The 114139-nt window shown below is 74.0% G+C and carries 103 protein-coding genes, 2 tRNA genes and 4 pseudogenes (1 of these 109 cut by a window edge); 47 read left to right on the plus strand and 62 right to left on the minus strand.

The annotated features are described in order from the left end of the window. From ABZ809_RS17110 to ABZ809_RS17125, 4 genes are all read right to left on the minus strand, one after another. On the minus strand, positions 1-307 hold a 307-nt coding region (locus tag ABZ809_RS17110; protein WP_357563469.1), incomplete at its 3' end, for a hypothetical protein. 47 nt (positions 308-354) lie between these two features. After that, positions 355-675 carry a divalent-cation tolerance protein CutA gene (gene cutA / locus ABZ809_RS17115; protein WP_357563470.1) on the minus strand — a complete coding sequence of 107 codons (321 nt, stop codon included), beginning with the start codon at positions 673-675 and terminating at the stop codon, positions 355-357. Positions 676-684: 9 nt separating this feature from the next. Then, entirely contained in the window at positions 685-1701 is a 1017-nt protein-coding gene (locus ABZ809_RS17120) for a 1-acyl-sn-glycerol-3-phosphate acyltransferase (protein WP_357563471.1), read from the minus strand. Beyond that, on the minus strand, positions 1701-2534 hold the full coding sequence (locus ABZ809_RS17125) for a patatin-like phospholipase family protein (protein WP_357563472.1): 834 nt from the start codon (positions 2532-2534) through the stop codon (positions 1701-1703). Before ABZ809_RS17125 ends, ABZ809_RS17120 begins: the two co-directional genes overlap by 1 nt. A 271-nt stretch (positions 2535-2805) precedes the next feature. Here ABZ809_RS17125 and ABZ809_RS17130 point away from each other — a divergent pair, with 271 nt between their 5' ends. Next, positions 2806-4326 (plus strand): protein kinase, encoded by a 1521-nt coding sequence (locus tag ABZ809_RS17130; RefSeq protein ID WP_357563473.1) that lies wholly within the window; start codon positions 2806-2808, stop codon positions 4324-4326. Between the two features lie 8 nt (positions 4327-4334). On the opposite strand, the gene ABZ809_RS17135 is transcribed toward ABZ809_RS17130, so the two are convergent. From ABZ809_RS17135 to ABZ809_RS17165, 7 genes are all read right to left on the minus strand, one after another. Continuing rightward, on the minus strand, positions 4335-5387 hold the full coding sequence (locus tag ABZ809_RS17135) for a glycosyltransferase family 4 protein (RefSeq protein WP_357563625.1): 1053 nt from the start codon (positions 5385-5387) through the stop codon (positions 4335-4337). Between the two features lie 106 nt (positions 5388-5493). Beyond that, a complete protein-coding gene (locus ABZ809_RS17140) occupies positions 5494-6165 on the minus strand; it encodes a BON domain-containing protein (protein ID WP_357563474.1) in 672 nt (223 codons plus the stop codon). 174 nt (positions 6166-6339) lie between these two features. Beyond that, a complete protein-coding gene (locus tag ABZ809_RS17145) occupies positions 6340-8133 on the minus strand; it encodes a trypsin-like peptidase domain-containing protein (protein ID WP_357563475.1) in 1794 nt (597 codons plus the stop codon). A 62-nt stretch (positions 8134-8195) separates the two neighbouring features. Then, positions 8196-9755, minus strand: a complete 1560-nt coding sequence (locus ABZ809_RS17150) for a HAMP domain-containing sensor histidine kinase (RefSeq protein WP_357563476.1) — start codon at positions 9753-9755, stop codon at positions 8196-8198. After that, positions 9752-10453, minus strand: coding sequence for a response regulator transcription factor (locus ABZ809_RS17155; RefSeq protein ID WP_357563477.1), 702 nt, complete (start codon positions 10451-10453; stop codon positions 9752-9754). Before ABZ809_RS17155 ends, ABZ809_RS17150 begins: the two co-directional genes overlap by 4 nt. Positions 10454-10528: 75 nt before the next feature. Next, positions 10529-11209: a PadR family transcriptional regulator gene (locus ABZ809_RS17160; protein ID WP_357563478.1), complete on the minus strand. Its 681-nt coding sequence runs from the start codon at positions 11207-11209 to the stop codon at positions 10529-10531. Beyond that, entirely contained in the window at positions 11206-12027 is an 822-nt protein-coding gene (locus tag ABZ809_RS17165) for a DUF4097 family beta strand repeat-containing protein (RefSeq protein ID WP_357563479.1), read from the minus strand. The genes ABZ809_RS17160 and ABZ809_RS17165 overlap by 4 nt, the downstream gene beginning before the upstream one ends. A gap of 458 nt (positions 12028-12485) precedes the next feature. Here ABZ809_RS17165 and ABZ809_RS17170 point away from each other — a divergent pair, with 458 nt between their 5' ends. Beyond that, the gene (locus tag ABZ809_RS17170; RefSeq protein WP_357563480.1) at positions 12486-12848 is read left to right on the plus strand and encodes a nuclear transport factor 2 family protein; all 363 of its coding nucleotides are present in this window, start codon (positions 12486-12488) and stop codon (positions 12846-12848) included. Between the two features lie 24 nt (positions 12849-12872). Here ABZ809_RS17170 and ABZ809_RS17175 read toward each other — a convergent pair whose 3' ends face one another. From ABZ809_RS17175 to ABZ809_RS17185, 3 genes are all read right to left on the minus strand, one after another. Then, a complete protein-coding gene (locus ABZ809_RS17175) occupies positions 12873-13769 on the minus strand; it encodes a lysophospholipid acyltransferase family protein (protein ID WP_357563481.1) in 897 nt (298 codons plus the stop codon). Then, a complete protein-coding gene (locus ABZ809_RS17180) occupies positions 13766-14602 on the minus strand; it encodes a GNAT family N-acyltransferase (protein WP_357563482.1) in 837 nt (278 codons plus the stop codon). Before ABZ809_RS17180 ends, ABZ809_RS17175 begins: the two co-directional genes overlap by 4 nt. Before the next feature lie 141 nt (positions 14603-14743). Next, the gene (locus ABZ809_RS17185; protein WP_357563483.1) at positions 14744-15250 is read right to left on the minus strand and encodes a hypothetical protein; all 507 of its coding nucleotides are present in this window, start codon (positions 15248-15250) and stop codon (positions 14744-14746) included. 180 nt (positions 15251-15430) lie between these two features. Here ABZ809_RS17185 and ABZ809_RS17190 point away from each other — a divergent pair, with 180 nt between their 5' ends. The 8 genes from ABZ809_RS17190 (at position 15431) to ABZ809_RS17225 (ending at position 26237) form a co-directional block, all read left to right on the plus strand. Beyond that, positions 15431-16090: a hypothetical protein gene (locus ABZ809_RS17190; protein WP_357563484.1), complete on the plus strand. Its 660-nt coding sequence runs from the start codon at positions 15431-15433 to the stop codon at positions 16088-16090. 131 nt (positions 16091-16221) lie between these two features. After that, positions 16222-17157 carry an ATP-binding cassette domain-containing protein gene (locus tag ABZ809_RS17195; protein ID WP_357563485.1) on the plus strand — a complete coding sequence of 312 codons (936 nt, stop codon included), beginning with the start codon at positions 16222-16224 and terminating at the stop codon, positions 17155-17157. Further along, positions 17154-17966 carry an ABC transporter permease gene (locus ABZ809_RS17200; protein ID WP_357563486.1) on the plus strand — a complete coding sequence of 271 codons (813 nt, stop codon included), beginning with the start codon at positions 17154-17156 and terminating at the stop codon, positions 17964-17966. The genes ABZ809_RS17195 and ABZ809_RS17200 overlap by 4 nt, the downstream gene beginning before the upstream one ends. 276 nt (positions 17967-18242) lie before the next feature. Beyond that, positions 18243-21995 carry a multifunctional oxoglutarate decarboxylase/oxoglutarate dehydrogenase thiamine pyrophosphate-binding subunit/dihydrolipoyllysine-residue succinyltransferase subunit gene (locus ABZ809_RS17205; protein WP_357563487.1) on the plus strand — a complete coding sequence of 1251 codons (3753 nt, stop codon included), beginning with the start codon at positions 18243-18245 and terminating at the stop codon, positions 21993-21995. Positions 21996-22172: 177 nt separating this feature from the next. Then, positions 22173-22352 carry a DUF6104 family protein gene (locus ABZ809_RS17210; RefSeq protein WP_357563488.1) on the plus strand — a complete coding sequence of 60 codons (180 nt, stop codon included), beginning with the start codon at positions 22173-22175 and terminating at the stop codon, positions 22350-22352. Between the two features lie 132 nt (positions 22353-22484). Beyond that, positions 22485-22823 (plus strand): hypothetical protein, encoded by a 339-nt coding sequence (locus ABZ809_RS17215; protein WP_357563489.1) that lies wholly within the window; start codon positions 22485-22487, stop codon positions 22821-22823. A gap of 128 nt (positions 22824-22951) precedes the next feature. After that, positions 22952-25024 carry a phosphate acetyltransferase gene (gene pta / locus ABZ809_RS17220; RefSeq protein WP_357563490.1) on the plus strand — a complete coding sequence of 691 codons (2073 nt, stop codon included), beginning with the start codon at positions 22952-22954 and terminating at the stop codon, positions 25022-25024. A gap of 94 nt (positions 25025-25118) precedes the next feature. Then, complete coding sequence (locus ABZ809_RS17225) at positions 25119-26237, plus strand: acetate kinase (RefSeq protein ID WP_357563626.1); 1119 nt, start codon at positions 25119-25121, stop codon at positions 26235-26237. A 69-nt stretch (positions 26238-26306) separates the two neighbouring features. Here the strand turns inward: ABZ809_RS17225 and ABZ809_RS17230 are convergent, their stop codons facing one another. Next, complete coding sequence (locus ABZ809_RS17230; protein WP_357563491.1) at positions 26307-26975, minus strand: DUF3592 domain-containing protein; 669 nt, start codon at positions 26973-26975, stop codon at positions 26307-26309. A gap of 5 nt (positions 26976-26980) precedes the next feature. Continuing rightward, on the minus strand, positions 26981-27151 hold the full coding sequence (locus ABZ809_RS17235; protein WP_357563492.1) for a hypothetical protein: 171 nt from the start codon (positions 27149-27151) through the stop codon (positions 26981-26983). A 158-nt stretch (positions 27152-27309) separates the two neighbouring features. Here ABZ809_RS17235 and ABZ809_RS17240 point away from each other — a divergent pair, with 158 nt between their 5' ends. The 3 genes from ABZ809_RS17240 (at position 27310) to ABZ809_RS17250 (ending at position 30111) form a co-directional block, all read left to right on the plus strand. Next, the gene (locus ABZ809_RS17240; protein ID WP_357563493.1) at positions 27310-28200 is read left to right on the plus strand and encodes an alpha/beta hydrolase; all 891 of its coding nucleotides are present in this window, start codon (positions 27310-27312) and stop codon (positions 28198-28200) included. 79 nt (positions 28201-28279) lie between these two features. After that, positions 28280-28873 carry an aminoglycoside adenylyltransferase gene (locus tag ABZ809_RS17245; protein WP_357563494.1) on the plus strand — a complete coding sequence of 198 codons (594 nt, stop codon included), beginning with the start codon at positions 28280-28282 and terminating at the stop codon, positions 28871-28873. A gap of 254 nt (positions 28874-29127) precedes the next feature. Further along, the gene (locus tag ABZ809_RS17250; RefSeq protein WP_357563495.1) at positions 29128-30111 is read left to right on the plus strand and encodes a chlorophyllase; all 984 of its coding nucleotides are present in this window, start codon (positions 29128-29130) and stop codon (positions 30109-30111) included. 204 nt (positions 30112-30315) lie between these two features. Here the strand turns inward: ABZ809_RS17250 and ABZ809_RS17255 are convergent, their stop codons facing one another. The 3 genes from ABZ809_RS17255 to ABZ809_RS17265 all read right to left on the minus strand — a co-directional run bounded on the left by ABZ809_RS17255 (position 30316) and on the right by ABZ809_RS17265 (position 33044). Further along, positions 30316-31278 carry a zinc-binding dehydrogenase gene (locus tag ABZ809_RS17255; RefSeq protein WP_357563496.1) on the minus strand — a complete coding sequence of 321 codons (963 nt, stop codon included), beginning with the start codon at positions 31276-31278 and terminating at the stop codon, positions 30316-30318. Between the two features lie 98 nt (positions 31279-31376). Beyond that, positions 31377-32552: an NADP-dependent malic enzyme gene (locus ABZ809_RS17260; protein WP_357563497.1), complete on the minus strand. Its 1176-nt coding sequence runs from the start codon at positions 32550-32552 to the stop codon at positions 31377-31379. 141 nt (positions 32553-32693) lie between these two features. Further along, positions 32694-33044 carry a S24/S26 family peptidase gene (locus tag ABZ809_RS17265; RefSeq protein ID WP_357563498.1) on the minus strand — a complete coding sequence of 117 codons (351 nt, stop codon included), beginning with the start codon at positions 33042-33044 and terminating at the stop codon, positions 32694-32696. A gap of 86 nt (positions 33045-33130) precedes the next feature. Here ABZ809_RS17265 and sodN point away from each other — a divergent pair, with 86 nt between their 5' ends. From sodN to ABZ809_RS17280, 3 genes and pseudogenes are all read left to right on the plus strand, one after another. Next, complete coding sequence (sodN, locus tag ABZ809_RS17270; RefSeq protein ID WP_357563499.1) at positions 33131-33535, plus strand: superoxide dismutase, Ni; 405 nt, start codon at positions 33131-33133, stop codon at positions 33533-33535. Next, positions 33532-33651: pseudogene (locus tag ABZ809_RS17275) on the plus strand (GNAT family N-acetyltransferase); the annotation flags it as partial. The gene sodN and the pseudogene ABZ809_RS17275, both read left to right, overlap by 4 nt. A gap of 111 nt (positions 33652-33762) precedes the next feature. Beyond that, a complete protein-coding gene (locus ABZ809_RS17280) occupies positions 33763-34170 on the plus strand; it encodes an ATP-binding protein (RefSeq protein ID WP_357563500.1) in 408 nt (135 codons plus the stop codon). A 32-nt stretch (positions 34171-34202) separates the two neighbouring features. Here the strand turns inward: ABZ809_RS17280 and ABZ809_RS17285 are convergent, their stop codons facing one another. Beyond that, positions 34203-34592: a hypothetical protein gene (locus ABZ809_RS17285; protein ID WP_357563501.1), complete on the minus strand. Its 390-nt coding sequence runs from the start codon at positions 34590-34592 to the stop codon at positions 34203-34205. 43 nt (positions 34593-34635) lie between these two features. Between ABZ809_RS17285 and ABZ809_RS17290 the strand changes: the two genes are divergently transcribed. Together ABZ809_RS17290 and ABZ809_RS17295 are read left to right on the plus strand one after the other, a co-directional pair. Beyond that, on the plus strand, positions 34636-35586 hold the full coding sequence (locus ABZ809_RS17290) for a diacylglycerol kinase family protein (protein ID WP_357563502.1): 951 nt from the start codon (positions 34636-34638) through the stop codon (positions 35584-35586). Positions 35587-36031: 445 nt separating this feature from the next. Further along, on the plus strand, positions 36032-36289 hold the full coding sequence (locus tag ABZ809_RS17295; protein WP_007072794.1) for a WhiB family transcriptional regulator: 258 nt from the start codon (positions 36032-36034) through the stop codon (positions 36287-36289). 110 nt (positions 36290-36399) lie between these two features. On the opposite strand, the gene ABZ809_RS17300 is transcribed toward ABZ809_RS17295, so the two are convergent. From ABZ809_RS17300 to ABZ809_RS17315, 4 genes are all read right to left on the minus strand, one after another. Next, positions 36400-37191, minus strand: a complete 792-nt coding sequence (locus tag ABZ809_RS17300) for a CbiX/SirB N-terminal domain-containing protein (RefSeq protein WP_357563627.1) — start codon at positions 37189-37191, stop codon at positions 36400-36402. 11 nt (positions 37192-37202) lie between these two features. Next, positions 37203-37994 (minus strand): phosphoadenylyl-sulfate reductase, encoded by a 792-nt coding sequence (locus ABZ809_RS17305; RefSeq protein WP_357563503.1) that lies wholly within the window; start codon positions 37992-37994, stop codon positions 37203-37205. Beyond that, positions 37991-38149, minus strand: coding sequence for a hypothetical protein (locus ABZ809_RS17310; RefSeq protein WP_357563504.1), 159 nt, complete (start codon positions 38147-38149; stop codon positions 37991-37993). Before ABZ809_RS17310 ends, ABZ809_RS17305 begins: the two co-directional genes overlap by 4 nt. Before the next feature lie 67 nt (positions 38150-38216). Further along, positions 38217-39932: a nitrite/sulfite reductase gene (locus ABZ809_RS17315; RefSeq protein ID WP_357563505.1), complete on the minus strand. Its 1716-nt coding sequence runs from the start codon at positions 39930-39932 to the stop codon at positions 38217-38219. Between the two features lie 892 nt (positions 39933-40824). On the opposite strand from ABZ809_RS17315, the gene ABZ809_RS17320 reads away from it, so the two are divergent. Beyond that, positions 40825-42231 (plus strand): glycosyltransferase family 39 protein, encoded by a 1407-nt coding sequence (locus ABZ809_RS17320; protein WP_357563506.1) that lies wholly within the window; start codon positions 40825-40827, stop codon positions 42229-42231. Between the two features lie 10 nt (positions 42232-42241). Here the strand turns inward: ABZ809_RS17320 and ABZ809_RS17325 are convergent. The 3 genes and pseudogenes from ABZ809_RS17325 to ABZ809_RS17335 all read right to left on the minus strand — a co-directional run. Then, positions 42242-42481, minus strand: a pseudogene (locus ABZ809_RS17325) (ATP-binding protein); the annotation flags it as partial. A 162-nt stretch (positions 42482-42643) separates the two neighbouring features. After that, positions 42644-43897 (minus strand): annotated as a pseudogene (locus ABZ809_RS17330) (histidine kinase N-terminal domain-containing protein); the annotation flags it as partial. A 25-nt stretch (positions 43898-43922) separates the two neighbouring features. After that, positions 43923-44954, minus strand: coding sequence for an SIS domain-containing protein (locus tag ABZ809_RS17335; protein ID WP_357563628.1), 1032 nt, complete (start codon positions 44952-44954; stop codon positions 43923-43925). Between the two features lie 250 nt (positions 44955-45204). Here ABZ809_RS17335 and ABZ809_RS17340 point away from each other — a divergent pair, with 250 nt between their 5' ends. After that, entirely contained in the window at positions 45205-46959 is a 1755-nt protein-coding gene (locus ABZ809_RS17340; RefSeq protein ID WP_357563629.1) for a tetratricopeptide repeat protein, read from the plus strand. On the opposite strand, the gene ABZ809_RS17345 is transcribed toward ABZ809_RS17340, so the two are convergent. Beyond that, the gene (locus ABZ809_RS17345) at positions 46946-47491 is read right to left on the minus strand and encodes an N-acetyltransferase (RefSeq protein WP_357563507.1); all 546 of its coding nucleotides are present in this window, start codon (positions 47489-47491) and stop codon (positions 46946-46948) included. The two genes, ABZ809_RS17340 and ABZ809_RS17345, sit on opposite strands and share 14 nt — an antisense overlap. Next, positions 47488-47703, minus strand: coding sequence for a biotin/lipoyl-binding carrier protein (locus ABZ809_RS17350; RefSeq protein WP_357563508.1), 216 nt, complete (start codon positions 47701-47703; stop codon positions 47488-47490). Before ABZ809_RS17350 ends, ABZ809_RS17345 begins: the two co-directional genes overlap by 4 nt. A gap of 361 nt (positions 47704-48064) precedes the next feature. Between ABZ809_RS17350 and ABZ809_RS17355 the strand changes: the two genes are divergently transcribed. After that, entirely contained in the window at positions 48065-48196 is a 132-nt protein-coding gene (locus tag ABZ809_RS17355) for a hypothetical protein (RefSeq protein WP_357563509.1), read from the plus strand. A gap of 139 nt (positions 48197-48335) precedes the next feature. Here the strand turns inward: ABZ809_RS17355 and rsrA are convergent, their stop codons facing one another. The 5 genes from rsrA to ABZ809_RS17380 form a co-directional block, all read right to left on the minus strand. Further along, positions 48336-48623, minus strand: a complete 288-nt coding sequence (gene rsrA / locus ABZ809_RS17360) for a mycothiol system anti-sigma-R factor (protein ID WP_357563510.1) — start codon at positions 48621-48623, stop codon at positions 48336-48338. 1 nt (position 48624) lies between these two features. Next, positions 48625-49449, minus strand: a complete 825-nt coding sequence (locus ABZ809_RS17365; protein ID WP_357563511.1) for a sigma-70 family RNA polymerase sigma factor — start codon at positions 49447-49449, stop codon at positions 48625-48627. 396 nt (positions 49450-49845) lie between these two features. Beyond that, positions 49846-50460, minus strand: coding sequence for an alpha/beta family hydrolase (locus ABZ809_RS17370; RefSeq protein ID WP_357563512.1), 615 nt, complete (start codon positions 50458-50460; stop codon positions 49846-49848). A 260-nt stretch (positions 50461-50720) separates the two neighbouring features. Next, positions 50721-51113, minus strand: a complete 393-nt coding sequence (locus ABZ809_RS17375) for a WhiB family transcriptional regulator (RefSeq protein WP_357087957.1) — start codon at positions 51111-51113, stop codon at positions 50721-50723. Positions 51114-51309: 196 nt separating this feature from the next. Beyond that, positions 51310-52020: an SOS response-associated peptidase gene (locus ABZ809_RS17380; RefSeq protein ID WP_357563513.1), complete on the minus strand. Its 711-nt coding sequence runs from the start codon at positions 52018-52020 to the stop codon at positions 51310-51312. A gap of 102 nt (positions 52021-52122) precedes the next feature. Here ABZ809_RS17380 and aroA point away from each other — a divergent pair, with 102 nt between their 5' ends. From aroA to ABZ809_RS17400, 4 genes and pseudogenes are all read left to right on the plus strand, one after another. Next, positions 52123-53424, plus strand: coding sequence for a 3-phosphoshikimate 1-carboxyvinyltransferase (aroA, locus tag ABZ809_RS17385; RefSeq protein ID WP_357563514.1), 1302 nt, complete (start codon positions 52123-52125; stop codon positions 53422-53424). 165 nt (positions 53425-53589) lie between these two features. Then, a complete protein-coding gene (rsgA, locus tag ABZ809_RS17390; RefSeq protein WP_357563630.1) occupies positions 53590-54510 on the plus strand; it encodes a ribosome small subunit-dependent GTPase A in 921 nt (306 codons plus the stop codon). Positions 54511-54538: 28 nt separating this feature from the next. Further along, entirely contained in the window at positions 54539-55357 is an 819-nt protein-coding gene (hisN, locus tag ABZ809_RS17395; protein WP_357563515.1) for a histidinol-phosphatase, read from the plus strand. Positions 55358-55416: 59 nt separating this feature from the next. Beyond that, positions 55417-56350 (plus strand): annotated as a pseudogene (locus tag ABZ809_RS17400) (hypothetical protein). Here the strand turns inward: ABZ809_RS17400 and ABZ809_RS17405 are convergent. Then, the gene (locus ABZ809_RS17405; protein ID WP_357563516.1) at positions 56305-57504 is read right to left on the minus strand and encodes a glycosyltransferase; all 1200 of its coding nucleotides are present in this window, start codon (positions 57502-57504) and stop codon (positions 56305-56307) included. The pseudogene ABZ809_RS17400 and the gene ABZ809_RS17405 sit on opposite strands and share 46 nt — an antisense overlap. Positions 57505-57667: 163 nt before the next feature. Here ABZ809_RS17405 and ABZ809_RS17410 point away from each other — a divergent pair, with 163 nt between their 5' ends. From ABZ809_RS17410 to ABZ809_RS17420, 3 genes are all read left to right on the plus strand, one after another. After that, positions 57668-58666 carry an SDR family oxidoreductase gene (locus ABZ809_RS17410; protein ID WP_357563517.1) on the plus strand — a complete coding sequence of 333 codons (999 nt, stop codon included), beginning with the start codon at positions 57668-57670 and terminating at the stop codon, positions 58664-58666. A gap of 59 nt (positions 58667-58725) precedes the next feature. Then, the gene (locus tag ABZ809_RS17415; protein ID WP_357563518.1) at positions 58726-59445 is read left to right on the plus strand and encodes an ATP-binding protein; all 720 of its coding nucleotides are present in this window, start codon (positions 58726-58728) and stop codon (positions 59443-59445) included. A gap of 103 nt (positions 59446-59548) precedes the next feature. After that, positions 59549-60121 (plus strand): DUF5709 domain-containing protein, encoded by a 573-nt coding sequence (locus ABZ809_RS17420; protein WP_357563519.1) that lies wholly within the window; start codon positions 59549-59551, stop codon positions 60119-60121. 39 nt (positions 60122-60160) lie between these two features. On the opposite strand, the gene ABZ809_RS17425 is transcribed toward ABZ809_RS17420, so the two are convergent. Both ABZ809_RS17425 and ABZ809_RS17430 read right to left on the minus strand, forming a co-directional pair. Beyond that, entirely contained in the window at positions 60161-60832 is a 672-nt protein-coding gene (locus tag ABZ809_RS17425) for a response regulator transcription factor (protein WP_357563520.1), read from the minus strand. Further along, positions 60829-61956 (minus strand): DUF5931 domain-containing protein, encoded by a 1128-nt coding sequence (locus tag ABZ809_RS17430; protein ID WP_357563521.1) that lies wholly within the window; start codon positions 61954-61956, stop codon positions 60829-60831. The genes ABZ809_RS17425 and ABZ809_RS17430 overlap by 4 nt, the downstream gene beginning before the upstream one ends. A gap of 117 nt (positions 61957-62073) precedes the next feature. Between ABZ809_RS17430 and ABZ809_RS17435 the strand changes: the two genes are divergently transcribed. Beyond that, positions 62074-62541 (plus strand): ATP-binding protein, encoded by a 468-nt coding sequence (locus ABZ809_RS17435; RefSeq protein ID WP_357563522.1) that lies wholly within the window; start codon positions 62074-62076, stop codon positions 62539-62541. Positions 62542-62875: 334 nt separating this feature from the next. Here ABZ809_RS17435 and ABZ809_RS17440 read toward each other — a convergent pair whose 3' ends face one another. After that, positions 62876-63814, minus strand: a complete 939-nt coding sequence (locus ABZ809_RS17440) for a ribose-phosphate pyrophosphokinase (RefSeq protein WP_357563523.1) — start codon at positions 63812-63814, stop codon at positions 62876-62878. Between the two features lie 128 nt (positions 63815-63942). On the opposite strand from ABZ809_RS17440, the gene glpK reads away from it, so the two are divergent. Continuing rightward, positions 63943-65427, plus strand: a complete 1485-nt coding sequence (gene glpK, locus ABZ809_RS17445) for a glycerol kinase GlpK (protein ID WP_357563524.1) — start codon at positions 63943-63945, stop codon at positions 65425-65427. Between the two features lie 19 nt (positions 65428-65446). Here the strand turns inward: glpK and ABZ809_RS17450 are convergent, their stop codons facing one another. Beyond that, a complete protein-coding gene (locus tag ABZ809_RS17450) occupies positions 65447-66280 on the minus strand; it encodes a phosphoribosylaminoimidazolesuccinocarboxamide synthase (RefSeq protein WP_357563525.1) in 834 nt (277 codons plus the stop codon). A 167-nt stretch (positions 66281-66447) separates the two neighbouring features. On the opposite strand from ABZ809_RS17450, the gene ABZ809_RS17455 reads away from it, so the two are divergent. Continuing rightward, the gene (locus ABZ809_RS17455) at positions 66448-67767 is read left to right on the plus strand and encodes an extracellular solute-binding protein (RefSeq protein WP_357563526.1); all 1320 of its coding nucleotides are present in this window, start codon (positions 66448-66450) and stop codon (positions 67765-67767) included. A 113-nt stretch (positions 67768-67880) separates the two neighbouring features. On the opposite strand, the gene ABZ809_RS17460 is transcribed toward ABZ809_RS17455, so the two are convergent. The 5 genes from ABZ809_RS17460 to ABZ809_RS17480 all read right to left on the minus strand — a co-directional run bounded on the left by ABZ809_RS17460 (position 67881) and on the right by ABZ809_RS17480 (position 73116). Next, positions 67881-68129, minus strand: a complete 249-nt coding sequence (locus ABZ809_RS17460; RefSeq protein ID WP_357563527.1) for a hypothetical protein — start codon at positions 68127-68129, stop codon at positions 67881-67883. A 139-nt stretch (positions 68130-68268) separates the two neighbouring features. Beyond that, positions 68269-68345 (minus strand) — tRNA-Met (locus ABZ809_RS17465). 229 nt (positions 68346-68574) lie between these two features. Continuing rightward, positions 68575-68651: transfer RNA gene (locus tag ABZ809_RS17470), tRNA-Met, on the minus strand. A 259-nt stretch (positions 68652-68910) separates the two neighbouring features. After that, complete coding sequence (locus tag ABZ809_RS17475) at positions 68911-71952, minus strand: UPF0182 family protein (protein ID WP_357563528.1); 3042 nt, start codon at positions 71950-71952, stop codon at positions 68911-68913. 150 nt (positions 71953-72102) lie between these two features. After that, the gene (locus ABZ809_RS17480) at positions 72103-73116 is read right to left on the minus strand and encodes a PDZ domain-containing protein (RefSeq protein WP_357563529.1); all 1014 of its coding nucleotides are present in this window, start codon (positions 73114-73116) and stop codon (positions 72103-72105) included. Between the two features lie 113 nt (positions 73117-73229). Here ABZ809_RS17480 and ABZ809_RS17485 point away from each other — a divergent pair, with 113 nt between their 5' ends. After that, a complete protein-coding gene (locus ABZ809_RS17485; RefSeq protein WP_357563530.1) occupies positions 73230-74540 on the plus strand; it encodes a zinc-dependent metalloprotease in 1311 nt (436 codons plus the stop codon). A 260-nt stretch (positions 74541-74800) separates the two neighbouring features. Here ABZ809_RS17485 and ABZ809_RS17490 read toward each other — a convergent pair whose 3' ends face one another. Next, positions 74801-75415 (minus strand): hypothetical protein, encoded by a 615-nt coding sequence (locus tag ABZ809_RS17490; RefSeq protein WP_357563531.1) that lies wholly within the window; start codon positions 75413-75415, stop codon positions 74801-74803. Positions 75416-75593: 178 nt separating this feature from the next. Continuing rightward, positions 75594-76124 carry a M48 family metallopeptidase gene (locus ABZ809_RS17495; RefSeq protein WP_357563532.1) on the minus strand — a complete coding sequence of 177 codons (531 nt, stop codon included), beginning with the start codon at positions 76122-76124 and terminating at the stop codon, positions 75594-75596. A 539-nt stretch (positions 76125-76663) separates the two neighbouring features. On the opposite strand from ABZ809_RS17495, the gene ABZ809_RS17500 reads away from it, so the two are divergent. From ABZ809_RS17500 to ABZ809_RS17510, 3 genes are all read left to right on the plus strand, one after another. After that, on the plus strand, positions 76664-76831 hold the full coding sequence (locus ABZ809_RS17500; protein WP_012014940.1) for a DUF5679 domain-containing protein: 168 nt from the start codon (positions 76664-76666) through the stop codon (positions 76829-76831). Positions 76832-77084: 253 nt separating this feature from the next. Further along, positions 77085-78152 (plus strand): hypothetical protein, encoded by a 1068-nt coding sequence (locus ABZ809_RS17505; RefSeq protein WP_357563533.1) that lies wholly within the window; start codon positions 77085-77087, stop codon positions 78150-78152. Positions 78153-78232: 80 nt separating this feature from the next. Further along, positions 78233-79579, plus strand: a complete 1347-nt coding sequence (locus ABZ809_RS17510) for an AarF/ABC1/UbiB kinase family protein (RefSeq protein WP_357563534.1) — start codon at positions 78233-78235, stop codon at positions 79577-79579. 324 nt (positions 79580-79903) lie between these two features. Here the strand turns inward: ABZ809_RS17510 and ABZ809_RS17515 are convergent, their stop codons facing one another. The 3 genes from ABZ809_RS17515 to ABZ809_RS17525 form a co-directional block, all read right to left on the minus strand. Then, the gene (locus ABZ809_RS17515; RefSeq protein ID WP_088998544.1) at positions 79904-80269 is read right to left on the minus strand and encodes a WhiB family transcriptional regulator; all 366 of its coding nucleotides are present in this window, start codon (positions 80267-80269) and stop codon (positions 79904-79906) included. Between the two features lie 130 nt (positions 80270-80399). After that, entirely contained in the window at positions 80400-80657 is a 258-nt protein-coding gene (locus ABZ809_RS17520) for a hypothetical protein (RefSeq protein ID WP_357563535.1), read from the minus strand. 127 nt (positions 80658-80784) lie between these two features. Next, entirely contained in the window at positions 80785-82950 is a 2166-nt protein-coding gene (locus tag ABZ809_RS17525; protein WP_357563536.1) for an ATP-dependent DNA helicase UvrD2, read from the minus strand. Positions 82951-83042: 92 nt separating this feature from the next. On the opposite strand from ABZ809_RS17525, the gene ABZ809_RS17530 reads away from it, so the two are divergent. Then, positions 83043-83285, plus strand: a complete 243-nt coding sequence (locus tag ABZ809_RS17530) for a mycoredoxin (protein ID WP_357563537.1) — start codon at positions 83043-83045, stop codon at positions 83283-83285. Between the two features lie 113 nt (positions 83286-83398). On the opposite strand, the gene ABZ809_RS17535 is transcribed toward ABZ809_RS17530, so the two are convergent. Further along, complete coding sequence (locus ABZ809_RS17535) at positions 83399-84793, minus strand: MFS transporter (protein WP_357563538.1); 1395 nt, start codon at positions 84791-84793, stop codon at positions 83399-83401. A 110-nt stretch (positions 84794-84903) separates the two neighbouring features. Here ABZ809_RS17535 and ABZ809_RS17540 point away from each other — a divergent pair, with 110 nt between their 5' ends. From ABZ809_RS17540 to ABZ809_RS17550, 3 genes are all read left to right on the plus strand, one after another. Further along, positions 84904-85884 carry a helix-turn-helix transcriptional regulator gene (locus ABZ809_RS17540; protein WP_357563539.1) on the plus strand — a complete coding sequence of 327 codons (981 nt, stop codon included), beginning with the start codon at positions 84904-84906 and terminating at the stop codon, positions 85882-85884. Positions 85885-85956: 72 nt separating this feature from the next. After that, positions 85957-86193, plus strand: a complete 237-nt coding sequence (locus tag ABZ809_RS17545; protein ID WP_357563540.1) for a DUF397 domain-containing protein — start codon at positions 85957-85959, stop codon at positions 86191-86193. Between the two features lie 214 nt (positions 86194-86407). Further along, a complete protein-coding gene (locus ABZ809_RS17550) occupies positions 86408-86680 on the plus strand; it encodes a hypothetical protein (RefSeq protein ID WP_357563631.1) in 273 nt (90 codons plus the stop codon). Positions 86681-87006: 326 nt separating this feature from the next. On the opposite strand, the gene nudC is transcribed toward ABZ809_RS17550, so the two are convergent. The 3 genes from nudC to ABZ809_RS17565 are packed head-to-tail and all read right to left on the minus strand — an operon-like array spanning position 87007 to position 90613. Further along, positions 87007-87945, minus strand: a complete 939-nt coding sequence (gene nudC / locus ABZ809_RS17555) for an NAD(+) diphosphatase (RefSeq protein WP_357563541.1) — start codon at positions 87943-87945, stop codon at positions 87007-87009. Then, the gene (locus tag ABZ809_RS17560) at positions 87942-89285 is read right to left on the minus strand and encodes a pitrilysin family protein (RefSeq protein WP_357563542.1); all 1344 of its coding nucleotides are present in this window, start codon (positions 89283-89285) and stop codon (positions 87942-87944) included. Before ABZ809_RS17560 ends, nudC begins: the two co-directional genes overlap by 4 nt. 17 nt (positions 89286-89302) lie before the next feature. Beyond that, entirely contained in the window at positions 89303-90613 is a 1311-nt protein-coding gene (locus tag ABZ809_RS17565) for a pitrilysin family protein (RefSeq protein ID WP_357563543.1), read from the minus strand. 264 nt (positions 90614-90877) lie between these two features. Between ABZ809_RS17565 and ABZ809_RS17570 the strand changes: the two genes are divergently transcribed. From ABZ809_RS17570 to ABZ809_RS17585, 4 genes are read left to right on the plus strand one after another with little or no spacing between them, the layout of a single operon-like run. Beyond that, positions 90878-91942 carry an ABC transporter substrate-binding protein gene (locus ABZ809_RS17570; protein WP_357563544.1) on the plus strand — a complete coding sequence of 355 codons (1065 nt, stop codon included), beginning with the start codon at positions 90878-90880 and terminating at the stop codon, positions 91940-91942. Then, the gene (locus ABZ809_RS17575; RefSeq protein ID WP_357563545.1) at positions 91939-92718 is read left to right on the plus strand and encodes an ABC transporter ATP-binding protein; all 780 of its coding nucleotides are present in this window, start codon (positions 91939-91941) and stop codon (positions 92716-92718) included. The genes ABZ809_RS17570 and ABZ809_RS17575 overlap by 4 nt, the downstream gene beginning before the upstream one ends. After that, complete coding sequence (locus tag ABZ809_RS17580) at positions 92708-93592, plus strand: ABC transporter permease (protein ID WP_357563546.1); 885 nt, start codon at positions 92708-92710, stop codon at positions 93590-93592. Before ABZ809_RS17575 ends, ABZ809_RS17580 begins: the two co-directional genes overlap by 11 nt. A gap of 1 nt (position 93593) precedes the next feature. Then, positions 93594-94043 (plus strand): Rrf2 family transcriptional regulator, encoded by a 450-nt coding sequence (locus ABZ809_RS17585; RefSeq protein ID WP_357563547.1) that lies wholly within the window; start codon positions 93594-93596, stop codon positions 94041-94043. A gap of 19 nt (positions 94044-94062) precedes the next feature. Here ABZ809_RS17585 and ABZ809_RS17590 read toward each other — a convergent pair whose 3' ends face one another. From ABZ809_RS17590 to ABZ809_RS17620, 7 genes are all read right to left on the minus strand, one after another. Beyond that, positions 94063-94251, minus strand: a complete 189-nt coding sequence (locus ABZ809_RS17590; protein WP_357563548.1) for a hypothetical protein — start codon at positions 94249-94251, stop codon at positions 94063-94065. Positions 94252-94536: 285 nt separating this feature from the next. Beyond that, positions 94537-95898 (minus strand): DEAD/DEAH box helicase, encoded by a 1362-nt coding sequence (locus ABZ809_RS17595; protein WP_357563549.1) that lies wholly within the window; start codon positions 95896-95898, stop codon positions 94537-94539. Between the two features lie 220 nt (positions 95899-96118). After that, positions 96119-96322, minus strand: a complete 204-nt coding sequence (locus ABZ809_RS17600) for a cold-shock protein (RefSeq protein ID WP_067374184.1) — start codon at positions 96320-96322, stop codon at positions 96119-96121. A gap of 204 nt (positions 96323-96526) precedes the next feature. Continuing rightward, positions 96527-99943, minus strand: a complete 3417-nt coding sequence (locus tag ABZ809_RS17605; protein WP_357563550.1) for an ATP-dependent DNA helicase — start codon at positions 99941-99943, stop codon at positions 96527-96529. After that, a complete protein-coding gene (locus ABZ809_RS17610) occupies positions 99940-103539 on the minus strand; it encodes an ATP-dependent DNA helicase (RefSeq protein WP_357563551.1) in 3600 nt (1199 codons plus the stop codon). The genes ABZ809_RS17605 and ABZ809_RS17610 overlap by 4 nt, the downstream gene beginning before the upstream one ends. A 209-nt stretch (positions 103540-103748) precedes the next feature. Next, on the minus strand, positions 103749-104294 hold the full coding sequence (locus ABZ809_RS17615) for a TIGR00730 family Rossman fold protein (protein WP_357563552.1): 546 nt from the start codon (positions 104292-104294) through the stop codon (positions 103749-103751). A gap of 1 nt (position 104295) precedes the next feature. Further along, positions 104296-105165, minus strand: coding sequence for a TIGR00730 family Rossman fold protein (locus tag ABZ809_RS17620; protein WP_357563553.1), 870 nt, complete (start codon positions 105163-105165; stop codon positions 104296-104298). A 188-nt stretch (positions 105166-105353) separates the two neighbouring features. Between ABZ809_RS17620 and ABZ809_RS17625 the strand changes: the two genes are divergently transcribed. Then, entirely contained in the window at positions 105354-105515 is a 162-nt protein-coding gene (locus ABZ809_RS17625) for a hypothetical protein (RefSeq protein ID WP_357563554.1), read from the plus strand. A 108-nt stretch (positions 105516-105623) separates the two neighbouring features. Here the strand turns inward: ABZ809_RS17625 and dapE are convergent, their stop codons facing one another. Beyond that, positions 105624-106697, minus strand: coding sequence for a succinyl-diaminopimelate desuccinylase (gene dapE / locus ABZ809_RS17630; RefSeq protein ID WP_357563555.1), 1074 nt, complete (start codon positions 106695-106697; stop codon positions 105624-105626). A 126-nt stretch (positions 106698-106823) separates the two neighbouring features. Between dapE and dapD the strand changes: the two genes are divergently transcribed. Continuing rightward, entirely contained in the window at positions 106824-107780 is a 957-nt protein-coding gene (gene dapD / locus ABZ809_RS17635) for a 2,3,4,5-tetrahydropyridine-2,6-dicarboxylate N-succinyltransferase (RefSeq protein ID WP_357563556.1), read from the plus strand. Between the two features lie 51 nt (positions 107781-107831). Here the strand turns inward: dapD and ABZ809_RS17640 are convergent, their stop codons facing one another. Beyond that, positions 107832-111164, minus strand: coding sequence for a S8 family serine peptidase (locus ABZ809_RS17640; protein WP_357563557.1), 3333 nt, complete (start codon positions 111162-111164; stop codon positions 107832-107834). A 143-nt stretch (positions 111165-111307) separates the two neighbouring features. Here ABZ809_RS17640 and ABZ809_RS17645 point away from each other — a divergent pair, with 143 nt between their 5' ends. Continuing rightward, positions 111308-111865 carry a sugar O-acetyltransferase gene (locus ABZ809_RS17645; protein ID WP_357563558.1) on the plus strand — a complete coding sequence of 186 codons (558 nt, stop codon included), beginning with the start codon at positions 111308-111310 and terminating at the stop codon, positions 111863-111865. A gap of 99 nt (positions 111866-111964) precedes the next feature. Then, a protein-coding gene (locus ABZ809_RS17650; protein WP_357563559.1) for a hypothetical protein crosses the window boundary here: on the plus strand, positions 111965-114139 show its 5' portion. The gene runs 456 nt beyond the window's last position; 2175 of the gene's 2631 nt are visible here — the first part of the coding sequence; its start codon is at positions 111965-111967; its stop codon lies off the right edge, out of view.

Consider the following 114139-nt stretch of genomic DNA (forward strand, 5'->3'; position numbering starts at 1 on the left):
GCCGGGTCAGCGGCGGCGCCGGGCGGGCCGGCGAAGCCGTGGGGATCGCCGGGCGGGCCACGGGGAACTCCGCCCGGACCGCCGCGGCCAGCGCCGCCCGGCGCTGCCGGGTGCCGGCCAGCCGGTCGACGAGCCCCTGGTACGCCGTTCGGGCCCGCTCCACCTCGCCGCCGAGCGCGACGATCTCCCGGTCGAGTCGGACCACCTCGGCCGCGGCCGGGTGCGGCGGCCGGCCACAGCCCGTACAGCCGGAGGCGAGATCGGCCGGTGCGCCGCAGGCGGGGCAGGGGTAACCGGTGTTCTGCACCCGGCCATCATGGTCGGCGGGAGATCAGCGAAACAGAGTGCCCGTACTCAGGGCCGGGTGTGCTCGTGCACCCACGTGGCGTAGCCGGGGTTGCCGCTGTCCACCCGGGCCACCAGGATCTCCGGCACCTCGTACGGGTGGCTGGCCCGGATCTGGTCCACCAGCGCGGCGGCCCGGTCCGGCGCGGTCTTGAACTGCACCGACCACTCGGTGCTGGTCTCCACCCCGGAACGCCACCAGTAGGTGCTGTCCACCTGGCCGCCCACCTGTGCGCAGGCCGCGAGCCGACCCGCGACGGCGGCGGCCGCCATCACGTCGGCGACCGAGCGGGCGTCCACCACCGTCGTCACCACGCAGATCTGGTCCACGAAGGCACCCTACGCGGCGCCGTCCCGATTGGCCGCGATCCACTCGTCGATCCGCGCCCACCAGTCGAAAAGCCAGTCGATCCGCTCCTGCTTGCCGGCCGGCACCTCCTCCGGCGGCACCGACCAGAAGCGCATCACGATCCGCTTGTCCATCGGCAGTTCCCGCCACACGTCGGCGACGGTGAGCATCCTGTCCAGCCCGGTGTGCGCCACGAAGATCACGCCCGCGTCGGGCGCGGCGTCCAGCGCCGCGAGCAGCCCGCCGGGCTGCGGGGCGAGCACGTGCCGCATCCGCTCCGCGCGGCGCGCCATCCGCTCCAAGCCGAGGCCGCGCAGCCGGTCGATGGCCCGCAGCCGGCGGCCGGGGGTGAAGTTGCCACCCTCCGGGAAGATCACGAAGGCGTCGTCGTCGTCCAGGCCCTCGGCCAGGTGCCCGATCTGCTCGGTCACCGACCCCCGACCGTCGGGGCCGGGCGCGAGGAAGCGGTTCGGCAGCCGGTTGAGCAGCACGTCGACCGCCGGATCCCACTGGAGGCTGTCCTTCAGCACGATCCGTGGCTCCCGGTTGAACCAGTTGACCAGGGCGTGGATCAGGATGAACGAGTCGCCCGGGCCGGCGTGCCGGCAGAGCACCAGCTCCGGCCGGCCGGGCAGGGCGGTGTCGGGGTCGGTGCCCACCACGTCGATGCTCAGGTGCAGCGCCCAGCGGGCCTGCCAGAAGAGGACCCGCAGGAACCAGCCGGCGAGCACGTAGTGCGCCCGCTGGAAGGCCGGCGACCGGACCCGCCAGCCGAAGCCGGAGGCGACCCAGAGCAGGAAGAGCGCCAGCAGTGCCGCCGCATCCCAGACCAGGTAGACGCAGCCGATCCAGAACAGGCGCAGCGGCCGTAGCCGCCCCGGGACCAGCGGCGAGACGGCCGCCGCGAGGAACGCCCAGACCGGCAGGGTCGTCACCATGAAGAAGGCGAGCAGCACCACGCCGGGGGCCAGGAGCAACCGGCGCACCCACCGCGGTGGCAGGGGCATCAGCCTTCCACCTGTGTCGCCAGGTAGCGCCGGGAGGCCGTGTAGGCGCGGCTGATCCGCCGCCCCACCGCCGCCATGTCCCGGTACGCCCAGGGTGTGTCGTCGCGCGGCTCCAGCCCGCCGGTGGGCAGCACGTGCACCTCCACCTCGTCGGGCAGGGCCGCCATCTCCCGGGCGAACCTGTGCCGCCGGGCGATCTCGAACGCGACCTGGGCGATCTCCCACGGCCGCCGGGGCGGGCTCAGCTCCCGCTCGATCCGCCCCACCTGGAGTACGAAGATCCGCGTGGCGCCCACGGCGACCGCCTCGCCGATCGGGATGGAGTTCACGATTCCGCCGTCGACGTAGTGCTGGTCGCCGATCCGGGCCGGCGGCAGCAGCCCCGGCACCGACGCGGAGGCGAGCACGGCCGGCACCAGCGGGCCGCTGTCGAACCAGTGCTCGGCCGCCCGCTCGATGTTGGCCGCGCAGCAGCGGAACGGCACCTGGAGGTCGGCGAAGGTGGTCTCCGCACCCAGCTCGGCCTCCAGCAGCTTGCGCAGCGGGCGGGGCGAGTGCAGGTGGGTACGGGCGGCGAACCGACGCAGCTGACGGGCCACCGAGTCGCCGTACACCTCGCTCGCCTCCGGGGAGGCCCAGAGCCGGACCAGCCGGTCGGTGACCGCCTCGGACGGCTGGGCGGCGACCAGCGCGCCGTTGACCGCCCCGATCGACGTGCCGAGCACCATGTCGGGTCGGATGCCGGCCCGGAACAGCGCCCGCAGCATGCCCACCTCGACCGCGCCGAGGACTCCCCCGCCCCCGAGCACGAACGCCACCGGTCCCCGCACCATGGGTTCATCCTGGCACGGGCCGGAAAGGGGCCCTCCGGTGCCGGCCCCGACCAGCGTCGACCGGCACCGGTCGCACCGGACCGGTCCCTTCTGGAACATCACGTGTTTTTGGTGCCTCTCAGGACTTTGCCGCGGATCGTCCGGGGTATCCACGGCGGTCCGGCACCCCACCCGCGACCGGTCCGTTCCCGGACCGAAGCCGGCCGTTGACAGGCTGGACACATTCGCGCAACCTGATACCGCTCCCACAGCGCGAGGCAGGTGCGATCCCGTGAAGCCAGCACTGCACCCCGGCCGCTTGCTGGCCCGCCGGTACCGGCTCGTCGACCAGATCGGCGCCGGCGGCATGTCGGTGATCTGGCGGGCCCGGGACGAGGTGCTCGACCGGATCGTGGCGCTCAAGGTGCTCGCCCCGTCGCTCGCCGCCGACGCGCGCTTCCGCGACATGGTGCGCGAGGAGGCCCGGGCCGCCGCGCAGCTCGTCCACCCGCACGTCACCTCCGTGCACGACTACGGCGAGACGGTGGCCCCCGACGGGTCGATCACCTCGTTCGTGGTGATGGAGCTGCTGGCCGGGGAGGAGCTGGAGTTCCGGCTCACCGAGGGGCCGCTGCCGTGGGCCGAGGCGGTCGAGATCGGCGCCCAGGTCGCCGACGCGCTCGCCGCCGCGCACCGGCTCGGCATCGTGCACCGGGACATCACCCCGGCCAACGTGATGATGACCCGGGCGGGGGTCAAGGTGCTCGACTTCGGCATCGCCACCCGGGTCGGCGCACCGGACGAGGACGAGGACGGCGGCACCTTCGGCACCCCCGCGTACGTGGCGCCCGAACGGCTCGACGGGGCACCCGCACAGCCGGCCACCGACGTCTACTCCCTCGGCGTGCTGCTCTACGAGGCGTTGACCGGGCGGGTCCCGTACCCGGCGGACACCTGGGAGCAGCTCAGCGAGGCACTCGCCGACGACGGCCCGCCTCCGCTGGTCGACCTGCCGGGCCTGCCTCCGGAGGTGGCCCGGACCTGCCTGCGCTGCCTGGCCCGGGACCCGCTGGAGCGGCCCACCGCCCGCCAGGTCGCCACGATCCTGCGCGACCAGATGCTGCCCGCCGACCCGCAGGCCGCCACGATGCTCGCGCCGACGGTCACCCTCCCGACGCTTCCGCCCGCACAGGACGCCCCGGCGCCGGATCCCCGGGCCGCTGCCCCTGAGCCGGCGGAGGGATCGCCCGAGGGCGGGCCGGGGCCCGAGTCCCGCAGCGCCCGCCTGGCCCGGGAGCGCCGCCGGCGGCGGGCACGGCCGTTGCTGATCGTGCCGGTGGTGCTGGTCGTCGGGGTGGCGCTGGCCGTGCCGGCGATCCGGCAGGAGGAGACCACGCCGCCCCGGTCGATGCCCACCACGGGGCCCACCGATCCGGCGCCCTCCCCCACCGCGACGGCCAGCGCCTCGCCGCCTCCGGCGACGGCCGGGCCCTCCGCCCCGCCCGTCGCGCCGCAACGGCCCCGGACGCCGACCCCGGCCCGCGGCGACCTCATCGAGGCGGCCAACCGGCTCGACGGGCTGATCGGTGCCGGCCTCGACGACGGAGGGATCCGTGCCGACGTCGGCCTCGACTTCCGCAACGAGGTGCGCAACCTGACCGCGGCGGCCCGCGCCCGCTCGGGCGACCTGGGCGAACGGATCGCCCGGCTCCGCGAGAAGGTCGCGATCCGGCGCGGCGAGGGCGCCATCACCGACGAGTACGCCCGCCGCCTGGACAACGCGATCGCCGAGCTGGCAGCCGCACGGCTCTGACCAGCGGCTCAGCGCGTCAGGACTCGCTCCCGCTCGGCGCGCAGGGCCGTCTCCGCAACGAAGCGGCGGTACACCTCCTCGTAGCCGGTGGCCATCTGCGCCGTGGAGAAGTTCTCCGCCACGTGCGCGACGCAGGCCGCCGGGTCGAGGCCGGTCGCCGCACGCAGCGCCCCCGGCAGCTCGTCGATGCGCTCGCAGATCAGGCCCGTCGTCCCGGGCTGGACGAGTTCGGGCACCGCACCCCGGTTCAGCGCCACCACCGGCGTACCGGTCGCCATCGCCTCCACCATCACCATGCCGAACGGTTCCTCCCACTGGATCGGCATGATCAGGCACCGGGCGTCGACCAGCAGCCGCAGCGCCTCGGTCCGGTCCGCGTCGAGCACCACGCGGACGTCCTCGCCGAGCATGGGCCGGACGACCTGGTCGTAGTAGCGGTGCTCGGCCGGCTCGTTGCACTTGCCGGCCAGCACCAGCGGCAACCCGGCCGCCCGGCACGCCCGGATGGCGACGTCCGGGCCCTTGTCCGGGCTGAACCGGGCCAGCCAGAGCACGGGCCCCCGCCCGGGTGCGGTCTTGTGCGGGATACCCCCGACGTCCATCGCGTTGTGCACGGTGCCGACCCAGGGCAGGCCCGGGTTGAGCCGGCGCTGCGCGTGGGAGATGGCCACCAGCCCCACGCCCCGGTCGGTCTCGCTGAGCACGTCGCCGTACTCGCCGACCGGGTTGCCGTGCACGGTTGCGACGGTGGGCACGGCCCGGTGGCCGGCGATCAGCGGGCCGATGGTGGTGTGGTCGTGGACGACGTCGAAGTCGGCCGCGCGCACCCGATGGTTGACCCGGGCCAGGTGGGCCAGCTCGGGCAGCGCCTCACCGAGCCGTTCGTACTGCAACTCGGGCACGGTGGAGACGAACGCGGCGGTGGTCCCGTGTTCCCGGCCCGCCCCGAACACGGTCACCGCGTGGCCCCGGTCGACCAGGGCGTCCACCAGGGCGGTCACCACATGTTCCAGTCCGCCGTAGCCGGGTGGCGGCATCGACAGCCACGGCGGGATCAGCATCGCGATCCGCAACGGCCGCTCCGCCGATCGGTCGGTCCGCAGGTCGTTCACGACCACGCTTCCTCCCCGTCGGTCGTTGCTGTGGGGCGATCGGACAACCCGGTCGTCAACCGCCCACGAGGAGCCGGTCCCGCACCGCCCGCACCCCCTCGGCGGACCAGGCCGTCCGCTCCGCCTCGTCCCGTTCCCACCACGAGCGGACGACGCCGGTGAGCACCACCGTGTCCCCGTCCACCTCGACAACCACCCGCTCCGTGCCGATCCCGCGCCGCAACGCCCGCTGAAGGTCGCGCCGGGTCCGCTCGGCGTCCGGACCGGCCGCCGGCCGCACCTCCACCAGGTTGGTCACCCCGCGTACGCCGCGCAGCCGGCGCAACTCACGCTCGGCGGTACGCCGCTGCCAGCCGAACTCCACCTCGCCACGGAGCATCACCCAGCCGTTGGCCACGGTGACGTCCAGCCGCTCGGCGGGGACGAAGCTGTCCCACTCCAACGCCCGGCCCGCCGCGATCGCGATCTCGGCGTCCGTACGCCCCGCCTCGCCGGGCAGCCGCACCTCGACGTCGTCGGCGACCGCCCGCACCCCCCGTACGCGCTGCGCGCAGCGTTGCGCCGCCCACTTGCGCGGGTAGCCGTCCACCCACCCGGTCAGGGTCACCACGCCGTCGTGGACGGTCACCCCGATCTCGTTCGGCTGCACCTGGGCGTCCCAGGCCAGTTCGTCGAGCACGTCCCGCTGGATCCGCTCGTCGGTCCGGGCCGCCGCTGCCGTGGTCATCGCACCCTCCGTACGCCTCGCCGGGTCCTGCCACCGACGGTGCCGGCACGAAGGGTGACGGCGGCTCACCCTGATCGGGTGAACCGCCGTCACGAGGAGCGGCGGGTGACGGAGCCAACCCCCTTGGCCCCGCCACCCGCCGCCGGAGGGAGGAGGAATGTCTTCGGGTACCGGTTACGACGCCTCGGCGAGCGTCACGGTTGCGGTGGATTCGCTTCCGTTGCGCTTGTAGGTCACCTCGACCCGGTCGCCGACCTTGCCGGCCTGCACGGCACCGACCAGGTCGTCCGAGTCGTTGACCACCTTGTCCCCGAACCGGGTGACCACGTCGCCCCGCTGCAAGCCGGCCTTCTCGGCGGCGCTGCCGGGGGTGACGGCGGCGACCAGGGCCCCGCCGCCCTCGGCGGGGGTCACGCTGACGCCGAGCGTGGGGTGGCTGACCTTCTCGCCCCGCTGGAGCTTGCCGGCCACGTCCTTGGCCTTGTTGCTGGGGATCGCGAAGCCGACGCCGATGTTGCCGCTGCCGCCCTGCCCGGCGGTGGCGATCGCGGTGTTGATGCCGATCACCTCGCCCCTGGTGTTGACCAGGGCACCGCCGGAGTTGCCCGGGTTGATCGGCGCGTCGGTCTGGAGCAGCCCGGCGATCGAGGTGGCCCCCTGGTTCTGCTCCTGCCGCTGCTGGCCACTGCCGGCCTGGATGGTGCGGTCCCGGGCGCTGAGGATGCCGGCGGTGACCGAGCCCTGGAGGCCCAGCGGGCTGCCGAGGGCGAGCACCTGGTCGCCGACCTGCATCGCGTCGCTGTCGCCGAAGGTGGCGGCCTTGAGGCCGCTGACACCGTTGGCCTTGACCACCGCCAGGTCGGTCTTCGGGTCGGTGCCGACGACCTCGGCCTGGGCGGTCTTGCCGTCGGCGAAGGTCACCACCGCCTTGCCGTCGGTGGCGGAGGCGACCACGTGGTTGTTGGTGAGCACGAAGCCGTTGGCGGTGAGGATCACACCGGAGCCCTCGCCGTTGTCCGTGCCGATCGAGACGACGCTCGGCTGCACGGCGGCGGCGATCCGGGGCAGGTCGGCGCTGTTGATGACCGGCGCGGCGGAGTAGGTGCGGGTGACACCGCCCTCACCACCGAGGGCGAGGGCGAGCGCCCCGCCGGTGACGCCCGAACCGAGCATCAGCGCGAAGACCGCGACACCGGCACCGACGAACTTGGCGATCCGGCCGGGCCGGGGGCCCGACGCCTGCGCGGTCGTCGCCCAGGGCGGCAACGGCTGGCCCGGCAGGTGCGGCTGCTGGCCGTACGGCTGTCCCGGCTGGCCCCCGCCGCTCCAGCCGGACTGCTGGCCGTACCAGGGCGCACCGGGGTACCCGGCGGCCTGCGCCTGCGGGTGGCCGGGCTGACCGGCGACCTGCGGGTGACCGGGCTGGCCGGCGACCTGCGGGTGACCGGGCTGGTTGAGCGGGTGCGGGTAGCCGGGCTGGGGCTGACCGGGGACCGGGTACCGCGGCGCGGCCGGGGCGGGCGCGAAGGGGCCCGGCGGGGTGGCCGTGCCGTCGGCACCGCGACCCGCGTCCGGGGCGCTCTCGGCCGGCCGGGCCGGCTCGGCAGCGGTCTCGGCCGGACGGGCGGGCCCGGCAGCCTGCTCGGCAGCGCGGGCCGGCTCGGCAGCGGTCTCGGTCGCGCGGGCCGGCTCCGGGGCGGCGTGGGGGCCGTCGGCGCCGGGCGTGGCGGCGGCGTGGCCCAGCTCGGCGGTACGGGCGACATCGCCGCCGACCGGGGGCCCGGCCGCGAACGGGGCGAAGGGGCCGGCCGGCGGGGTGGGGTCGCCGGTGGCCGGGGCGGCGTCGCCGACCACCGGGGCGGAGTCGGACTGCACGCGCTCGGCGCGCGGCAGCTCGGCGGTGGGGTGCGACGGCTCGGCGTCGGGGTGGGCCGGCCGGCGCTGCGGGTCGGACTCGTACTCGGTCATGCCTCCACCCTGACGCGTGGCACTGCGATCCGCCTGGAACGAGCCTGAATGTTCGCTGAAAGTCACTCGCCGTCCCCGTCGGCGTCCGGCACCAGCGGCAGCCGGACCCGGAAGGTCGCGCCTCCGCCGGGGGTCTCGACCGCCTCGACCGTGCCGTGGTGGGCACGCACCAGCGCCGCGACGATGGCCAGGCCGAGCCCGGTGCCGGTGTTGCCGCCGGCCCGCCGGGTACGCGCCGCGTCCACCCGGTAGAAGCGCTCGAAGACCCGCTCCGCCTGCTCGGGGGTGAGCCCGGGACCGGTGTCCGCCACCTCGACCACGGCCAGGTTGCCCGGCTCGGCCCGCAGCCGCAGGGTCACCGAGGCGTCCGGCGGGGTGTGCGTGACGGCGTTGGTCATCAGGTTGCCGATCACCTGGCGCAGCCGGGCGTCGTCGCCGTAGACCACCAGCGGACCGGACCCGGGGACGACCTCCAACTCGATCCGGCGTTCCGGCGCCACTGCCCGGGCGGCCTCGACCGCCTCGCTGGCCAGCACGGGCAGCTCCACCGGGGCGAGCGACAGCGGTCGTTCCCGGTCCAGCCGGGCCAGCAGCAGCAGGTCCTCCACCAGCAGCCCCATCCGGGCCGCCTCCTGCTCGATCCGGCGCAGCAGGTCGGCGGTCTGCTCCGGCGCGCGCGCCGCGCCCTGCCGGTACAGCTCGGAGAAGCCCCGGATGGTGGTCAGCGGGGTCCGCAGCTCGTGCGAGGCGTCCGCGACGAACTGGCGCATCCGCTCTTCCGAACGCCGGGCCCGCGCCTCGGAGGCCTGGGCCGCGCCCGCCGCGTCCCGGGCGGCGGCCTCGGCGGACCGAGCGGCCAGCTCCGAGGCCGCCCGCGCGGTGAAGGCGACCTCGATCTGGTTCAGCATGGCGTTCAGCGCCCGGGAGAGCCGACCCAGCTCCGAGGTCGGCACCGATTGCCCCTCCTCGGGGTCGGGGACCCGCCGGGTGAGGTCGCCCCCGGCGATGGCGGCGGCCGTACGCTCGATCTCCACCAACGGCTTCAGGCTGGTCCGGACGATCGCCGCGCCGATGGAGGCGAGCAGGACCAGCACGGCCCCGCCGAACAGAAGGTCTATCCAGACCAGCCGCCTGACGGCCAGGTCGACGTCGGTGAGGTGCTGGCCGACGGCCACGACCTCGCCGCCCTTCAGCTCGGTGTAGAGGATCCGCCAGCGGGTCCGGTGGTCGGCAGCGTCGACCGTGCGCGGTTCGCCGGTCATCGCGGCGAACTCCTCGCGGGTGGCCGGCAGCTGCGGCAGCTGTTCGAGCCGTAGGTTGCGGTCGTCGTAGATGGGCTGGCCCACCCCGCTCCGGTCTGCCAGGACGACCATGAAGTCGGTCGGCAGCATGGTCTGACCCGTTCTGCCCTGCCGGTACAGGTTCACGAGCGCTTCGACCGAGCTGGTCGTGCCGTGCAGTTCTCCGTCGACCTTTTCGATGAGGTAGCCGCGGAGGAAGACGGCGGTCAGCGAGCTGATCACCAGAAGGGCGGCGGCGACCAGGGCGAGGACGGCGGCCACCAGCTTGACCCGGAGCGGAACTCCGCGCAGCTGCGCCTTCCCCTGGTCGAGCGGCTTCACGCCGCCGGCTTGCGCAGGACGTAGCCGACGCCACGCAGCGTGTGGATCAGCCGGGGCTGGGTGTTGTCCACCTTGCGGCGCAGGTAGGAGATGTAGGACTCGACGATGTTGTCGTCGCCCCGGAAGTCGTAGTTCCAGACGTGGTCGAGGATCTGCGCCTTGGAGAGCACCCGGTTGGCGTTCAGCATCAAGTAGCGCAGCAGCTTGAACTCGGTCGGCGAGAGCTGCACCCGCTGGCCGGCCCGGTGCACCTCGTGGGTCTCCTCGTCCAGCTCCAGGTCGGCGAAGGTGAGCCGGGAGGGGGCCTGCTCGCCGCTGCTGGTGCGCCGCAGCACCGCCCGGATCCGGGCGGTCAGCTCCTCCAGGCTGAACGGCTTGGTGACGTAGTCGTCCCCGCCCAGGGTGAGGCCGCGGATCTTGTCGTCGGTGGCGTCCCGCGCGGTCAGGAAGACGACCGGCGTACGGGTGCCGCCCTCGCGCAGCAGCCGGATGACCTCGAAGCCGTCCAGGTCGGGCAGCATCACGTCGAGCACCACCAGATCGGGCCGGTGGTCCTTGGCGGCGTGCAGGGCGGCACTGCCGCTTGTCGCGGTCGCCACGTCGAAGCCCGCGAAGCGTAGGCTCGCGGAGAGCAGTTCGAGGATGTTGGGATCGTCCTCGACGACGAGCAGTCGCGCCTCGGTCTGGGTAGCGGCCATGCCGCCATCATCCGTGTTCTCGCTGCGTCCGCGCTGGGCGCTCGCTGGAAAAAGCCTGTGAGGCGCCTGTCGAACTCAGCGCAGCAGTCGACGCAGGCCGTCGAGCGCGCCGTCGAGCAGCCGGATCGCGGTACGCAGCTGCGAGTCGCTGAGCCGGCGGGCCCGTACCAGCGCGCCCACCTCGACGGCGAAGGCGGCCAGCCGCTTGTCGAACTCCGCGAGCGTCGAGGCGGACGCGGACGACGGGCCAGGCGCCGACGACGGACCGGCGGCGGGCGGCGGGCCGAAGGGGGGCGACGGGCTGGGGCCGGGGGCGGGCGCGGGCGTCGGACCGAAGCCGGGAGGCGCCCATCGGGTACGCCGGGTCTGCCGCGCCGCCTCGCGCAGCTCCCGCTTCAGGTCGCGGACCGAGCCGCGTACCTCGTTCTGGATCTCCCCGGCCAGGGCGGACAGGTCCTGCACGGAGGCGGCGATGTCCGACTCCAGGGTTGTCAGCTCGCCGGCCCGCTGCCGCAGCTCGGCACGCCCCGCCTCGGTGATCTCGTAGACCTTGCGGCCGCCGGCGGCGGTGTGGGTGACCAGCCCGTCGGCCTCCAGCCGCTGCAACCGGGGATAGATGGTGCCGGCGCTGGGCGCGTAGAGGCCGAGGAAGCGCTCCTCCAGCAGGCGGATCAGCTCGTAGCCGTGCTTCGGGCCGTCGTCGAGGAGTTTGAGCAGGTAGAGCCGGAGCCGCCCGTGGCTGAACACGGCGGTCACGGCAGCTCCTCCTCGTCGTCGCCCACCGGACGGGCGAGCAGCGCGATGCTGCCCGACGTGGCGGACGCGGAGAGCTTACCGGCACCCGCCCCGAGCACCCCCTCGCTGTCGACACCCGCCCCCGGCACGGCGCTGCCGCGCACCTGGGGGAAGCCGCTGGTGATCCGGCCGGACGTGGTGTGCAGGCGGACGGCCAGGTCGCTGTCGGCCCGGACCCGGACGGTGATGCCGCCGGAGATCGTGCTGAGCCGGATGTCGCTGCACCGCGGATTCCCCAGGTCGCAGGTGATCGCCCCGGAGACCGTCTCGGCGCGGACCTGCCCGGCCCTGCTGTCGGCGACGATCACCTCGCCCGAGACCGTCTCCAGGTCGAGTTCGCCGGCCACGCCCAGCGCCTCGACCGGACCCGCCGTGATCTTCGCCCTCGTCCGGCCACGCAGCCCCATCAGGGTGATCTGGCCGTGGGTCACCTCCGCCCGGGTCTGGCCGCGCAGGCCCGACGCGACGAGCGAGCCGTCGACCAGCGCCAGCTCGGCCAGCACCTCGGCGGGGACCGCGAGGGAGACGTCGACCCTGGGCAGTCGGCCCAGCGCCACGACGAACTCCGACAGCCGCCAGCGCCGCTGCTGGCGTACGGAGAGCCGGCCGTCGCGGTGCTCCACCAGGACCGGCCGGCGCGTGACCCGGGTGATGTCGACCCGGGCGGGGCCGTCGGTGGCCACCACGTTGAGCCGGCCGCTGAGCAGGTGGACGTCGAGTCGGGTGACCGGCCCGTCCAGCGTGATCTGCTGCGGGGCTTGCACGGTCCAGTCGGTCATCCGGTCCTCCCTCCACGACGCCGCCCCTCGTCAGCGCGTCGACTGACAGGACCATAACGCGATACATCGCGACACAGCAAGACCGGCCCGCCGAACGCGCCTCTCGCCCGCACGCCTACAAACCCCCGCCCGCCCCACCCCGCCCACCCCGGACCCGACGAGCCGAGCCGACGCCCCCGACACCCGACGACCACGCGATCTTGCACCACGTGCCCCCAATTTGTCCCGTTAGACCGAGATGACCGGGCACAAAGTGCAAGATCGCGGGGGCAAAGAGCGAGGCACGCGGGGCGAACAGTCACACGTCCCTGGACCGCGTTGATCATGAGGTTAGCGGCGAAGTGGATCTGAATTGCCGCCGCTAACGCCATGATCAACGCAGTCCAGGGGAGGCGGGGGGTTCTGCCCGGGGCGGAGTGGGCTTTCCCTGGGATGGATCCTCAGGCCAGGCTTGGGGGATGGACTCGGCCGGATCGGTCGCGGTGCATGGCCAGCTCACCCGTCTCTATGCCGCGTTCAACCGCCGCGACGTTCCCACGGTGCTCACCGCCATGACAGCGGATGTCGTGTGGCCGAACGGCTGGGAGGGCGGTGTCGTTCACGGCCATGACGAGGTGAGCGCCTACTGGAAACGGCAGTGGAGCCAACTCGACCCGTCGGTCACGCCGACCGCCTTCCACACCGAGCCGGACGGCCGCATCGCTGTCACCGTGCACCAGGTGGTACGGGACAAGGCCGGCACCGTGCTGGCGGATCACACCGTCACGCACGTCTACCGCTTCGCGAACGGTCTGGTGGCGGAGATGGAGATCCGAGACTGAGGTTCGGTGCTCGCTCCCCCGCGCTCACGTGGCCCGCAGCGCGGGCGGGGTCGACCGGATGGGCGGAAGACCGACGTGCACGGCCGACTCGGCCGTGCGGGCGAGCAGCCGCCGGTCGGCGCCCGGGGCGGGGTGCAGGGTGCTGGAGACCGTCACCCGGACCTCCAGATCGCTGGCGGCGAGCACCCGACCCACCGAGCGCAGCAGGTCGTCGTCCCCGACGAAGGCGGCGGTCGTGGTCGGCGCGCCGGTCGCGGCGCACCGGTAGCCGATCCGCAGCGGCACCACCGGCGCCCCGGCGTCGAGCGCCGCCTGGAACATCGCCGGGCGGAACCTTCGGCCCGGCCGGCAGCCGGCCGGGTCGGCGGAGCCGCACCAGGTCGTACCCTCCGGGAAGACCGCCACGGGGTGACCGGCGCGCAGCACGGTGGCGACCCGGGCCACCGTCGCGGGCAGGTCGCGGGGGCGGGCCCGGTCGACCAGGACGGTGCCGGCCGCCGCCGCGAGCAGCCCGACCAGCGGCCAGGACCGGACCTCCCGCTTGGCCACCATCCGGGCCGGCGCGACGGCCAGCAGCGCCAGCACGTCCAGCCAGGAGACGTGGTTGGCGACCAGCAGCGCCCGCCGCCGGGGCGGCCGGCCGCGCACCACCAGGCGTACGCCGAACGCGCGCAGCGTCCACCGGGCCCAGCCGCCCAGCGCCGCCGCCCGGTCCGCTGCCGGCAGCACCGGCAGCAGCGCCGCCAGCACCGTCCCCGCCGCCAGCATCCCGACGACGGCCAGGATCCGGCCCGCCCGCCGGACGGGCGGAACGGTCGGCACCTCACCGGCCGCCGGGAGACAGGCCGGCCCGCACCCCGACGCGGGCAGCCAGAGGTGTCGTGCGGCCACCCCGCTGGCCGGACCGGCGGCGGTGCTCACCGCTCGGCCCCGCCGAGGAAGTGCCGCAGGTAGCGGGGGTTCATCCGGTCCAGGGAGAAGAGCACGTAGAAGTCGGCCACCCCGAAGTCCGGGTCGTGGGCCGGCTCACCGCAGACCCACGCCCCGAGCCGCAGGTAGCCGCGCAGCAGCGGCGGGACAGCGGCCCGCGCCAGCCCGTCGGCCGCCGCCGACCCGGCGATCCCGGTGCCGCCCGGCCCGGCGGTGCCGTCCGGCCCGGCGATCCCCGCCGAGCCGGCCGGACCTACCGGCTCGGCGAACCACGGGCGCCTCGGTCGTACGCGCAGCCGCGGCGGGGCCAGGTGCCGGGCCGAGACCTCGTCCCACACCCGCGCGACGGTCCCGCCCCCGTCGGCCACCGGCACCGACGCGCAGCCGCCGAGCCAGCGTGACCCGCGCAGGTGCAGGTAGCGGACGATGCCGGCCCACATGAGGTTGATCACCGCGCCGGAGCGGTGGTCGGGGTGCACGCAGGACCGGCCGGCCTCGACCAGCACGTCGCGCAGCGGGTCGAGCGCGGCGAGATGGAACTCGGTCTCCGCGTACCGCCGGTCGGTGCGGCCCGGCGGAAGCAGCCGGTACGTGCCGACCGTCTCGCCGGTGCTCTCGTGCCGGACGATCAGGTGGTCGCAGTACGCGTCGAAGTCGTCGACGTCGAGCCCGGCTGCGCCCGGGCGCAGCGTGGCGCCGAGTTCGGTGGCGAACACCTCGTGACGGAGGCGTTGCGCGGCCGCGACCGCACTCGGGTCGTCGGCGATCAGCAGGGTGTATCCGCTGGTGGTCAGGGATGCGCCAGCGGCGTGCAGAACGGCCATGGGATCTGTGTAGGCGGCCCGGGTTGCCGGCCGGCGGGGCGAGGAGTGTCGATGAGATGAACGGCCCGTGCCGGTGTCGGGCGGGCGACGTCGACCCGGCCGGGGCGGGCGGCGTCGCCCCCGACCGGCGGGCCGCTCACGTCAGCGCGTGGCGCGCAGGTCCCGGGCGAGATGCGAGCGCCGGAATCCCACCGTGGCCAGGCGCCGCAGGTCGGCCCGGTTGTCGTGCATGAGCTGGACATGGAAGTAGTTGACGTACTCGAGCACGGCGAAGAGGGCGAAGCCCAGCCCCGGGTACGACTGCGTGCCGGGCGCCCGTACGACGGCCACGGCGCAGCCGGCGACCACGGCGGCCAGCAGGACCGGCAGGGCCGCGCGTGCCGTGGCGAAGTGCCGCCGGCCGGGCAGCCGCGGCTCGTCGCGGCGCAGTTGTCGCAGCTTGAGCGCCCAGTACGCCGCGCCCACCACGAGCAGGGCCGCGAACGCCCCGAAGCCGGCGAGATTCACCGCCGTCAGCGGCACGCCCACCACTGCGAACCACAGCCACGCCTGGAGGGGAACGTTCAGCAGCTCCCACCCGAGGAGTGAGCGGAGCCGACGCCGGGCCGCTGCGCGAGTCGGGCCGGCCGGCCGGTAGGTCCTGGGCACGGCCCCCACAGTGGCACAGGACCGGTGTGCACCGACTGGCGAGCCACCCCGAACGACGTCTCGCTGCCGGGCGCGGAGTGCCGACGAGGTGGACGGCCCGTGTCGGTGCCGGGCGGGCGGCGTGCGAGGCTGCCGGGGCGTGCCGGCGACGGGGCCGGGCGTCGCGGTCGGAGGTGTCAGATGATCATCGAGTCGCGTTTCAACGGGCCGCCCGGCTCGGGCAACGGTGGCTGGAGCGCCGGGATCTTCGCCGGTGCCGCCGGGCCGGGGCCGGTCGAGGTGACGCTGCGCCGCCCGCCCCCGCTGGAGACCCCGCTCACCTTCGCCGACGGGGAGGTCCGCGACCCGGCAGGGGCGGTCGTCGCCCAGGTCCGCCCCACGGAGGACCCCGGCGCGGTGGTGCCGCCGGTCGACCTGCCGGCCGCGCGGGCCGCCTCGGCGGCGTACCCCGGCCTGGTCGAACATCCCTTCCCGAGCTGCTACGTCTGCGGCCCGGACCGCGCCGACGGGTTGCGGATCTTTCCCGGGCGGCTGCCGGACGGCCGCACCGCCGCGCCGTTCCGCGTGCCCGGGCCGGTCACGCCACCCACCGTCTGGGCCGCACTGGACTGCCCCGGCGGCTGGTCGGTGATCGCGGCCGGCCGGCCGTACGTCCTCGGCCGGATGGCGGCGGTGGTCGCGGCGCTGCCGGAGCCGGGCGACGAGTGCGTGGTGACCGGCGCGACCGTCGGCGGCGAGGGCCGCAAGGCCTTCGTGCACACCAGCCTGTACGCCCCCGACGGCACCCTTCTGGCGTGGGCTCGCGCGACCTGGGTCGCGCTGCCCGACGCCGCCGGATAATCGTCCCTGGGGATGACCGCCTCCTGCCTGAGGCGGAGATGGATCTAGGAAGCGCGCCTGATTGACCTGCTTGCGCACGCCCGCCACGCTGTGTCACGGCGTACCCCGACGCCACCGCACGAAGGAGAGCAATGACTGACGGGCAGAGAAGCCCCACCGGTGACGGTCAGATCGTGGTGTCCGGCCTGACGAAGCAGTACAAGAACGTCCGGGCTGTCAACGACCTGTCGTTCACCGTCGCACCGGGGCGGGTGACCGGCTTCCTCGGGCCCAACGGCGCCGGCAAGACCACCACGCTGCGGATGCTGCTGAACCTGGTCACGCCGACCAGCGGAACGGCGACCATCGGCGGGCTGCGGTACGCCGACCTGCGCGACCCGCTGCGGCACGTGGGTGCCGTGCTGGAGGCGTCCAGCGCGCACAAGGGCCGCACGGGCATCAACCACCTGCGGGTGATCTCCGCGGCGGCCGGGCTGCCGAAGAACCGGGCCGACGAGGCGCTAGCGCAGGTCGGGCTCACCCCGGCGGCGAAGCGCAAGTTCAAGGGCTACTCGCTCGGCATGAAGCAGCGGCTGGGCATCGCCGCCGCGATGCTCGGCGACCCCCGCGTGCTGATCCTCGACGAGCCGGCCAACGGTCTCGACCCGGAGGGCATCCGGTGGATGCGCGGGTTCCTCAAGGGCCTCGCGCACGAGGGCCGCACGGTGCTGGTCTCCAGCCACCTGCTGTCGGAGATGCAGCTGCTCGCCGACGACGTGGTGATCATCGCCGCCGGGCAGTTGGTCCGGCAGGGCCCGGTCGAGCAGGTGATCGGCTCGATGGCGCAGAGCGTCCTGGTCCGGGTCCGCACCCCGCAGGCCGACGCCCTGACCGCCGCGCTCCGGGAGGGGCCGGCCACCGTCGACGTCGACGAGCACGGCGTCCTGCTGGTGGGCGGGGTGGACGCCCCGACCGTGGGCCGGGTCGCCCTGGCCGCCGGCGTCGAACTGCACGAACTGACCACGGAACGGCCCGACCTGGAACGGGTCTTCCTGGAGCTGACGGCCGGGAAGGCGGGCATCCGATGAACCTCGTCCGATCCGAGCTGCTCAAGATCCGCACCACCAGCGCGTGGTGGTGGCTGGCCATCGCCGCGTTCCTGTCGATCGTGCTGGCCTTCGCGTTCAACGCGTGGGTCGCCAACGAGACGCTGAACGGCAACGCCGAGGAGCTGGGCCTCGGCGGCGACCAGGCGTCCGCGCCGGCGCAGGCCGCGAACCTCTACACCTCCGGGCAGTACCTGGGCCTGATGTTCGTGATGCTCATCGGCATCCTGATGGTGACCAACGAGTTCTTCCACCAGACGGCCACCACGACGTTCCTGGCCACGCCGCGGCGCACGTCGGTCATCGTCAGCAAGCTCGTCGCGGCCAGCCTGCTGGGCTTCGGGTTCTGGCTGGTGACCACGGTCATCGACCTGGTCGCCGGGGCGGTGTTCCTGTCGGCCAACGGCCACGGCACCCTGCTCGACGAGTGGGCCGTGCAGCGGGCGCTGCTGCTCAACCTGCTCGCGTACGCGATCTGGACGGTCCTCGGCGTGGGCATCGGCACGCTGGTCACCAACCAGCTCGGCGCGGTGATCACCGCCGCGGTGCTCTACCTGGTCGGCACGCAGGTGGTGGGGCTGCTGTTCGTGCTGCTGTCGCAGCTGCTGAACAGCGACGCCGTGATCAAGTGGCAGGTGATCTGGCCAGCCGTCGCCTCGACCGTGATGGTCAGCGAGGGCGAGACGGACTTCACCCCCGCGTGGTGGGTCGGCGCGCTCGTGCTGATCGGCTACGCGGTGGTGAGCGGGGTCGCCGGCGTCCTGATCACCCGGCGGCGCGACATCTCCTGAGACACGGGCGACGGGCGGGGGTGGTGCGGCGCACCACCCCCGCTCCCGTCGTGGCGGCTGCCGCCCACATGCCGGGCCTTACCAGCAGTCGACCGGACACGCAGCGTTTGGCGAACTTCTGGCATCTTCTGTGAAACGGGCCACGGGACGGAGGCGGAAATGCCTGTGCCATCCGCACGGCGTAGCCTGGGAGCCGTCTCGTGTGCGCTCGCAGGCAGGGCGACATCCGGACACCGCGTGCCACACAAACCCGCGTGAAAGAGGCGATTACCGGCCGTGTCGACCCAGCAGACTTCGCAGGAGAACCCACTGGCGGGTTTCGGCCCGAACGAGTGGATCGTCGAGGAGATGTATCAGCGCTACCTCGCCGACCCCACCAGCGTCGATTCGGCCTGGCACGACTTCTTCGCGGACTACCGGCCGGGGCCCGGCGCGGGTAAGCCGCGCGGTGCCGAGCAGGCCCCGGAGCCGGCCACCAAGCCGCAGCCCGCCGCCAAGCCGGAGGCGACCGCCCCGGCCGCGCCGCAGGCCGCCGCGAAGCCGGCGGAGGCCAAGCCGGCGGAGAAGAAGCCGGAGGCCAAGCCGGAGAAGCCCGCCGCCGCGGCGGCCCCGGCCAAGCCGGCGCCCACGAAGGCGGCCCCCGCCAAGCCCGCGGCGACCAAGCCGACCGCCACCGGCCCGCAGACCACCCCGCTGCGCGGCGTGGCCGCGAAGATCGTCCAGAACATGGACGCCTCGCTCGCCGTGCCGACGGCCACCAGCGTCCGCGCCGTGCCGGCCAAGCTGCTGGTCGACAACCGCATCGTGATCAACAACCACCTCACCCGTGGCCGCGGCGGCAAGGTCAGCTTCACCCACCTCATCGGGTACGCGATGGTACGGGCGCTGGTCGCCCACCCGGAGATGAACAACTCCTTCGCCGAGGCCGACGGCAAGCCGGTCATGGTCCGGCCGGAGCACGTCAACCTGGGCATCGCGATCGACCTGACGAAGCCGGACGGCAGCCGCAACCTGGTGGTCCCCTCCATCAAGGGCTGCGAACAGATGGACTTCCGGCAGTTCTGGCAGGCGTACGAGGACGTGGTCCGGCGCGCCCGCCGCAACGAGCTGACCATGGAGGACTACTCCGGCACCACGATCTCGCTGACCAACCCCGGCGGCATCGGCACCGTGCACTCGATGCCGCGCCTCATGCAGGGGCAGAGCGCCATCATCGGCGTGGGCGCGATGGAGTACCCGGCGCCCTACCAGGGCATGTCCGAGGAGACCCTGGCCGAGCTGGCCGTCAGCAAGATCATCACGCTGACCAGCACCTACGACCACCGGATCATCCAGGGCGCCCAGTCCGGCGAGTTCCTCAAGGTCATGCACGAGCTGCTGCTGGGCGAGCACGGCTTCTACGACCAGATCTTCACCTCGCTGCGCATCCCGTACGAGCCGGTGCGCTGGATGCGCGACGTCGCGGTCAACAACGAGGGCCAGATCAACAAGACCGCCCGGGTGCACGAGCTGATCCACGCCTACCGCGTGCGCGGTCACCTGATGGCCGACACCGACCCGCTCGAGTTCAAGATCCGCAAGCACCCCGACCTGGACGTGCTCCAGCACGGGCTGACCCTGTGGGACCTGGACCGCTCGTTCCCGGTCAACGGCTTCGCCGGCAAGCAGCGGATGAAGCTGCGCACCATCCTCGGCGTGCTGCGCGACTCGTACTGCCGCCGGGTCGGCATCGAGTACATGCACATCCAGGACCCGGAGGAGCGGCGCTGGATCCAGGAGCGGATCGAGCGCAAGTACGAGAAGCCGGCGGCCGACGAGCAGAAGCACGTGCTCAACCGGCTCAACGCCGCCGAGGCGTTCGAGACCTTCCTGCAGACCAAGTACGTCGGGCAGAAGCGCTTCTCGCTGGAGGGCGGCGAGTCGCTGATCCCGCTGCTCGGCGAGGTGCTGGAGGCCTCCGCCGAGGGCGGGCTGGACGAGGTCGTCATCGGCATGGCCCACCGGGGCCGGCTCAACGTGCTGGCCAACATCGTCGGCAAGCCGTACGAGAAGATCTTCTCGGAGTTCGAGGGGCACCTGGACCCGCGCTCCACCCAGGGCTCCGGCGACGTGAAGTACCACCTGGGCCAGAACGGCAAGTTCAGCACGCCCGACGGCGAGCACGCGGTCAAGGTCTCGGTGGTGGCGAACCCGTCGCACCTGGAGGCCGTCGACCCGGTGCTGGAGGGCATCGTCCGGGCCAAGCAGGACCGGATCGACCTCAAGCTGGAGGGCTACACCGTGCTGCCGCTGGCGGTGCACGGTGACGCGGCGTTCGCCGGTCAGGGCGTGGTCGCCGAGACGCTCAACCTCTCGCAGCTGCGCGGCTACCGCACCGGCGGCACCGTCCACGTGGTGGTCAACAACCAGGTCGGCTTCACCACCGCCCCCGAGTACAGCCGCTCCAGCCTCTACAGCACCGACGTCGCCCGGATGATCCAGGCGCCGATCTTCCACGTCAACGGCGACGACCCCGAGGCCGTGGTCCGGGTCGCCCGGCTGGCCTTCGAGTACCGGCAGGCGTTCAACAAGGACGTCGTCATCGACATGGTCTGCTACCGCCGGCGGGGGCACAACGAGGGCGACGACCCCTCGATGTCCAACCCGCAGATGTACAAGATCATCGACTCGAAGCGGTCGGTCCGGAAGCTCTACACCGAGGAGCTGATCGGGCGCGGCGACATCACCGTGGAGGACGCGGAGGAGCTGCTGCGCGACTACCAGGCCCAGCTGGAGCGGGTCTTCAAGGCCACCCGCGACGCGGCCACCACGCCGCGCCAGCTCAGCCGGCCGCGCCGCGAGGACGAGCCGGAGCCGCAGGTCGCCACCGCCACCGACGCCGCCGTCGTGAAGGCCATCGGCGAGGCACACGTCAACCTGCCGGAGGGCTTCACCCCGCACAAGCGGATCCAGCAGCTGCTCGACCGGCGGGCCAAGATGTCCGTCGAGGGCAACATCGACTGGGGCTTCGGCGAGATCATCGCGTTCGGCTCGCTGCTGCACGACGGGGTCACCGTCCGGCTCGCCGGTCAGGACTCCCGCCGGGGCACCTTCGTCCAGCGGCACGCCTCCGTGGTCGACGCGCAGACCGGCGACGACTACCTGCCGTTGCAGTCGCTGACCGGCGACGGTGAGCGGTCCCGGTTCTTCGTGCACGACTCCCTGCTCAGCGAGTACGCGGCGATGGGCTTCGAGTACGGCTACTCGGTGGAGAACATCAACGCGCTGGTCGCCTGGGAGGCGCAGTTCGGCGACTTCGTCAACGGCGCCCAGTCGGTGATCGACGAGTTCATCTCCTCCGGCGAGGTGAAGTGGGGCCAGCGCTCCGCCGTCACCCTGCTGCTGCCGCACGGCCACGAGGGCCAGGGCCCGGACCACACCTCCGGTCGCCCGGAGCGGTTCCTGCAGATGTGCGCCGAGGACAACATGCGGGTGGCCATCCCGACCACCCCGGCGAACTACTTCCACCTGCTGCGCCGCCAGGCGCTGTCGCCGAAGCGCAAGCCGCTGGTGGTCTTCACGCCGAAGTCGCTGCTGCGGCACAAGCTCTGCGTCTCCCCGGTCGAGGACTTCACCACCGGCACCTTCCAGCCGGTGCTGCCGGACTCGGGCAACCCGGCGCCGGAGCAGGTGAAGCGGGTGCTGCTCTGCTCGGGCAAGGTCTACTACGACCTGTTCCAGGCCCGGCAGGAGCGCGGCGTCACCGACACCGCGATCATCCGGATCGAGCAGCTCTACCCGATGCCGGTCGAGGAGATCCGGGCCGCCCTGGCGGCGTACCCGAACGCCGAGGACTTCGCCTGGGTGCAGGAGGAGCCGGCCAACCAGGGCGCCTGGTCGTTCGTCGCGCTCAACCTGCTGGAGCACCTGGCGGACGTCCGGCTGCGCCGGATCTCCCGCCCGGCCGCGGCGGCCCCGGCCGTCGGCTCCGCCAAGATGCACGAGGTCGAGCAGACGGCGCTGATCGAGGCGGCCCTGCCCCGCCCGTGACCTGACGCACCGCCGAGCGCACCGGGGCAGAGCCCGTCACCTGACGGCTCTGCCCCGGTCGCCGTCCCGGCCTCTCCCCCGCCCCGACGAGCGGATCCGGGCTCGCGCCGGTGCCGGACGGGGCCCGCAAACCCTGCACACACGCGACCCACAGCGACGAACGAGGGAACGGACAGCATGTACTTCACCGACCGTGGCATCGAGGAACTGGTCGACCGCCGGGGTGACGAGCAGGTCAGCATGGAGTGGCTCGGCGAGCGGCTGCGCGACTTCGTCGACCTGAACCCGGAGTTCGAGACCCCGATCGAACGCTTCGCCACCTGGCTCGCCCGCCTCGACGACCCCGACGACGAGTAACGTCCGGCGGCATCCGCGCCCCGGCCGAGCGCGCGAGCGCTCATTCCGCCGCCCGGGGCGAGCGTCACGCGCCGGAGACAGGCCGGCGTTACAGTGACGTTCATCTGTCCGCTCGACGAGTCGGGGTGCGGTATGGGGACACCCACCGGTGACGCCGCCCGGCCAGGGGCGTCGCCCACCGCCGCCGGGCCCGCCGCACCGAAGCCCTTCGCGCCACCCGAGCCCGTCGTCACCGCGGCCACCCTCAAACCCGGTCACGTGCTCTGCCTCGACTGCGACGGGCTCGGCTGGTGCCCCGAGTGCCTCGCCCGGGGATACCTCCTCGACGACAGGGGAGACCGGCGGCGGTGCTTCGTCTGCTTCGGTTCGAAGATCTGCCAGATCTGCGACGCCTTCGGCCAGAAGTCCCTCGCCGACATGCCCTCCTGGGTACGCCGGCAGTACCCCGCCGCCCCCACCGATCCCCGCTAGACGCCCAGCGCCGTTGATCATGACGCTGCCGTCGAACGCCCCGGCGTGTCGCGATGGCAACGTCATGATCAACGGAAGGGGGGCGAAGGACCCGAGCCGGTGGCGCGAAGATCTTCTAGGGTGGGGGCGTGGCCCGGAGCGTGTACGTGACCAGCGTGGGATCCGGCGGCGGGAAGTCGACCGTCGCCCTCGGGCTGGCGGAGCTGTTGTCCCGGCAGGTCGAGCGGATCGGCGCGTTCCGGCCGCTGGTCGGCGGGCACGGCCCCGACCCGATCCTCGCCCTGCTCAGCGACCGCTACCGGATCGAGCTGCCGCTGGCCGACCTGAGCGGCACCAGCTACGCCGAGGCGACCGCGCTGGTCGCCGACGGGCGGCGGGAGGAGCTCATCACCGGCATCGTCGCGCGGTACCGGGAGGTCGAGCGGCGCTGCCCCGCCGTGGTCGTGGTGGGCAGCGACTTCGCCGACGGCGGTGACGGTGCCGGCCCCCGCGAGCTGGCCTTCAACGCCCGGCTGGCCACCGAGTTCGGCAGCGTGGTGGTGCCCGTGGTCGACGGCTTCGAGCAGGATCCGGCGGCCATCGCGGCGGCGGCGCGCGGGGCGTACCACGATCTGGAGGACCTCGGGGCCACGGTGCTGGCCGTGATCGCCAACCGGGTTCCCGGGCCGATGACGCTGCCCGAGCTGCCCGTCCCCACGTACGCCATCCCGGAGGTGCCGACCGTGTCGGCGCCGACGGTGGCCGAGGTGGCGGCGGCGCTCGGCGCCACCCTGCTCGCCGGGGACGACGACGCGCTCAGCCGCGACGTGCTCGACTACGTGGTCGGGGCGGCGCACGTGCCGACGCTGCTGGACCACCTCACCGAGGGCGCCCTGGTGATCACCCCCGGCGACCGGGCCGACCTGCTGGTGGCGGCGAGCGCCGCGCACGTGGCCGGGCAGGTCTCGGTCTCCGGGCTGGTGCTGACCCTCGGCGAGCAGCCCGACCCGCGGGCGATGCGGCTGGTCGAGGGGCTGAACACCGGGCTCGCGGTGCTCTCCGTGCCCAGCGACAGCTACGACACGGTCGCCGCCTCCAGCCGGATCGAGGGTCGGCCCAGCGCGGCCAACCCGCGCAAGGTGGAGGCCGCGCTCGGCGCGTTCGAGCGCTGCGTGGACACCGACGACCTGGCCCGCCGGCTGCGGGTCAGCCGCTCCGAACGGGTCACCCCGCTGATGTTCGAGTACGACCTGATCGACCGGGCCCGGGCGCGGCGCCGGCACCTCGTGCTGCCGGAGGGGGCGGAGGAACGGATCCTGCGGGCCACGGAGATCCTGCTGCGCCGGGGCGTCGCCGACATCACCCTGCTCGGCCGCCCGGACGACATCGCCCGGCGCACCCGCGAGCTGGGCATCGACATCACCGGCGCGCGGGTGGTCGACCCGGTCACCAGCGAGTGGCGCGAAGACTTCGCCACGACGTACGCCGAGCTGCGCGCCCACCGTGGTGTCACCGTCGACCTGGCCCACGACATCGTCGCCCAGCCCAACTACTTCGGCACGCTGATGGTGCAGACGGGGCACGCCGACGGGATGGTCTCCGGCGCGACCCACACCACCGCCGCCACCATCCGCCCCGCATTCGAGATCATCCGCAACGTGCCGGGCGTCTCGGTCGCCTCCAGCGTCTTCTTCATGCTGCTCGCCGACCGGGTGCTGGTGTACGGCGACTGCGCGGTCAACCCCGACCCGGACGCCGCCCAGCTCGCCGACATCGCCATCTCGTCGGCCGACACCGCCGCCCGGTTCGGCATCGAGCCCCGGGTCGCGATGCTCTCCTACTCCACCGGCAGCTCGGGCTCGGGCGTCGACGTGGAGAAGGTCGCGGCGGCCACCAAGCTGGTCCGCGAGCGCCGGCCCGACCTGCTGGTGGAGGGGCCGATCCAGTACGACGCGGCCATCGACCCGGCCGTCGCGGCGACGAAGCTCCCCGGCAGCGAGGTCGCCGGCCGGGCCACGGTCTTCATCTTCCCGGACCTGAACACCGGCAACAACACGTACAAGGCGGTGCAGCGTTCCGCCGGGGCGGTGGCCGTCGGGCCGGTGATGCAGGGCCTGCGCCGGCCGGTGAACGACCTGTCCCGGGGCGCCACCGTGCCGGACATCGTCAACACCGTGGCGATCACCGCGATCCAGGCCGGGGTCGCCGGGGAGCCGTCATGAACGCCCCGGTGCACGGGCACCTGTCATGAACGGTCCGGTCGACGGGCCGCACGAGGGCACCGGTCGACGGGCCGGCGCCACGAAGGAGACGCCGATGAGCCGGGTGCTCGTCCTCAACTGCGGTTCGTCGTCGGTGAAGTTCCGGCTCTTCGACGGCGACCGGGTCGTCGACAAGGGCACCGTGGAGCGGGTCGGCGAGCCCGGCGGCGGCCCGGCCGACCACGAGACGGCCGTCCGGGGCATCCTCGCCGGGCTCGACCTGACCGGGCTGGCCGCCGTCGGGCACCGGGTGGTGCACGGCGGGACCCGGTTCGGCGAGCCGGTGCTGATCGACGCCGCCGTGCTGACCGCCGTCCGCGACCTGATCCCGCTCGCGCCGCTGCACAACCCCGCCAACCTGACCGGCATCGAGGTCGCCCGGGCGGCCCTGCCGGGGGTGCCGCAGGCGGCCGTCTTCGACACCGCGTTCCACCACACGCTGCCCGAGGCCGCCGCGACCTACGCGGTCGAGCGGGAGACCGCCGAGCGGTACGGCATCCGGCGGTACGGCTTCCACGGCACCTCGCACGCGTACGTGTCGCGGCGCACCGCCGAACTGCTCGGCCGCCCGTACGCGGAGGTGAACACGATCACCCTGCACCTGGGCAACGGGGCCAGCGCGTGCGCGGTGGCCGGCGGCCGGAGCGTGGCCACCTCGATGGGGATGTCCCCGCTGGAAGGGCTGGTCATGGGGACCCGCAGCGGCGACCTCGACCCGACGGTGATCTTCCACCTGCGCCGCGAGGGCGGGCTGTCGGTCGACGAGATCGACGACCTGCTCAACCACCGCAGCGGCCTGCTCGGGCTGACCGGCGCCAACGACATGCGCGAGGTGCTCAGGCGCCGGGCCGACGGTGACGCGGCCGCGGCGCTCGCCTTCGACGTCTACTGCCGGCGGATCACCGGCTACGTCGGGGCCTACTACGCCCTGCTCGGGCGGGTGGACGCGGTCACCTTCACGGCCGGCGTCGGCGAGCACGCCGCCCCCGTCCGCGCCGCCGCCCTGGCCGGCCTGGACCGGCTCGGCATCGCGGTGGACCCGGAGCGCAACGCCGGCACCGGTGACCGGATCATCTCGCCTACGGGCGCCGAGGTCACGGTCTGCGTCGTCGGCACCGACGAGGAGCGCGAGATCGCCCTCCAGACCCGCGCTGTGGTCGAGGCCACCGCCTGACCGCCCGGGCCGCACCGGCGAAGCTTCTCGCGACCGGTGGTCGAGGTCGGCGCGCCGACACCGTAGGCCTCAGCGGCGGGCCTTCCCGCGTCGCCGGGCGGCCCGGGTGCGCCGGACGCGGTCGCGCCCCGGGCCCCGGGGTGGCGCGGAGGCGGGCCGGTCGAACATCCCCGTCGGAACGAGGGCCGCGAATACGAACACCCCGCCCACCGCGGCACCGAGCAGCCCGAACGGAATGCCGCCCCAGGAGTTGAGGAAGAACACCGAGTCGTCGGTGTTGCCGTTGGCGGCCACGAACTCCGCCGGCCGCTCCGGATCGACCCAGAGCATCATCTCCTCCGGGGGTTCCTCGGAACAGCCGCCGGCCGAGCCGCAGAGGATGCGCTCGTTGTGCTGGACGCCGCCGTACTCGTACCAGACCCGGACGGTGTCGGTGCCGCCGCCGCGCCCCACGGTGTTGTGCCGGTCGGTCACGGTGGCCCGTACCGGGACGCCGTCCGCCCGCAGCCGCTCCGCCTTGGCGTGCAGGTGCCACTTGTACGCCCCGATGGCCACCGCGTACGTCAGGCCCGCGAGCAGCAGCACCAGACCGATGGCGGCGCTGCGCCGGTCGACGCCGCGTAGCCGGGAGCGGAGCCGCCGCCACCGGCCTGGAACGCGCTCCGGGCCCGCCGCCGCCTCCGTGCTTCCCGGGGGCGGCTCTCCCGCGCCCGGCTCCCGGCCGCCGGACGGCTCCACGCCGCTCAACCCAGCGCGAGCCAGGCGAGCAGGGCGACCAGTACGACCACGACCACCGCCGCGCCGGCGAGCAGCGGCGTCCGGGACGCGCCGGCCGGCGCCTTCGGCTCGGCGGTGTTGGCGAACGCGCGGAACGCCTCGGTGTTGCCGCTCGGGTCTGTGTGCTTCTCCACCATGGCGGTGACCATAGTCAAGCGGGTTCCGCGCCACCGTCCCCCGCGCGCTCCCCGGCCTCAGGTCCAGCCGGCCGGTGGAGGCGATCCGGCCGGGTGGCGGGCGTGTCCGGTCCGGACGGCGGGGACGATCCGGGCGGCCGGGCACCTACCGTGAATCAGTGACGCTCAAGCGGCTGGTCGCCGCGCTGATGACGGCGCTGTTGGCCGGCTGTGGCCCGGCGGCGACCGCCGCGCCCGGTGCTCCCCCACCGGGCCGTCCGGCGCCCGTGGCGGCCTACGCCGTCGGCGTACGGACGCTCACCGTCGACCCCGCCTCGGCGCGCCCCCTGCCGGTGACCATCTGGTACCCGGCGGAGGGCGAAGCGGTGGCCGCCGGGCGCTTCCCGGTGGTGGTCTACAGCCACGGGCTGCACAGCCTGCCCGAGCTGCACGCCGGGCTGACCACGCGCTGGGCCGCCGCCGGGTTCGTGGTGGCCGCCCCGACCTACCCGCGTACCCGGCGCGGCGCCCCCCGGTTCGACCGCGCGGACGTCCGCCACCAGCCGGCCGACGGCTGGCGGGTGATCCGGCACCTGACGCGGCTCGACGCCCGGGCCGGTGATCCGTTCGCCGGGCACCTCGACGTCGCCCGGTTCGCCGCCGCCGGTCACTCGGCGGGCGGTTTCACCACGGCCGGCATGTTCGCCTCGGGGCGGTCGGGGCGGCTGCGCGCCGGCATCGTGATCGCCGGCGGCGGGATGGCCGGCAGCTTCGCCGCCCCGGCGGCCCCGGTGCTCTTCGTGCACGGTACGGCCGACCGGATCGTGCCGGTGACGGTCGGCCGGGCCGCGTACCAGCGCGCCACCGGCCCGGCCGCCTTCCTGAGCCTGCTCGGGCAGGGCCACGGCGAGTACCTGACCCCGGGGCGGCCCGGCTTCGAGCAGGTCCTCGCCACCACCACCGACTTCCTCCGCTGGACCCTCTACGGCGACCCGGAAGCCGGCCGCCGGCTGCCCGGCGACGCCCGTTCCCCGGGCGTGACGACGTTCGAGAACCGCCTCGCCCACTGACCCGACGGCCGTCGCCACCGGCCTGCCCGGGTCGGAAACGCGGTCGCGGGACGGGGACCGGCACGGCTACGGTCCGGGCGTGGACGCTCTCGCGGGACGGCAACTGGACGGTATCGCCGAGTTGGCCAGGCTCGCGGTCGCGGCCGGCATCGAGGTGTGGCTGCGGGGCGGCTGGGCGATGGACTTCCACCTCGGCGAGATGACCCGCCCGCACGTGGACGTCGACTGGTACTGCTGGCGCGCCGACGCCGACCGGCTGGCCGGCCTGATGGCGGGGCACGGCTGGCGGCTCGACCCCCGGATGCCCGTCGACGTGCAGCTCGACCTGGTCCGCGCAGACGTCGAGATGAGCGTCGCGTACCTGGCGCGGGACGCGACGGGACGGGTGGTGGTGGGTGCCGGCCCGTGGGCGGGCACGCCGCTGCCGGACGGGATGCTGGCCGGTCCGCCCGGTCGGATCGGCCCGCTGACCGTCCCGATGATCTCGGTGGCCGCACAGGTCGAGTTCAAGGAGATGTTCCCCGTCTGGATGCCGGAGCGGCCCCGGCGGGCGAAGGACGCCGCCGACCTCGCCCGCCTGCGCGCCGCCGGGCGGCACCCGGAATCGACTGACGCCCCACCGCCCGCCGACCCGCCTCCCGCCCAGGCCCGATGGAACCCGCTCCCAGCGTGACTGGGCTGGTGGCCCCAACCAGCGATGATCAGGACGCCATGGACCCTGGAACGACCGGGTAACGTCCACGGCGTCCTGATCATCGGGGGGCCGTCAGCGGCAGGCTGTGGGGGTGCATGGCACCACTGGTCCGCAGGGGCACGAGCGCCCCGGGCGCGGCAGGGGCCCGCAGCGGGCGTGGGCAGCGCAGGGCGTGGGGCGTACTGCGTCGGTCTGCGGCCGGGCGGGGCGCGCCGCGAGGCACAATCGTTGCCATGCCGCGTCGTGTCGCCCCCGCCCTGCTCGCCTGCGCACTGCTCACCACCGGTCTGGTCGGCTGTTCCGACGACGCCGGGCCGGCCCCGCAGGCGGCGGCTCCGCAGGTGACGCCCCCGGCGCCGCCCACGCAGGCAGCCGCCCCCACGCCGCAGGCGCCCGTCGGCACCGCGCCGGACAAGGCCTTCGCTGTCGGCGTACGCCAGTTGAAGCTGAACCGCGACGGGAAGCGGTCGCTGCCGGTGACCGTCTGGTACCCGGCGGCCGGGAGGGCCGGAGGCGAGCCGGAGCGGTCGGCGGAGGCTGCCGGGGGGCGGTTCCCCGTGGTCATGTTCAGTCACGGCCTGAGCGCCCGGCCGGCCGACTACGAGACGCTGCTGACCCGGTGGGCGGCGGCCGGGTTCGTGGTGGCCGCGCCGACCTTTCCGCACACCGCCCGGGGCGGCGACGGCAACGTGCTCGACGTGCTCAACCAGCCGGCCGACGTGTCGTACGTGCTGACCGAGGTGCTCGCCCTCGACGGCAGGGCCGGTGACCCGCTGCGCGGCCGGTTGGCCGGCGACCGGGTGGCGGCGGCCGGGCACTCGGCGGGCGGGGTGACCACCATCGGCCTGTTCACGGCCGGCCGGGACGAGCGGCTGGACGCCGGGGTGGTCTTCGCCGGCACCGCGCTCGGCGTCGGCACCGCCTTCGCGGGCGCCGCCGCCCCGCAGCTCTTCGTGCACGGCGAGGCCGACGAGGTGGTCGAGTACGCCGCCGGTAAGGCCGCCTACGACAAGGTGCCCTGGCCGAAGGCGATGCTCAGCCTGCCCGAGGGCGACCACGGTCGGGCGCTGCTCAGCGACGGTGCCGCGCTGCGGGTGGTCTCGGACACCACTGTCGAGTTCCTCCGCTGGTCGCTGTACGGCGACGAGGCCGCCAAGCGCCGCATCCCCACCGACGCCGCCCGCGACGACATCGCCACCCTCGACAACCGCCTCTGACCCTGCCCCACCCCGCTTCTCCCCCGCCCCCTTCTCTTCAAGATCGCGCTACTTCCTGGAAAGAGTGGCCTCCCGGCGCGGAAAGGCCACTCTTTCCGTGTTGTAGCGCGATCTTGCCGCCGGGGCGCGGGCCCCGGGGGCGGGGGCAGGGGCGCGCGATCTTGCCCCGGAGAGGGGGCAGGGGCGCGGGAGGGGCAGGGAGCGTCAGGCGGTGTGGTCGACGACCACCTTGCCGAAGACCTCGCCGGAGTGCAGGCGGGCGAAGGCGTCGGCGACCCCGCTGAACGGGACCACGGTGTCCACCACCGGGCGCACGCCACGCTCGGCGCAGAAGGCGAGCAGGGCGGCCAGCTCGTCGGGGGTGCCCATCGAGGTGCCCAGGATCTCCAGTTGCATGGCGAAGACCCGGCGCAGGTTGACCTTCGGCTCGTGGCCCGAGGTGGCGCCGGAGACGACGATCCGGGCCCCCGGCGCGGCGGACTTCAGCGAGTGGTCGAAGGTGGCCGCGCCGACCGTCTCGATCACCACGTCGACCCGTTCCGGCAGCCGGGCGCCCGGCTCGACGGCGGTCGCGCCCAGCTCGGCGATCCGCTCCCGCTTGGCGGCGTCGCGGCTGGTCGCGTACACCCGCTTGCCCAGCGCGGCGGCCAGCGCGACGGCCGCGGTGGCCACGCCCCCGCCGGCGCCCTGAACCAGCACGGCGTCGGCGTCGGCGACCCGGCCCACGGTGGTCAGCATCCGCCACGCGGTCAGCCAGGCGGTCGGCAGGCAGGCCGCGTCCGTCGCCGCCAGGCCCGCCGGCAGCGGCAGCAGGTTCGACCGGGGTACGGCGACCCGCTCGGCCAGGGTGCCGGGGAAGTGCTCCGAGAGGATGGAGATGCCGCGCGGGTCGCCCGGGGTGGGGACGACCGGGTAGACGACGACGTCGTTGCCGTCCGGGTCCACCCCGACGGCGTCGCAACCCAGGATCATCGGCAGTTGCTCCGCGCGCAGCCCGACCCCGCGCAGCGACCAGAGGTCGTGGTGGTTGAGGGAGCTGGCCCGCACCTGCACGGTCACCCAGTCGTCGGCCGGGTGGGCCGGCTCGGGCTGCTCGCCGACGGTGAGCGCGGCGAGCGGGTTGGCGTCGTCGAAGCGGGAGACGAAGGCGGCACGCATGATCGGCACGGTAACAAGCCCAGCCCCTGGCAAGAAGGCCTACCGGGGTGTGAGGAAGGGCCCCTTCCTATCGCCTGAGCGATAGGAAGGGGCCCTTCCTCACACGTTCAGCGGGTGACGCCGTCGCGGCGGGCGGCCTCGGCCACGGCCTCGGCCACCGCGGGGGCGACCCGGGGGTCGAGCGGGGACGGCACGATCGCCTCGGCGGTGAGCGACTCGGACACCACACCGGCGATGGCGTCGGCGGCGGCCACCTTCATGCCCTCGGTGATCCGGGTGGCGCGGGCGTCCAGCGCGCCCCGGAACACGCCCGGGAAGGCCAGCACGTTGTTGATCTGGTTGGGGTAGTCGCTGCGACCGGTGGCGACGACCGCCACGTGCCGGGCGGCCACCTCGGGGTGCACCTCGGGCGTCGGGTTGGCCAGGGCGAAGACGATGCCGCCGGGGGCCATCCCGGCGACCGCCGCCTCCGGGATCTGCCCGCCGGAGACGCCGATCAGCACGTCCGCCCCACGCAGCGCCTCGGTGATGTCGCCCACGCGGCCCTCGGCGTTCGTGCTGGCGGCCAGCTCGGCCTTGGTGCCGGTCAGCTCGGACCGGTGCCGGCCGATGATCCCCTTGGAGTCGCAGACCACCACCTGGTCGGGGTTCACGCCGCCGGCGACCAGCATCTTCGTCACCGCCACCCCGGCCGCGCCGGCGCCGCTGACCGTCACCCGCAGATCGCCGAGCTTGCGGTTGAGCAGCGCCGCGGCGTTGCGCAGGGCGGCGAGCACGACGATCGCGGTGCCGTGCTGGTCGTCGTGGAAGACCGGGATGTCCAGGGCCTCGTCGAGCCGGCGCTCCACCTCGAAGCAGCGCGGGGCGCTGATGTCCTCCAGGTTGATCCCGCCGAACGACGGGGCCAGCGCCCGCACCACCGCCACGATCTCGTCCACGTCCTGCGTGTCCAGGCAGACCGGCACCGCGTCGACGCCGCCGAACTGCTTGAACAGCACCGCCTTGCCCTCCATCACCGGCAGCGAGGCGCGCGGGCCGATGTTGCCGAGCCCGAGTACGGCGGAGCCGTCGGTGACGACCGCGACGGTGTGCGACGCCCACGTGTAGTCGGCGGCGAGCGCCGGGTCGGCGGCGATCGCCTCGCACACCCGGGCCACGCCGGGGGTGTACGCGAGGGAGAGGTCCTCCCGGCTGGTCAGCGGGACGGTCGACGTGACGGCCATCTTGCCGCCCCGGTGCAGTAGGAAGACGGGATCAGCGGGGTCCATGGTGGACGACGACATGGTGACTCCAGAATCTGTCGAGCAGACGGAGCGGCCGGCGCGGGACGCGAGGTGAGGCGCCGAGCGGCGGCACGCGGTGCGGGGGTCACCCGGCCACGTTCCGAGCATAGTGTCGCTCTCGTCACGTCGATGTGAGCGGGGTCATAACCGACGGGTAGGCACCCGCCCTGGCCGGGGCCAGTAGCGGGCCACCACCCGGCCCCGTACGTCGGCCACCCCGTACGCCCGGGAATCGTCGGTGACCAGGTCGTTGTCCCCGCGCAGCCACCAGCCGCCGTCCTCTGCGCGGACCGCGCGTTTGACCACGAGGAGGTCGGGGCGGCTGCGAAAGACCGCAATCACGACGTCGCCGGGGCGTACGGGCCGGCCCCCGCGCCGGACCAGCACCGCGTCACCGTGGCGCAGTGTGGGCGACATGGACGGGCCGGTCACCAGCACCGCGGTCAGTGGCCACCGCATCCGGGGCGGCACCGCCGGGTAATCGGCCCCCATCGGTTTCCTCTCCACCCGGCCTCCCCGGAGCGAGTCCAGGAGTAATGTCGTCTTGGATCATCGCAAACTTCCCATGGAGGATCCTGATGCGACTTCCACGCATCCTTACGCCCCGCGTGACCGCCAGCGCCCACTGCGACCTGCCCTGCGGCGTCTACGACCCGGCCCAGGCCCGGATCGAGGCCGAGTCGGTCAAGGCGATCTGCGAGAAGTACCAGGCCAACACCGACCCCGAGTTCCGCACCCGCGCCATCCTGATCAAGGAGCAGCGCGCCGACCTCGTGAAGCACCACCTCTGGGTGCTCTGGACCGACTACTTCAAGCCGGCCCACTTCGAGAAGTACCCCAACCTGCACCAGCTCTTCAACGAGGCCACCAAGCTGGCCGGGGCCGCCGGCGCGAAGGGCGGCACCGACCCGTCCAAGGCCGACGAGCTGCTCCAGAAGATCGACGAGATCTCCAAGATCTTCTGGGAGACCAAGCAGGCGTGACCCTCACCGGTCCGCCGACGATCCGGCCGGCACGTCCCGAGGACGTGCCGGCCGTCGTCGCAATGGTGCACGAGTTGGCGGAGTACGAACGCGCCGCCGACCAGTGCCACCGCACGCCCTGACCGTCCTCGCCGCACGCGCAGACCGTCCTCGCCGCACGCGTGAGTGGCGGCCCCCACACGCCCCGGCGGCTGAGCGGGTAGAGTCGCCGACCGGGGGGATGAGTGGTGACTCAACTGACCGGGCAGCCGACGACCGACGACGACGTCGTGCACCTCACCGTGCCCGCTGACGGGGGCTACCTCGGGGTGCTGCGTACCGCCACCGCCGGCCTCGCGGCGCGGCTCCAGTTCGCCCTCGACGAGATCGAGGACCTGCGCATCGCCGTCGACGAGGCGTGCGCGATGCTGCTCGCCATCGCCACCCGGGACGCGGAGCTCGACTGCCGCTTCGCGGTCACCGACGACGCGCTCACCGTCGAGGTGACGGTGCCGACCGTCCGGGGCGCGACGCTCCCCGCCGAGTCGTCGTTCGCCTGGAAGGTGCTCACCGCGCTCACCACGTCGGCGTCCGCGACGGCCGCCGACGGCCGGGCCACCATCTCGCTGCTCACCCGCCGCGCCTCCGGCTACTGACCGCCGCCGCCCGGGTGGGCGCGGCGCGGGCGTCACTCGAAGCCGAGGGCCCGGGTGGTGGGGGCGCTGAGCAACAGGACGGCGACGCCGAGGCCGAGTGCCATCACCGGTACGCCGAGCCAGCCCATGCCGCCCTGGACCATGAACCACCCGATCGGCAGCAGCATGAGCTGGAGCACGATCGCCGGCGCGCGGGCGCCCGCCCTCCGCCGCGCCAGCGCACCGCCCAGGGCCCAGAGCACCGCCGCCGCCCCGATCGCGAACGCGGTCACCAGCAGCGCCGACGTGAGGTCGGTGGTGGTGGCGGTGAGATCGGCCCAGACCAGCCACGCGGCGACCAGTCCCACGGCGACCGCCTCGGCCCGCAGCAACCGGGTCGCCCAGCGGAGGGTGACGGGAATCGGGTCGGAGTCGATGGTCACGCGCGCCACGATACCCGTGCTACCGCGCGGTACAGTGCCGCCCATGCGGGCCGTCCTGGTGGTCAATCCGAAGGCCACCACCACCAGCGAGCGCAGCCGGGATGTCCTGGTCCGGGCGCTGCGCAGCGAAGTCGATCTCTCCGTGCGCTACACCCGGCGCCGGGGGCACGCGACCGCCCTGGCGCGCGAGGCGGCCGAGGAGGGCGTCGACGTCGTCGTCACGCTCGGTGGCGACGGCACGGTCAACGAGGTGGTCAACGGCCTGATGACGGCACAGCCGCCGACCATGCCGACGGGCGACACACCAGCCGAACGGCTCCCCGCCCTGGCGACCGTGCCGGGAGGCTCGACCAACGTCTTCGCGCGGGCGCTGGGCCTGCCCCGGGACTGGCCGGACGGGGCGAGCATGATCCTGGAGGGCCTGCGGCTGGGCCGGCACCGGACCATCGGGCTCGGCCGCGCCGACGACCGCTACTTCACCTTCTGCGCGGGCTTCGGCATCGACGCGGCGGTCATCCACCGGGTGGAACAGGCCCGGCGGAAGGGCCGGGTCTCGACGCCCGCGCTCTACTTCCGTTCCACCGCCGCCCAGTACTTCCTCAACTCCGACCGGCGTCACCCGGCGATCAGCCTGGAGCGCCCGGGTGAACCGGCGGAGGAAGAGCTGGCGACGGCGATCATCCAGAACACCGCGCCGTGGACGTACCTGGGCGACCGGGAGGTCAATCCGAACCCGGAGGCGTCGTTCGACCTCGGTCTGGACGTGCTGGCCCTACGGCAGCTCCGGGTCGCCAGCACGACACGCACAGTGACACAGTTCTTTTCCCGGACGCCCGACCCGCGCGGCCGTCAGGTGTTGCGGCTGCACGATCTCGACGAGTTCACCCTGCTTTCGGGCAGGCCACAGGCCTTCCAGCTGGACGGCGACTACCTCGGCGAGCGGGAGAAAGTCAGATTCACATCCATTCCCGCCGCACTCAGAGTAATCTGCTAGGTCTCGGGTACTGCCCTAGGTCGACGCGGCCACACCGGACGGACGCGAAGGCCGCCACACCGAGGGGCAGGTGCCTGAAATGTCAGCAATGTCACGCGGACTGTACTATATTGATCCTCGACAGTGGTACGCCGGGTAACCAGGAAGGCACTGGAACCCGGACAAATGGGTTGTGGGCTTGCTCACCGCCCGGAGTTTTTCCGAGCGTCACCCTTGACATCCCGGGCGTTCGTGAAAGTATTCACAAGCGAACTTGAGTTACCGGGACATTGCTTGGATACGCTCGTCGGGCTGAGCCGTTCCAGCAGGTCCACGGGGCTGACACAGCCTGCTCACGCACCGCCGAATAGTCGGACGCGAACCGTCACATCGGCGCTGCGGACGCATATAGGAAAAGCAACAGAGCAATATCTGCCACCCACCCAGAATGAGGAGTGTTGCCGCCATGGACTGGCGTCACCATGCTGTCTGCCGCGACGAGGACCCGGAGCTGTTCTTCCCGATCGGGACGTCCGGACCGGCTCTCCTGCAGGTCGAGCAGGCCAAGGCCGTCTGCAGGCGCTGCTCCGTGACCGACCAGTGCCTGCAGTGGGCGCTGGAGTCCGGTCAGGACGCTGGCGTCTGGGGCGGGATGAGCGAGGAGGAACGGCGGGCCGTCAAGCGCCGCGGTGGCCTCCGGGTGCTGCGCGCTCACTCCGCCTGATCACACGCATCGGCGTTACGCCCCGGCCGGGTAAGCCCGCCGGGGCGTAACGCTGTCCGCCCCCGTAGCCGCGGATGTGTCGGCACCGTGGTCGCGGATGCGTCCTGCGGTCACGGACGGGCCGGGGATCCGACCGACCGGCTGACGGCGTCCACCCGCCGCAGGACCAGGTCGGCCAGCTCCGGAGCGTCAGCCAGCGGGGCGGACACCACCGCCCCGGCACCCCGCGCCGCCTTGGACACGGCATCGTGGAACAGGCCGGGAGCCAGGAAGTACGCCGACACCGCCACCCGCCGCGCTCCCCCGGCGCGCAGCCGTGCCACCGCCGCCCCCACGTCCGGCGAAGCCGCCGAGGCGTACGACACGTGGGTGGGCACCCCGAGATCGTCGCGCAGCGCGGCGGCGACCCGCCCCACCGACCCGCGCGCCCGGGCGTCCCTGGTGCCCGCCGCGGCCAGCACCAGCCCGTCGAACCGGTCCGCTCCCGCCTCGTCCAGCCGCCTGCGCAGGCCCGCCAGCAGCCCGGTGTCCACCTCGCCGTCGGCGGGACCGAGCACCTCGGTCACCCGTACCGCGATCGGTGGCCCCGCCTCCCCGGCGGCCGCGACCGCCGCCGGGATGTCCACCCGGCGGTGGTACGCGGCGGTGAGCAGCAGCGGCACCAGCACCGCGCGCGGCTGCCCGGCGCGGGCCAGGTCCCGCAACACCGCCGCCGGCCCCGGCTCGGTGTGGTCCAGCCAACTCGCCAGCACCGCCGTGCCCGGCCGGGCGGCCGACACGGCCCGGGCCAGCGCCCGGGTCGCCTCGGCGGCCCGGGCGTCCCGGCTGCCATGGGCGACCAGGACCACCGGGTCGGGCTGCCCCGGCCCGGAAGGGCGCGCACCCGGGCCGGCAGGGTGCACGCCCGGCCCGGTCAGACGTGCAGTCCGCACTCGGTCTTCTCGAACATGGCCCAACGGCCGGCCCGGGAATCCTCCCCCGCCTTGGTGCGACGGGTGCAGGGCCAGCAGCCGATCGAGCCGTAGCCCTGCTTGAACAACTCGTTGACCGGCACGTTCCAGCGGGCGATGTAGGCGTCCACGTCGGCCTGGCTCCACGCCGCGATCGGGTTGACCTTGACCTTGCCCCGGCGCGCGTCGAAGGTCACCACCGGCGTGTTCGCCCTGGTCGGCGACTCGTCCCGGCGCAACCCGGCGGCCCACGCGTCGTACCCGGCGAGGGCCCGCTCCAGCGGCTCCACCTTGCGCAGCTGGCAGCAGTCGTCCGGGGCCTTGTTGAACAGGCGGGGTCCGTACTCGCCGTCCTGCTGGCCGACGGTCAGCCGGGGCCGGATCGACCGTACGTTCACCGGCAGCGTCCGGGCCACCTCGTCGCGGACCCGCAGCGTCTCCGGAAAGTGCAGGCCGGTGTCGAGGAAGACCACGTCCACCCCCGGAGCGACCCGGGACACCAGGTGGGCCAGCACGGCGTCCGCCATGGAACTGGTGACGCAGAACCTGTCGCCGAACGTCTCGGCCGCCCAACGCGCGATCTCCAGGGCGGGCGCGCCCTCCAGGTCCCGCCCGGCAGCCTCGGCCAGCGCGCGCAGTTCCTCGGGGTCGCGCCGGGCCGGATCGGCAGCCGCGGGGGCGCCCGGACCGATCAGGCCCAGCCCGGCGGCCGAAACAAGGCCCCGCGTCGCCCCGGGCCGCGCCGGGCCGCTCACCGGGTCACCGCCCGGCCGAGCAGCCCGGTGAACCGCACCGTGAACACCCGGGCACAGGCGTGGCACTCCCATGCACCATGGCCCGTCTCGCTCGGCCGCAGGTTCTCCTCGCCGCAGTACGGGCAGTACAACGGCGCGGAACGGGTCTCGCTCATCGCGTCACCTCGCTTCGCTCGGCACCGCGACGGACACGGAGTTGCCTGATTCGCTCGCTGCGCTCGCTCATCGGAGTTCCTCCTCGTCGGCCCTGACCACCCAGTTGGCGAACGTCTCGCCCGCCTCGCGGCCGGCCAGGTAGCGCCGGGCCAGCCGCTCCACGTACTCCGGAAGCTCCTCGGCGGTGGTCTTCAGGCCGCGCAGCTTGCGGCCGAACCCGGCGGTCTGCCCCTCGGCCATGCCGAGCCCGCCGCCCAGGTGCACCTGGAAGCCCTCCACCTGGCGGCCGTCCGGGCCGACCACCAGTTGGCCCTTGAGGCCGATGTCGGCGACCTGGGTCCGGGCGCAGGCGTTGGGGCAGCCGTTGATGTGGATGGAGATGTCGGCGTCGAAGTCGCGCAGCCGCTCCTCCAGCCGGGCCACCAGTTCCTCGCCGCGCGCCTTGGTCTCGACGATGGCCAGCTTGCAGTACTCGATGCCGGTGCAGGCCATGGTGCCCCGCCGCCAGGCCGACGGCTGGGCCTCCAGGCCGATCCCCCGCAGCGCGCCCACCAGCGAGTCGGTCCGCTCCGCCGGCACGTCGAGCACCAGCAGCTTCTGGTACGCGGTGAGCCGCACCCGGTCGCTGCCGTGCGCCTCGACCACGTCGGCCAACTGGGCGAGCTGCTTGCCGGAGACCCGCCCGACCACCGGGGCGGCGCCGACGTAGTGGTGCCCGTCGCGCTGCCGGTGCACCCCGATGTGGTCCACCGGCCGGTCCGGCAGTTGGGGGGAGGGACCGTCGAGCAGGTCCCGGCCCAGGTACTCCTTCTCCAGCACCTCGCGGAACTTCTCCACGCCCCAGTCGGCGACCAGGAACTTCAGCCGGGCCCGGTTACGCAGCCGGCGGTAGCCGTAGTCACGGAAGATGCCGACCACGCCGGCCCAGACGTCCGGCACCTCGTCCAGCGGCACCCAGACGCCGAGCCGCTGGGCCAGCATCGGGTTGGTGGAGAGCCCGCCGCCGACCCAGACGTCGAAGCCAGGGCCGTGATCCGGGTGCTCCACCCCGAGGAAGGCGATGTCGTTCGCCTCGTACGGGGTGTCGACCAGCCAGGAGATCGACGTCTTGAACTTGCGCGGCAGGTTGGAGTACGCCGGGTCGCCCACGTACCGGCGGACGATCTCGTCGATCGCCGGGGTCGGGTCGAGCACCTCGTCGCGGGCCACCCCGGCGACCGGGCTGCCCAGCACGATGCGGGGGCAGTCGCCGCACGCCTCGGTGGTCTGCAGGCCGACCGACTCCAGCCGGCGCCAGATCTCCGGCATGTCCTCGACCCGGATCCAGTGGTACTGGATGTTCTGCCGGTCGGTGATGTCGGCGGTGTCCCGGGCGAACTCGCGCGAGATGTCGGCGATCACCCGGAGCTGCGCCAGGCTGAGCTGCCCCCCGTCGATCCGGACCCGGAGCATGAAGAACTCGTCCTCCAGCTCGTGCGGCTCCAGCACGGCGGTACGGCCGCCGTCGATGCCCGCCTTGCGCTGGGTGTAGAGCCCCCACCAGCGGAACCGGCCGCGGAGGTCCTGCGGGTCGATCGAGGCGAACCCGCCGTGGGCGTAGATGTTCTCGATCCGGGCCCGTACGTTCAGCGGGTTGTCGTCCTTCTTGGTCCGCTCGTTGGGGTTGAGCGGCTCACGGTGACCGAGCGCCCACTGACCTTCGCCCCGGGGCCGACGCGGGGTCCGGGCCGGCCGGGGGGACGTCGGGTCCCCGGCCCGGGCCGGGATGCTGCTGACCGCCATGTCGGCGTCCTCCGTTGTCTGCGGTGCCTCGGGGATGCGCTGGGGCGCGCGGCCTACCCGTCGGGGACGGGCTGGCGACAACGGTGTCGGAGCAGCCGGCGCGGGGCGCGCCCGAGACAGAATGGTCGGGCGTCGTCAGTCGGCCGGACAGATCGCGCTGCGCACGCGGCCGTAGTCGACGTGGCGGCGTGCCACGAAGCGGCGGACGACAGCGGCGGTCATGACGGCCATGCTGCCACACCCACCAGTAGCCAGCCAACGAGTGCGTGCCGGATCCCACATCACGGGCCGACCCACCTTCCCCCGGCCGGGCCCCGCCACCACCGCGACCCACCATGCTGTTCCCCGCGCTGTTCCCCGCGCTGTTCCACCGCCGCTTCCACTGGCCCTGCCCGCACCGCGCCCCCGGTTGCACCGCGCCACCGCGCCGCTGCTCCCCCCGCGCCGTTCTCCCGCGCCGCGCTGCGAGGCTCCTCAGGCCGGGACGACAACTTCCAGGAAATAGTCCCCTCAGCACCGCAGAAGGCCACAACTTCCTGGAAGTAGCGCGATCTTCAGCGCGGTGCACGGCGGGGTGGGCCGGGGCGGGTGGCCGGGGCGATCCGGGGATTCCCGGCCGTGTGGCGGGCGGGGGTGGAAGGCTCGATACGTGGGCGAATCGTCCGATAAGTGGCAAGCGGGCGACGAAAACGGCGCGCCGCTCGACGCCCGACCCGAACGCTCCCCCCGACCCGAGCACTTCCCCCGACCCGAGCAGGCATCGCGACCCGAGCAGGCATCGCGACCCGAGCAGGCATCGCGACTCGAGCAGGCATCGCGACTCGAGCAGGCATCCCGAACCGAGCGCTCCGCCCGAACCGAGCAGGCGTCGCGGCCCGGGCGGTCACGCCGGTTGGCGCTGCCGGTCTGGCCGCTGCCGGCGCTGCTGACCCTTACGGTCACCATCGCCGGGTTGGGCCGGGCGCAGCTGTGGCGCGACGAACTGGCGACCTGGAGCGCGGCCAGCCGTTCGCCCGGAGACCTGGTCCGGCTCGCCGGCACCATCGACGCCGCCACCAGCCCCTACTACCTGTTCATGCACGCCTGGCTGGCGGTCTTCGGCGATTCGGTCACCGCGCTGCGGCTGCCCGCCGCCCTGGCCATGGCCGCCACGGCGGGGCTGACCGCGGTCCTCGGGCAGCGGCTGCTCGGTGCCCGGGCCGGGCTGCTCGCCGGGCTGCTCTTCGCGGTGCTGCCGGGCACCTCGCGCTACGGCCAGGAGGCCCGCCCGTACGCGCTGGCCACGCTCTTCGCGGTGCTCGCGACCCTGCTGCTGGTCGAGGCGCTCACCCGGCCGGGTTGGGCCCGCTGGGCCGGGTACGCCGCCGCCGTGGCCGCACTCGGCCTCGTCCACCTGGTCGCGCTCACCCTGCTCGCCGCCCACGCGGTGGCGGTGTTCGCCGCTCGCCGCGACCGGCCGCCGAACCGCCCGCTGCGCTGGGTGCTCGCCCTGGTGCCGGCGGCGCTGCTGCTGGCACCGCTGGTGTTGCTCGCGAGAGGGCAGCGGTCCCGGCAGCTCGGCTGGGTGGACACCGCCCGGCTGACCGACCTGACGACGTTGCCGACCGGGGTGGCACAGAGCGGGGTGGTGGGGGGTCTGCTGCTCGGCCTCGCGGCGCTGGGTGGGGCCCGGCTCGGCCGCCGCGCCCTTTTGCCCGGGCTCGCCGTGCTGCTGCCCGTGCTGCTGGTCTTCGCCGCCGGGCTGGTGGTGCCGCTCTGGGTGCCCCGGTACCTCGTCTTCGTGGTGCCCTTCGCCTGCCTGCTGGCCGGCGCGGCGCTGGCGGCGGTGCCGCTGCCGTCCGCGATGGCCGTGGTCGCCCTGGCCGGGCTGCTCGGGCTGCCCGACCAGGCGGCGCTGCGGCGTACCCACGAGTGGCCGCGCGGTGCGACGGTGGACTACCGGGGCGTCGCCCGGATCGTCGCCGACGGTCAGCGGCCGGGCGACGTGGTCGTCTACTCGCCCCGGGAGAGCTGGCTCTTCCTCGACCTGGGGCTCGAGTACCACCTGGGCGACCGCCGGCCCCGGGACGTGCTGGTGACCGAGGACCAGGCCCGCCGGGGCGACCTGTGGGCCGCCGAGTGTGCCCGCCCGGCCGAGTGCCTGGCCGGCGCGCAGCGGGTCTGGCTGGTGGTCGCCGGCCGGCGCGACGATCCGCTGGCCGCTGTCGGCGGGACCAAGGGGGACGCCCTGCGCGCCGGCTTCACGGTCGACCGGGTCTGGCCGCGCGCGGGGCTGACCGTCGCCCTGCTGGCCCGTTGAGTCAGGGCGGTCAGCCGGCCGGGGCGTTGCGGGCCAGCGGGACGACGAGCGTCGCCTCGGTGCCGCCCTTCGCGCCGGGGCGCAACTCGATGGTGCCGCGCAGTTCGCCGGTGACCAGCGCCCGGACGATCTGCAACCCGAGGTTGCCGCCCCGCTCCGCGTCGAAGTCCGGCGGCAGCCCACGGCCGTTGTCGGCCACCGAGACGTGCAGCATCTTCCGGAACCGGTGCGCCGACACCACCACCTCCGGCCGGGCCGGGGCAGGCGGCTGTTCGGGCGTGGCCGGAACGGACCCCTCCGGCGCCCCCGCGGCGGTGCCGGTCGCCCCGGCAACAGGCCCGCCCGCCCCGACAACAGGGTCGGTCGTCCCGGCGACAGGCCCGACAACAGGGTCGGTCGTCTCGGCGGGCGGCGGGAAACCGTGCTCGACGGCGTTGAGCAGCAACTCGTTGAGCACCATCACCAGCGAGGTGGCGACCTCGGCGGGAAGCACCCCGAAGCTGCCCTCGCGCCGCATGCCGACCGTCGACTCGGTCGCGGCCACCTCGGTCGCGGCGCTGGCCACCCGGTCGACGATGCCGTCGAACTCGACCGCCTCGTCGCTGGACATGGAGAGGGTCTCGTGCACCAGGGCGATGGAGGCGACCCGGCGTACCGACTCCTCCAGGGCGACCCGGGCCTCCGGCATGCCCACCCGGCGGGCCTGGAGCCGCAGCAGGGCGGCGACGGTCTGGAGGTTGTTCTTGACCCGGTGGTGGATCTCCCGGATGGTGGCGTCCTTGGTGATCAGGGCGCGGTCGCGGCGGCGTACCTCGGTGATGTCGCGGACCAGGACCAGCGCGCCGATCGGCACTCCGGCGGGCATCAGCGGCAGGGCCCGGGTGAGCATCGTCGCGCCACGCGCGTCGATCTCCCGGCGGGGCGGTGCCTCGCCGCGCAGCGCGGCGAGGATGCCGTTCGCCGCGTCCGTGCCCTCCAGCGGGTCGCCGGCCAGCCGGCGGTGCAGCGCCGCCAGGTCCTCGCCCACCAGGTGGGAGGCGTAGCCCAGCCGCCGGTACGCCGACTGCGCGTTCGGGCTGGCGTAGGTGACCTTGCCGCTGGCGTCGAGCCGGACCAGCCCGTCGCCGACGCGCGGGGCCGACGTCGTCTCCCCGGGATGGCGGGGCGGCGGAAAGGTGCCGTCGGCGATCATCTGGGCCAGGTCGTCGGCGGTGGTGAGGTAGTTCAGCTCCAACTGGCTCGGGGTGCGGGCGGTGGAGAGGTTGGTGTCCCGCCCGACCACGGCGATCACCTCGCCGGCCTCGCCGTCGGCGGTGCGCAACCGGACCGGGATCGCCTCGTGCCGGGCGGGCACGTCGCCGTACCAGACCGGGTCGCCCTCCCGCCAGATCCGGCCCTGCCGGTGGGCCACCTCCAGGTGGGCCACCTCGGGCCCGCCGACGATCCGCCCCACCTGGTCGTCGAGGTACGCGGTGGGGGCGGTCGTCGGCCGGACCTGGGCGACGCAGAGGAACGCCCCGTCGCCGTCCACGGGCACCCAGAGCAGCAGGTCGGCGAAGGACAGATCGGACAGCAACTGCCAGTCGCCGGCGATCCGGTGCAGGTGGTCTATGTCGGCCGGACGGAGGCGGGTGTGCTCCTCGGCGAGGTCGCGCAGCGTGGACACGCTGACCAGCGTGCCACGCCCGTCGTCACATCGTCGCGGTGACCTTCTTCAGGCCGCGCGGCGCGTCCGGGTCCTCGCCCCGGGCCAGCGCCAACGCCAGCGCCAGTCGCTGCAACGGCAGGATGTCCAGCAGCGGGGCGTAGCGCTCGTCGACCTCGGGGACGGCCATCCGGGTGGCACCCTCGACGTCGGCGGAGCCGACCACCACCACGTCGGCACGGCGTTCGCCGAGCCGGGGCAGCACCTCGCCCATCGACCGGCCGCCCGGCCCGGAGCCGACCACGGCGAGCACCGGCACGTCCGGGTCGGTCATGGCGAGCGGGCCGTGCAGCAGATCGGCGCCGGAGAACGCGAGCGCCGGCAGGTACGAGGTCTCCATCAGCTTCAGCGCGGCCTCCCGGGCGGTCGGGTAGGCGTACCCGCGGCCGGTGGTGACGAGCTGGCCGGCGAACCGGTAGCGGGGGGCGAGCTGGGCCGGGGTGGGGTCTTCCAGGGTACGGGCGGCCAGCTCGGGCAGGGCGGCGAGCGCCTCGCGCTCGGCGGCGGGCAGCGCGCCGTCGCCGGCCCGGATGCCCTCGACGAGCATCAGCAGGGCGAGCAGCTCGGCGGTGTAGGTCTTGGTGGCGGCCACCGCGCGTTCGTGCCCGGCGGCGATGTCCACGCTGAGCTCGGCGACGTCGGCCAGCCGGGAGTCGGGCGCGTTGGTGACCGCGAGGGTCAGCGCGCCCGAGGCGCGGGCGGTCCGCAGCACCTCGGCGAGGTCGGGCGAGCCGCCGCTCTGGCTGACGCCGACGACCAGCGCGTCGGAGAGGTCCGGCGTGGCGCCGTAGAGGGTCACGACGCTGGGCGAGGCGAGGCCGGCGGGCAGGCCGAGCCGGATCTCGGTCAGGTACGCCCCGTAGAGGGCGGCGTGGTCGGAGGTGCCCCGGGCGGTGAAGACCACGTGCCGGGGGCGACGTTCGGCGATGACCGCCGCCACCCGGGCGATCGCCCCGGCGTGCCCGGCGGAGAGCAACCGGGCGTAACCAGCCGGCTGCTCGTCGATGTCGGCGGCCATGCCAGCCCCTGCACGTGTCACGGAAACTCCTCCCACTGCGCGATTGCCGCGCGTTTCCTGCTCAGTCTTGCACGTTTGCTTCGAACCGAGCAATCGAACGAGCATGAGTGCGCAGATGATCACCATCTCGACGCAACATCACCTACGCTTGCCCGGCCCAACCGGAGCACCCGACGAGCGAGAGGACCACGTGCCCGAGGACGACGGGCCACTGCCCGCCACGGAGGAACTCACCCTGGCCCGCCTCGCCATGGCCGACGGCGACCTGGCGCACGCGGCTGGTCACGTCGCCGCCGCGCTGGCCCGGGCCCCGACCCTGCCCGAGGCGCACGAGGCCCTCGCCCGGCTGGCCGCCGCCGACGGCGGGGGCGGCATCGAACTCTTCCCGCTGCGGGGCCACGCCTTCGTCGGTGCCGTGGTGGCCCGCGCCCACCTGCTCGCCGCCGCCGGCCGGCCCGCGGAAGGGCTGGACCTGCTGGTCGCGGCGACCGGCTACGCCCCGGGGACGGACTGGGCCGGGGTGCCGTGGGTGACCGCCCCGGAACTCGCCGACCGCCTCGATGCGGACCGCGCCGCCCGGATCCTGATGCAGGTCTGCGCCGCCGTGTCCGACCCGGTGCCCCGGGCCGGCCGGCCCGCCCTGGCCGCCTACCTGACGCTGGCCCGCAACGCGGTCGCCGTGCATCCCGAGCACGGCCTGCTGCTGGGCGCGGCGTCCGCGCTGGCCCGGCGGCTCGACGAGGTCGCCCTGGCGATCCGCTGGGCCGCCCGGGGCGTACGCGCGGAGCCGTCGAAGATCGGCGAGGTCTGGCTCGGGTACGCGTACCGCAGCGCCGGCCGTACCCGCGAGGCGCTGGCGGCGCTCGGCCGCGCCGTCGCGCACGATCCCGACGACCTCACCGTCTACGCCGACATCGCCGGGACCCTCGCCGACAGCGGGCGGCTCGACGAGGCCCTCGGCTGGATCGACCGGGCGCTGGCCCGGGATCCCTCGTTCGACTGCGCCGTGCACACCGCCCACCGGCTGCGGTACCAGCGCGACGGCGACGTGGCCCACCTGGTCGCGCTCGCCGACTTCGTCCGGGACCATCCCGACGACACGCACGAGCACGGCGACCTGGCCGAGAGCTGTCGCGGCCGCCCCTGGCTCGGGCAGCTCACCCCGGCCGCCGGAGCCGTCGTGGACGCGCTGCGGCAGGCCGCCACCGACGGGCACGGCGGCGTCGGCGCCACCGTACGACTCGACTCGCCGGCACCGCCCAGCGCGCTGCGTACCGCCGCGATGGCCGCGCCCGGCCTGCGGATCGAGATCGCCGGCGGGCCCGATCCGGACCCGCGCGAACCCCGGCGGGCGGGCACCCGACAGCTCTGGCGCCACGACGGGACGGCGGTCGTACCCGCGGTGCCGGCGCCCTCGCCGGAGGCGGTCGCGCGGCTGCGGCAGCTCGCCCACCCGTCCTGGCCGCACCCGCCGGCGGCGTACGACGCGGCGGTGGGCCTGGCCACCCTGGAGTTGCCCGACCTGCTCGGCCTGCTGGCGCACCCCCCGGAGGCACCGCCCACCGCGCTGGGCCGTGTGCTCGGGCAGGACCCCTCGCTCTGGGTACGTTGCGTCCAGGTGTGGACCTGCCTCGGCCTGCTGCACCACCGCACCGACGAGCCGTGGCCGGAGTCGACCCGGCGTCAGGTGCTGCTGGACCTCGTCTGGGGCGTCGAGGACTGGGTCACCGAGGCGGCGCTGTTCGCCCTAGTCACCGCCGCCTGGGTCGAACCGGAGGTGCGCCCCGACGTGGCCCGGGTGGTGACGGAGCGGCTGGCCGACGCGGCGACGGTCGCCCGGTCCCGGGCGGTGCCGATCGCGCGCTCCCTGGCCCACCTGGCCCTGGCCAGCCCGGCCCTGGACGCGGAGACGGCGGCCCTGGCCACCTCGCTGACCGCCACCCGCCGGGCGCCCCGGCCCCGGGCCGGCCTGCGCCGCCTCTGGCGGCGCCTCACCCGGCGGTGACCACCTGGCCGACCGTGCTCTCGCCTCCCGGGCGGAGGTCCAGCCGGAGGCCGAGCAGGTCCACCCCCGCCACGGGCGTCCAGTCCCGCTCGGGCGTCCGCACGAAGCCCCGCCGGCGGTAGAGCCGCTGGGCGGCGGTGGCGAAGCCGTCGCGGATACAGATGACCACGGCCGAGCAGCCCAGCTCGGCCGCCCGCGACACGCACGCCTCGACCAGTGCCGCGCCGACGCCCCGCCCCTGCGCGGCCGGGTCCACCGCCAGCATCCGGAACTCCGTCTCGCCGGGGCGGGACAGTTCGGCGTACCGGGTGCCGGGCAGCACGAACGTCACCGAGCCGAGCACCGCGCCGGTGGCGTCGTCGACGGCGACGAGCACTTCGCCGTGCTCCGCCCGGGTCGCCACGTCGGCGAGCGCGACGGCGTAGCCGTGCTCGTCCTTGAGCTGGCCGTCCGCCTCGTACGCGGCCACCGTCAGCCGGGCCACCGCCGCGAAGTCGGCCGGCCCCGCCCGGCGGACCGAGAGGCCGGTCAATCGATCACCGCGATCAGATCGCCGTCCTGCACCACGTCGCCCTCGTTGACCGCGAGCTGCTTGACGACACCGTCGGACTCGGTGACGACCGGGATCTCCATCTTCATCGACTCCAGGATCACCAGCGTGTCCCCCTCCGACACGGTGTCCCCGGCCGACGCGACGACCTTCCAGACGTTCGCCACCATCTCGGCGCGGATCTCCTCGGCCATCTCCCGGCCCTCCCTCTCGCGATTGCCTGCCGACGTATCCAATCATGCGGGCAGCCGCCGACGGGCGTGGAGCGGCCAGGGGCTCCGTGATGATCCACTCTGGCCGGTACGTACGCCGGGCGGGCGCTCCGGTCAGGCCGGGTCGGGCCCGCTCGGGGTCGGGCCGGGTAGGGCCCGCTCGGGTCGGGTCGGCGAGGGTGGGGGCCGGCGCTCCGGCCGCCACGGGTCGGAGTGCCCGGTCGGCGACGGTCTCCGGTGTGTCGGGCGGCGCGGCGTACGGCGGGCCGCCCCGGCGGACGACGGCGGGTGCCGGCGGCACTAGCATCAGCGGGTCGGACCCCGGCGCCGGGAGGACCGGTGCGTGCACCGGCGCCGAGGTCGTGCGCAGGGCGGATCCGACCATCACGAGGAGGTCACCATGGCGAAGAAGGCCCGGAAGAAGAAGGCCCGGAAGAAGAGCGGCGCCAACCACGGCAAGCGCCCCAACTCCTGACCGGCGGCCGGACCCACGGCCCGGCCCCGATCGGTCAGCGAAAAAAGCCGGTGGCCCGGATCATGACGATCCGGGCCACCGGCTTTCGCTTTCCCAGCGGCGGCGACCGCGACCTGCCACCGACCCGGCGGAGCCGACCTCAGTCGGCCAGTTCCCGCGACTCCGTGCTCTCGAAGACGACCAGCTCGGTGAGGCGCAGCCTCAGCCGCTCCCGAAGCTGGTCGGGCGCGGTCTCGTTGCCGCAGCAGCGGGCGACCAGCGCCCGCACCTCCTGCTCGATGCCGTACTCGCGCAGGCAGGGGCCGCACTCGTCGAGGTGGTGGCGGATCAGGTTGCGCCGCTCGTCGGCGCACTCCAGATCCAGGTAGAGGTAGACCTCCGCGAGGACCTCTCGGCAGTCCGTCTCGTGCGGATCTCCACAGCTCACGTCACACCTCCCGGCCGGCGGCGGCGGTCGAGCCCCGCTTCGACGCCGCAGCGCTGAAGCCCCGCTCGGCGGCGTACTGCTCGAGCAGCTTGCGCAGATTACGCCGGCCCCGGTGCAGCCGCGACATGACCGTGCCGATCGGCGTGCCCATGATGTCGGCGACCTCCTTGTAGGAGAAGCCCTCGACGTCGGTGAGGTAGACGGCCAGCCGGAACTCCTCCGGCAACTGCTGGAGGGCCTCCTTGACGTCGCTGTCCGGCAGCCGGTCCAGCGCCTCGGTCTCGGCCGAGCGCAGCCCGCTGGAGGTGTGCGACTCGGCCTCGGCGAGCTGCCAGTCGGTGATCTCGTCGGTCGGCGCCTGGATGGGCTGGCGCTGCCGCTTCCGGTAGGAGTTGATGTAGGTGTTGGTCAGGATCCGGTACAGCCAGGCCTTCAGGTTCGTGCCCTGCTCGAACTGGTGGAAGGCGGCGTACGCCTTCAGGTAGGTCTCCTGGACCAGGTCCTCCGCGTCCGCCGGGTTACGCGTCATCCGCAGCCCGGCGGCGTAGAGCTGATCGACGAAGGGCATCGCGTCCCGCTCGAAGCGGGCCCTGCGCTCGTCCGTCTTCTCGGTGGTCAACCGCACATCCCCTCGCGTCGGCTGCTTTCCCGCCGAGAATACGCGTACGGACGTGCCCGCAGATTCACTTCCGGCGGGTGTGCTCGTACTCACCGTGGTCGGGCCGACCTGCGGCACCGCCGCGGGCCAGTCCGGACCGCCCAGCAGCTGTCGCAGCTGCCGCGCCCCCCGCTCGTCCCGTTCCCGGACCCGCGTCTCGGTCGGCACCGGTCTCCCCCCTCGCCAGAAATGTCTTCCCGGGGGGTGCAACGTCCCCGGCGGGGCGGGGCATTCCGGCCGGCCCTCCCGTTCCTGGTCCCGGCCCCGGCGAGAGCCGGCGCTGGGACCAGGAAGGGCCTGGGAGGACCGGCGCCGCCGCCCAGAGACGGGCGTCCGGCACCATCCGATGCAACGACCCGCCGCCACCCCCGGAAACGGCCCCCCGCCCCACCCCCGCACCCCGCCGCCAGGACGGGCGGTGCGTCGGCCCGGCACGCCGGGCCATCCCGTCGATCTTGCACTTTCGGCCCCCCGAATGCACGGATCGCCCCTTTTGCCCGGGCACAAACTGCAAGATCGCGGGGGCCAGGGGACGCGGGGACGCGGGGGGCGGGGTGGGTTGGGTTAGGGGTGGGTCCAGCGGTGGTGGTGTAGCCAGGCTCGGATCAGCTCGGCCGTGCCGGTGGGGTCCGTCCGGAGGTCGTGTCGTTCGCCCGGGCGGGTCACCACGTGCACTCCGGGGCCGGGCTCCGGCACCCCGAAGGGGTCGCGGTCGCCGTTGACCACGAGGGTCGGCAGGCCCGTGTCCAGTTCCGCCGCCCGCGACCGCTCCGGGCGGCCGGGCGGGTGCAGCGGGAACGCGAGCGCGACCACGCCGGCGGCGCCCACCGCCCGCGCGGTCCGACAGGCCACCCGCGCGCCGCTGGAGCGCCCACCCACCACCAGGGGTACGCCAGGATGCCGCCGCCGCAGCACGGCGAGCACGACCGTCCACGCCTCGTCGAGGTGTCCGGCCGGGGCCGGCGCGCGTCGGCCGGCGACGCGGTACGGCTGTGTCACCCGGACCACCACCAGGCCGGCCGCCACCGCCGCGTCCCGGAGCGCACACAGGTCCGGGGCGTCGACGTCACCACCCGCGCCATGGCCCAGCACCAGCAACGCCTCCGGCGGCCCCGGCGGCAGATCGGTGTCGACCCGGGCGGGCCCGCGTGGAGTGGGAATCTCGTCGTGCTGCGGCATCAGCCCATTCTGCGACGTCCTGGACACGACGGCGGGCCGGCCCGCCGACGCGGCGGCCCGCCGACGCGGCGGCCGACGGAGGTCAGTCGAGCAGTGGGCCCGGCAGCGGCCGATCGAGCAGTGGCCCGACACGGCGGACCGGCAGCGGCCAGTCGGGTTCAACGACGTCCGCCAGCACAGCCCCGTCGAGCAGCAGGCCGGCAGCGGCCAGTCGAGCAACGGACCGGCAGCGGCCAGTCAGGCGACGGAGCCGGCGGCGGTCAGCTCAGCGGCACCAGGGTGAGCAGCCGGTCCCGGACCGGCGGACCCGCCTCGTCGGCGGCGTCCGGATCCGGTTGCACCTCGTCGCGCCAGGCCACCAGCATCGCCCGCCGCTCACGCGGTGTCGTGCCGCCCCAGACGCCGTGACAGTCGCCCACGTCCAGCGCCCAGGCCAGGCAGGAACCCTGCACGTCACAGCTCCGGCAGAGCGCGACGGCCGCGTCGGCCGGCTCGTTCGGCGCCGGGAAGAACGTCTCCGGATCGACGTTCTGACATGTTCCTCTGGTCCGCCATGCCTCGTCCTGTCGCCGCTCCCGCAATGCCCGCAGCAGTCGCGGATCCCGTCGTGCGGCGGCCACCTCGTGCGGCCGGGGCATACGTGCCCGGGTCATCCACCCACCTCCCCCGTGGGACCGGCAAAGATCGATGTGTGCCGTCCGCCCCGTGCGAATCGGCACCCACTACCGGCGCTGTGTTGTATCGCACTTCCGGACACCGGGACAAGACTCTACGGCGAATATGGGTGAACAACCGGGCGACGTTTCGCCCGCAACACTGGCAAATCACACCCGACAATGCATCTAGCTGTCAGAAAAGTGTCAGATCTTCCGGCGCGTCGATCCGGGCGGCGGGCACCCGCGCGGTCAACTGCGGCCCGTCGTTGCGTACGTCCCCCACGGCCGCCCCCACCGGGCGGATCTCCAGCCCCGCCAGCCACTCGGCCGGAGGCGGGGCGAGCAGGCCGGCGGGCTCGGGGGTCGGGGCCAGCCAGGCGTCCCAGCGCTCCCTGGGCAGCAGCAGCGGCATCCGGTCGTGCACCTCGGCCAGTTCGCCGATCGCGGCGGTGGTGACGACGCTGAAACTCAGCAGCGGCCCCGCCGTGCCCTCCCACACCGACCAGATGCCGGCGAAGGCGAGCACCGAGCCGTCCAGCGGGGTCATGTAATAGGGCTGCTTGCGCCCGTCGGCCCCGCGGACCCACTCGTACCAGCCGTCGGCCGGGACGAGACAGCGGCGGCGGGCGAAGGCACCCGCGTACGCCCGGCTGGTGGCGACCGTCTCGGCACGGGCGTTGATCATGCGGGCGGCGCCGGCGGGCGACCGGGACCAGGACGGCACCAGCCCCCAACGCCCGACCGACAGCGCACGGTGGCCCTCCGGGCTGACCCGCACCAGCGGCACCGGGTCGGTGGGCGCGACGTTGTGGTCGGGGCCGACCCGGCCGTCGGTCTCGTCGTGCGACTCGAACAGCGCGCTCAGGTCGCCCGCGTTCCGGGTCGTCGCGTACCTCCCGCACATGCCGCACACGCTAACGCGCCGGGCGCCGCGCGGCTGTCCCGCTGGCCGGGAGGAGGGGTGGCGGCCGGGGTCACGCGCCGTGTGACGCGGCAGAATGTAACCGTGGGGAACCTGATCGCGACCCGGCCGCCGCAGCCGTGGACCGCTCCGACCGCCTCCGACCCGGTCGCCGCCACGCTGCGCCTGCCCGGCTCCAAGTCGATGACGGCGCGCGCCCTGGTGCTGAGCGCGCTCGCGAACGGCCCCTCGACCCTGGCCGGGCCGCTGCGCGCGCGGGACACCGAGCTGATGGCCGCCGGGCTGCGCGCGATGGGCGCGCACATGTCGATCAGCGACGACGATCGTTGGCTGGTCCGCCCCCACCCGCTGGTCGGCCCCGCGCACGTCGACGTCGGCCTGGCCGGCACCGTGATGCGCTTCGTCCCGCCGGTGGCGGGCCTGGCCGACGGGCGGATCACCTTCGACGGCGACCCGCAGGCCCGCACCCGGCCGCTCGGTCCCCTGATCGGGGCGCTGCGCTCCCTCGGTGTCCGGGTGGACGCCCCCGTCACCGGCAGCCTGCCGCTGACCGTGCTCGGCGCGGGGCGGGTGGCCGGCGGCGAGGTGGTGATCGACGCCTCCGCCTCCAGCCAGTTGGTCTCCGGGTTGCTGCTGGCGGCGCCGCGGTTCGACCGGGGCGTGGTGGTCCGGCACATGGGTCCGCCGGTGCCGTCCGCGCCGCACCTGCGGATGACCGTGCAGATGCTCCGGGCCGCCGGCGCGGCGGTCGACGACGGCACCCCCGACGTGTGGGTGGTCGAGCCAGGCCCGCTGGCGGGGCGTGGCTGGGAGATCGAGCCGGACCTCTCGGGCGCCGTGCCGTTCTTCGCCGCCGCCCTGGTCACCGGCGGCGAGGTGACCCTCCAGGGCTGGCCGCGCAGCAGCGCCCAGCCGGTCGAACAGCTCCGCTCGCTGCTCCAGCGGATGGGCGGCGAGGTGACCCTCTCCACCGCCGGGCTGACGGTGCGGGGCACCGGCACGGTGCACGGCCTCGCCGCCGACCTCTCCGACGTCAGCGAGCTGACCCCCGCGCTGACGGCGCTGGCCATGCTCGCCGACTCGCCGTCGGTGTTCACCGGCGTCGGCCACATCCGGGGTCACGAGACCGACCGGCTGACCGCGCTGGCGCGGGAGTTCGCCGCGCTCGGCGCGGACATCACCGAGTCCACCGACGGGCTGGAGATCCGGCCCCGGCCGCTGCACGGCGGGGTGTTCGAGACCTACCACGACCACCGGATGGCGCACGCCGCAGCGGTGGCCGGCCTGGCCGTGCCGGGCATCGAACTGAGCGACGTGGCGTGTACCTCGAAGACCATGCCCGAGTTCCCGGCACTATGGTCGGCAATGGTGACCGGCAAGAGCTGACACGACAGGGGGCGGGTCCTGGCGACCAGACGGCGGGAGTACGACGAGGACGACGTACGGGTCCGGCCCGGCAGGTCGTCGCGCCCGCGTACCCGCAACCGGCCCCGGCACGCGGACGCGGTGGACGGCTTCGTGATCGCCGTCGACCGGGGCCGCTACACGTGCGTGCTGCCCGACGCCGGGCCGGACGCGCCCCTGGTCACCGCGATGCGCGCCCGGGAGCTGGGGCGCAAGTCGGTGGTGGTCGGCGACCGGGTCGGCCTGGTCGGGGACACCTCCGGCGCGGCGGGGGCGCTGGCCCGGATCGTCCGGATCGCCGAGCGGACGTCGGTGCTGCGGCGCACCGCCGACGACGACGAGACCACCGCCGAGGGGCGGCTGGAGCGGGTGGTCGTCGCCAACGCCGACCAGTTGGTGATCGTCAGCGCGCTGGCCGATCCCCCGCCGCGCACCGGGTTCATCGACCGCTGCCTGGTGGCCGCGTACGACGCCGACATCGAGCCGCTGCTCTGCCTGACCAAGGCCGACCTGGCCGGCCCCGAGGCGGTGCTCGACTACTACGCCGAGTTGGAGCTGCCGTACGTGCTGATCCGCCCGGACTCCGACCTCGACGCCCTGCGCGACCTGCTCGCCGGGCGGGTCTCGGTCATGGTCGGGCACTCCGGGGTGGGCAAGTCGACGCTGGTCAACCGCCTCGTGCCGGACGCCGCCCGGGCGGTCGGCACGGTCAGCGCGATCGGCCGGGGCCGGCACACCTCCACGAGCGCGGTGGCGCTGCGACTGCCCCGGCGGCCCGGGGGCCCGACGCACGGCGGGAACGCCGACGCCGGCTGGATCGTCGACACCCCGGGCGTCCGCAGCTTCGGGCTGGCGCACGTCTCCGCCGACAGCCTGCTGCACGGCTTCCCGGACCTGGTGGAGGGGACTGTCGACTGCCCCGCCAACTGCCCGCACACGCCCGACGCGCCCGACTGCGGCCTGGACGCGTGGGTGGCCGCCGGCAAGGCCGACCCGCGACGGCTCGCCTCGTACCGCCGGCTGCTCGCCTCCCGCGCGGGTGAGGGCGACCCGCCCGCCGCCGCGTGACGCCGGCCGGGTCGGTAGGTTGACGGACGTGCCCGGGTACGCCGACGACCTCGCCCTCGCCCATCTGCTCGCCGACGCCGCCGACGCCGTCTCCACGGCCCGGTTCCGCGCGCTCGACCTGCGGGTCGAGGCGAAGCCCGACCTGACCCCGGTCTCCGACGCGGACACGGCGGTGGAGCGGGAGATCCGCGCGCTGCTGGCCACGCACCGGCCGGCCGACGGCCTGCTCGGCGAGGAGTACGGCGAGGAGCCCGCCAGCGGCCCGGGCGGGCGGCGCTGGGTGGTCGACCCGATCGACGGCACGAAGAACTTCATCCGCGGCGTCCCGGTCTGGGCCACCCTGATCGCGCTGCTGGAGTCCGACCGCCCGGTCGCCGGGCTGGTCTCCGCGCCGGCGCTCGGCCGCCGCTGGTGGGGCGCGCTCGGCGAGGGCGCGTACGCGGGACCGGACGCGGCCGGCGGCGCCCCGATCCGGGTCTCCGCGGTCCGGGACCTGGCGGACGCGAGCTTCTGCTACTCGTCACTGACCGGCTGGGAGTCCGCCGGCCGGCTGGACGCCATGCTCCAGCTGATGCGCGACACCTGGCGCAGCCGGGCGTACGGCGACTTCTACGGCTACATGCTGCTGGCCGAGGGCGCGCTGGACGTGATGGTGGAGCCGGAACTGTCGCTGTGGGACGTCGCCGCGCTGGTGCCGATCGTCACCGAGGCGGGCGGGACATTCACCGATCTCGCCGGCCGACCCGCCCCCTCCGGCGACGCCGGCACCGAGAGCAGCGCCGTTGCCAGCAACGGCGCGCTGCACGCGGACATCCTCGCCCGGCTGGCTCGGCCAACCGAGCACTGACCTCCGGCAGCCTCTATCCTCGCCAGGTGGTCTCCTCCGGTTGGTGCTTCCTCGCGGCGATGATCATCGCGTACGGCGTCGCCAACCTGCTCCAGTCGGTCGCCGCCGCCCGCACCACCGTGCACCACACGTTCGACCCGGGGCTGCTGCTGCGGCTGGCGGGGCACCGCACCTACCTGGTCGGGCTGGGCTGCCAGGTGGCCGGGTTCGTGCTGGCCCTGCTGGCCCGCCGGGACCTGCCGCTCTTCCTGGTGCAGTCCAGCGTCGCCGCCGGGCTCGGGGTCACCGCTCTGCTCGGCGTACTGGTGCTGAAGTGGCGGCTGCCGGCCGCCGAGGTGGCCCTGCTGGTGCTGTTGTTCGGCGGGATCACCGCGCTGGTGCTCTCCGCCGAGCCCGCGCCGGCCAAACCGCTCGGCACCGCCGGCATGGTCGCCCTGGCGGTGGCGCTCGGCGTGATCGCCGTGGTCGGCTTCTTCGCGGTACGCCTGCACGGGGCACCCGGGTCGGTGGCGCTCGGCGCGCTGGCCGGGCTGGCGTTCTCCGCCGCCGCGGTCGCCGCCCGGCCGCTCGCCTCCGCACCGACGCCGGAGGCGTTCGTCCAGGATCCGCTGCTCTACCTGCTGATCGCCCACTCGATCGTCGGCCAGTTGCTGCTCGGCCTGGCCATGCAGCGCGGCTCGACCACGGCCGCCGTGGCGGCGATGGACGCCGCCGGGGCGGTGCCCGCCGCGATCATCGGCCTGCTGCTGCTCAACGACAAGATCTGGCCCGGGCGGGAGTGGCTCGCCGCCGTCGGCTTCCTGGTCACCCTCGCCGCGGTCATCGGCCTCACCCGGTACGCCGAACCCCAGCACCACCACGCGGTGGCCGGGGACCGGCAGCGGGGCATGGTCGGCGTCGGAGCCCCCGGCCGCCCACTCTGAGCGGCCGCGGGCCCGCGGCTTCCCTCAGACCGCCTCGACCGGCTTGCGGCGGCTGACCACCCGCTCGTAGAGGCGTTCCAGCGCCCCGGCGGTCCGTTCCCAGGTGTAGCTGCACCGCACCCGGTCCACGGCGGCGTGCCCGTACGCGAACCGCCCGGCGTTGTCGGCGAGCAGCCGGCGCAGCGTCATGCCCAGCGTGCGGACGTCGCCCGGCGGCACCAACCGGCCGGTGACCTCGTCGACCACCGCGTCGGCGATCCCGCCCATGGCGTAGCCGACCACCGGCACCCCGCAGGCCATCGCCTCCAGCGAGACCCGGCCGGCGGAGGAGTAGTGCGGGGTGCAGGCGACCACGTCGGCCGAGCGGTACCAGGTGGCCATCTGGTCGTGCGGCACCGCGCCCACCAGCTTCACCTGGTCGGCCACCCCGTTCCGCTCGGCCAGCTCGCGCAGCCGGCTCGCCTCGGCATGGTTGGCGAGCTGCTCGACGGGCGGGCCGCCGGCGATCACCAGCTCGGCGTCGCCCAGCATCCGCAGGGCCCGGATCAGGTCCTCCTGGCCGTGCCCGGGCGAGAGCCCGCCGACGGAGAGGATCCGCGCCCGCTGGTCGCGGGGGGCGGCCTCGCCGTCGGGATGGAACTGGGCGGTGTCGACGCCGGCCGGCACCATCGCCACGGAGGCACGCTGCAACCCCATCCGGGTCAGCTCGTCGACCTCGTCGTTGCACTGGGCGACCGCGATGTCCACGGCCCGGGTCAGCGCCCGTTCCAACGGGATGCGCTCGCCCGGCCCGGAGTACTGCTGGCCGAGGTGGCGCAGTTGCTCGACACCGAGGGAGTGGAACGTCTGCACCACCGGGATGTCGGTCTCCCGGACGGCGTGCGCCGCGGCGAGCCCGCCGACCCAGTAGTGCCCGTGCACCACCTCGGGACGCCAGTCGCTCCACCGGTCGGCCAGCCAGGCGCCGAACGCGGCCACCAGCGGCACCAGCTCGGCGGTGGGCAGCGGGGCGGCCGGGCCGATCGGCGCCCGCTCCACCCGGTAGCCGTCGACTGTCGCCGTCTCCGGCAGGTCCGGGTCGTCGCGGCGTTCGTACACCCGGACGTCGTGGCCCCGCGCGGCCAGCTCGGTGGCAACCCGCGCGATGTGCTGGTGGGTGCCGACGGTCAGACCGTCGTTACGGTTGGGCGGGCCGGCGTGCGCGCAGACGAGGCCGACGTGCATGGGTCACCTCCATGCCATTCTCTGGGGCGGGTGGTCCTCGGTCAGAGGGTCCCATTAACCAGACCCCCCTGAGCCGAAACCTGGCAGATCGGGCAGCGCCCGGCGAGCCCACGCGCCCGGAACTGCCAGGCATGACCCCGGTCAGCGGGGGTACGGGCGAAGAATGCCGCTCACCCGAAGCCTCGCTGACGCCACCGTCGTGCTCACCGGCGCCTCCAGCGGCATCGGCACGGCCACCGCGTACGCCCTCGCCCGGCACGGCACCGCCGTCGTGCTGGCCGCGCGGAGCGGGCCGGCCCTGGAGCGGGTCGCCGAGCGGTGCCGGGAGCTGGGCGGACAGGCGTTGGCGGTGCCGACCGACGTGACCGATCTGGCGGCGGTCGAGCGGCTCGCGGCCCGCGCGGTCGCCGAGTTCGGCCGGATCGACGGTTGGGTCAACAACGCCGCGGTCGGCACCGTCGGGCTCTTCGACGAGATCCCGATGGCGGAGTTCCGCCGGGTGCTGGAGGTGAACCTGCTCGGCGCCGCGTACGGCACCCGGGCCGCCCTGCCCCAGCTGAGCGCGGCGGGCGGCGGGGTGCTGGTCAACAACGCCTCGGTGCTGGCCGAGGTGGCGATGCCCTACCAGTCGGCGTACAACGCCAGCAAGCACGGCATCCGCGGGCTGGCCGACACGGTACGCCAGGAGATGCGGGTCACCGGCCGGGGCAACATCTCGATCTGCACGGTGCTGCCGGCCAGCATCGACACCCCGTTCTTCCGGCACACCGCCAACCACACCGGCCGCGAGGTGCTGCCGCCGCCCCCGGTCTACCCGCCGGAGGTGGTGGCCGAGACGATCGTCCGGCTGCTGCGCCGCCCCAAGCGTGAGGCGTACGCCGGTGGGACCGCCCGGCTGATCGGCCTCCAGTGGCGGCTCGCCCCGGCATTCGCCGAGCGGGCGCTCGGCTGGTACGCCCGCCGCACCCAGTTCGGGCCCGCCCCGCGGCCGGACGACACCGGAAACGTCTTCCACGCGGACGCGCTAGCGCTTCCCGGGGGCGGCTGGCAGGGCCGGCGGCGGCACCTGCTCCGGATGACCGCCACCTTCGGGCTGGCGGCGGCGGGGACGGCCGTCGGGACGGTGGCCGCGATGGCCCGCCGAGCGAGGACGGGTCGCTGATGGCGCGGGCGGACCGGTCAGGTGCGGGGCCCGGGCCGCGGGTCCGCGACGAGACGACCGTGCCGGGCGACTTGCGCTGCCGGGTGGAGGCGGACGAGGCGTCCGGGGTGGTCCGGGTGACCGGCGTACTCGACCGGGCCAATGCCGACGTGGTCCGCGACGGCCTGCTCGCCCGGCTCTGCGACCGGCCCGGGGCGGTGGTGGTCGACCTCACCGGTCTGCTGGTGAGTGAACCGGCGGCCGGTGACGTCTTCGCCGAGGTACGCCGGGAGGTACGTGACTGGCCGGCCGCCGACCTGCTGCTCTGCGACCCGGTCGGCGCCGTCGAGGGGGTGCCGGCCTGGCCGACCCTGGCCGCGGCGCTGGCCGGGCTGGCCGCCGCGCCGTCGGCCGCGGTGCTGCACGCCGATCTCGCGCCCGTCGTCGAGGCCGCCCGGCGGGCCCGCCAGCTCGTGACCGAGGGCTGCGGACGCTGGGGCCTGGCGGAGGTGGCCGAGTCGGGCTGCATCGCGGTCACCGAGATGGTGAACAACGTGGTCGCCCACGCGCAGACCGCGATGACGGTCCGCCTGGCGCCCCGGGACGACGCCCTGCACCTGGCGGTACGCGACCACTCGTCCCGGCAGCCGGCGTTCGCCGGCCAGGCCGCGCCGGACACCGTCGGCGGGCGCGGTCTGCTGCTGATCGACACCGTCACCAGCGACTGGGGGTGCAGCCGGGTGCCGGACGGCAAGGTCGTCTGGTGCGTGCTGCGCGTCGCCGACGGGAACGCCGGCTGATCCGCCGCCCCGATGCGCCCCTTCCGTCCCCGGAGGTCTCCCTTGCGCCGGATGTCGCGGGCGGCACCGGTTATGCCGGGAGGGCAGTGGGTAGTGATCAGCCATGCGCGACAACGAGTACCCGACCCCCGTGTCCGACCCCGAGGCGGAGGGCCTGCCCGACACCGCCGACGACGACTCGAGCGCCAACGACGACGTCCTGACGGGGCGCGAGGCGGACGGCCCGGAGCCGGCCCAGTTGCCGGGCGACCGGACGCCGGTCGCGGTCGACCGGTACGGGACCACCGCCGAGGAGCAGCTCGACGGCGAGTCGCTGGACTACAAGCTCGACCGGGAACAGTACGAACGCCCCGTCGACGACCCGCTGGCCGGCCCCGTCGACCCGGACATCGCCGCCGAGGCCGACAGCGAGGAGGCCGCGGCACAGGCCCAGCTCGACGCGGACGTGATCGAGCCCGGCCCCACCTCCGACCCGGCCTCGCCGGTCTCCATCTACGACCACGGCAGGCTGGGCGGCGCCGCCGACGGCCAGGTCGGCCGGCTCGTCGAACCGGACGAGGGTACGCACACCGACCAGGAGACCGACTCCGTGGCGTACGACGCCGGTTCGGCCGGCGGCGGCGCGAGCGCCGAGGAGCTGGCCATCCACGAGACGCGCCCGCCGCACTCGGTCTGAGCCGGCCCGCGCTCGTCCGCCCGCCTGCCGACCCCGCCCCTAGTCGTCCAGGCCCTGCTCGATCGCGTACCGGGCCAGCTCGACCCGGTTGTGCAGCTGGAGCTTGCCGAGCGTGTTCTGCACGTGGTTCTGCACGGTCCGGTGGGACAGCCCGAGCCGCGTGGCGATCTGCTTGTAGGACAGCCCCTTGGCCACCAGGCGCAACACCTCGGTCTCCCGTTCGGTGAGCCGGGGCGCGGCGCCGGGGGCGTCCCGGTCCGCGCCCGGGGCGGCACCGGGCGGGACGGCCGCGAGCCGGCGGTACTCGCCGAGGACCAGCCCCGCCAGCCCGGGCGTGAAGACCGGCTCCCCGGCCGCCGTCCGGCGCACCGCCTCCAGGAACTCCGCCGGGGCGGCCGACTTGACCAGGTAGCCGGTGGCGCCCGCCTTCACCGCGTCCAGCACGCTCTGCTGCTCGCCGCTGGCCGAGAGCATCAGCACCCGCACGTCCGGCAGCACGGCGCGCAGCCCCCGGATCACCTCCACCCCGGAGACGTCCGGCAGTTGCAGGTCGAGCACCACCACGTCGGGTCGGGTGGCGGCGGCGACGCGGAGGGCCTGCCGCCCCTCGCCGCTGGTGGCGACGACGACGTGCCCGGCCTCGGCGAGGTCACGGGCCACGCCCTCCCGCCACATCGGGTGGTCGTCCACCACCATGATCCGCACCGTCATGACGCCTCCCTCGGGACGGTCAGTTCCAGCTCGGTGCCGGCGCCCGGCGCGGAGGTGATCCGTACCGTCCCGCCGAGGTCGGCGAGGCGGCCCCGAATGGACCGGGCCACGCCGAGGCGGCCCTCGGCGGCGGCCTCCTCCAGCCGGCCGTCGGGAAAGCCCGGCCCCTCGTCACGGACCGACACGGTCACCGTCGTCCCCTCGTCCTCCACCAGCACCCAGGCCCGTCCGCCCGCGTGCCGGGCCACGTTGTCCAGGGCGGCGACGGTCGCGGCAGCCAGTTCGTGGGCGACCCGCCCGGGCAGCGGCACCGGGGTCGCCGGCGCGGACAGCGAGACCGTCGCCGAGGCGTACCGGCCGAGCAGCCCACGCAGATCGACCGGCCCGCCGTCGGCACCGGCCCCGACCGGCGCGGTGCCGGCGATCAGGGCGCGCAGCGCGGCCTCCTGCTCCCCGGCGAGCCGGGCCAGCTCCCCCGCCTCGCCGTCCAGGTGGGCCCCGCGCCGCTGCACCAGCGCGAGCACCTGGAGCACCGAGTCGTGGATGTCGCGGGCCAGCCGCTCCCGCTCGCGGGTGGCGGCCTCCAGTTCCACCGCCCGGTGCAGCCGTTCCTCGGCGGTCACGGCGAGCCGGGCGACGTGCCCGACCACGACCCCGGCGAGCAGCAGCAGGATCGCCCCGGTGAACGACGAGTGGCCGATCCGCTCGCGGGTGGCGAGGTCGGCCGCGCCGAGGACCAGGGCCGCGACGGTGCCCCGCCGCCGGCCGCCGGAGACCGCCCAGGCCAGCACGGGCCCGCCCACCCAGGCCACCGTCAGGGTGGGCACACCGGCGGCGAGCGCCGCCGGCCCGATCGCCCACGGGGTGGCCAGCAGAATGCCGAGGACGACCGCCAGGTCCGCCAGGAGCAGCGGCCACCCCCGCCGGGCCGGGCTGGCGTAGCCGACTGTCGTCACGCCGGTCCAGGCCACCATCAGCAGGACCAGACCGCCGGCCGCGAGCGGATGCGCGTACCGGTCGGCGTCCCGGATCGCCAGCACGCAGACGTACGCCAGCGAGGCCACCCGGAACACGGCGATGGCCCGCCAGAGCGGGACCTCGAAACCACCGGGCGGCGTCGGCACGCCCGTCACGATGCCACAGCCGGGCGCGGCCGGCGGAGTGGCGTGTGCGCGCAGGAGAACCCTGACGTACGGTGGAAATGCCGCGAAAACTCCGAGATCCGCTGTCGGGACGGGGCCATGACGAATGCGCAACCTGACGCACAGCGTACGGTTGTGCCCATCGAACCTTCCCTTCTCATCGCCGAAGCCTTCAACCAGGCTCAGGTGACCGAGCTTCGCCACTCGGTCACCTCCTGCGCGCATGCGGCGGGGCTGGGCGGGCAGCGCCTGGACGACTTCGTGCTGGCCGTCAACGAGCTGATCACCAACGCGGTCCGGCACGGCGGCGGCCAGGGCTGGCTACGGCTGTGGCGGCAGTCGGAGCACCTGTTCTGCGAGGTCTCCGACCACGGGCACGGGATCAGCACGCAGCGGCTCGACGACCGGAGCCGGCCCGCCGCGGACACCGCCGGCGGATGGGGCCTCTGGCTGGCCCGGGAGCTGAGCGACAGCATGGCCGTCGACACCGGCGAGGGCGGCACCACCGTCCGGATCAGCACCGCCGTCACCACCCCCAGACCCACCGCCCGCCACCCCCACGACTAACCCCCGGTCCGGCTGCCTTACGGCCCACACCGCGCCAGGCGCCACGGCCCCAGGGCAACCCTGCGGCCTCCACGCCCCCGCCCCGCCCCGCGTCGCGTCGCCCCGCCCCGCGCCGCGTCGCGCCGATCTTGCACTTTCGGCCCGCCTTACGGGCGATATGAGTCAATAGTCGGGGCAGGAACTGCAAGATCGCGGGGCCGCAAGGCGGGGCCGCTGGAGCCGCGCGCCGATCTTGCACTTCGGCCCGCCTTATGAGCGATATAGGCGGTTCGTCGGGGCAGGAACTGCAAGATCGCGGCGGGGGGCGGGGCGGGCGGGGGATCGCGGGGTGGGGTCAGGCGAAGAGGGCGCTGACCGATTCGCCGTTGTGGATGCGGCGCATCGCTTCGGCCAGGGCCGGCGCGACGGAGAGGACCTCCAGTTTCGGTACGCGCTTGTCGGCGGGAATCGGCACCGTGTTGGTGCAGACGATCTCCAGTACGCCCTCCTGCTCGCTGAGCCGCTGCAAAGCGCCGCTGGAGAAGAGGCCATGCGTGCAGGCCAGCCGGATCGAACGGACCTTCAGCTCGCGCAGGTGCTCCATCAACTCGATCACCGTGCTGCCCTTGGCGATCTCGTCGTCCAGCACGATGACGTCCCGGTCGGCGACGTCGCCGATCACCGCGCTGATCTTGACCCGGTCGTCGCTGAACCGCTGTTTCGCCCCGGCGGCCACCGGGGTGCCGAGCCGCCGGGCGAACGCCGCCGCCTCCTTGGCGTTGCCCAGGTCGGGCGAGACCACCACCGTGTTGCTCAGGTCGTAGCGGGTGAAGTGGTCGGCCAGTTCGCGCAGCGCGTGCAGGTGGTCGACCGGCACGTCGAAGAAGCCGTGCACCTGGGGCGAGTGCAGGGTCATCGCCAGCACCCGGTCCGCGCCCGCCGAGGTGAGCAGGTCGGCGACGAGGCGCCCGCCGATCGAGATGCGCGGCGCGTCCTTCTTGTCCGACCGGGCGTACGCGTAGTGCGGCAGCACCACGGTGATCCGGCCGGCCGAGGCGCCCCGGGCGGCGTCGAGCATGAGCAGCAGCTCGACCAGGTTCTCCTGGACGGGCGGCACCAGCGGCTGGATCAGGAAGACGTCCCGCTCCCGGCAGTTGGCCTGCAACTGCACTTCCAGACAGTCGTTGGCGAACCGGGACACCCGCACCGGATAAAGCGGCACACCGAGGTGGGCGCAGATCTCGGCGGCGAGTTCCGGGTGGGCGGTTCCACTGAACACGGCGATGTCACGCACGTCTGCACATCGTACGGAGGGGATCCGGACCAGTTCCGCGCCGGGCCAGGTCCGCGTCCGACCCGACCCGGGCGGCATCGGGGCCGCGCCGGACGGCGGAACCCGGCCGGTCCGGGTACGGTGCTGCCGTGACCCCCCAGTACGTCGCCGCCATCGACCAGGGCACCACCTCCTCGCGGTGCATCGTCTTCGACCGGGCCGGGGAGATCGTCTCCGTGGCGCAGCGGGAGCATCGGCAGATCTTCCCCCGGCCGGGCTGGGTGGAGCACGACGCCGAGGAGATCTGGGCGAACGTGGAGCTGGTCGTCCGGGAGGCGCTGCGGGCCGCCGACACCGACGCCGCCGGGCTCGCCGCCGTCGGCATCACCAACCAGCGGGAGACCACGCTCGTCTGGGACCGGGCGACCGGCCGGCCGGTCGCCAACGCCGTCGTCTGGCAGGACACCCGCACCGGCCCGCTGCTGGGCGAGCTGGAGCGGGCGTACGGCGAGGAGCTGTTCCGTACCCGCACCGGGCTGCCGCTGGCCACCTACTTCGCCGGGCCGAAGCTGCGCTGGCTGCTGGACCACGTCGACGGGCTGCGCGGGCGCGCCGAGGCAGGCGAGGTGCTCTTCGGCACCATGGACAGCTGGCTGATCTGGAAGCTGACCGGGCGGCACGTGACCGACGTGACCAACGCCAGCCGCACCCTGCTGATGGACCTGACCACCCTGGACTGGGATCCGGAGCTGCTCGACGCGATGGGCGTGCCGGCGGCGATGCTGCCGGAGATCCGCAGCTCCGCCGAGGTCTACGGGGAGGCCACCGGGGTGCTGGCCGGAGTGCCGGTCGCCAGTGCGCTCGGCGACCAGCAGGCCGCCCTGTTCGGGCAGACCTGCTTCCAGCCGGGCGAGGCCAAGTGCACCTACGGCACCGGCAGTTTCCTGCTGCTCAACACCGGCGCCAGCCCGGTTTCCTCCACCCACGGCCTGCTCACCACGGTCGCCTACCGCATCCACGGCCAGCCGGCCGCGTACGCGCTGGAGGGGGCGATCGCGGTCACCGGTTCGCTGGTGCAGTGGCTGCGGGACAACCTCGGGTTGATCTCCACGGCTCCCGAGGTGGAGGAGCTGGCCCGCACCGTCGACGACAACGGCGGCTGCTACGTCGTGCCGGCCTTCTCCGGCCTGTTCGCTCCGTACTGGCGCAGCGACGCGCGGGGGGTGATCGCCGGGCTGACCGGCTACATCACCAAGGGGCACCTGGCCCGGGCGGCCCTGGAGGCGTCAGCCTGGCAGACCCGCGAGGTGGTCGACGCGATGAACGCCGACTCCGACGTGGCGCTGCGCCGGCTGCGGGTCGACGGCGGAATGACCGGCAACGGGCTGCTGATGCAGTTCCTCGCCGACGTGCTCGACGTGCCGGTGGTCCGGTCCCGGATCACCGAGACCACCTGCCTCGGCGCCGCGTACGCGGCCGGCCTGGCGGTCGGCTTCTGGCCGGACCTGGCGACGCTGCGGGCCAAGTGGCGCTCCGACGCGCAGTGGGAGTCGACGATGGACCCGGCGCATCGGGAGCGGGAACTGCGCAACTGGCGCAAGGCGGTCCAGCGCACCCTCGACTGGGTCGACTGACGCCGCACCGGTCCGGAAATCAGTCCCAGCGGTTGCCGGTGAGCTTCTCGTAGACGTCGACGTAGCGGGCCCGGGTGGCCTCGACCACCTCGGCCGGCACCTCGGGCGCCGGGGCCTGCTTGTCCCAGCCGCTCGCCACCGCCCAGTCCCGGACGTACTGCTTGTCGTAGGAGAACTGCGCCCGGCCCGGCTGGTACGACTCCGCCGGCCAGAACCGGGACGAGTCGGAGGTCAGCAGCTCGTCGCCGACGGTCAGGGTGCCGTCCGGCGCCCAGCCCAGCTCGATCTTGGTGTCGGCGACCAGGATCCCCCGGTCGGCGGCCAGCTCCGCGCCCCGCCGGTAGACGTCGATGGTGATCCGGCGCAGCCGTTCGGCGGTCTCGGCGCCGACCTTGTCCACCACCTCGGCGAAGGTGATCGGCTCGTCGTGCTCCCCCACCGGCGCCTTGGTCGACGGGGTGAAGATCGGCTCGGGCAGGATGGACGCCTCGACCAGGCCACGCGGCAGCTCCACGCCGGAGACCGCGCCGGTGCCCTGGTACTCCTTGAGGCCGCCGCCGGTCAGGTAGCCCCGGGCGACGCACTCCACGGGCACCATCTCCAGCCGCCGGCAGCGGATGGCCCGGCCGGCGAACTCCGCCGGCACGTCGGTGGCGGAGATGACGTGGTTCGGCACCAGGTCGGCGAGCTGCTCGAACCACCACAGCGAGAGGGCGGTGAGCAACTTGCCCTTGTCGGGGATCGGCGTCGGCAGCACCACGTCGTAGATCGAGATGCGGTCGGAGGCGACCAGGATCAGGTCGTCGCCGTCGGCGTAGACGTCCCGTACCTTGCCCGAGTGCAGAAGCTCCACGCGCCCTAGTACACCATGGGGGCCGCGCACGGCGTCCGTCGGTGGCTCCGCGCATCGATGCGTACGCCTGGGGCACGGTGGTGTGGCCGGACGTACGTTGACACCCTCCCGCGCCGCCTGCGTGAATGATCCGGCCGTCCGCCCACCGGTCCACCTGGAGAGCTTCCGTGCCCGCTGCCCGATTTCCGCTGCTGCGCGCCGGAGCGGACCCGGGCCGGCGCCGGGTGCTCGCCGCGCTGCTGGGGGCACCGGTGCTCGCGGCCGGGTGTACCGAGGACCGGACGGCCCCGGTGGAGACCGAGCCGGTCGAGCTGTCGGTCTTCTGGTACGGCGGCGCGAAGCGGGCCGAGCTGACCGAACGGGTGCTGCGGCTCTACACCGACCGCAATCCCCGCGTCGGCTTCCGGGTCACCTGGCAGGGTGCCGACGGCTACTACGGCCGGCTGGCCACCCAGGCCGCGGGCGGCAACGTGCCCGACCTGATCCAGCTCGACGACAGCATGCTCACCGAGTACGCCCGGCGCGAGATCGTCCTGGACCTCGGCGGGTACGTCGCCGATCATCGCCTGGACCTGCGCACCCTGCCTTCGGGCCTGGTCCGGTACGGGCAGGTCGACGGGCGCACCGTCGGCGTCGCCGCGGCACAGACCGCCGCCGCCGTGGTCTACGACCGCACGCTGCTGCGCCGGCTGCGGGTGCCCGAGCCGACCACGGGGATGTCCTGGGCGGAGTACATCGCCTGGGCGCAGCGGGTGACCCGGGCCGGCGAGGGCCGGGTGGCGGGCACGATGGACGCGTCCGGTGACGCCCGGGCGTTCTGGCTCTGGCTGCGCGGTCAGGGCGGCGAGCTCTACCAGGGGCGTCAGCTCGGTTTCGACGCCGACGTGCTGATCGAGTGGTTCGAGCTGTGGCGGCGTGCCCGGTCCGGCCGGGCCACCCCGAGCGCCGCCCTGATCAAGCGGGCCGACGGCGACGAACCGGCCCGACAGCTCGTGGTCACCGGTGCCACGGCCGCCTCGTTCGCCTGGTCGCACCAGTTCCCGGAGCTACAGCGGCTCACCCGCGCCGATCTCGGACTGGCCGCCCTGCCGGGGCCGCCGGAGGCGCAGTGGCACCGAGCGTCGATGTACTGGGCGGCCTTCCGGGGCACCCGGCACCCCGCCGTGGTGGCCGACGTGATCAACTTCCTGACCGGCAACGGCGAGGCGGGGACCGCGCTCGGTCACGAACGCGGGCTGAGCCCCAGCCTGGCGGTGCGCAGCTACGTCGACGCCAGCATCACCGATCCTGCCCAGCGACGTGCGGCAGCCCTCGGGGTCGCACTGGCCGACCGGCTGGGGCCGGCACCCGGCCCGCCGCCGCAGGGACACCCCCGGGTGCGGGTGCTGCTGAGGGAGGCCGCCGAGAGCATCCGCAGGGGAACGGCCGGCCCCCGGGCCGCCACGTCCCGCTTCATGGCCCAGGCGAACGCCGCGCTGGCCGGGTAGCACGCGCCGCACGGCGGTGCCCCCGAGTGTGGGTCACGCCGCCGGGCCGGTGGTTGCCGGCGCGACGGTGGGCCGGATCCGCGCGGTGGGCCGGATCAGTGCGGTGGGCCGGATCAGCGCGGTGGGCCGCCGCGGCGGTTGCGCATCATCCGCAGCAGCAGGAAGACGATCACGGCGACCACGACCAGGCAGCAGAGCAGGCCGAGGAAGCCGAAGCCCCCGCCGCGCCGCCGCCGCGCGGCCTCCACCACCAGCTCACCCGTGCCGGTTGACGCCCAGGCCGCGACGGGTACGAACACCGACAGCACGGCCGCACCGAGGACCGTGGTCAGCCGGCCCCACCACCTGTTGAAGGAAGACATGCCCACATCCTCGCCGACAAGCGCAACCACGGCACGCCGGTCGGCGGGGAACGCTGGGGTTTCCGGGCGACTGCCCGGCGGTCCGCCCGGGGACCGGTAACGCGAAACACCCCGGAGATGATCTCCGGGGTGTTTCGTGTGGTAGCGGGGACAGGATTTGAACCTGCGACCTCTGGGTTATGAGCCCAGCGAGCTACCGAGCTGCTCCACCCCGCGTCGGCTCACATAGCCTATCGCATCCCGGGCCACGATGATCAGTGGACCCCCGATCCCACTGCGACACCCCGCACGACCAGCGCAAACCCGCATCGACACGGCGCGCCGGACCCGCCGCGGTCGCCTCATCCCCCGCAGGGCACGCGGCCGGACAACCGGCAGCCTGGCGAGAACTGCGGCCTGGAAAAGCGGAAGGCCCCCGAGGACGTGTCCTCGGGGGCCTTCCGTGTGGTAGCGGGGACAGGATTTGAACCTGCGACCTCTGGGTTATGAGCCCAGCGAGCTACCGAGCTGCTCCACCCCGCGTCGGTTCGTACACCGTATCCCACCGACCCCCGTCGCCGCAAAACGACCCGGCCCCGGGCCGGCCGGGCGGCCCTCGATCGCGTCGACGGCCGCCGCCGACCGTGCTCTTTCCGGGTTGTTCCCACCTGTCCGCACAAAGGACGGCGGCACGGCCCGGTGGATCACGGATGCCGTCCGGGCGCCGTGAAACGCGACAGCGCCCCCGGCGTCGGGACCGGGACGGTCCGTGGGCCGGGGGCGCTGTCGACGGTGGTGCGGGTCAGCCGCCCGGTGTCGGGGTGGCGCCACCGCTGGGTGCCGGGGACGCCGGGGCGCTACCGCCGGGAGCCGGGGACGCCGGCGTGCTGGCACCGGGGGCCGGGGCGCCGGCCGCCTGCTGGGCCTGCTGGAAGGCGGTGAGCGCCTCGTCCAGCGCCTTCAACGCACGCCCGTACCGCTCGAAGTCGCCGGACGTCTGCGCGGCCCGGACCTCCGTGATTGCGGCCTGCACGCGGTCCGCCGCCTCGGACAGCGCGCCGGTCAACGGAGGCGCCGTGCCGCCCGGCGGGGTGCCTCCCGGCGGGGTGCCCCCGGGCGGCGGCGTGCCCGGGGCGGCGGCCTGCTTGCCCTGCTCGACGAGCTGCTTGATGCCGTCGGAGACGCTGTTGGCCAGCACCACGTACGAGCCGCCGTCGCCGTAGGACATCAGCACCCGCTGCAACAGCGGCGGCGCGTTCTGCGCGGCGGTCTTCACGTAGACCGGCTCGACGTAGAGCATGCCGTTGCCGAACGGCAGGGAGAGCAGGTTGCCGTACTGCACCTGGGCCTGCTGGGACTGGAGCAGGTTGAGCTGCTGCCGGATGTTGGCGTTCTGGGTCATCGACTGGTGCACCTGCACCGGGCCGGAAACCCGCGTCTGGTCGGGCAGGTCGAGCACCTCGAGCCTCGGTTGCCCGTCCACGTACGACCCGGAGATCAGCGCGGCGAGGTTCTCCCGGCCGTTCGGGGTGACCGCCGAGGTCAGCTGGAAGCGTGCCGAGTCCTGGCCCGGAAGCTGCGTGAACAGGTAGTACGGCGGCTGCTTCTGGTCGGTGTCGGGGGCGTCCGGCACGTTCGGCACCTGCCAGAAGTCGGTCGCCGAGTAGAAGTCGCCGGGGTTCGTCACGTGGAACCGGGTCAGCAGGTTGCGCTGCACCTTGAACAGGTCGGCCGGGTAGCGGAAGTGCTCGGCGAGCTCCGCCGGGATCTCGGCCTTCGGCACCACCAGGTCACCGCCGAACGCCTTGTTCCACGCCTTGAGCACCGGATCGGCCTCGTCGAACTCGTAGAGCCGGACCGTGCCGTCGTACGCGTCGACGGTGGCCTTGACGGAGTTGCGGATGTAGTTGACGTTCTCCCGGGCGAGCTGGAAGGTGCCCCGCCCGGTCAGCTCGTCGGCCGTCTGCTCCTGGAGGTTGATCCGTTCCGCGTACGGGTAGGTCGCCGCCGTGGTGTAGCCGTCGATGATCCACTGGATCCGGCCGTCCACCACCGCCGGGTACGGGTCGCCGTCGAGGGTGAGGAACGGGGCGACCTTCTCCACCCGGTCGCGCGGGTTACGCACGTAGAGCACCTTGGAGTTGTCGTTGACCGCGTCGGAGAGCAGGAAGTTCGACTCCTGCTCCTTGATCGCGTAGAGCAGCCGGCGGGTGAACGAGCCGACCTCGACGCCCCCCTCGCCGGTGTAGGTGTAGGACTCGCCGCCCTCGCCGACCGGGCGGTCGAACTCCGCCTTCCGCTCCGGGTCGGTCTGGCCGACGATCGCGTAGTCGCTGGCGTCCATCCGCTCGCCGTAGTAGATCCGGGGCTGCTTCGCCGAGATCTGCTCGGTCTGTGCGGCGCACTGCTCGGTCGCCTGCTGGCCCTGCTCCCGCTGCTGCTCCTGCGGGTCGCCGAGGAAACCGGAGACGAAGAAGGGCTGGCCACCGCAGACCACCCGGTTGCCGGGCGCCGCCACCAGCCCGTAGCCGTGGGTGTAGACCGTGTGCCGGTTGATCCAGGTGTTCTGCTGGGGGGTCAGCTGCCGGTAGTTGATCTCGCGGAGGCCGACCACGTAGTCCTGCACCTTGCCGTTGACCCCGTACCGGTCGACGTCCAGCTTCTCGCCGAAGTCGTAGAACTGCCGGACCTGCTGGCGCTGGGTGTACGTCTCGGAGACCAGCTGCGGGTCGAGCAGCCGGATGTTCGGCACCACGGAGGTGTCCGTGGCCAGGCTCGCCGGCGGGATCAGGTTGCTCGCCGCGTACGGCGTGGTGGTGGCCGCCTCCAGCCCGAACGCCGCCCGGGTGGCCTTGATGCTGCGCTCGATGAACGGCGCCTCCTTCTCCTTCGCGCTGGGCTTGACCTCGAAGGTCTGCACCGCCCAGGGATAGATGCCGCCGATGGCGACGGCGGAGACGCCCAGCAGGGCGAGCGAGATGCCCGGCCAGACCAGGTTCCGCATCCAGGCGTTGGAGAAGACGATGATCGCGATCGCCACCACGATGGAGATGTAGGCGAGGATCTCCTTGGCCGGCAGCAACGCGTTGACGTCGGCGTAGCCGGCACCGTAGACGGGGCCCTCGCCGTACTCCAGCAGCATCGCCCGCCGGTCCAGCACGTACGCGATCGCCTTCAGCAGGACGAAGACCGCGACGAGCGTGCTCAGGTGGGCCCGGGCGGCGGTGGTCATCCGGTCGCCGACGCCCTGGAGCCGGACCCCGCCGAAGATGTAGTGCACGGCGAGGGCACCGATCACGGAGAGCACCACCGCGGTGAAGCCCACCCCGAGCAGGTAGCGCAGGAACGGCAGTTGGAAGACGTAGAAGCCGACGTCGATGCCGAACTCCGGGTCGTCCACGCCGAAGCTCCCGCCGTTGCGGAAGAGCAGCCACTGGTTCCACCGGCTCTGCGCCGACAGCCCGGCGAAGAGGCCGACCACGGCGGCGACCAGCGCGATCCACAGGCCGAGCCGGGGGCTCAGCAGCATCCGGTAACGCTCCAGGGTGGCCTGTTCCGGCGAGTGCGGGCGCAGGCGGGGACGCAGCTTCTGCGCCAGCCAGAGGTTTCCGCCGACGATCAGCGCCATGGCCAGGCCGACGGCGAGGAACAGCAGCAGCCGGGTGGTCAGCACTCCGGTGAAGACCCCGGTGTAGCGGACCTCGTCGAACCACAGCCAGTCCGTCCACGCCTGGACACCCCAGCCGAGCAGGGTGAAGAGCACGAACACCCCGACCAGGACACCGATCGTGACGCGTCCGCGTCGGCTCATCCTCGGCAGGGGGCTGCTGCTACGCATGACCACTGTTGGCTCCGCACGCTCGATGTGATCGGCTCCGACCAGGCACCCAGAGTACGGGGTGTTCCTGAACGTGTCGGTCCAAGGTCACACGGCGAGTACGGCAGGCCCACCGACCGGGCCGGACGTCGATGGCCGGGCCCGGGGCGGCGGCGGTCAGCAGCGGGTCGGCTGGCCCCCCGCGCGCAGGGTCTCCAGCGCGGTCAGCGCCTCGTCGAGCGAGCCGACCCGCAGCAGCGGCAGCCCCGGCTGCGGATTGCGGACGGCCTCGGCGCAGTTGTCCGCCGGCACCAGGAACGCCACGGCGCCGGCCTCCTTCGCGCCCACCAGCTTCTGGGCGATGCCGCCGATGGGGCCGACCCGGCCGGAGTCGTCGATCGTGCCGGTGCCCGCGATGATCTTCCCGCCGGTGAGGTCCGCCGGGGTCAGCTTGTCCACGATGCCGAGGGCGAACATCAGGCCGGCGCTCGGCCCGCCGATGTCCTCCAGGTCGATGTCGAGGGTGAACGGGTGCGGCTGCTGCTGCTCGATCTCCACCCCGATCCGGGGCCGGCCGTCCTGCTCCCGGCTGGTGACCCGTGCGGTGGCGGCCGTCTCGCCCCGGGTGTAGCCGATCTCCAGGGCGGTGCCGGCGGGCTTCGCCCGGATCAGCTCGGTGAGCCGGCCGGCGAACGGCACCGGCTGCCCGTCGACCGAGGTCAGCACGTCGCCGGGCTTGAGCACGTCGGCCGCCGGTCCGTCGGCGGCGACGGTCTTGACCACCACCCGCACCGGGTAGCCCAGTTCGCTCAGCGCCGCGGTCTCCGCGCTGGTCTGCGAGACCTTGAAGTCCTCCGCGTTGCGCTCCTCGACCTCCTCGCGGCTCTCCCCGGGCGGGTACACCAGCTCGCGCGGCACCACCGCCTCGTCGTCGGAGAACCAGCCCTGGATCGCCGAGCGCAGTTTCACCGTGGGCTGCACGCCGACCGTGGTCAGCCGGAGCTGCCCTGCGGAGGTGGACGTCTCCCGGCCGGTGATCTGGATGACCTCCTTGCCGTCCTCCTTGCCCAGCGTGTCGACGGTCGGCCCGGGGCCGAGCACCACGTACGGGATGGGCGCGCCGAGCACGCCGATGCTGAGCAGAGCGGTGAGCAGAGCACCGAGCAGGACGGTCACGCCGCGACGTCTCATGCGGCAGAGCGTACCGACCGGGGTGCGGGCGCCCGGCGGGCGAATCGCGACTTCGCCCTCAGCGCAACGCCAGCGGCGGCGACCTGGGGCGCGGCGCGCGTACCGTAGACGTCGTGCCTGATATTCCGTTCGGTTTCGCGCTCCCGGGTGGGCAACCACCAGACCCCAACGATCCCGCGCAGATGCAGCAGTTCATGTCGCAGTTGCAGCACCTGCTCTCCGCGTCGGGCAGCGGGCCGGTCAACTGGGACCTGGCCCGGCAGGTGGCGGCCAGTCAGCTCGCCGCCGCGGGCGACCCGGCGGTGTCGCCGTTCGATCGCAACGCGGTGGAGGAGGCGCTGCGGCTCGCCGACCTGTGGCTGGAGCCGGCCTCCGCCCTGCCCTCGGGCATCCAGACCTCGGTGGCCTGGAACCGCAACGAGTGGATCTACAAGACGCTCGACGTCTGGCGCAAGCTCTGCGACCCGGTCGCCAGCCGGATGGTCGGCGCGATGGGCGACCTGGTGCCGCCGGAGGCGCGCGCCCAGCTCGGCCCGATGCAGTCGATGGTCGCCACCCTCGGCGGCGCACTGTTCGGCGGCCAGCTCGGCCAGGCGCTCGGCTCGCTCGCCGCGGAGGTGCTCTCCGCCGGCGACATCGGGCTGCCGCTCGGCCCGGCCGGCACGGCCGCGCTGGTCCCGGCCAACATCCGGGCGTACGGCGAGGGCCTGGAGCTGCCCGAGGACGAGGTCCGCCTCTACGTGGCCCTGCGCGAGGCCGCCCACCAGCGGCTCTTCCAGCACGTGCCGTGGCTGCGCGGGCACGTGCTCAGCGCCGTGGAGATGTACGCCGCCGGCATCAAGGTCAACCGGGAGGCGATCGAGGAGGCGATCGAGGAGGCGATGGGCCGGGTCGACCCCACCGACCCGGAGTCGATGCAGGCGATCGCGCTGGAGGGCATCTTCACCCCGGAGGACAGCCCGGCGCAGAAGGCGTCGCTGGCCCGGCTGGAGACCGCCCTGGCCCTGGTCGAGGGCTGGGTGTGCCACGTGGTGGACAGCGCGGCGAGCGGCCGACTGCCCAGCGTCGTACGCCTCGGCGAGGCGTTCCGCCGGCGCCGGGCCGCCGGTGGCCCGGCCGAGCAGACGTTCGCGGCGCTGGTCGGCCTGGAGCTGCGTCCCCGGCGGCTGCGCGAGGCGGCGGCGCTCTGGGCGGCGCTGACCGAGCACCGGGGCATCGCCGGTCGCGACGCCCTGTGGGGCCACCCCGACCTGCTCCCCTCCGACGACGACTTCGCCGACCCGGTGGCCTTCGCGATGTCCGAGTGGGATCTCAGCGACCTGGAGAGCTTCGACTTCAGCGCGCCGGGCGGCCCGGAGGAGAAGGCCCCGGGCGAGCCGGAGCGGCGCCCCGACGACACCGAGGACGGCGACTCCCGCTCCTGACCATCCGAGAAACGGAGGCCGCCCGGCTGTTTCCGGCCGGGCGGGTCAGCGGGGCCGGACGGCCCTGCCGACGCGTGGGCCGGCTCCTCGTCCGGCCGTTCCACCGGCGACTCGACCGGCGGCGCCGACCGCTCCGGCGCCGCCGGCCCGGTCGGTCGACGAGGTCGTACGGCACCTGCCGACGCGCAAGGCGACCCGGTCAGCGAGGCGAGGCGATCCTGCCGGGGCCTGCCAGGCCCCACCGGGGCGGACACGCCCGGTCAGCGGGGCAGGGCGGTGCCGGAGAGCAGGGCGCGGGTGGTCTCCCAGCCTTCCACGGCGGGGTCGAGGAACGCGAGGTCGCCGGGCCCGCGCAGGCGCCGCCAGGCCGGGGTGACCACCAGGTCGCCGGGGCGCGGAGCCGCCGCGCGCACGGTCGCTGGCCGGGCGGTGTCCAGGTCCAGCGCCGGCAGCCACGCCGGTACGGGCAGCCGCACGGCGACGCCGAGCAGCCCGGGCCCGCCGCCCTCGACCGGAGCGACCGCGACCGGCCGGGTGGTGAGGGGGCGGAGCAGCTTGCCGATGGTCAGACCCGGCACGTCGGGCGCGTCGCCGGCGATCACGGCGGCCTGGTCGTAGCCACTGGCGGCGAGGGCGGCGAAGACGCCGGCCGGGGTCGCCTCGGGCACCTCGTACACGGCTGTGCCGGGCCAGACCACCGCGTCGGCCAGCTGCCGGTCGGCCGGGGTGACGGCGACCGCCGTCTCCACCTCGTTCAGTGTGGCGAGCAGGTCCACCACGTCCTCGGCGAGCGCGGCCCGCCAGTCCACCAGGTTGATGCCGGGCGGCGACCAGGTCACCGGTCCGAGCAACGCCACCACCACACGTCGGGCCACCCCACGACCCTAGCCGGATGCCCCGACCACGGCCGGATCCCTGTCCGGCTCTCCGGCCGAACGACGAGCGGCGCGCGCGGGACGAGATTTTAGATCTTGGTAGGAACAGGCCCCTGGAGGGGCAATTTCTTACCAAGATCTTGCCGGCGCCGGCGTCGGCGCCGGCGTCGACGAGGGGTCAGTCCGACAGTGGGGGGCCGGAGGCCGCTGCGACGCCCTCCAGGTAGCCGCGGGCCCGCTCGGACTTCGGGTAGCGCGCCACGAGCGCCCAGAACCGGGCGTTGTGGCTGGGCACGATGAGGTGCGCGAGCTCGTGCAGCAGCACGTAGTCGATCACCCAGTCGGGCATGTCCTGGATGCGGTGCGAGATGCGGATCGTGCCGTCGGCCGGGGTGCAGGACCCCCACCGGCCGTTCTGGTTGCTGACCCAGCGGACGCTCGTCGGCACGGCCTGCGTGCCGTACTCGACGAGGTAGAGCCTGATCAGGCGGGTGGCCCGGGCGAACAGCTCCTCGTCGGAGCGGGCGAGGCGCCCCTCCCGGGCGGCGAGCCGGGCGAGCATCCGGTCGACCCACTCGCTCTCCTCGGCCCGGGAGAACTGGTCCGGGATGAGGACGACGACCCGCTCACCGTCGCGGTACGCGGACACCGTGCGTCGCCGACGCTGGCTGCGCCGCACTTCGACGACCGGCTTCCGCGCGCCTGCCATCAGTGGACCGCGCAGCCTCGGAATGCTGTCACGAGGGAAAGCTAATGCGTACTGACCAGGGGTCCGCAAGGGTCAACACCCCGACACACGCCCGGAAAATGGTGATTGGTCGCCAGGAGTCCCGAAAAAATCTTTGCCGGGCCAAGAAAACTCGCCGCCGTCACCCTTCGTGGCGGTCGGTGGCCACCCTCGGTGGTGGGCGTCCGCCGGGCCGCCGAGGGCTCACCCACACCGTAGATGATCACCTCGGCGGGCGCAGCTCGGGGTGCCTCGCACGGGTTATCTGACCGGATTCGGTCGGCGTGTCCCCGCCAAACTGACTTATCCGACGTAATTCGCCATGCACACTCTCGACGTCGACTTGCTCACAGTGGCGAAGCACAGCTGACATGGAACCGCCCGCACCTGGGTAGGGTCCGCGGACCAGCGGTCACGACGGTGGCCGCGGGAGATGGACCCGGCGCCGGCGCCCCGAGTGGGCCGCCGCCGGGGAAACCGCCGGGACGGCATCGGCCGGCGGACGAGACGAGGAGGGCACCGTGGCCGACCAGGCCCAGACCTACAACGGTTACTGCGTCAAGTGCAAGGAGAAGCGAGACTTCGAGGGACGCGTCGAGGTCTCGAAGACCGGGATGAACATGGCCAAGGGCAAGTGTCCGGTGTGCGGCACAACAGTGAACCGCATCCTGGGCAAGGCGAAGGTCTGACCCGTACGGATGCGTCGGAGGGGGTGGCCGGTGGCCACCCCCTCCGGTTTCGCCGCGCCTGACCCGCCCCGCGCCTGGTCCGGCCCATCTGCCCCATCCCGGCAGGGCACAGCGCAGAACTGTCGGCTCGCCGACATGGTTACCGGCCGGTTGTGGATATCTCGGGATTTCCTGTGGACAGCCCTGGACAGGGCGGCGGGCATCTGTGGACAACGATCGACGGCCCGCAGGGACGCGCTCACGATTCGTTGTCATGCGCCATGCCACGCTGCCCCGACCCACGCTGCCCCGACCCACGCTGCTGCCGGGCCTCACCAGACTCTGGCGGGACCGCCACACCCTCCAGCTCGGCGTCGAGCCGGGCCACGCCGTGCTGCTGGAGATCTCGGACCCCCGGGCCGCCCGGCTGCTCGATCTGCTCGACGGCACCCGCAGCGAGCGGCTGGTCCTGGAGCACGCCGTCGCCGCCGAGGTTGCCGCCGACGAGGCCCGCACGCTGCTCGACGCGCTCCGGGCCGCCGGCCTGGTCGTACCCGCGCACACCCTGCTGCCGAAGAACCTGGCCGGATCGCCCCGGGCCCGGCTCGTCGCCGAGGCCGAAGCGCTCGCCCTCGCCGCCGCGCGGCTGCCCGGCACGCCCGCCCAGGTGCTGCGGCGGCGGCTGGCCGCCCGGGTGGTGGTCACGGGGAGCGGCCACCTGGGTGCTCCGGTCGCCCTCGCGCTGGCCCAGGCCGGGATCGGGCACGTCCACCCCGACCTGGCCGGCCCGGTGCGCCCGACGGACCTGGTCGGCACCGGCATCCCGGCCGCCGCTCTCGGCCACCCGCTCGCCCCGGCGGTACGCGACGCCGTCGAGCGGACCGCCCCCGGCACGGCTACCGCTCCACTCCGGCGGGGCCGGGTCGACCTGGTCGTCCAGCTCGGTACGGACCGACCGGCCGCCCTGCTCGCCGCCGGCCACGCCCAGCGTCGCCAGCCGCACCTGCTGGTCGTGCTCCGGGAGGGCGTGCCCGTGGTCGGGCCGCTCGTCCGCCCGCCTGTCGGCCCCTGCCTCAACTGCCTCGACCTGCACCGGACGGACCGGGACCCGGGCTGGCCCGCGCTGGCCGCCCAGCTCGCGGCGGATGCCGGCGGGCAGGCGTGCGCCACGGCGACGCTCCTGGCCGCCGGGGCGTACGCGGCGGCCGAGAGCCTGGCCCAGATCGACGGGGGCAGCCCGGAGACCCTGGGCTGCGCGGTGGCGATCACCGGCCCGGGTCGGTTCCGCCGCCGGATCTGGCCGCCGCATCCCTCCTGCGGATGCTCCCGTCGACGCCGCTGACGGGGCCCGGAGGGTGGGGACGAGCACCCAGCCCGGCGGCAGAGCAGCCGCAGGCCCCTGGAGTCGGTAACAATGACCAGGTGACCGACATCCCGCGCCGGGCCGTGTCCCGGACCGCCAAGCTCGCCGCTCTGCCGCTCGGCTTCGCCGGTCGGACCGTCCTCGGCATGGGTAAGCGCGTCACCGGGCTCGCCTCCGACGTGATCTCCGCAGAGATCCAGCAACGCACCGCCGAGCAGCTCTTCAGCGTGTTGGGGCAGCTCAAGGGCGGTGCGATGAAGTTCGGCCAGGCACTGTCGGTCTTCGAGGCCGCCCTGCCCGAGGAGATCGCCGCGCCCTACCGGCAGGCCCTGACCAAGCTCCAGGAGGCGGCGCCGCCGCTGCCGGCGGCCAGTGTGCACAAGGTGCTCGCCGAGCAGCTCGGCCCGGGCTGGCGGGACCGGTTCGTGGAGTTCGACGACACCCCCGCCGCCGCGGCCAGCATCGGTCAGGTGCACCGGGCGGTGTGGCGGGAGCCGGGCTACGGCCCGTCGGGCGCGCCGCACGGCCGCGACGTCGCCGTCAAGATCCAGTACCCGGGTGCGGGCGACGCCCTGCTGGCCGACCTCAAGCAGCTCTCCCGGCTCGGCGGGATGTTCCGGGCGATCCAGCCGGGGCTGGACGTCAAACCGCTCCTGGTCGAGCTTCGGGAGCGGATCACCGAGGAGCTCGACTACGAGCTGGAGGCCGAGTCGCAGCGCGCCTTCGCCGCCGCGTACGCCGACGACCCGGAGATCTACATCCCGGCGGTGGTCTCGGCGTCCCCCCGGGTCCTGGTCACCGAGTGGGTCGAGGGCATCCCGCTGGCGGACATCATCCGCGAGGGCAGCGAGGAGCAGCGCGACGAGGCCGGTCGACTGATGGCCATCCTGCACCTGTCCGCCCCGCCGCGGGCCGGGCTCCTGCACGCCGACCCGCACCCGGGCAACTTCCGGCTGCTGCCGGACGGCCGGCTCGGCGTGATCGACTTCGGTGCGGTCGCCCGGATGCCCGAGGGAACGCCGGAACCGATCGGCCGGCTCGCCGGGCTCGCGCTGCGCGGCGAGGCGGACCAGGTGGTGGCCGGCCTCCGGGAGGAGGGCTTCGTCAGCCAGACCGAGCCGATCGACGCCCAGGCAGTGCTGGATTTCCTCCGGCCGATGCTGGCGCCGGTCGCCGAGGAGGAGTTCCGGTTCACCCGGGCCTGGCTGCGCGCCGAGGCGACCCGGCTGGCCAGCCCCCGCTCCCCCGCGTACCAGTTGAGCCGGCAGCTCAACCTGCCGCCGTCGTACCTGCTCATCCACCGGGTGACGCTCGGGTCGATCGGCGTGCTCTGCCAGCTGGAGGCGAAGGCGCCCTACCGGGGCATCTTGGAGCGCTGGCTGCCCGGCTTCGCCCCGGTCGGCTGACCGGGCGGCGCGACGACGGGGGTGGAACGCACCGAGGGGCGGTGACCGGAATCCGGTCACCGCCCCTCGGCATCAGTGGTGGTCTAGAGAACGCCCAGGTCGCGCGCCGCTCGGTTACGGCTGTTCATGGCGACGGTACGGGCGGAACGGGTTGCCTCAGTGCGCGTGGTGGTACGACCGGCCTGAGGCCGGCGCATTCGAGCCCTGGACAACGCTTCGTGAAGTAGTTGCATCTCGGCGACTCCGTTGAAGACGTTCAGCATCGTGGTCAGCTCTCTCGTCGCCGGTGCGACACCGGCGTGGGTGGGTTGGAACGGGTGCATGTCAGGCCGCCAGCCGGACCGTCGTACGCGACTCGGACAGCCCACTGGCCGCCAGCCGCGCCTCGGCCTCGACCCGGAGCGCCGCGTCGCGGGCGAGGTCCTCCTTGCGCGGACGGCCACGGGGCCGCTTGCGCGGAACGACCGCGCCACGCTCGAAGATCTCGCCGCCCCAGACGCCCCAGGGCTCGGCCCGCTCCACCGCACCGGCCAGGCACTCGACGCGCAGCGGGCAGTCCCCGCAGAGCGACTTGGCCAGCTCGAGCTCGGCGGGCGAGTCGGAGAACCACAGGTCGGGGTCGAACTTCCGGCAGGGCAGGTTCGCCTCCACCTCGACGCTCACGTCGAGCGGGGCCAACGCCAGACTCATCGCCCGGTCACCTCTCTCTCACTTCGATCTCGTGGATCGCACTTCCGACACATTTGGCGGGCAAAAAACTGAGGCCGCGGATCCCGGTATGCGGGTTCCGCGGCCTCGAGGTGAGCCGGTGGTCTGTTGATCAGACCGGTCTACCTCGAGGTGGAACTCCGCGGACGTCCATGCGCCGCTTGGCGACATCGACGCCCTTACCCGTGAAGCCACTGGTCCCCGGAACCCCGTTTGGCGCGGTGGCGAGAATCAGCTCGGCCTGAGCCTCGACCTGGTGCACCTGGGAAACCGACGGTCGCGTGGCGACGAGGGTCACCCGGACAGCCGACAGCGGAGCGACGGCAGCGAGCAGCGCCGCCGGACGCTCGTACGTGTAGACGCTCTCCATCGGGGCCACCTCCTCTGACGTTCACTCGTGCCGATACGGTCTCCACCCCTCGTGAGCAGCCGGAATGGCGCCGCTCGCGAGGTGTGCCATGAGGCTATTCCTCGCCCCGGGGCGAGGGCAAACGAATTTACGGCGAGATTTCGAAAGTTTTCTCAGAGCAGACTTCGTCGACCGCCGCGCCCGCCACCAGCGCCAACACGGCCTCCCCGTAGAGACCCAACTTCCGGGGTCCGATTCCGGCGATGGCGATCAGCTCCTCCGCCCGGCCGGGGCGCCGCTCGGCGAGCGCGACGAGCGTGGCGTCGGTGAACACCACATAGGCTGGTACCCGCTGCCCACCGGCCACCCGCTGGCGCCACTCGCGCAGCCGTTCGTGCAGCTCCTCGTCGATGTCCGACGGGCAGGTGGGGCAGCGGCCGAGCTTGCGGTCCGGGCCCGCGAGCAGGGTGGCGCCGCAGATCCGGCAGGAGACGATCTGGGTCCGGCGCCGCTCCGGCCGGCGTGCCACCGCCGGGCCGCCGCCGGCCCGCTCGGTCCCGCCCGAGCGGTCGAGCTGCGGCAGGAACCGCGAGGGCCGGCGGGTCCGCCCGCCCGGTGAGCGGGCCGCCGCGTACGACAGCCAGAGCCACTCCCTCGCCCGGGTGACGCCGACGTAGAGCAGCCGGCGTTCCTCCTCGACCTGTTCGGCGGTCTTGGCGTACGTGGTGGGCAGGGTGCCCTCGGAGAGACCGACCAGGAAGACGGCGTCCCACTCCAGGCCCTTCGCCGAGTGCAGCGAGGCCAGGGTCACCCCGTCCACGGTCGGCACGTGCTGCGCGGCGGCCCGGCGGGCCAGCTCGTCGTTGAAGTCGGCCAGGGTGACCGGGCGCTCGACCGAGGCGGCCGGCCCGATGGGCAGCACCTCAGGGGTGGCCGCGTACTCCTCGGCGAGCTGGACCAGCGCGGCGAGGGCCTCCCACCGCTCGCGGGCCGCGCCACCGGCCGGGGCCGCGTCGGGGGCCCAGCCGACCGCGGCGAGCGCCTCGACCACGGCGGCGGGCAGCGGGGTCTCCCCCGGGATCGAGCGGGTCGCGGCCCGCAGCGCGACCATCGCCTGCCGGACCTCGGCCCGCTCGAAGAACCGCTCCGCCCCCTGTACCACGTACGGCACCCGCGCCTCGGTGAGCGCCTTCTCGTACGCCTCGGACTGCGCGTTGGTCCGGAACAGCACGGCGATCTCCTTCGCCGGGGTCCCGGCGTCGACGAGCGCGCGGCAGCGGGCGGCCACGGCGTTGGCCTCGGCCGGCTCGTCGGTGAAGATCCGCAGCTCCGGTTCGGGGCCGGGCGGACGCTGGCCGACCAACTCCAGGCGCAACCGCGCCTCGGCGCCCCGCGCCTGCGAGATCACCGCGTTGGCCAGCCCGACGACCTGCGGGGTGGACCGGTAGTCGCGGACGAGCCGGACCACCGTCGCCCCGCGGTAGCGACGCGGAAAGTCGACCAGGTACGACGAGGTGGCCCCGGTGAACGAGTAGATCGTCTGGCTGGCGTCGCCGACCACGGTCAGGTCGTCCCGCCCGCCCAGCCAGGCGTCCAGCAGCCGCTGCTGGAGCGGGTTGACGTCCTGGTACTCGTCGACCACGAAGTGCCGGTACTGGGCGCGGACCTGCTCGGCGACGTCCCGGTGCTCCTCGATGCCCCAGACCGCGGCGCGCAGCATGTCCTCGAAGTCGATCACGCCATTGGAGCGCTTGAGCCGCTCGTACGCCGCGAACACCTCGGCGACCCGGGCCGGCTCGTGCGGGGTGTCCCGCATCGCCTTGGCCGCCGCGACCACGTACTCCCCCGGCTCCACCAGCGACGACTTGGCCCACTCGATCTCACCGGCCAGGTCCCGGGCGGCCGCCCGGTCGGTACGCAGGCCGGCCTTCGCCGCGGCGAGCGTGACCAGGCGGACCTTGCTGTCCATCAGTTCGGGCATGGCCCGCCCCTCCAGCAGCCGGGGCGCGAAGTAGCGCACCTGGCGCAGCGCCGCCGCGTGGAAGGTCCGCGCCTGCACACCCGGCACCCCGAGCGCGGCGAGCCGGCTCCGCATCTCGGCGGCGGCGCGGGCGGTGAAGGTCACCGCGAGCACGTGCCGGGGGGAGACCTCCCCCGAGAGCGCACGGTGGGCGATCCGGGAGGTGACCGCGCGGGTCTTGCCGGTGCCGGCGCCGGCCAGGACGCAGACCGGGCCGGCGGGCGCGGTCACCGCCGACCGCTGCTCCGGGTCGAGCCCGGCGAGCACGCGCCCGGATGCTGAGTGAACCGCCACAGCGAGGAATTGTCTCAGCTCCGCCGGACGTTGCAGTGGTTAGCCTGGGCTTGATCGGCAAGCCGCCATGCGGACCGTTGGAGGACCTGACCATGCTGACGATGTATTCCACCCCCTGGTGCGGCTACTGCCACCGGCTGAAGTCGCAGCTCGACCGGGAGGGCATCGGCTACGAGGTGGTCGACATCGAGCAGGACCCGAAGGCCGCGGACTTCGTGATGAGCGTCAACGGCGGCAACCAGACGGTGCCGACCCTGCGCTTCGCCGACGGCAGTGCCCTGACCAACCCCTCGATCACCCAGGTCAAGCAGCACCTGGCCACGATCGCCGCCTGACCTGACGCGACACCCGCCGACGAGCGGCCGCCCCACCGGGCCGGCCGCTCGTCGCGTCCCACCCGGCACGCCGCGCCGCCTCGGCCGCGCGGGGCCTCGTCGGGCGCGCAGGCTCATCGCCCCGGGACCGGAGGTGTCCTGCCGACGACCTCCGGGCCGGCGAGGGCGGGCTCGTCGCAGGGCCGGCGGGGAGCGGGAATCCGGGCGGCCGGCGGCGGGCTGAGCGTACGGCCGTGCCAGAGGTAGCCGCCGGCGAGCAGGGTGACCGCCCCGATCAGGGCGAACAGGAGGCGGTAGTCCAGCAGACCGACGAGCAACGCCCCTGTGCCGATGGAGAGCGCCTGCGGGCCGCTGACCAGGGCCTCCGAGGCCGCGGCGACCCGGCCGAGCAGACCTGCCGGGGTACGCCGCTGGATCAGCGTGTGCAGTCCCACCATGGTCAGCGGCAGCGACACCCCGGCCAGCAGCACCGCGAGGAAGCCGAGCCAGAGGTTCGGGTAGACCAGGGCCAGCGAGGCCGGCCCGAAGAACATCACCCCGGTGGCGAGTGTGCCCACCTCGCCGACCCGACGCACCACGGCGGGTGACAGCAGCCCGCCGACCAGTCCACCGATCCCCTGCACGGTGACCAGCACGCCGACGAACGCGGCGTCCCGGCGCAGCCCCTGGTCGACGTACGCGAAGATCAGCGACTCGCTGAAGCCCATCGCCAGCGAGCCCAGCCCGTAGCCGAGCAGCGCCCGGCGCAGCGCCGGCTCCCCGGACAGGTGCCGCAGCCCGGCACCCACCTCGGCGGACCAGCGCAGTTCCGGCCCAGGGGCCGGCGTCTCCGTCGTCCGCAGCGCGCCCACCACGACGGCCGCCGACAGGAAGCCGACCATTCCGATCACGGCCAGCATCCAGCCGCCGGCGGCCGCGTAGAGCCCGGCGCCGGCCAGTGGGCCGATCAACCGCAGGCCCTGGCGTACGGTCTGCAAGACGCCGTTCGCGTCGGCCAGCAGCTCGACCGGCACGAGCTGGCGGATCAGGCCGCTGAGCACGGCGCTGAGCGTGATGTACGACAGGCCGTACAGGGCCGCCACCACGTAGATGATCCAGACGTCGGCCGGGGTCCGCACCGTGAGCAGCGGGGTGAGCAGCACGGCCGTCACCAGGTTGGCCACCACGAAGAACGGGCGGCGGGGGTAGCGGTCGACGAACCACCCGACCAGCGGGGCCAACGTCATCGGGGCGATGACCGCGAAGATGGTGGCGCCGGCCAGCCCGTCCGACCCGGTCAGGTCCTTCACCCAGATCGCGAGGGCGAGCAGCAGGATCGACTCGGCGGCCATGCTCGCTAGCAGGCCGCCGAAGAGCAGGCGGAAATCCGGGCGGCGCAGGACGGTGCGCATGGGGTCCCTCCGGCGGGCGTGGTGCGCGACATGGCGCGGGTGGGGGTGACGCGGGCGGTCCGACGGCGCCGTACCGGACACCGCCGGGCTTCCCCGGTCCTCTTTTCTGTGAGACACGCCCCCCGCCGGGGCCTCCGGCAGGGGTCGCGCCGTCCATACTGACCGTGGGGGGCGAATTTCATACAGTTACCGTCGCGTCCACGGCGGTTCACGGAAAAGAGGACGCCGTGCCTCCTGCCGCACCCAGCCCGATCATGCGCCGCCGCCGGTTGGGCGTCGAACTGCGCCGGCTACGCGAGGTCGCGGGTCTCACGGGCGACCAGGTCATCGAGCGGATCGGCTGGGCCTCCGCGTCCAAGTTGTCCCGGCTGGAGAACGGCCGCAGCCGCCCGGACCCGGACGACGTCGCGGTCCTGCTGGACGTCTACGGCGCCGACCGGGCGCAGCGCGAGGAGCTTCTCGGCATCGCCCAGGAGGCCGGCGACATCCGCGGCTGGCTGCGGAACTACCCCGTGATGACCCAGCAGCAGCGCAGCTTCGCCGAGCTGGAGTCGGGCTGCGCGGAGATCCGTGAGTACAACCCGGTCCTGGTGCCGGGGCTGCTCCAGACGCCGAGCTACACGTCGCTGCGGATCGCCTCGGCCCGGCAGGTGGACGAGGAGGCCGGCGATCCGGAGGCGGAGGAGGACGTCGACACCGAGGTGCGGGCCCGGGCGGCCCGGCAGGCGCTGCTGACCCGCACGGCCGACGCGCCCCGCTACACGGCGGTGCTGGAGGAGGCGGCGCTCGGCGGCCGGGCCGGGCCGCCCGAGGTCCTGCGGGAGCAGCTCGTGCAGCTCTGCGAGCTGGCGACACTGCCGAACATCACGCTGCACGTGCTGCCTCGCGACACGCAGATCGGCCACCTGTACCTCCCGCCGACCGCCTTCTCGGTCTATCGGTTCGCGGACCCGCTCGATCCGGAGACGCTGGCCATCGAAGGGGGGTTCACCGACGTCATGTCGACCGAGGCAAACACCCTAAATCGCTATAAAGTGGTATTCGAGTGGCTACGCACGGCAGCGCTCTCCGAATCGGACACCCTCTCCTGGCTGATCGAGGCGACGGGACGGTTGCCCGGTGCGGTGCGCGCGTCCACGGTGGCGTACGGGTCGGCAACGGCGCCGACCCAACGCCGCCGTAGCTCCGGACGTCTGACGGAACGGTGATCACGGGGGCCGGCTGTCGGGTCGTGCCGCACCACTCGTTCCATCGGAGCGGTTCACCTCAGGAGTGACACGATGAACGAGATCCGCAACACACCGTCCGTACGCGCCCAGCTCACGGACGCCCCGTGGCGCAAGAGCACCCGCAGCCAGACCTCGAACTGCGTCGAGGTCGCGCCACTGGGGACAGGGCCGGCCGCGGTGGCCCTGCGGGACAGCAAGGATCAGGGCGGTCCGGTCCTGCTGTTCAACCGGGCGGGCTGGCTGGGCTTCATCGCCGGCGCGAAGGACGGACAGTTCGATCTGAACTGATCCACCCAACGGTACGGGGCCGCCGGCACAGTGCCGGCGGCCCCTTCGCGTCCACGCCCACCACACCGCTGGCCAGGCATCCACTGATCGGACGAGGCTGCGAACCGATCGTCGCGTTTCACTTGCTGGGACAACCACGCGGCGTAACATGACCGGCAGGTTGACGTGGAACTTCCACCCGTTCCCCACCGTCGCGGTTCATCCGGAGACTCACATGCGTTTCCTGATCGTTCGCACCGACATCCGCGCCGCCGCCGACGTGGACATCGCCGCCGCTTGGGCGCGCGGTGGCCGCCTGCGGGACGAGACCAGCACGCCCGAGCCACGCCGTCAGATCGTGCACGCCGAGGAACGCGACGCCGCGCTGCTGCTGGCGCGGGCCCTCGCCACGGTCGGGGCGGTCCGCTCCGGAAAGCAACGGGTCAAGGTACTCCCGCTGGCGGAGCCCGACCCCCGAAGGCCCGGGTCCGACGATCGGGGCAGTTGACCGATCCGGACGTCCGTCATGGTCGGACCGGCTCCCCCGCCGCGCACCTTGCCCAGCCGACCATGGCGGCCCGTGTTCCCGGTCCGTGACCGCCGCGGCAACGACGGTCACGGACCGGGCACACACGCCCCTCGCCCCGTCCCGCCCCGCCCCGTCCCGCCCCGCGCCGTTCCGCGATCTTGCACTTTGAGCCCCCCTTATGCCCCTTTTAGGGCATCCGCCCGGGCAGAAACTGCAAGATCGCGGGCGCGAGGGGCGCGCGGGCGCGGGCGCGAGGGGCCGCGGGGGCGCGAGGGGCCGCGGGGGCGCGAGGGCGCGGGCGGGGTTCAGCAGTGCCCGTCGAGCCAGCGGTGGATCAGGAAGAGCGCGATCGACGACCGCGGCGGCAGTACCAGCCGGGTGCCGTCGACCTCCACCGGCTGCCCTGCCACGGCCCTTCCGATCTCCTCGCGGGAGAACCACCGGGCGTACGCGATCTCCGTGGGGTCCACCTGGACCGGATGCTCCGGATCGGCCGTGGCGAGGAAGCCGAGCATCAGCGAGCCGGGGAACGGCCAGGACTGGCTGCCCGCGTACGTGATGTCGGCGACCGGGACGCCGACCTCCTCGCGGACCTCGCGCAGCACGGCGGCCTCGGCGGACTCCCCCGGTTCGACGTAGCCGGCGAGGCAGGAGAACCGACGCTCGCCGGCGGTGCGCGGCCAGGTGGCGTTGTTGCCGAGCAGGCACCGCCCGCCCAGGCCCGGGGCGCCGTCGTGCACCAGCACGATCATCGCGGGATCGGTACGCGGCCAGATCCGCTCCCCGGCCGGGTCGACCCGGGACCAGCCGCCCTCGTCGGCCACGGTCGGATGACCGGTGGCCGACGAGTACCGGTGCCGCAGGTGCCAGTTGACCAGCGCCAGCGCGGTCGTGAACAGCCCGGCGTCCCGGTCGCCGAGCAGGTGGCCGACCTCGCGCAGGTGCGCCGCCCGGGCCCCGGGCACCGCCGGCAGCGGGGCGTCCACGGCGAAGACCGGCACCCCGTCCGGCTCGACGCCGAGAAACATCGGGGACGCCGACGCCGGCAGCCCGGCCGGGTCGACCAGCACCAGCGTCGGCGGCGACGTGTCGGCACGCACCAGCGCCCGGCCCCCGTCTGCGGAGTCGAGCACCAGCACCCGGGCCTGGCTCCACGCCTGTGCCAGCCAGCCGGGGTCGGTGCGCCGGTGTGCCGCCCGGTCCAGGGTGGACCGGGCCAGTGGTGGCGCGGCCTCCCCGCTCACGGCCCGGCCGGCTCGGCGACGACCGGCGCCAGCGCCGACAACTGCGGCCCGATCCGTTCGGCGTCGCCCAGCACCACGGTGACCGCCCGGGCCGGGGCGAGGTAGCGGGCGGCCGCCTCCGCCACGTCGGCCACGGTCGCCTTCGCCAGCCGGGCGGCGTGCTCGGCCAGAAACTCCAGGCGCAGCCCGTTGCCGGCGTACGCGCTGGTGAGCGAGGCGAGCCCGGCCTGGGTGGACATGCCGAGCTGGAGGGTGCCGAGGGCGTACTGGCGGGCCTGCTCCAGCTCGTCCTCGCGGGGCGGGAGGGAGGCCAGCCGGCCGAGCTCGTACGTCGTCTCCAGCAGTGCCGGCCCGGTGACCTCGGTGGCCACCTCGGCGGCGGCGACCAGCACCGAGCCGGCCACCGAGTGCTCGACGAACGAGTGCGGCCCGTACGTGTAGCCCTTGTCCTCGCGGATGTTCTCCACCCAGCGCGAGGAGAAGTAGCCGCCGAAGATCAGGTTGGCCAGTTGCAGCGCGGCGTGGTCGGGATGGGTACGGGGCACCGCCGGCAGCGCCATCCGGAGCGAGGACTGCACCGACCCCGGCCGATCGACCAGCAGCACCGGCCCGGGCTCCAGCGGCGGGGCGGGCGGCAGGTCGGCGGTGTGCCCGGCGCCGTTCCATCCCGACAGGGCCTTCTCGGCGGCGTCCAGCGCCCGGTCCGGCTGCACGTCGCCGACCAGCACCAGCACCGCGTCGGCGGGATGCACCCGCTTGGCGTGCAGGGCGCGCAGCACGCCCGGCCGGATCGCCCGGACCGCCTCCGGCTCGGGGGTCTGCACCGCGTACGGGTGCTTGCCGTAGACCCGCCGGAGCAGCGCGGACCGGGCCAGGTGCGCCGGCTGGCTGCGCGCCACGTGGATCCGGTCGACGAGCCGGTCCCGCTCCGTGGCGACGTCCTGCGTCGGATAGGTCGCGCCGGTCAGCACGTCGGCCAGGATCTCCAGCATCCGGTCCAGCCCGGTGACCAGCCCGGCGCCGGTGAGCATCAGCCGGTCCGGGTCGATCCCGGCGGACAGCCCGCCGCCGACCCGCTGCAACTCGGCCGCGATCTGCACGCTGGACATCGTCTCGGTGCCGGAGAGCAGGGTCTGCGCGAGCATCACGCCCCGGGCGAGGTGGGCGCGGCCGAACGGCATCCACAGCCGTAGCTCCACCAGCGGGACCGCCGGCCGGCGTACGGCGATCACGGTCAGCCCGTTGCCCAGCGTGCGCTCGGCCTGCTTGGGCAGCTTGAGCCTGCGGTTCGGCCCGAGCGGCGGCAGCGGCCGAGCCGCGGCCTCTGCGGTCACCGACACCGGCTCGCTCCTCGCACTCACTGGCCACCTCCGGGGATGACCTCGATGGACGCGCGGCGCTCCGGCCGCAGGGTGGCCGCGGCGGCGCGGACCTGCTCGTCGGTGACCTCGCCGACGAGCCGGGGCAGGTCGTTGAGCAGCCCCGGCTCGCCGCGCTGCTGCTCCAGCACGGCCATCTGCAACGCCCGGCCGAGCACCGCGTCGGTGCCGCGCAGCAGGTGGGTCGCCATCCGGGCCTGGGTGCGGGCCAGTTCCCCCTCGGCCAGGCCGTCGCCGGCCAGCCGGTCCAGTTCCTCGTCGATGGTGCGCAGCACCTTGTCCACGTCCCCGCCGGGCGGCAGGTGTGCCTCGAGCAGCAGCGCCGTCGGGTCCCGCACGTCGAACGGGTCGCCCATGAAGCCGACGTAGCCGCCGAGGCTGGTCACCGCCCGGTCCCGCTGGACCAGCCGCTCAACGAGCCGGGATGCGTCACCGTCGGTGAGCACCTCGGCCAGCACGACGTACGGAAGGTAGCCGGCGAAGTCGGTGATCGGGTCGGGCACCCGCCAGGCGCCGGCCACCGCCGGCAGCGGGGCGAGCCTGTCGGTGTACGAGGTGCGCCGCTCCGCGGTCAGGTCGGGCTCGGCGAAGTCGGGGCGCTCCGGCGCGGGCCGGGCCGGCACGTCGCCGAAGTGCCGCTCGATCAGCGTGGTCGCCTCGGTGACGTCGATGTCGCCGCTGACCGCCAGCACCGCGTTGCCGCTGGCGTAGTAGCGACGGAAGAAGTCGGCGGCGTCGGAGACGGTGGCCGACTCCAGGTCGACGAAGGAGCCGTAGCCGTCGTGCGCGTTCGGGAAGGTGTCGAACATCACCGGCGGCAGGGTCAGCCACGGGAAACCACCGTACGGGCGGTTGAGCACGTTGACCCGGATCTCCTCCTTGACCACGTCGACCTGGTTGCGCAGGTTCTCCTCCGTCAGCCGGGGGCCGCGCATCCGGTCGGCCTCCAGGAACAGCGCCCGTTCCAGCGCGTTGCTCGGCAGGGTCTCGAAGTAGTCGGTGTAGTCCAGGTGGGTGGAGCCGTTGAAGGTGCCGCCCGCCCCCTGCACGTGCCGGAAGTGGGCCAGCTTCTCCAGGTTCTCCGAGCCCTGGAACATGAGGTGCTCGAAGAGGTGCGCGAAACCGGTGCGTCCCTCGGGCTCGGAGCGGATCCCGACGTCGTAGACCACCGCCACCCCGATCACCGGGGCGCTGCGGTCGGGGGTCAGGACCACCCGCAGGCCGTTGTCGAGGGTGAACCGCTCGACCGGGTACTTCGTCGCTGGAATTTTCGCTCTCCGCGCCGCCACGGAGTCGACCCTAGCGTGTCGACGCCCCCGTCAGCGGCGACCTCGCGCCAGCCCGTCACGGCGGCCGGACCGGGCGGCCCACACAGCGCCCGCACGGCCCCGGGGAGCCCCCCGGCCGGCCGGCCGCAAAGCCCACTCAACCAGTAGAGAAGGCCGTCTTTCCTGGGACGAGATTCCCGCGATGTGGTCGGGTCTTGACGCCAGCTCGCAATCTGCCCCAGTCTTCCTACCAACTAAGTAGGAATACTGCGGATTGGATGGACGATGAGACGGCTCCCCTTGCGTCGGTTGGTCTCCCTGGCCACCCTCGCCGTCGTCGGCGCGGCGACCCTGGGCACCGCCGCCGCCTGCGGCGACGACAGCGAGAGCGCGGGCGGCGGCTCCGGCCCGACGACCCTACGGCTCGGCTACTTCCCCAACATCACCCACGCGCCGGCCGTCGTCGGCGTGGAGAAGAAGATCTTCGAAGAGAAGCTCGGCACCGGCGTCAAGCTGGAGACGAAGACCTTCAACGCCGGGCCCGCCGCGATCGAGGCGATCTTCTCCGGCGCGCTCGACGCCACGTACATCGGCCCGAACCCCACCGTGAACGCCTTCTCCAAGTCCAAGGGCGAGGCCGTCCGGGTCATCTCCGGCGCGGCCTCCGGCGGCGTCGCGCTCGTCGTCAAGCCCGAGATCACCTCGGTGGAACAGCTCCGCGGCAAGAAGATCGCCACCCCGCAGCTGGGCAACACCCAGGACGTGGCCATCCGCTTCTGGCTCAAGGAGAAGGGCCTGACGACGACCAAGGAGGGCGGCGGCGACGTCAAGATCGTCCCGCAGGAGAACGCCCAGACGGTGGAGACCTTCAACAGCGGGGCGATCGACGGCGCCTGGGTGCCCGAGCCGTTCGTCTCCCGGCTGATCAACGCGGGCGGCAAGGTGCTCGTTGACGAGCGCGACCTCTGGCCGGACCGGAAGTTCGTGATCACCAACCTGATCGTCAGCACCAAGTTCCTCAAGGAGCACCCGGACGTGGTCAGGAAGCTGGTCGAGGGCCAGGTGGCGGCGAACGAGTTCGTCAACAGCAAGCCCGACGAGACGCACCAGGCCATCTCCGACCACATCGGCAAGATCAGCGGCAAGCCGCTCGACCTGAAGCTCATCAAGCAGGCCTGGCCGACGCTGGAATTCACCAACGACCCGATCGCCTCGTCCCTGAAGACCGGCCTCGACCACGCCGTCGCGGTCGAGCTGACCCAGCCGGTCAGCCTCGACGGGCTCTACGACCTGACCTACCTCAACGAGGTGCTCAAGGCCCAGGGCAAGACAGAGGTCGCCCAACCATGACGTCGACCACGACGACGCCACGCAGCGCGACCGGCTCGGTCGCGCTGCACGGCGTCACCAAGGTGTACGGGCGCGGGGCGAACGCCGTCCTCGCCCTGGACGGGGTCTCCCTCGACGTCACGCCGGGCGAGTTCGTCTGCCTGGTCGGGGCCTCCGGCTGCGGCAAGAGCACGCTGCTCAACCTGGTCGCCGGCCTCGACCGGCCCAGCGGCGGGCGGATCACCCTCGACGAGGGCGTCGACCCGGGGCTGATGTTCCAGGAGCCCGCACTCTTCCCCTGGCTGACCGTCGAGGGCAACGTCGAGGTGCCGCTCAAGTTGCGCGGGCTGTCCCGGTCCGCCCGCCGGGAGCGGGTCGCCGAACTGCTCGGCACCGTGCACCTGTCCGACTTCGGCCGCAAGCGCCCGCACGAGCTGTCCGGCGGCATGCGGCAGCGGGTGGCGCTGGCCCGCACCCTCGCCCTGGACACGCCGGTGCTGCTGATGGACGAACCGTTCGGCGCGCTGGACGCGATGACCCGCGACATCCTGCACGACGAGCTGGAACGGATCTGGGCGGAACGCGGGCTGACCGTGCTCTTCGTGACGCACAACGTCCGGGAGGCGGCCCGCCTCGCCGACCGGATCATCCTGCTCTCCAGCCGGCCCGGCCGGATCATCTGGTCCACTCCGGTCGACGTGCCCCGGCCGCGCCGCATCGACTCCCCCGAGGTCGCCGCGATCGCCGCCGAGGTCACCGACCGCCTGCGCAAGGAGGTGGGACGCCATGGCCGGTGACACCCTCACCACCGTCCCGCGTACCGACACGGAGATCTCCGGGCTGGACGCCCTCGAACTGGCCGGCCGGGGGGAGCGCCGCCCCCGGGCCGCCCGGTTCTGGGCGGCGACCTGGCCGAAGCTGGCCGCCCTCTCCATCGCCATCGGCCTGTGGCAGGTCGTGGTCTGGAGCGGCTGGAAGCCCGAGTACTCGTTGCCCGGCCCGGCGACCGTGGGTCAGGAACTGCTCCGCCAGGTCAGTGGCGTCCAGCTCTGGGACGGGCTGGCCACCACCCTGCGCCGGGCGGCCGTCGGCTACCTCTTCTCGGTCGCCGTCGGCCTGCTGGTCGGCCTCGCGGTGGCCCGGTCGCGGATCCTGCGGGCCGCGATCGGCTCGATGATCACCGCGTTGCAGACCATGCCGTCGATCGCCTGGTTCCCGCTGGCGATCCTGCTGTTCGAGCTGAGCGAGAAGGCGATCTTCTTCGTGGTGGTGCTCGGCGCCGCGCCGTCCATCGCCAACGGCGTGATCGCCGGCGTGGACTACGTGCCTCCGCTGCTGCTGCGCGCCGGCCGCAACCTCGGCGCCCGAGGGCTGAACCTGTACCGCTACGTCATCGCGCCCGCCGCGCTGCCGGCCATCGTGGCCGGCCTCAAGCAGGGCTGGGCGTTCTCCTGGCGCAGCCTGATGGCGGGTGAGCTGATCGTGGTCGGCATCTCGCAGACCTCGCTGGGCGCCCAGCTGACCTACTCGCGGGAACTCTCGGACTCGCCGTGGCTGATCAGCACCATGATCGTGATCCTCGTGCTGGGCCTGGTGGTCGACGCCGCGTTCGGGGCTGCCGACAAGTCGATCCGGCGCCGCTGGGGCGTCCTGGACCAGTCGGGCCAGTGACGTGTACGTCTCCGCGCGCAGTGACTACGCGCTCCGGGCCATGCTCGCCGTCGCCGCCGAGGATCCGGTCGGTGGCGGCGTGCTGGTCAAGGCCGGCGCCCTGGCCGGAAGCCAGGACATCCCGCTGAGCTTCCTCCAGGGCATCCTGGTCGACCTGCGCCGGGCCGGCCTGCTGCTGAGCCACCGGGGCACCGAGGGCGGGTACGCCCTGGCCCGACCCGCGGCGGAGATCAGCGTCGGCGACGTGCTCCGCGCTGTCGGCGGGTCCCTGACCACGGTCCGGGGCCTGCCGGCCGAGCACGCCGACTACGAGGGGGTGGCCAGCGGCCTGCGGGAGGTCTGGCTGGCGGTGCACGGGGCGATCGCCTTGGTGGTCGACCGGACCACCCTCGCCGACCTGCTCGGGGTGGGGCAGTGGCCGGCCGGTGCCGAGGAGAGCCCCGCCCGCTGAACCCCGCCCCCGCGGCCGGTCAACCGGCGGTGGCGGCCGGCCGCTCGGTCGGGCTGTGCAGCTCGACCGGCGCGGCCGGCGCGGCCCCGTCCGGGGTGGCGTGCCACGGCGTGAACACCGCGACCACGGCGAGCACCAGCCCGGCGAGCGCCAACGCGAGTACCAACAACAGCTCCCGCACCGCACCCGAGCCGGCGTCGCCCGCCATGGTCCCCCCTCCTACGCCGGGCATTCCCGCCCGGATATTTCCCCCCGCCTCAGCCTTCACCACCGGCCACGCCGGGAACAGTCGCCGATCGGACGCACCGCCCGCTGATTCCAGACTCAGTGGCCGGCCGGAGAAACGGCCTGGCCACGCCACGCCTGGGCCGACGCGCCCGCCGCGCCGACGCGACCATCACGCCGGCGGGACAGCACGCCGGCGGGACAGCACGCCGAGCGGCACGGCCGGCCGGACGGCACACCAGCCGGGCGGGGCGCCGGGAGCGTCGGGTCAGGAGGCGCGCGGGGCCCGGGGGCGGCGGGGACGGCGGGGCCGCCCCGAGGTGCGGTGCGGCGCCCGGGCACCCTCGTCGGCGGCGCCGCCGGCCGATCGGCCACCACCCGACCGACCGCTACCCGGTCGACCGGCTGCGGAGCTGGCGGCGGCCTTCGGCGGGGGAGCTGCGATCGTCACCGGCACACCGGAGGGCTCCCGCGCGCCGGTCACCCGGGCCAGGGCCGCGTCGCCGGGACGCACCGTGACGGCCTCGGGGCGGATGCCGGCGGTCGCCATCAGCCGGGACACGTCCCGGCGCTGCTCGGGCAGGACCAGGGTGACCACCGTGCCGGACTCCCCCGCCCGGGCGGTACGCCCACCCCGGTGCAGGTAGTCCTTCGCCTCGGTGGGCGGGTCCACGTTGACCACCAGGTCCAGCCCGTCCACGTGGATGCCCCGGGCCGCCACGTCGGTGGCGACCAGCGCGGTCACCTGCCCGGTGCGGAACTGCTCCAGGATCCGGGTGCGCTGCGGCTGCGACTTGCCGCCGTGCAGCGCGGCCGCGCGTACCCCCTTGGCCAGCAACTGCCGGGCGACCCGGTCGGCGCGGTGCTTGGTGCCCATGAACAGGATGGTCCGGCCCTCACGGGCGGCGATCCAGGTCAACGCGGCCGGCTTGTCCGCCGCGTCGACGTGCAGCACGTGGTGGGTCATCGCGGCCACGGTGGCGGTGCCGGGGTCGACGGAGTGCGAGACCGGGTCGGCGAGGAAGCGACGGACCAGCTTGTCCACGCCGCCGTCGAGCGTGGCCGAGAAGAGCATCCGCTGCCCGTTCGGGGCGACCTGCTCCAGCAGCTTCGTCACCTGGGGCAGGAAGCCCATGTCGGCCATCTGGTCGGCCTCGTCGAGGACGGTGATGGCCACCTGGTCCAGCCGGGCGTCGCCACGGTTGATCAGGTCGTGCAGCCGCCCGGGAGTCGCCACGACCAGCTCGGCGCCCGCGCGCAGGGCGTCCGCCTGGCGTTGCAGCGACAGGCCGCCGACGACGGTGGCGCAGCGCAGGCCGACGGCCCGGGCGTACGGGTCGAGCGCGGTGGTGACCTGCTGGGCCAGCTCACGGGTCGGCACCAGCACCAGGGCCAGCGGGCGACCCGGACGGGCACGGCGGCCAGCGGTGCGGGACAGCAGCGGAAGCCCGAAGGCGAGCGTCTTACCGGAGCCGGTGCGGCCCCGGCCGAGCACGTCCCGGCCGGCCAGCGAGTCCGGCAGGGTCGCGGCCTGGATCGGGAACGGCTCGGTGATGCCCTGGGCGGCCAGCTCGGCGAGCAGCGCCGGGGCCAGCCCGGTATGGGCGAAGGAGGGAACGACGGTGGTCATGCGGAAGCCTTCCTCGACGGCGGCACGTGTCGAGGGAGGGCGCCGGAGGCGGCGCTGTCACCGGCGGAGAACCACGGGGTGACTCACAAGCACGAACCGAAAGGGGTACGGGGCCGGCCCGTCCGCGCCCGCCGCCCGCGTGAGCGGGTCGACGGTGGGACGGACCGGTCCCGTCACCACGCCCGGAAGGGCGCGGTGGGTGTCGCTGACGATCCGGAGATCAGAGCGGGCGGATGTTCTCCGCCTGCGGGCCCTTCTGGCCCTGGGTCACCTCGAACTCGACCCGCTGGTTCTCGTCCAGGCTCCGGTAGCCGGAGGTCTGGATCGCCGAGAAGTGGGCGAAGACGTCGGCGCCGCCGCCGTCCGGGGTGATGAAGCCGAAGCCCTTGTCAGCGTTGAACCACTTGACGGTGCCAATAGCCATTTGTTTCGTCTCCTTGACGGAACGCCGGACCCGCACCTGTTGCGGGCCCGAAGAGGAGCGCGCCACGCGGAACTGCCTGGCTCGCCTGTCGCTTCTGGTCGCCCCGCCCGGAGAACTCCGGACACAACAAAGAGCGCCTGGGGCCACAATCCTCCAGGCGCACACAGAGTCTCTGGGAACCATAACTGCAACCCGATCAACCTATCACGGAACCGCCGCAGGACCACCGTCTGCCGGAATTTCCGGCACGGAGGCGATCAGCGCGGTCAGCCCCGCCGCGTCGAGCAGGTCCGCCGGGCGGACCGTGACCCCGTCCCGCACGTAGTGGAACGCCGCGCCGACCAACTCCACCGGCACGCCCGCCAGCTCCGCCCAGGCCAGCCGGTAGACCGCGAGCTGCACGGCGGCCACGTCGGCGGCGGCACCGGTGGGCTGCCGGCCGGTCTTCCAGTCGACCACGTCGAACCGACCGCCCGGCCGGGCGAACACGGCGTCCATCCGCCCCCGGACCACCACCTGAGCGATCACGGTGGCGAAGGGCACCTCCACCTCGGCCGGCACCCGGTCGGCCCACTCGCTGGCCAGGAAGCGCTCCTGGAGTTCGGCCAGCGCCTCGTCGGGCGCCGCGTCCGCGTCGGCCGCACCGGGCAACTCGTCCAGGTCGAGCAGCCGGTCGGCGCCGAACCGCTGCTCCAGCCAGGTGTGGAAGGCGGTGCCCCGGCGGGCGTACGGATTGGGCTCGGTGGGCACCGGGCGGCGCAGCGCGCGGGCCAGCGCCGCCGGATCCCGGCGCAGCGCCACCAGCTGGGTCACCGAGAGCTGCCCCGGCAGCGTCACCTCGACCGCACCGGTCTGCCGGGTCAGCTCGGCCCGCTCGGCGAGCAGCAGGTCCGCCTCCCGCCGCCACCGCGCCACGTCCGGGTCGCCGGCCAGCGGGTCCCCGCCCGCGCCGGCGGTGTCGTCGCCGTCGGCCGGCGATCGGCCAGCCGGGTCCCGCTCGGTGAGGAAGCGGCGGACCAGGGCGGCCGCCTCGGCCAGCGCCGGTCGGCGGGCGCCCAGCGGGTCGGCCGGCCACTCGGCGCGGAGCACCACCTCGGTGGTCGGGTTGACCGCGTCGCCCGGCGGCTCCGGCGCCCACTCGTCGACCAGGTGCCCGGCGCGGGCGTCCAGGCAGGCGTCGTGCACCTCCCGCAGCAGCACGGACGGGCCGCGCGGCCGTTTGGTCCCCTCCCCCCACCAGTAGCCGGAGCAGAGCAGCAGCCGGCGGGGACGGGTCACCGCCACGTACGCGAGCCGGCGCTCCTCCCGCTCGTCGTGCGCCCGCCAGGCGTCGGTGAAGTCCTCCAGCGCCCGGGCCACCCCCCGCTGGTCCTCGGCCTCGGCGAGGCCCAGCTCGGGCAGCCCGTCGGCGTCGCCGCGCAGCGGGAACGGCAGCACGCCCAGCCCGCCGAGCCAGTGGTCGGAGTTGCGTACCGGGCCCGGCCAGACGCCCCGGCTCAGGCCGGCCACCGCGACCACGTCCCACTCCAGGCCCTTCGCGGCGTGCGCGGTGAGGATCTGCACCGCCCCCTCGACCACCTCCACCTCGCCGGGGGTGAGACCCCGCTCCTCGTCCTCGGCGGCGGCCAGGTAGGCCAGGAAACCCGACAGGGTCGCGCCCGGTGTCTCCCCGCTGAACCGGGCGGCGACGTCGCCGAGCGCGTCCAGGTGGCCCCGGGCCAGGCCGGCGTCCCCCGCCCCGTCCCGACCGGCCCGCACCGCCACCTCCACGTCCAGGCCGATCGTCCGCTCGATGTCCGCGATCAGCTCCGGCAGGGACTGGTCCAGCCGGTAACGCAACAGGCCCAGCTCCCGGGCGTACGCGCGCAGCCGCGCGTAGCCCTCCGCCGAGTACGCCTGGGCCGGGCCGAGGTCGGCCAGCGCCTCGACCAGGGTCGCCTCGTCGAGCAGGTCGGGGGTGATCTCGGGGGTGCCGTCGTCGGCGAGCTTGCGCCGGGCGGCGGCGAGGGCCTTCGCCCGGCGGTGCAGGGCCACCAGGTCACGCGGCCCGATCCGCCAGCGCGCCCCGGTCAGCAGCCGCAGCAGCGCGGCCCCGTCCGTCGGGTCGGCCAGCACCCGCAGCGTGCACACCACGTCCCGCGCCTCGGGGGTGTCCAGCAGGCCGCCCAGGCCGACCACCTCGACCGGCAGGCCGCGCTCGCGCAGGGCCGACTCGATCGCCGGGATCTGGCTGCGCAGCCGGACGAGCACGGCGGTCGTCGGCCGCAGCGGCACCGGGATGTGCTCGGGCAGGGCGCCGGGGGTCCCCGCCGCGCCCCGCCAGGCGTGCAGCACGCCGTCGGCGATCCAGTCGGCCTCGTCGGCGTACGTCCGCAGCAGCGCGCAGTGGACGGTGCCGCCGGCGGCGCCGCGGGCGCTGCGGTGCGGGATCGGGTCCTTGACGCTCATCGCCGCGTGCAGCTCGGGCACCCGGGCGCCGGCGGCCCGCAGCGGGGTGGCGAGGGCGTTGGCGACACCGAGGATCTCCGGCCGGTTACGCCAGCTCGTGGTGAGGCTGAGCACCTCGGCCGGCGTGCCGTCCGCCTGGGCGAAGTCGGTGGGGAAGCGGTCCAGGGTGCCGGCGCTCGCCCCGCGCCACCCGTAGATCGACTGGCACGGGTCGCCGACCGCCGTCACCGGGTGCCCGCCGCCGAAGAGCGCGTTGAGCAGCACGACCTGGGCGTGGCTCGTGTCCTGGTACTCGTCGAGCAGCACCACCCGGAAGCGGTCCCGCTCGATCTCGCCGACCCCGGGGTGGTCCCGGGCCACCCGGGCCGCCCGGGCGAGCTGGTCGGCGAAGTCCATCGCCTCGAAGTCCGCCTTGCGCCGGGCGTACGCGCGCACCAGCGGGAGCAGCTTCAGCCGGGTCTGCTGCAGTTGCAGCGCCTTGCGTACGTCGGCGTAGACCCGCCCGGGGCGCGACTGCACCTCGGCGAAGAACCGGCCCGTCCACCCGGCCAGCGCGTCCGGGTCGACCAGGTGCTCGTCCAGCTCGCCGGCGAGCGCCAGCACCGCGTCGGTGACGGTGCTCGGCATCCGGTCCACCTCGGACATGTCGCCGTCGTAGTTGCGCACCAGCAGGTCGACCAGTTGCCAGCGGGACGCCTCGGTGAGCAGCCGGGTGGACGGCTCGTAGCCGGCCCGCAGCCCGTGCTCGGTGACGATCCGGCCGGCGTACGAGTGGTAGGTGGAGACGGTCGGTTCCCCGGCCAGCGGATCGTCGAGCGGGTCGCGCCCCCGCCGCCCGAGCCGCCGCACCAGTTGGTCCAGCCGGGTACGCACCCGGTGCGCCAGCTCCCCGGCGGCCTTGCGGGTGAAGGTGAGCCCGAGCACCTGCTCCGGCCGCACGTACGAGTTGGCGACCAGCCACACCACCCGGGCGGCCATCGTCTCGGTCTTGCCCGACCCGGCGCCCGCGACCACCAGCATCGGCTGCACGGGTGCCGCGATGATCGCCGCCTGCTCCCGGGTCGGGGCGGGCAGCCGCAGCAGCCTGGCGAGCTCCACCGGGGTGTACCGGGGGCCGGCGTCGGCCGCCCGGGGCGCCGGGGTCGCGCTGCTGAAGAGAGCGGGCTGCGTCAAGTCTTCTCCGGGCGGTGGACGGTCGGCGGCTCGACCACCTGTCGCCCCTGCCCGGACACCGGGCAGCTCGTGCGCACCGGGCAGACCCGGCACTTCGAGTTGGCGACGGCGGCGAAGGTGGCGGCGGCCATCGTATCGGCGGTGCGCCGCACCAGCGCGGTCGCCCAGCCGGCCTCCGGGCCCTCCCCCGCCGGCGGCTGGCTCTGCTCCTTCGCGTCCTTCGCCCCGGTGCCGAGCTGCACCAGGGCCGCACCGCCCGACTCGTCACCGAAGTCGGCGAACCCGCCCGCCTCCACCGCCGCCTGGTAGGCACCGAGCTGCGGGTGCTCCGCGAGGTCGTGGGCCGTGACGGCGGTGGACTTGCCGGTCTTCAGGTCGATCACGACCAGCCGGCCGTCGGCGTCGACCTCCAGCCGGTCCACCCGACCGACCAGCTCGACCGGCCGGTGCGGATCGTCCAGGCGCACCGCGAACTCGTGCTCGATGGCCAGCAGCCGGCGCGGGTTCGCCGCCAGCCAGCGCAGCAACTTGTCGACCATCGCCTCGGCGCGACTGCGCTCCGGCCCGACCATCCAGCGGGCCGCCAACTCGATCGCGTCGAACCGGGCGGTGACGTAGTCCAGCAGCGCGCCCCGGTCCGCGCTGGCGTCCTCGGCGAGCATGGCCGCGGCGTGCACCAGGTTGCCGACGCCCTGGGCCGCGCTGGCCGGCGGGCTGCCGCCATGCCGCTCCAGCAGCCAGCGCAGGCTGCACCGCAGCGCGCTCTCCATCGCCGACGGGGTGACCCGGACCGGCTCGCCCTCGTCGATGAGCGGGCGGTCGTCGGAGAGCTGCCGCAGCCCCCACCAGTCGTCGGGGTGTGCGCCGACCACCCCGGCCGCCGCGAGCCGGGCCAGCTCGGCCGCCGCCGCCTGCCGCCGGGCGTAGGGCGCTGCCGGGTCGCCGACGACGGTACGCAGCTCCGCCACCAGCGCCGGCAGGGTCAGCGCCCGGGGCGGCCGGCTCACCGGCAACGCCCCCGGCCGGTCCGGCTCCTCCTCGCCCCCGACGGCCCCGGCACCGGAGTGCGGACGGCCGTCAGCCGAGGGCAGTCGGCCGTCCCCAGGCGGCCGAGGGCCGTCGCCCGAGTGTGGAGAGCCGTCAGCCGGCGGCGGAGGGCCGTCGCCCGAAGGTGGAGAGCCGTCAGCCGGCGGCGGAGGACCGTCGCCCGGTGGCGGGACGGCCGCACCCGGATCGGTCGGGTCGGTCGGGCCCAGTTCGTAGAGGAAGCGGCTCGGCTGCTCCTCGTGGTCGTCGCCGCCCACCGCGGCGGAGGCGACCGCGCTGACCAGCAGCCGCCGGCGGGCCCGGGTGACCGCCACGTGGAACAGCCGGCGCTCCTCGTCGAGCAGCGCCGAGGTCTGCCCGACCAGGGTGGCCACCGCGCCAGCGCCGGCCGCGCGGCCGGCGAGCACGTCGACCAGGCGTTCCGAACCGAGCAGGCTGCCGCGCAGCCGCAGGTCGGGCCAGACACCCTCCTGCACTCCGGCGACCGCCACGAGATCCCACTCCAACCCCTTCGCGGCGTGCGCGGTGAGCAGCCGCACCGCCGCGCCCCGGTCGGCGGCCGGGGCGAGGGTGTCGGCCGGCAGGTCCTGGCCGAGGACGTGGTCGAGGAAGACCTCCGTCCGCGCGCCGGGCAGCCGGTCGGTGAACCGGGCCGCCGCGTCGAAGAGCACCATCACCGCGTCGAGATCGCGGTCGGCGGCCTCGGCGCGGCGGCGCCGGGCCACGTCGCCCTCGCCGGCCACCGTCTGGCCACGGCCGGTGGCCGCGGACCACAACTCGGCGAGCCCGCTGGCCCGCCACACCGCCCAGAGCACGTCCTCCGCCGTGGCGCCGGGCCGGGCGGCGGTCTCCCGGGCGACGGCCAGCAGGCCGGCGACCGTCTGGGCCGGCTCGGCCCAGTGCCGCTCGATCCCGGCCAGCTCGGCCGGGTCGCGCAACGCCTCCACGATCAGCTCGCCCGAGGGCCGGCGGTCGCCGGCGGCCAACGCCAGGGCGCGCAGCCCCTGCCGCAGCCGCCGCTCGGCCAGCGGATCGGCGCCGCCGAGCGGCGAGTGCAGCAGGGCGACCGCGGCCTCCTCGTCGAGCCGCTCGGGCTCCAGCGCGCAGCGCAGCAGGAGCAGCAGCGGCGCGACCGCCGGTTGCAGGTGCAACGGCAGATCCTCGCCGTGCACGACGGTGGGCACCCCGGCGGCGTGCAGGGCGCGTTGCAGCGAGGGCAGTTGACGGCCGGTGGAGCGCACCAGCACCGCCATCTCCGACCAGGGCACACCGCCGAGCAGGTGCGCCTCGCGCAGCGCGTGCGCCAGCCAGGCCGCCTCGCTGGTGGCCGAGCGGAAGGTGCGTATCTCCACCGAGCCGGGCGGCGCGTCGGGCAGCGGGTGCAGCCGGCGGTGCGCCGCCGGGCCGCGCAGCCGCCGCGCCAACCGGCCGGACGCGGCGAGCAGCCGGGACCCGGCCCGGTAGGAGGTGGTCAGCACCAGCTGGGCCGCGGGTGCCCCCGAGGCGGTCCGGAACCGGTGCGGGAACGTCGTCACCCCCGCCGGGTCCGCGCCCCGGAAGGCGTACGTGGAGGAATCCGGATCGGCGAACGCCACCAGCGGTGCACCGCCGCCGGCCACGGTCGCGAGCAGGTCCTGCTGGGCGGGGTCGGTGTCGGCCAGTTCGTCGACGTAGACGTACGCCAGCCGCCGGCGCTCGGTCGCCAGCAGCTCGGGGTCGTCGAGCAGCATCCCGGTGGCGGCCCGGACCAGCTCCGCCGGGTCGTACGCGACCGAACCCCGGTTGCTGACGTCACGCAGGGCGAGCACCGCCACGTACTCCCGCAGGAAGCGCGCGGCGGCCGGCCAGTCGGCGCGGCCGAGCTTCTCGCCCAACCGCGCCAGCTCCACCGGGCCGACGCCCCGTTCGGCCGCGCGCATCAACAGGTCGCGCAGCTGTGCCGCGAAGGCCCGGGTGCGCAGCGCGGGGCGCAGGTCCTCCGGCCAGCCGACCGGGTCGTCGTCGGGCTCCTCGCCGACCACGTCGAGCAGCTCGCGGATGATCAGATCCTGCTCGGGGCCGGTGAGCAGCCGGGGGGACGGCTCGCCCCGCTCGGCCGCGGCCCGGCGCAGCAGGCCGAAGGCGTACGCCGGAAAGGTGCGCACCAACGGCTCGCGCAGCACGCGGTGCCCGTCTGCGGCGACGCGGGCCTCGATCCGCTGCCGGAGCGCGGTGGCGCCCCGGCGGCTGAAGGTGAGCACCAGGATCCGCTCCGGGTCGACGCCCTCGGCCACCCGCGCGGCGACTGCCTCGACCAGGGTGCTGGTCTTGCCCGTGCCGGGGCCGCCGAGCACCAGCATCGGCCCGTCGGTGTGCGCGATGATCTCCGCCTGATGCGGATCGCCCGACCACACCGCCCCCCGGCCAGCCGCACCCCCGCCGACCCCACCGACCCCGCCAACATTTCCGGCGGACCCGCCGACCCCACCATCGCCCCCGGCCGACCCGCCGGACCGGTGATCCCCCCTGACCACCTCGGCAGACCGGCGCACCAGCCGGTACGCCTGCATCCCTCCATCCCACCACGCCCCTACGACACCCAGACCCCGACACCCCGCCCCCACCGCGCCCCACACCACACCCCCGCCGCGATTCCCCCGCGATCTTGCACTTTCCGCCCCGATAAATCGCGCGAATCCGGCATCTCGGCGGCCGTAACTGCAAGATCGCGGGAGGGGCCGCACGGGAGGGCCACGGGAGGGAGGGAGGGAGGGTGGGGTCAGGTCAGGCGAAGGGTCAGGGCGTCCAGGGCGGCGGGGACCGTGTCGGTCACGGTGAGCAGGCCCAGGCCGGCCGGCTTGAGGAAGGTCTGGTCGGCCAGCGAGCCCAGCCAGTCGAGCACGGGGCGGTAGAAGCCGCCGGTGTCGACCAGCACCATCGGCTTCGCGTGCAGGGCCAGGGTGGCCGTGGTCCAGACCTCGAACAGCTCGTCGAGGGTGCCGATCCCGCCCGGCAGGGTGAGGAACGCGTCCGATTTGTCGATCATGACGGTCTTCCGGCTGGCCATCGAGTCGGTGATCAGCAACTCGTCCGAGGCGAGGTCGGCGACCTCCAGGTCGACAAGCGACTGCGGGATCACCCCGATCGTCCGGCCGCCGGCGGCCCGCGCCCCCTCCGCCAGCGCGCCCATCATGCCGACGCAGCCGCCGCCGCTGACCAGGGTGTGCCCGCGCCGGGCGATCTCCGCGCCCGTCTCGGCCGCGAGATCCAGCCAGCGCTGGTCGAGCGTACGCGAGGAGGCGCAGAACACGCAGATCGCCGCCACGTCAGCGCCCCCGGCTCTCGTCGCCCGCCGACCCCGCCTCGGCGGCGGCCCGCTGGTCGGCGGCGGTGTCGGCGACGGCCTCCTCGCGGATCGCCTCCTGCTCGGCGTTGAGGGCGGCCTCCGCCTCCACGATGTGCCGCACCGCCGCGTCGACGTCGTCGGTCACGCACATCAGCTCCAGGTCGACCGGCCCGATCTTGCCATCGGCGGCCATGGTGTCGCGCAGCCAGTCGAGCAGGCCGCTCCAGTACTCCGCCCCCATCAGCACCACGGGGAACCGGGTGACCTTGCCGGTCTGCACCAGGGTCAGCGCCTCGAAGAGCTCGTCCAGGGTGCCGAACCCGCCGGGCAGCACGACGAACGCCTGGGCGTACTTGACGAACATGGTCTTGCGGGCGAAGAAGTAGCGGAAGTCGATGGCCAGGTCGACCCAGTCGTTGAGGCCCTGCTCGAAGGGAAGCTCGATGCCGAGGCCGACCGACAGGCCGCCCGCCTCACTGGCGCCCCGGTTGGCCGCCTCCATCACGCCCGGCCCACCGCCGGTGATCACCGCGTAGCCCGCCCGGGCCAGGGCCGCGCCCAACGCCTCGGCCAACTGGCACTCGGGGCTCTCGGGCCGGCTGCGCGCGGAACCGAACACGCTGACCGCCGGAGGCAGGTCGGCGAGGGTGTCGAAGCCCTCGACGAACTCGGAGAGGATACGCAGCGCCCGCCAGGCGTCCTTGGTCTTCCAGTCGCCCCGCCCCCGTGAATCGAGCAGGTGCTGGTCGGCCGTGCTGCTCGTGATGGCCTGGCGGCGTAGCGTCACGGCCCCCCGGTGCCGTTCGCGTCCCGGCTCGCGGCCGGCCTCCCGTCCGTTGCTCTGACCCATGGGAGCAACCGTAGTGGAGCGACACCCGCCGGGTGCGGCCACCGGGAGCCGGCCGGCCCCGATCGCCGGGCGGTGTGACCAGCCCGGAAATTATTTCTGGATCTTGGGCAACTAATTCGGTCGCCCGGACGTCTTACTATTCACATACCGGGTATGCCCCGGCGCGCGCCTTCGGGGGAGGAGCCAGCGTGATCAGCAACAGCGAGATGATCCGGATCCGGCGGCAGATGCAACGCCGGATCCGCGACGTGGTGGCCGAGCGCCGCCGCGCCCGACTGATGGAGCCGTCCGCCGACCAGAGCGACCAGACCGACGCCCGGCCCACCGCCGACGCGTCCGCCACCGTCTGACCGCCAGCACCGCGACCGGGAGGTCCGCGTCGTCCGACGCGGACCTCCCGCCGCTGCGGGTGCAGGAGGAGCCGGTCGACGCCGCCCCCGTCGCCCGGCCCGGCGGCGTCAGGCCGAGGCGAGCCAGCGGTGCAGGGTGGCGGCGCCGTCCCTGATCTTGCTGATCTCGACGTGCTCGTCAGGGTGGTGGGCCAGGTTGGGATCGCCGGGGCCGAAGTTCAGCGCCGGGACACCCATCGCCGCGAACCGGGCCACGTCAGTCCAACCCAGCTTGCCGATCGGCGCGGCACCGACCGCCGCGAGGAACTCCCGGGCCGGGGCCGCCTCCAGACCAGGCAGGGCACCGGCGGCCGAATCCGTGACCCGCACCTCGAAGCCGGCGAAGACCTCCCGCAGGTGCGCCTCGGCCTCGGCCGGGGTCCGGTCCGGCGCGAACCGGTAGTTGACCTCGATCTCGCACCGGTCGGGCACCACGTTGCCGGCCACGCCGCCGTGGATACGGACCGCGTTCATCCCCTCCCGGTAGTCGCAGCCGTCGATGGTGACCCGCCGCGCCTCGTACCGCCTCAGCCGGTCGAGCACCTCGCCCGCGCCGTGGATCGCGTTCACCCCGTGCCACGAGCGGGCCGAGTGGGCGCGTACGCCGGTGGTGGTGACGATCGACCGCATGGTGCCCTGGCAGCCCGCCTCGACGATGCCGTGCGTCGGTTCCAGCAGCAGCGCGAAGTCCGCCTCCAGCCACTCCGGGTGCGCCTCGCCGACCAGGAAGAGGCCGTTGTACTTCGACTCGATCTCCTCGGCCTCGTAGAAGAAGTACGTCACGTCGTAGCGGGGCTGCGGCAGGGTAACCGCCAGGTGCAGCGCGAAGGCCACCCCGGACTTCATGTCCGACGTGCCGCAGCCGTACATCAGGTCGCCGCGCATGGACGACGGGAAATTGTTGTTCAGCGGCACGGTGTCCAGGTGGCCGGCGAGCACGACCCGCTGGTCGCGGCCCAGGTCGGTGCGCGCCATCACCGTGTTGCCGTGCCGGTGGGTGGTCAGGTGCGGCACGTCCCGCAACACCTGCTCCACGCAGTCGGCGATCGCCTTCTCGTCGAGGGACACGGACTCTATGTCGACCAGCGCACGGGTCAGCGCCACCGGATCGGCCAGGACCTCGGGGGTCAGCGGGTTCTCCATGGTTCGCACGGTACCGTCAGGTCGGGCGCGCGAGGAGCGAGCGCTACCGGGCGGCCGGCGTGGGACGTGGTCGCGCGGGGCGCGGCGGAACCCGGGGCCCGGCAGCCACGAACGAGAGGTGAATCAGTGACGTCCGAATCCGCCTGGGGCATCGGCCTGGCCACCGTGACCGCTGACGACCAGGTGCTCGACACCTGGTACCCGACCGGCAAGCTGGGGCTCGGCGAGCTGCCGCTGGTCGCCGGGGAGGACGAGGCGGACGTGCTGGACCTGCCGCCGGGAGCGGTCGGCGACCGGGCGCTGCCCGGGCTGCGTACCGTCCAGGTGGTCACCGTGATCGGCTCGCTGGACGACCCGATCAAGGACGCGGCCGACGCGTACCTGCGGCTGCACCTGCTCTCCCACCGCCTGGTGCGCCCCAACGAGCTCAACCTCGACGGCGTCTTCGGCAAGCTGGCGAACGTAGCCTGGACCTCCGCCGGGCCGTGCCCGCCGGAGCGGGTGGACGAGCTGCGGGTCATCGAGCGGGCCGCCGGCCGTCACCTGGCCGTCTACGGCGTGGACAAGTTCCCCCGGATGACCGACTACGTGGTGCCCTCAGGCGTGCGGATCGCCGACGCCGACCGGGTGCGGCTCGGCGCGCACCTGGCCGCCGGCACCACCGTGATGCACGAGGGCTTCGTCAACTTCAACGCCGGCACGCTCGGCACCTCGATGGTCGAGGGCCGGATCGTGCAGGGCGTGCTGGTCGGCGACGGCTCCGACATCGGCGGCGGCGCCTCCATCATGGGCACCCTCTCCGGGGGCGGCACCGAGCGGGTGCGCATCGGCGAGCGGAGCCTGATCGGCGCGAACGCCGGTGTCGGGATCTCCCTCGGCGACGACTGCGTCGTCGAGGCCGGGTGCTACATCACCGCCGCGTCGAAGATCACCCTGCCGGACGGCCGGGTGGTCAAGGCCCGCGAGCTCTCCGGGGTCGACGGCCTGCTGTTCTGGCGCAACTCGGTCACCGGGGCGCTGGAGGCGAAGCAGCGCGCCGGCCGGGGCATCGAGCTGAACGCCGCCCTGCACGCCAACGACTGACGGCCGCCCCGCCGGGCCCGCGATCGGTCGCGGGCCCGGCGGGGGTACGCCTCACCGCAGGCGGTACGCCTGGATGACGCGCTGGGTGACCGTGTTGCCGGCGGTGTCCCGGGCGGTGGCCCGCAGCGAGACGTGTCCGGCGCCGGTCGGATGCGCGACGGTGGCCGTCCAGCCGTCCCCGCCGGGCCGGACCCGGGCCCGCTGCCAGGTCTTCCCGCCGTCGTAGGACGCGTCGACGGTCAACGCGGCGACCCGGGCCGAGGGCGCGCCCGGCTGCCGCTGCACCTGCACCGGAATCACGAAGCTCCGGCCGGCCGGGGCGGCGTTGTCCGCGTCCAACCGGGGCGCGAACCGGATCACCGACGCCGGCAGCGCGGCCGGATCGTCGCCCGCGACGTGCCGGGACCGGAACGTCCACGTCGCCGCGACCTCGGTGGCGAGGTCGGTGAAGCTCCGCTTCGACAGCACCTCCAGCCGGTAGTCGGCCGCGCCCGGCGGCACGTCGAACCCGCCGTACGCCGGCTCGGGCACCTCGCCGACCAGCGCCCCGTTGCGGTAGAGGGCGGTGCGGGCGGTGTCGTAGACCGAGCCGCCCGGGTGGCCCTCGGCGTCGCTGTGCAGTGGCAGGCCGACCTCGATGCGGTCGCCCTGGCGGACGATTCCCGCCTCCGGGAACGACGGCCCGTACGGCGCGGTGTTCCAGCTCTCCCGGTAGTGCCGCCCGGGACGCAGGCTCCGCTCCTCGGCGGACAGGACCGCCTTGAGGTCGGGCCAACCGTCCGGGTTCGGCACCCCGAACTCCAGCTCGGACGACCAGCGCACGCCCCCGGTGTTGTAGTGCTCGACCCGCCGCCCCGGCGTCGCGGTGGGCAGGCCGACCGCCCAGCCGCCGAAGTCGGGCTCCCGGTGCGGGAAGACGAGACGCATGGCTTCCAGGCCGGCGCTGCCGCCGTTGAACGTGTGGGTGACGGTGGCCAGGTCCTTCGCGCGGTAGTGCCGGACGAAGCCGGTCGGCGTCCGGCCGGGCACCGCCTCGTTGAGCGCGTAGAGGTAGGGGCTGCTCGCTGCCTCCGTGTCGGCCCACTGGCTGCTGACACTGGCGCCGAACCAGTCCCCGGAAACCGCCCGGCCGAGCCCGGCGCTGTGGAGGCCGGTGAAGTTGTCGGACAGCAGGCTGAAGCCGTAGCCGCCCTCGTCGATGCTGAAGTTCGCCTCGATGACGGCGAGCGCCGGGGTGGCCGAACGCTGCGGGACGGTCATCCGGACCGGCCTGCCCTGCCGGGCGTCGAGGGTGACCCGGGTGTCCCCGGCGACGACCAGCTCCGGCTGGACGAGCTGGGTGGCCGCGACGAACTCCTCGCCGTCCAGGTCGTAGACGGTGCTGACCAGGCCGTAGCGGCCCTTGGGCAGCCGCACCTCGATGGTGCCGTCCGGGTCGTACAGGTGGTGGCTGCCGAACGCCCCCAGCGAGACCAGCGAGGTGTTGTACGTGCTGGCGGTCGCGCCCGTCCGGGTCAGGTGCCGGGCGGTCACGGTGTAGCTCTCCACCTCCCGGTGCACGGCCAGCGGGGTGACCGCCACAGTCGCGCCGGAGCGGGCGGCGATCCGGCCGGTGTAGTTGCCGTCCGGGCCGTCGACGCGGGTGTCGGCGGTGAGGGTGGTGCTCGCCGTGCCGCCCGCCGGCACGCTGATCCGGGTCGCGCCGAGGGTGAACGCGCCGGCCGGGGCCGGCTGGCCGTCGGGGCCGGTCGCCTCGACGGACAGGTCCAGGGTGACCGCGGCGGAGCCGTCGTTGCGCCAGGTCACCGTGCGGGTGATCGGGGCGTCGTCGTCGTGCGGCCAGAGCGCCCGGCCGAACGAGACGCTCGGCGGGTCGCTCGTCACCGACTGGGTGACCGCCCGGGCCACGTCGACCCGCCCGGCCCCCTGCTCGTACGCGGTCAGCTCCGGGTGCGGCTTCGCCGAGGCCATCAGGGTGGACTTGAGCTGGCCGGCCGTCCAGCCGGTGTGCTGCTGGGCGAGCAACGCCACCGCGCCGGTGACGTGCGGGGCCGCCATCGAGGTGCCGGAGAGTGCGACGTAGCCGTCCCCCGCCGGTTCGCCGATCGTCCCGGTCCGGCTGCGGGCCGCGACGATGTCCACGCCCGGCGCGGTGATGTCGGGCTTGAGCCCGTCGTCGCCGACCCGGGGCCCCCGGCTGGAGAAGTCGGCGAGGTTGTCGTCCCGGTCGACTGCGCCCACCGAGAGGGCGGCGTCGGCGGTGCTGGGGGAACTGACCGGGTCGTACCGGCCGGAGTTGCCGGCGCTGATCACGAAGAGGGCGCCGGTCTGCGCGGTCAGGGTGTTGACGGCCTCCTCCAGCGGGTCGACCTCCGGGGTGTCCCCGCCGCCGAGGCTCATGTTGATCACGTCTGCCCGCTGCTCGACCGCGGCCCACTGCATGCCGGCCAGGATCGCCGACTCGGGGCAGCCGTACGTCTCGCAGACCTTGCCGTCGAGCAGCGTCGCGTCCGGGGCCACGCCCCGGTGCCGGCCGCCGGAGGCGGCGCCGCTGCCGGCGATGATCGAGGCGACGTGGGTGCCGTGCCCGACCGTGTCGGCTGCGGGATCCTCGGTGAAGTTGTGCGCCTGCGCCACCCGGCCGGTCAGGTCGGGGTGCTCGGCGTCGACGCCGGTGTCCAGCACGGCGACCCGCACGCCCCGGCCGGTGAAGCCGGCCCGGTGCGCCTCCGGCGCACCGATCTGCGGCACGCTGCGGTCGAGGGTGAGCTGCCGCCGCCCGTCGAGCCAGATCCGGTCGGCGCCCCCTGCCGCGCCGACCCGCCCGCCGGAGGCGGTGACCGCCGCCCAGACCTCGGCGGCCCGCTGCTTGCTCGCCGTGGCGGCGAACCCGCCGACGGCGGGCAGCTCGCGGGTGACCGTCACCCCGCCGGGAACGGCCGAACGCCGGGCCGCGCCGTCCTCGCCGGTGATCAGCAGGGGCAGGTTGTCGCGGTGGGCGTCGTCGTAGCCGGCGGCGATCAGTTCGGTGACGTCGAACAGCCGCCGGTCGACCCGCCCGTCCCGGATCGGCGCCACGGCGTCCTGGGGGACGACCGAGAGGTGGCCGTCCTCCCGCCGGGCCTCGAAGCGCACGCCCGCACGCCCCGGTGCGGGGCGCACGCTGGCCCCGGAGCCGGTGACGGTGACCTGGTCACCGGTGAGCAGGGTGACGGTGGCCGGGCTGCTGCCGGCCGCTCCGGGCCGGGACGGCGCGGCCGGAACGGCGGCCGGACCGGGGCGGGCGGACGGGTCGGCGGGCGCCTGGGCGACCGCCGTTCCGGGGGTGCCGAGCGCCAGGCCGAGCACCAGACCGAAACCGATCAGTTTCCTTCTTCGCTGCAACGGATCCTCCTCGCTGGACGTTACTTCCTGTGAAGAGACACACATTGACGGTCACCATAGTTACATACCGGGTATGCATAATAAAGACGCAAAGATGACGGACCGACCAACGAACAGGGCCCTCCATAGGGGATGATCGGCCGGTGACCTCCATGAAGGAACGCATGCTGGCCGGTGAGCCCTACATCGCCGACGACCCGGAGATCGCCGCCGACGTCGACCGGGCGACGCGACTGATGGAACGCTTCAACACCAGCCCGGCCGCCGACCCCGCGGCCCGGCTCGCGGCCCTGCGCGACCTGCTCGGTGAGGTGGGCGAGGGCGCCTGGGTCCGGCCTCCGCTCTACATCGACTACGGCTGGCAGGTGCGGATCGGGCCGCGCACCTTCGTCAACTTCAACGCGGTCTTCCTCGACGTCGCCACGATCACCATCGGCGCCGACGTCCAGATCGGACCCAACGTCCAACTACTCACCCCCACCCACCCCGTCGAGCCCGGGCCGCGCCGCGACAAGTGGGAGGCGGCCAAGCCGATCACCATCGGCGACAACGTCTGGCTCGGCGGCGGCGCGATCGTGCTCGCCGGCGTCACCATCGGGGAGAACACCGTCGTCGGCGCGGGCGCCGTGGTGACGAAGGACCTGCCGGCCAACGTCGTCGCCGTGGGCAACCCGGCCCGCGTCGTACGCCGGCTCGACTGACCCATCAAGCCCACCACCTGCACAAACACCCTCCCGAGACTGGCACCGGAGCCCCACTGCAGGCACTGTGGGTGGTGACGTCGTCACCGGGAGGCGGCCATGCTCGGTCGGGTGCTCGAACTACGCGTACACGGGGTCTCCAACACGCCCCCCGGGCAGATCCTCGGCCTGCGCCCGACGCCGGGGGCCGACGCTCCCCCGCCGTGGCTCGTCGCGGGCGGCCCCGTCACCGGCTTCTACCGCGCCCCGGCCGAGGCGCCGTGTCCGGCCGCGCCGCCTCGGGCCGAGGCGCCGGGCACGGCCGGCGAGCCGGACGCCCCGGTCGTCGTCGAGGCGTACAGCTGGGGGCAGTTGACCTCCGGGGCGCGGACCACGCGGGACGTGGAGCGGGCGCTGTGGACGCTGCTGCTGCCGTTCACCCTCGCCAACGTCGCGCTGCACGCCCGACCGTCCGTCCCGGCCGACCCCGACACCGAACGCTGGCGCAGCAGGTCGGGGATCACCGCCTGGCTGATCCGGCTGTTCTGCCTGAGCCTCACCGGCACGCTGGCGCTCACCCTCGCCGGCGTCGGGGTCGACCTGGTGGGCTGGCAGTGCGTCGACACCGACTGCCTGCGCCGGATCCCCGGCCCCTGGGAGTTCCTGGGGCGGGGCTGGTGGAGCGAGGGCACCCGGGCACTGGCCGTCGGCCTGGTCGTGCCGCTCGGCGCGCTGGCCCTGCTCGGGCTGGTGAGCTGGCGCAGCTACCAGTACGAGGCACAGCTACCCGCCGAGCCGCCGCCCTCGCCGGGCGGCCCGGTGCCGGCCGGGGCACCGACGGACGGTTCGGCGCAGTCCGCCCCCGCGCCGCCGGGCAACCCGTTGCAGGGCCGCACGTTCTGGGGCGGGGAGGGCCAGTTGAGGCGGGCGGCCGTGCTGCACCTGTGCACCGGCGTGGTGGTCGCCGCCGCCGTACCGCTGGGCGCGGTCCTCGCCACGGACCCACCCCTCGGCGTACGGGCGGCCGTCGCCTGGCCCGCCACGGCGGCCCTCGCCGCCGTGCTGCTGATCGCGGTGCTGGCGGTCGGCCGGCCGTGGCTGACCCGGCGCGCGGGGGCCAGCCCGCTCGGCAACACCAGCGTCGTGGTCGCCCTGCTCACCGGCATCGGGTTGGCCGGTACGGTGCTGATCCTGCTGCTACCCGAAGGCACCTCGCTGGCCCACCTGCGCCCCGGTTCCGGCTGCGCGGACGCGTCGGCCTGCCCCGCCGACCTGTCGCTGCCCGGCTTCGACCGGATCGTCGCCTGGCTGGGCACCGGGCAGGTGTTCCTGCTGATCGCGATCGGCTCGGTCGCCCGGTCCGGCCGCCGGGCGCTGGCCGCTCCGGCGGCGGCCGCCGTGCTGCTGGTCGTCGGCGTCGCCTGGACCGGCGGCCGGCTGCCCGGGGTGCCGTACCCGCCCGGGCCGCTGGAGGCCTGGATGCTCGCCGTCCCGGCCGTCGCCCTCGCCGCGACCGGCCTGCTGCTGCCGCGCGTCCCGGCGACCGAGCGGCAGCCCCGGGACCCGCACACCGGGCTGGCCTGGGGCGGTCGGGCCCCGGCACTCATCGCCGGGTTCGGCTGGCTCTTCTCCGTCTCCTACAGCGCCGGCCTGCTCTACTGGGTCGCCGACCGGCTGAACGGCGGCACGGTGCCGGACGGGCGCTCCCCCGTCGTACCCCCGGTTCCGGTGATGTGGGCGGGGCTCGCCTTCGCCGCGGCCCTGCTCGCGCTCGTCGCCACGGCCACCCGGGCGGGCCTGCTCTTCCTCCGCCTCCGCCGGCACGAGTACGCGAAGCTGGCATCGCCGGGCGGCCGGCTCTCCTCGCACGACCTGCGGCGCTGCCGGGACGTCAGCACCTGGCGGGCGCTGCACCGGCTGGTCGGCGAGCACACCGTACGGCTGGTCGGCGGCTACGCCGTCACGATGGCGGTGCTGGTGGCCCTCGGCTGCGCCGCCGTGCTCTCCCGCGACCGGCCGCACCCGCCGGTGGCGACCGGCGGCGCGGCGGTGATCGAGTGGCTCACCGAGACGGGCGACCGGACGCTGGGCCTGCTGCCGGTGCTGGTCGGCACCGTGGGCCTGCTGGTCTACCGCAACGACCTCGTCCGCCGCTCGGTCGGCGTGGTCTGGGACGTCGGCACCTTCTGGCCCCGGACCGCGCACCCGCTGGCCCCGCCCAGTTACGCCGAGCGGGCCGTGCCCGAGTTGCAGACCCGCACCGCCGGGCTGCTGGCGCTCGCCGAACACGACCCC

Origin of the sequence: Micromonospora sp. NPDC047074, from assembly GCF_040643815.1 — a bacterium.
Lineage (GTDB): Bacteria > Actinomycetota > Actinomycetes > Mycobacteriales > Micromonosporaceae > Micromonospora.

Bases quoted from the DNA above. Each gene is read 5' to 3' on its own strand.
- ABZ809_RS17290 (WP_357563502.1), top strand. From the start codon at position 34,636: ATGCGGGCCGTCCTGGTGGTCAATCCGAAGGCCACCACCACCAGCGAG.
- ABZ809_RS17315 (WP_357563505.1), bottom strand. From the start codon at position 39,932: ATGGCGGTCAGCAGCATCCCGGCCCGGGCCGGGGACCCGACGTCCCCC.
- ABZ809_RS17180 (WP_357563482.1), bottom strand. From the start codon at position 14,602: ATGGCCGTTCTGCACGCCGCTGGCGCATCCCTGACCACCAGCGGATAC.
- ABZ809_RS17375 (WP_357087957.1), bottom strand. From the start codon at position 51,113: ATGACCCGGGCACGTATGCCCCGGCCGCACGAGGTGGCCGCCGCACGA.
- ABZ809_RS17530 (WP_357563537.1), top strand. From the start codon at position 83,043: ATGCTGACGATGTATTCCACCCCCTGGTGCGGCTACTGCCACCGGCTG.
- ABZ809_RS17235 (WP_357563492.1), bottom strand. From the start codon at position 27,151: ATGGTGGAGAAGCACACAGACCCGAGCGGCAACACCGAGGCGTTCCGC.
- ABZ809_RS17140 (WP_357563474.1), bottom strand. From the start codon at position 6,165: ATGACCACGGCAGCGGCGGCCCGGACCGACGAGCGGATCCAGCGGGAC.
- ABZ809_RS17520 (WP_357563535.1), bottom strand. From the start codon at position 80,657: ATGGAGAGCGTCTACACGTACGAGCGTCCGGCGGCGCTGCTCGCTGCC.
- ABZ809_RS17590 (WP_357563548.1), bottom strand. From the start codon at position 94,251: ATGGCGGGCGACGCCGGCTCGGGTGCGGTGCGGGAGCTGTTGTTGGTA.
- ABZ809_RS17620 (WP_357563553.1), bottom strand. From the start codon at position 105,165: ATGGGTCAGAGCAACGGACGGGAGGCCGGCCGCGAGCCGGGACGCGAA.
- ABZ809_RS17420 (WP_357563519.1), top strand. From the start codon at position 59,549: ATGCGCGACAACGAGTACCCGACCCCCGTGTCCGACCCCGAGGCGGAG.
- ABZ809_RS17295 (WP_007072794.1), top strand. From the start codon at position 36,032: ATGGACTGGCGTCACCATGCTGTCTGCCGCGACGAGGACCCGGAGCTG.
- ABZ809_RS17155 (WP_357563477.1), bottom strand. From the start codon at position 10,453: ATGGCCGCTACCCAGACCGAGGCGCGACTGCTCGTCGTCGAGGACGAT.
- dapE (WP_357563555.1), bottom strand. From the start codon at position 106,697: ATGGAGAACCCGCTGACCCCCGAGGTCCTGGCCGATCCGGTGGCGCTG.
- ABZ809_RS17460 (WP_357563527.1), bottom strand. From the start codon at position 68,129: ATGTCTTCCTTCAACAGGTGGTGGGGCCGGCTGACCACGGTCCTCGGT.
- ABZ809_RS17495 (WP_357563532.1), bottom strand. From the start codon at position 76,124: ATGGCAGGCGCGCGGAAGCCGGTCGTCGAAGTGCGGCGCAGCCAGCGT.
- ABZ809_RS17425 (WP_357563520.1), bottom strand. From the start codon at position 60,832: ATGACGGTGCGGATCATGGTGGTGGACGACCACCCGATGTGGCGGGAG.
- ABZ809_RS17580 (WP_357563546.1), top strand. From the start codon at position 92,708: ATGGCCGGTGACACCCTCACCACCGTCCCGCGTACCGACACGGAGATC.
- ABZ809_RS17515 (WP_088998544.1), bottom strand. From the start codon at position 80,269: ATGAGTCTGGCGTTGGCCCCGCTCGACGTGAGCGTCGAGGTGGAGGCG.
- ABZ809_RS17575 (WP_357563545.1), top strand. From the start codon at position 91,939: ATGACGTCGACCACGACGACGCCACGCAGCGCGACCGGCTCGGTCGCG.
- ABZ809_RS17210 (WP_357563488.1), top strand. From the start codon at position 22,173: ATGTACTTCACCGACCGTGGCATCGAGGAACTGGTCGACCGCCGGGGT.
- ABZ809_RS17225 (WP_357563626.1), top strand. From the start codon at position 25,119: ATGAGCCGGGTGCTCGTCCTCAACTGCGGTTCGTCGTCGGTGAAGTTC.
- ABZ809_RS17570 (WP_357563544.1), top strand. From the start codon at position 90,878: ATGAGACGGCTCCCCTTGCGTCGGTTGGTCTCCCTGGCCACCCTCGCC.
- ABZ809_RS17480 (WP_357563529.1), bottom strand. From the start codon at position 73,116: ATGAGACGTCGCGGCGTGACCGTCCTGCTCGGTGCTCTGCTCACCGCT.
- ABZ809_RS17260 (WP_357563497.1), bottom strand. From the start codon at position 32,552: ATGTCGTCGTCCACCATGGACCCCGCTGATCCCGTCTTCCTACTGCAC.
- ABZ809_RS17170 (WP_357563480.1), top strand. From the start codon at position 12,486: ATGGACTCGGCCGGATCGGTCGCGGTGCATGGCCAGCTCACCCGTCTC.
- ABZ809_RS17190 (WP_357563484.1), top strand. From the start codon at position 15,431: ATGATCATCGAGTCGCGTTTCAACGGGCCGCCCGGCTCGGGCAACGGT.
- ABZ809_RS17435 (WP_357563522.1), top strand. From the start codon at position 62,074: ATGACGAATGCGCAACCTGACGCACAGCGTACGGTTGTGCCCATCGAA.
- ABZ809_RS17610 (WP_357563551.1), bottom strand. From the start codon at position 103,539: ATGCAGGCGTACCGGCTGGTGCGCCGGTCTGCCGAGGTGGTCAGGGGG.
- ABZ809_RS17195 (WP_357563485.1), top strand. From the start codon at position 16,222: ATGACTGACGGGCAGAGAAGCCCCACCGGTGACGGTCAGATCGTGGTG.
- ABZ809_RS17595 (WP_357563549.1), bottom strand. From the start codon at position 95,898: ATGACCACCGTCGTTCCCTCCTTCGCCCATACCGGGCTGGCCCCGGCG.
- ABZ809_RS17165 (WP_357563479.1), bottom strand. From the start codon at position 12,027: ATGACCGACTGGACCGTGCAAGCCCCGCAGCAGATCACGCTGGACGGG.
- ABZ809_RS17410 (WP_357563517.1), top strand. From the start codon at position 57,668: ATGCCGCTCACCCGAAGCCTCGCTGACGCCACCGTCGTGCTCACCGGC.
- ABZ809_RS17370 (WP_357563512.1), bottom strand. From the start codon at position 50,460: ATGCCGCAGCACGACGAGATTCCCACTCCACGCGGGCCCGCCCGGGTC.
- sodN (WP_357563499.1), top strand. From the start codon at position 33,131: ATGCGACTTCCACGCATCCTTACGCCCCGCGTGACCGCCAGCGCCCAC.
- ABZ809_RS17340 (WP_357563629.1), top strand. From the start codon at position 45,205: ATGGCCGACGGCGACCTGGCGCACGCGGCTGGTCACGTCGCCGCCGCG.
- ABZ809_RS17265 (WP_357563498.1), bottom strand. From the start codon at position 33,044: ATGGGGGCCGATTACCCGGCGGTGCCGCCCCGGATGCGGTGGCCACTG.
- ABZ809_RS17335 (WP_357563628.1), bottom strand. From the start codon at position 44,954: ATGGCCGCCGACATCGACGAGCAGCCGGCTGGTTACGCCCGGTTGCTC.
- ABZ809_RS17600 (WP_067374184.1), bottom strand. From the start codon at position 96,322: ATGGCTATTGGCACCGTCAAGTGGTTCAACGCTGACAAGGGCTTCGGC.
- ABZ809_RS17145 (WP_357563475.1), bottom strand. From the start codon at position 8,133: ATGACCGAGTACGAGTCCGACCCGCAGCGCCGGCCGGCCCACCCCGAC.
- ABZ809_RS17250 (WP_357563495.1), top strand. From the start codon at position 29,128: ATGCCGCGTCGTGTCGCCCCCGCCCTGCTCGCCTGCGCACTGCTCACC.
- ABZ809_RS17505 (WP_357563533.1), top strand. From the start codon at position 77,085: ATGCGCCATGCCACGCTGCCCCGACCCACGCTGCCCCGACCCACGCTG.
- ABZ809_RS17200 (WP_357563486.1), top strand. From the start codon at position 17,154: ATGAACCTCGTCCGATCCGAGCTGCTCAAGATCCGCACCACCAGCGCG.
- ABZ809_RS17135 (WP_357563625.1), bottom strand. From the start codon at position 5,387: ATGCTGATCCCGCCGTGGCTGTCGATGCCGCCACCCGGCTACGGCGGA.
- ABZ809_RS17380 (WP_357563513.1), bottom strand. From the start codon at position 52,020: ATGTGCGGGAGGTACGCGACGACCCGGAACGCGGGCGACCTGAGCGCG.
- ABZ809_RS17125 (WP_357563472.1), bottom strand. From the start codon at position 2,534: ATGGTGCGGGGACCGGTGGCGTTCGTGCTCGGGGGCGGGGGAGTCCTC.
- ABZ809_RS17120 (WP_357563471.1), bottom strand. From the start codon at position 1,701: ATGCCCCTGCCACCGCGGTGGGTGCGCCGGTTGCTCCTGGCCCCCGGC.
- ABZ809_RS17545 (WP_357563540.1), top strand. From the start codon at position 85,957: ATGAACGAGATCCGCAACACACCGTCCGTACGCGCCCAGCTCACGGAC.
- ABZ809_RS17310 (WP_357563504.1), bottom strand. From the start codon at position 38,149: ATGAGCGAGACCCGTTCCGCGCCGTTGTACTGCCCGTACTGCGGCGAG.
- ABZ809_RS17550 (WP_357563631.1), top strand. From the start codon at position 86,408: ATGCGTTTCCTGATCGTTCGCACCGACATCCGCGCCGCCGCCGACGTG.
- ABZ809_RS17350 (WP_357563508.1), bottom strand. From the start codon at position 47,703: ATGGCCGAGGAGATCCGCGCCGAGATGGTGGCGAACGTCTGGAAGGTC.
- ABZ809_RS17405 (WP_357563516.1), bottom strand. From the start codon at position 57,504: ATGCACGTCGGCCTCGTCTGCGCGCACGCCGGCCCGCCCAACCGTAAC.
- ABZ809_RS17215 (WP_357563489.1), top strand. From the start codon at position 22,485: ATGGGGACACCCACCGGTGACGCCGCCCGGCCAGGGGCGTCGCCCACC.